This window comes from Streptomyces coerulescens, from assembly GCF_042657965.1.
Lineage (GTDB): Bacteria > Actinomycetota > Actinomycetes > Streptomycetales > Streptomycetaceae > Streptomyces > Streptomyces coerulescens.
In genome coordinates this window covers 735,920-845,827 of sequence record NZ_JBHSKM010000019.1, presented here as the reverse complement: position 1 = coordinate 845,827, position 109,908 = coordinate 735,920, and the positions used below count along the sequence as shown (strand labels likewise).

The 109,908-nt window shown below is 69.4% G+C and carries 108 protein-coding genes, 6 tRNA genes, 3 pseudogenes and 1 riboswitch (2 of these 118 only partly in view); of the genes and pseudogenes, 63 read left to right on the top strand and 54 right to left on the bottom strand.

Annotated features, from left to right (window positions below):
* From ACFPQ9_RS27040 to ACFPQ9_RS27020, 5 genes are all read right to left on the bottom strand, one after another.
* A protein-coding gene (locus tag ACFPQ9_RS27040; protein ID WP_380858402.1) for an LPXTG cell wall anchor domain-containing protein crosses the window boundary here: on the bottom strand, positions 1-78 show its 5' portion. It extends 1,167 nt beyond the left edge of the window; the window shows 78 of its 1,245 coding nt (coding positions 1-78); it begins with the start codon at positions 76-78; its stop codon lies off the left edge, out of view.
* A gap of 144 nt (positions 79-222) precedes the next feature.
* Positions 223-320, bottom strand: a tRNA-OTHER gene (locus tag ACFPQ9_RS27035).
* Positions 321-338: 18 nt separating this feature from the next.
* A tRNA-OTHER gene (locus ACFPQ9_RS27030) sits at positions 339-439 on the bottom strand.
* Between the two features lie 18 nt (positions 440-457).
* Positions 458-532 (bottom strand) — tRNA-Cys (locus tag ACFPQ9_RS27025).
* A gap of 146 nt (positions 533-678) precedes the next feature.
* Positions 679-779 (bottom strand) — tRNA-OTHER (locus tag ACFPQ9_RS27020).
* Positions 780-979: 200 nt separating this feature from the next.
* On the opposite strand from ACFPQ9_RS27020, the gene ACFPQ9_RS27015 reads away from it, so the two are divergent.
* From ACFPQ9_RS27015 to ACFPQ9_RS26990, 6 genes are all read left to right on the top strand, one after another.
* Entirely contained in the window at positions 980-2,434 is a 1,455-nt protein-coding gene (locus ACFPQ9_RS27015) for an MFS transporter (protein WP_380858399.1), read from the top strand.
* Positions 2,435-2,656: 222 nt separating this feature from the next.
* Positions 2,657-4,453, top strand: coding sequence for a DEAD/DEAH box helicase (locus ACFPQ9_RS27010; RefSeq protein WP_380858396.1), 1,797 nt, complete (start codon positions 2,657-2,659; stop codon positions 4,451-4,453).
* Between the two features lie 389 nt (positions 4,454-4,842).
* On the top strand, positions 4,843-5,484 hold the full coding sequence (locus ACFPQ9_RS27005) for an IclR family transcriptional regulator (RefSeq protein WP_380858393.1): 642 nt from the start codon (positions 4,843-4,845) through the stop codon (positions 5,482-5,484).
* 105 nt (positions 5,485-5,589) lie between these two features.
* Entirely contained in the window at positions 5,590-6,363 is a 774-nt protein-coding gene (locus tag ACFPQ9_RS27000; protein ID WP_380858390.1) for a chorismate synthase, read from the top strand.
* Positions 6,360-7,469 (top strand): o-succinylbenzoate synthase, encoded by a 1,110-nt coding sequence (gene menC / locus ACFPQ9_RS26995; RefSeq protein WP_380858387.1) that lies wholly within the window; start codon positions 6,360-6,362, stop codon positions 7,467-7,469. Before ACFPQ9_RS27000 ends, menC begins: the two co-directional genes overlap by 4 nt.
* Positions 7,470-7,557: 88 nt before the next feature.
* On the top strand, positions 7,558-8,349 hold the full coding sequence (locus ACFPQ9_RS26990) for a S16 family serine protease (protein WP_380858384.1): 792 nt from the start codon (positions 7,558-7,560) through the stop codon (positions 8,347-8,349).
* Between the two features lie 85 nt (positions 8,350-8,434).
* Here ACFPQ9_RS26990 and ACFPQ9_RS26985 read toward each other — a convergent pair whose 3' ends face one another.
* From ACFPQ9_RS26985 to ACFPQ9_RS26960, 6 genes are all read right to left on the bottom strand, one after another.
* A complete protein-coding gene (locus tag ACFPQ9_RS26985) occupies positions 8,435-9,019 on the bottom strand; it encodes an ArsR/SmtB family transcription factor (protein ID WP_380858381.1) in 585 nt (194 codons plus the stop codon).
* A gap of 62 nt (positions 9,020-9,081) precedes the next feature.
* Positions 9,082-10,041, bottom strand: coding sequence for a glycine betaine ABC transporter substrate-binding protein (locus tag ACFPQ9_RS26980; protein WP_380858378.1), 960 nt, complete (start codon positions 10,039-10,041; stop codon positions 9,082-9,084).
* The gene (locus ACFPQ9_RS26975) at positions 10,038-10,883 is read right to left on the bottom strand and encodes an ABC transporter permease (RefSeq protein WP_380858375.1); all 846 of its coding nucleotides are present in this window, start codon (positions 10,881-10,883) and stop codon (positions 10,038-10,040) included. The genes ACFPQ9_RS26980 and ACFPQ9_RS26975 overlap by 4 nt, the downstream gene beginning before the upstream one ends.
* Complete coding sequence (locus ACFPQ9_RS26970; RefSeq protein WP_380858372.1) at positions 10,880-12,130, bottom strand: betaine/proline/choline family ABC transporter ATP-binding protein; 1,251 nt, start codon at positions 12,128-12,130, stop codon at positions 10,880-10,882. Before ACFPQ9_RS26970 ends, ACFPQ9_RS26975 begins: the two co-directional genes overlap by 4 nt.
* Positions 12,123-12,770: an ABC transporter permease gene (locus ACFPQ9_RS26965; protein WP_380858369.1), complete on the bottom strand. Its 648-nt coding sequence runs from the start codon at positions 12,768-12,770 to the stop codon at positions 12,123-12,125. The genes ACFPQ9_RS26970 and ACFPQ9_RS26965 overlap by 8 nt, the downstream gene beginning before the upstream one ends.
* Positions 12,771-12,796: 26 nt before the next feature.
* A complete protein-coding gene (locus tag ACFPQ9_RS26960) occupies positions 12,797-13,276 on the bottom strand; it encodes an Lrp/AsnC family transcriptional regulator (RefSeq protein WP_380858366.1) in 480 nt (159 codons plus the stop codon).
* 128 nt (positions 13,277-13,404) lie between these two features.
* Here ACFPQ9_RS26960 and hppD point away from each other — a divergent pair, with 128 nt between their 5' ends.
* Both hppD and ACFPQ9_RS26950 read left to right on the top strand, forming a co-directional pair.
* Positions 13,405-14,550, top strand: a complete 1,146-nt coding sequence (gene hppD / locus ACFPQ9_RS26955; RefSeq protein WP_380858363.1) for a 4-hydroxyphenylpyruvate dioxygenase — start codon at positions 13,405-13,407, stop codon at positions 14,548-14,550.
* Positions 14,551-14,622: 72 nt separating this feature from the next.
* A complete protein-coding gene (locus tag ACFPQ9_RS26950) occupies positions 14,623-15,495 on the top strand; it encodes a phage baseplate protein (protein WP_380858360.1) in 873 nt (290 codons plus the stop codon).
* A gap of 32 nt (positions 15,496-15,527) precedes the next feature.
* Here the strand turns inward: ACFPQ9_RS26950 and ACFPQ9_RS26945 are convergent, their stop codons facing one another.
* Positions 15,528-17,060, bottom strand: coding sequence for a tetratricopeptide repeat protein (locus ACFPQ9_RS26945; protein ID WP_380858357.1), 1,533 nt, complete (start codon positions 17,058-17,060; stop codon positions 15,528-15,530).
* A 103-nt stretch (positions 17,061-17,163) separates the two neighbouring features.
* Here ACFPQ9_RS26945 and ACFPQ9_RS26940 point away from each other — a divergent pair, with 103 nt between their 5' ends.
* Entirely contained in the window at positions 17,164-18,570 is a 1,407-nt protein-coding gene (locus tag ACFPQ9_RS26940; RefSeq protein WP_380858354.1) for an FAD-binding oxidoreductase, read from the top strand.
* Positions 18,571-18,581: 11 nt separating this feature from the next.
* Here the strand turns inward: ACFPQ9_RS26940 and ACFPQ9_RS26935 are convergent, their stop codons facing one another.
* Positions 18,582-18,995, bottom strand: a complete 414-nt coding sequence (locus ACFPQ9_RS26935; protein WP_380858346.1) for an SsgA family sporulation/cell division regulator — start codon at positions 18,993-18,995, stop codon at positions 18,582-18,584.
* Between the two features lie 469 nt (positions 18,996-19,464).
* Between ACFPQ9_RS26935 and ACFPQ9_RS26930 the strand changes: the two genes are divergently transcribed.
* The gene (locus tag ACFPQ9_RS26930; RefSeq protein WP_380858343.1) at positions 19,465-21,000 is read left to right on the top strand and encodes an RDD family protein; all 1,536 of its coding nucleotides are present in this window, start codon (positions 19,465-19,467) and stop codon (positions 20,998-21,000) included.
* A 90-nt stretch (positions 21,001-21,090) separates the two neighbouring features.
* On the top strand, positions 21,091-21,753 hold the full coding sequence (locus ACFPQ9_RS26925) for an RDD family protein (protein WP_380858340.1): 663 nt from the start codon (positions 21,091-21,093) through the stop codon (positions 21,751-21,753).
* Between the two features lie 6 nt (positions 21,754-21,759).
* On the opposite strand, the gene ACFPQ9_RS26920 is transcribed toward ACFPQ9_RS26925, so the two are convergent.
* Positions 21,760-22,011, bottom strand: a complete 252-nt coding sequence (locus ACFPQ9_RS26920; RefSeq protein WP_380858337.1) for a hypothetical protein — start codon at positions 22,009-22,011, stop codon at positions 21,760-21,762.
* Between the two features lie 394 nt (positions 22,012-22,405).
* Between ACFPQ9_RS26920 and ACFPQ9_RS26915 the strand changes: the two genes are divergently transcribed.
* Positions 22,406-24,754, top strand: coding sequence for an immune inhibitor A domain-containing protein (locus ACFPQ9_RS26915; RefSeq protein ID WP_380858334.1), 2,349 nt, complete (start codon positions 22,406-22,408; stop codon positions 24,752-24,754).
* 121 nt (positions 24,755-24,875) lie between these two features.
* On the top strand, positions 24,876-25,220 hold the full coding sequence (locus ACFPQ9_RS26910; protein WP_380858331.1) for a hypothetical protein: 345 nt from the start codon (positions 24,876-24,878) through the stop codon (positions 25,218-25,220).
* A gap of 81 nt (positions 25,221-25,301) precedes the next feature.
* Here the strand turns inward: ACFPQ9_RS26910 and ACFPQ9_RS26905 are convergent, their stop codons facing one another.
* Together ACFPQ9_RS26905 and ACFPQ9_RS26900 are read right to left on the bottom strand one after the other, a co-directional pair.
* On the bottom strand, positions 25,302-25,892 hold the full coding sequence (locus tag ACFPQ9_RS26905) for an isochorismatase family protein (protein WP_380858328.1): 591 nt from the start codon (positions 25,890-25,892) through the stop codon (positions 25,302-25,304).
* A gap of 138 nt (positions 25,893-26,030) precedes the next feature.
* Positions 26,031-27,389, bottom strand: a complete 1,359-nt coding sequence (locus ACFPQ9_RS26900) for a nicotinate phosphoribosyltransferase (protein ID WP_380858325.1) — start codon at positions 27,387-27,389, stop codon at positions 26,031-26,033.
* A 92-nt stretch (positions 27,390-27,481) separates the two neighbouring features.
* On the opposite strand from ACFPQ9_RS26900, the gene clpS reads away from it, so the two are divergent.
* From clpS to ACFPQ9_RS26865, 7 genes are all read left to right on the top strand, one after another.
* Positions 27,482-27,799 (top strand): ATP-dependent Clp protease adapter ClpS, encoded by a 318-nt coding sequence (gene clpS / locus ACFPQ9_RS26895; protein ID WP_190074556.1) that lies wholly within the window; start codon positions 27,482-27,484, stop codon positions 27,797-27,799.
* Positions 27,800-27,811: 12 nt separating this feature from the next.
* Entirely contained in the window at positions 27,812-28,420 is a 609-nt protein-coding gene (locus tag ACFPQ9_RS26890) for a DUF2017 domain-containing protein (protein ID WP_380858322.1), read from the top strand.
* Between the two features lie 340 nt (positions 28,421-28,760).
* Positions 28,761-30,209 carry an amino acid permease gene (locus ACFPQ9_RS26885; RefSeq protein ID WP_380858319.1) on the top strand — a complete coding sequence of 483 codons (1,449 nt, stop codon included), beginning with the start codon at positions 28,761-28,763 and terminating at the stop codon, positions 30,207-30,209.
* Positions 30,210-30,505: 296 nt separating this feature from the next.
* Positions 30,506-30,928 carry a M67 family metallopeptidase gene (locus ACFPQ9_RS26880; RefSeq protein WP_107905659.1) on the top strand — a complete coding sequence of 141 codons (423 nt, stop codon included), beginning with the start codon at positions 30,506-30,508 and terminating at the stop codon, positions 30,926-30,928.
* Between the two features lie 137 nt (positions 30,929-31,065).
* Positions 31,066-31,161 (top strand): putative leader peptide, encoded by a 96-nt coding sequence (locus ACFPQ9_RS26875; RefSeq protein WP_316959376.1) that lies wholly within the window; start codon positions 31,066-31,068, stop codon positions 31,159-31,161.
* Positions 31,162-31,275: 114 nt separating this feature from the next.
* Positions 31,276-31,554 carry a MoaD/ThiS family protein gene (locus tag ACFPQ9_RS26870; RefSeq protein WP_380858314.1) on the top strand — a complete coding sequence of 93 codons (279 nt, stop codon included), beginning with the start codon at positions 31,276-31,278 and terminating at the stop codon, positions 31,552-31,554.
* A gap of 5 nt (positions 31,555-31,559) precedes the next feature.
* Positions 31,560-32,510: a PLP-dependent cysteine synthase family protein gene (locus ACFPQ9_RS26865; protein ID WP_380858311.1), complete on the top strand. Its 951-nt coding sequence runs from the start codon at positions 31,560-31,562 to the stop codon at positions 32,508-32,510.
* Positions 32,511-32,567: 57 nt separating this feature from the next.
* Here the strand turns inward: ACFPQ9_RS26865 and ACFPQ9_RS26860 are convergent, their stop codons facing one another.
* Positions 32,568-33,017 carry a type II toxin-antitoxin system PemK/MazF family toxin gene (locus ACFPQ9_RS26860; protein WP_380858308.1) on the bottom strand — a complete coding sequence of 150 codons (450 nt, stop codon included), beginning with the start codon at positions 33,015-33,017 and terminating at the stop codon, positions 32,568-32,570.
* 275 nt (positions 33,018-33,292) lie between these two features.
* Here ACFPQ9_RS26860 and ACFPQ9_RS26855 point away from each other — a divergent pair, with 275 nt between their 5' ends.
* Complete coding sequence (locus ACFPQ9_RS26855; RefSeq protein ID WP_380858305.1) at positions 33,293-34,045, top strand: MBL fold metallo-hydrolase; 753 nt, start codon at positions 33,293-33,295, stop codon at positions 34,043-34,045.
* 103 nt (positions 34,046-34,148) lie between these two features.
* Here the strand turns inward: ACFPQ9_RS26855 and ACFPQ9_RS26850 are convergent, their stop codons facing one another.
* On the bottom strand, positions 34,149-35,402 hold the full coding sequence (locus ACFPQ9_RS26850) for a PTS transporter subunit EIIC (RefSeq protein ID WP_380858302.1): 1,254 nt from the start codon (positions 35,400-35,402) through the stop codon (positions 34,149-34,151).
* A 123-nt stretch (positions 35,403-35,525) separates the two neighbouring features.
* Entirely contained in the window at positions 35,526-36,818 is a 1,293-nt protein-coding gene (locus tag ACFPQ9_RS26845; protein WP_380858299.1) for a PTS transporter subunit EIIC, read from the bottom strand.
* Positions 36,819-36,976: 158 nt separating this feature from the next.
* On the opposite strand from ACFPQ9_RS26845, the gene ACFPQ9_RS26840 reads away from it, so the two are divergent.
* The 4 genes from ACFPQ9_RS26840 (at position 36,977) to rdgB (ending at position 39,241) form a co-directional block, all read left to right on the top strand.
* Complete coding sequence (locus tag ACFPQ9_RS26840; RefSeq protein WP_030945941.1) at positions 36,977-37,210, top strand: PTS sugar transporter subunit IIB; 234 nt, start codon at positions 36,977-36,979, stop codon at positions 37,208-37,210.
* An 85-nt stretch (positions 37,211-37,295) separates the two neighbouring features.
* Positions 37,296-38,051, top strand: coding sequence for a ribonuclease PH (rph, locus tag ACFPQ9_RS26835; protein WP_380858295.1), 756 nt, complete (start codon positions 37,296-37,298; stop codon positions 38,049-38,051).
* A 149-nt stretch (positions 38,052-38,200) separates the two neighbouring features.
* Positions 38,201-38,605, top strand: coding sequence for a hypothetical protein (locus ACFPQ9_RS26830; protein ID WP_380858292.1), 405 nt, complete (start codon positions 38,201-38,203; stop codon positions 38,603-38,605).
* 33 nt (positions 38,606-38,638) lie between these two features.
* Complete coding sequence (rdgB, locus tag ACFPQ9_RS26825) at positions 38,639-39,241, top strand: RdgB/HAM1 family non-canonical purine NTP pyrophosphatase (protein WP_380858289.1); 603 nt, start codon at positions 38,639-38,641, stop codon at positions 39,239-39,241.
* A 56-nt stretch (positions 39,242-39,297) separates the two neighbouring features.
* On the opposite strand, the gene ACFPQ9_RS26820 is transcribed toward rdgB, so the two are convergent.
* The 4 genes and pseudogenes from ACFPQ9_RS26820 to bcp form a co-directional block, all read right to left on the bottom strand.
* Positions 39,298-39,370: transfer RNA gene (locus tag ACFPQ9_RS26820), tRNA-Leu, on the bottom strand.
* Positions 39,371-39,385: 15 nt separating this feature from the next.
* Positions 39,386-40,061 (bottom strand): annotated as a pseudogene (locus ACFPQ9_RS26815) (HNH endonuclease).
* A pseudogene (locus tag ACFPQ9_RS26810) lies at positions 40,058-40,710 on the bottom strand (HNH endonuclease). The pseudogenes ACFPQ9_RS26815 and ACFPQ9_RS26810 overlap by 4 nt, the downstream one beginning before the upstream one ends.
* A 165-nt stretch (positions 40,711-40,875) precedes the next feature.
* Positions 40,876-41,343: a thioredoxin-dependent thiol peroxidase gene (bcp, locus tag ACFPQ9_RS26805; RefSeq protein ID WP_380858286.1), complete on the bottom strand. Its 468-nt coding sequence runs from the start codon at positions 41,341-41,343 to the stop codon at positions 40,876-40,878.
* A gap of 95 nt (positions 41,344-41,438) precedes the next feature.
* Here bcp and ACFPQ9_RS26800 point away from each other — a divergent pair, with 95 nt between their 5' ends.
* The 3 genes from ACFPQ9_RS26800 to sugE all read left to right on the top strand — a co-directional run bounded on the left by ACFPQ9_RS26800 (position 41,439) and on the right by sugE (position 42,654).
* Positions 41,439-41,768 carry a DUF3618 domain-containing protein gene (locus ACFPQ9_RS26800; protein ID WP_380858283.1) on the top strand — a complete coding sequence of 110 codons (330 nt, stop codon included), beginning with the start codon at positions 41,439-41,441 and terminating at the stop codon, positions 41,766-41,768.
* A gap of 55 nt (positions 41,769-41,823) precedes the next feature.
* The gene (locus ACFPQ9_RS26795; protein ID WP_380858280.1) at positions 41,824-42,180 is read left to right on the top strand and encodes a GroES family chaperonin; all 357 of its coding nucleotides are present in this window, start codon (positions 41,824-41,826) and stop codon (positions 42,178-42,180) included.
* Positions 42,181-42,228: 48 nt separating this feature from the next.
* A riboswitch (guanidine-III (ykkC-III) riboswitch) is annotated at positions 42,229-42,299 on the top strand.
* 34 nt (positions 42,300-42,333) lie between these two features.
* Positions 42,334-42,654, top strand: coding sequence for a quaternary ammonium compound efflux SMR transporter SugE (gene sugE, locus ACFPQ9_RS26790; protein WP_020132220.1), 321 nt, complete (start codon positions 42,334-42,336; stop codon positions 42,652-42,654).
* Between the two features lie 10 nt (positions 42,655-42,664).
* On the opposite strand, the gene ACFPQ9_RS26785 is transcribed toward sugE, so the two are convergent.
* Complete coding sequence (locus tag ACFPQ9_RS26785) at positions 42,665-45,076, bottom strand: transglycosylase domain-containing protein (protein WP_380858277.1); 2,412 nt, start codon at positions 45,074-45,076, stop codon at positions 42,665-42,667.
* A 234-nt stretch (positions 45,077-45,310) separates the two neighbouring features.
* Between ACFPQ9_RS26785 and ACFPQ9_RS26780 the strand changes: the two genes are divergently transcribed.
* From ACFPQ9_RS26780 to ACFPQ9_RS26765, 4 genes are read left to right on the top strand one after another with little or no spacing between them, the layout of a single operon-like run.
* Positions 45,311-46,111 (top strand): ABC transporter permease, encoded by an 801-nt coding sequence (locus tag ACFPQ9_RS26780; protein WP_380858701.1) that lies wholly within the window; start codon positions 45,311-45,313, stop codon positions 46,109-46,111.
* On the top strand, positions 46,104-46,925 hold the full coding sequence (locus ACFPQ9_RS26775) for an ABC transporter permease (protein ID WP_380858274.1): 822 nt from the start codon (positions 46,104-46,106) through the stop codon (positions 46,923-46,925). Before ACFPQ9_RS26780 ends, ACFPQ9_RS26775 begins: the two co-directional genes overlap by 8 nt.
* A gap of 9 nt (positions 46,926-46,934) precedes the next feature.
* The gene (locus tag ACFPQ9_RS26770) at positions 46,935-47,921 is read left to right on the top strand and encodes an ABC transporter ATP-binding protein (protein WP_380858271.1); all 987 of its coding nucleotides are present in this window, start codon (positions 46,935-46,937) and stop codon (positions 47,919-47,921) included.
* A gap of 32 nt (positions 47,922-47,953) precedes the next feature.
* Complete coding sequence (locus ACFPQ9_RS26765) at positions 47,954-48,772, top strand: DUF1707 SHOCT-like domain-containing protein (protein ID WP_380858268.1); 819 nt, start codon at positions 47,954-47,956, stop codon at positions 48,770-48,772.
* A gap of 37 nt (positions 48,773-48,809) precedes the next feature.
* Here ACFPQ9_RS26765 and ACFPQ9_RS26760 read toward each other — a convergent pair whose 3' ends face one another.
* Positions 48,810-50,147, bottom strand: coding sequence for an SGNH/GDSL hydrolase family protein (locus tag ACFPQ9_RS26760; protein ID WP_380858265.1), 1,338 nt, complete (start codon positions 50,145-50,147; stop codon positions 48,810-48,812).
* 232 nt (positions 50,148-50,379) lie between these two features.
* Between ACFPQ9_RS26760 and ACFPQ9_RS26755 the strand changes: the two genes are divergently transcribed.
* Both ACFPQ9_RS26755 and ACFPQ9_RS26750 read left to right on the top strand, forming a co-directional pair.
* On the top strand, positions 50,380-51,747 hold the full coding sequence (locus ACFPQ9_RS26755) for a DUF445 domain-containing protein (protein WP_380858262.1): 1,368 nt from the start codon (positions 50,380-50,382) through the stop codon (positions 51,745-51,747).
* 75 nt (positions 51,748-51,822) lie between these two features.
* Positions 51,823-53,373 carry an MFS transporter gene (locus ACFPQ9_RS26750; protein WP_380858259.1) on the top strand — a complete coding sequence of 517 codons (1,551 nt, stop codon included), beginning with the start codon at positions 51,823-51,825 and terminating at the stop codon, positions 53,371-53,373.
* On the opposite strand, the gene ACFPQ9_RS26745 is transcribed toward ACFPQ9_RS26750, so the two are convergent.
* The gene (locus ACFPQ9_RS26745) at positions 53,309-54,805 is read right to left on the bottom strand and encodes an alginate lyase family protein (RefSeq protein ID WP_380858256.1); all 1,497 of its coding nucleotides are present in this window, start codon (positions 54,803-54,805) and stop codon (positions 53,309-53,311) included. The two genes, ACFPQ9_RS26750 and ACFPQ9_RS26745, sit on opposite strands and share 65 nt — an antisense overlap.
* Positions 54,806-54,898: 93 nt before the next feature.
* Here ACFPQ9_RS26745 and ACFPQ9_RS26740 point away from each other — a divergent pair, with 93 nt between their 5' ends.
* Positions 54,899-55,273, top strand: coding sequence for a VOC family protein (locus tag ACFPQ9_RS26740; RefSeq protein ID WP_380858253.1), 375 nt, complete (start codon positions 54,899-54,901; stop codon positions 55,271-55,273).
* Between the two features lie 44 nt (positions 55,274-55,317).
* Here ACFPQ9_RS26740 and ACFPQ9_RS26735 read toward each other — a convergent pair whose 3' ends face one another.
* The 4 genes from ACFPQ9_RS26735 to ACFPQ9_RS26720 form a co-directional block, all read right to left on the bottom strand.
* On the bottom strand, positions 55,318-55,620 hold the full coding sequence (locus ACFPQ9_RS26735; protein ID WP_380858250.1) for a hypothetical protein: 303 nt from the start codon (positions 55,618-55,620) through the stop codon (positions 55,318-55,320).
* Between the two features lie 62 nt (positions 55,621-55,682).
* A complete protein-coding gene (locus ACFPQ9_RS26730; RefSeq protein WP_380858248.1) occupies positions 55,683-56,180 on the bottom strand; it encodes a hypothetical protein in 498 nt (165 codons plus the stop codon).
* A gap of 140 nt (positions 56,181-56,320) precedes the next feature.
* The gene (locus ACFPQ9_RS26725; protein ID WP_380858245.1) at positions 56,321-57,178 is read right to left on the bottom strand and encodes an LLM class flavin-dependent oxidoreductase; all 858 of its coding nucleotides are present in this window, start codon (positions 57,176-57,178) and stop codon (positions 56,321-56,323) included.
* 288 nt (positions 57,179-57,466) lie between these two features.
* The gene (locus tag ACFPQ9_RS26720; RefSeq protein ID WP_380858242.1) at positions 57,467-58,366 is read right to left on the bottom strand and encodes a class I SAM-dependent methyltransferase; all 900 of its coding nucleotides are present in this window, start codon (positions 58,364-58,366) and stop codon (positions 57,467-57,469) included.
* Between the two features lie 109 nt (positions 58,367-58,475).
* Between ACFPQ9_RS26720 and ACFPQ9_RS26715 the strand changes: the two genes are divergently transcribed.
* Together ACFPQ9_RS26715 and ACFPQ9_RS26710 are read left to right on the top strand one after the other, a co-directional pair.
* The gene (locus ACFPQ9_RS26715) at positions 58,476-58,952 is read left to right on the top strand and encodes an Lrp/AsnC family transcriptional regulator (RefSeq protein WP_380858239.1); all 477 of its coding nucleotides are present in this window, start codon (positions 58,476-58,478) and stop codon (positions 58,950-58,952) included.
* Positions 58,953-59,234: 282 nt separating this feature from the next.
* Positions 59,235-60,830 (top strand): hypothetical protein, encoded by a 1,596-nt coding sequence (locus ACFPQ9_RS26710; protein ID WP_380858236.1) that lies wholly within the window; start codon positions 59,235-59,237, stop codon positions 60,828-60,830.
* Positions 60,831-60,944: 114 nt separating this feature from the next.
* Here the strand turns inward: ACFPQ9_RS26710 and ACFPQ9_RS26705 are convergent, their stop codons facing one another.
* The 10 genes and pseudogenes from ACFPQ9_RS26705 to ACFPQ9_RS26660 form a co-directional block, all read right to left on the bottom strand.
* Positions 60,945-61,145: a hypothetical protein gene (locus ACFPQ9_RS26705; protein ID WP_380858234.1), complete on the bottom strand. Its 201-nt coding sequence runs from the start codon at positions 61,143-61,145 to the stop codon at positions 60,945-60,947.
* A 154-nt stretch (positions 61,146-61,299) separates the two neighbouring features.
* The gene (locus ACFPQ9_RS26700) at positions 61,300-62,028 is read right to left on the bottom strand and encodes a YqeB family protein (protein ID WP_465269584.1); all 729 of its coding nucleotides are present in this window, start codon (positions 62,026-62,028) and stop codon (positions 61,300-61,302) included.
* 240 nt (positions 62,029-62,268) lie between these two features.
* Positions 62,269-62,511, bottom strand: coding sequence for a hypothetical protein (locus ACFPQ9_RS26695; RefSeq protein WP_380858228.1), 243 nt, complete (start codon positions 62,509-62,511; stop codon positions 62,269-62,271).
* A 400-nt stretch (positions 62,512-62,911) separates the two neighbouring features.
* The gene (locus tag ACFPQ9_RS26690; protein ID WP_380858225.1) at positions 62,912-63,301 is read right to left on the bottom strand and encodes a hypothetical protein; all 390 of its coding nucleotides are present in this window, start codon (positions 63,299-63,301) and stop codon (positions 62,912-62,914) included.
* 81 nt (positions 63,302-63,382) lie between these two features.
* Positions 63,383-63,850, bottom strand: a complete 468-nt coding sequence (locus ACFPQ9_RS26685) for a glycine-rich domain-containing protein (protein ID WP_380858223.1) — start codon at positions 63,848-63,850, stop codon at positions 63,383-63,385.
* A 578-nt stretch (positions 63,851-64,428) separates the two neighbouring features.
* Positions 64,429-65,261: pseudogene (locus ACFPQ9_RS26680) on the bottom strand (helix-turn-helix domain-containing protein).
* The gene (locus ACFPQ9_RS26675) at positions 65,251-65,772 is read right to left on the bottom strand and encodes a DUF6879 family protein (RefSeq protein WP_380858220.1); all 522 of its coding nucleotides are present in this window, start codon (positions 65,770-65,772) and stop codon (positions 65,251-65,253) included. Before ACFPQ9_RS26675 ends, ACFPQ9_RS26680 begins: the two are co-directional and overlap by 11 nt.
* On the bottom strand, positions 65,756-65,962 hold the full coding sequence (locus tag ACFPQ9_RS26670; RefSeq protein ID WP_380858217.1) for a hypothetical protein: 207 nt from the start codon (positions 65,960-65,962) through the stop codon (positions 65,756-65,758). The genes ACFPQ9_RS26675 and ACFPQ9_RS26670 overlap by 17 nt, the downstream gene beginning before the upstream one ends.
* Positions 65,963-66,143: 181 nt before the next feature.
* Positions 66,144-66,347 (bottom strand): DUF397 domain-containing protein, encoded by a 204-nt coding sequence (locus ACFPQ9_RS26665; RefSeq protein ID WP_380858214.1) that lies wholly within the window; start codon positions 66,345-66,347, stop codon positions 66,144-66,146.
* 78 nt (positions 66,348-66,425) lie between these two features.
* Complete coding sequence (locus tag ACFPQ9_RS26660; protein ID WP_380858211.1) at positions 66,426-67,460, bottom strand: SRA domain-containing endonuclease; 1,035 nt, start codon at positions 67,458-67,460, stop codon at positions 66,426-66,428.
* Positions 67,461-67,561: 101 nt separating this feature from the next.
* Here ACFPQ9_RS26660 and ACFPQ9_RS26655 point away from each other — a divergent pair, with 101 nt between their 5' ends.
* The gene (locus tag ACFPQ9_RS26655; protein ID WP_380858208.1) at positions 67,562-68,137 is read left to right on the top strand and encodes a hypothetical protein; all 576 of its coding nucleotides are present in this window, start codon (positions 67,562-67,564) and stop codon (positions 68,135-68,137) included.
* On the opposite strand, the gene ACFPQ9_RS26650 is transcribed toward ACFPQ9_RS26655, so the two are convergent.
* Both ACFPQ9_RS26650 and ACFPQ9_RS26645 read right to left on the bottom strand, forming a co-directional pair.
* Positions 68,130-68,336 (bottom strand): DUF397 domain-containing protein, encoded by a 207-nt coding sequence (locus tag ACFPQ9_RS26650; RefSeq protein ID WP_380858205.1) that lies wholly within the window; start codon positions 68,334-68,336, stop codon positions 68,130-68,132. The two genes, ACFPQ9_RS26655 and ACFPQ9_RS26650, sit on opposite strands and share 8 nt — an antisense overlap.
* Positions 68,333-69,181 carry a helix-turn-helix domain-containing protein gene (locus ACFPQ9_RS26645; protein WP_380858202.1) on the bottom strand — a complete coding sequence of 283 codons (849 nt, stop codon included), beginning with the start codon at positions 69,179-69,181 and terminating at the stop codon, positions 68,333-68,335. Before ACFPQ9_RS26645 ends, ACFPQ9_RS26650 begins: the two co-directional genes overlap by 4 nt.
* Before the next feature lie 138 nt (positions 69,182-69,319).
* On the opposite strand from ACFPQ9_RS26645, the gene ACFPQ9_RS26640 reads away from it, so the two are divergent.
* Entirely contained in the window at positions 69,320-70,033 is a 714-nt protein-coding gene (locus tag ACFPQ9_RS26640) for an ATP-binding protein (protein ID WP_380858199.1), read from the top strand.
* Positions 70,034-70,045: 12 nt separating this feature from the next.
* On the opposite strand, the gene ACFPQ9_RS26635 is transcribed toward ACFPQ9_RS26640, so the two are convergent.
* From ACFPQ9_RS26635 to ACFPQ9_RS26625, 3 genes are all read right to left on the bottom strand, one after another.
* The gene (locus tag ACFPQ9_RS26635) at positions 70,046-73,129 is read right to left on the bottom strand and encodes a DEAD/DEAH box helicase (RefSeq protein ID WP_380858698.1); all 3,084 of its coding nucleotides are present in this window, start codon (positions 73,127-73,129) and stop codon (positions 70,046-70,048) included.
* A 285-nt stretch (positions 73,130-73,414) separates the two neighbouring features.
* The gene (locus ACFPQ9_RS26630; protein ID WP_380858695.1) at positions 73,415-73,810 is read right to left on the bottom strand and encodes a very short patch repair endonuclease; all 396 of its coding nucleotides are present in this window, start codon (positions 73,808-73,810) and stop codon (positions 73,415-73,417) included.
* 461 nt (positions 73,811-74,271) lie between these two features.
* On the bottom strand, positions 74,272-75,294 hold the full coding sequence (locus ACFPQ9_RS26625; RefSeq protein WP_380858196.1) for an SEC-C domain-containing protein: 1,023 nt from the start codon (positions 75,292-75,294) through the stop codon (positions 74,272-74,274).
* A 380-nt stretch (positions 75,295-75,674) separates the two neighbouring features.
* Here ACFPQ9_RS26625 and ACFPQ9_RS26620 point away from each other — a divergent pair, with 380 nt between their 5' ends.
* On the top strand, positions 75,675-76,580 hold the full coding sequence (locus ACFPQ9_RS26620; protein ID WP_380858193.1) for a bestrophin-like domain: 906 nt from the start codon (positions 75,675-75,677) through the stop codon (positions 76,578-76,580).
* Positions 76,520-77,977 carry an ABC transporter substrate-binding protein gene (locus tag ACFPQ9_RS26615; protein WP_380858190.1) on the top strand — a complete coding sequence of 486 codons (1,458 nt, stop codon included), beginning with the start codon at positions 76,520-76,522 and terminating at the stop codon, positions 77,975-77,977. The genes ACFPQ9_RS26620 and ACFPQ9_RS26615 overlap by 61 nt, the downstream gene beginning before the upstream one ends.
* Before the next feature lie 92 nt (positions 77,978-78,069).
* Here the strand turns inward: ACFPQ9_RS26615 and ACFPQ9_RS26610 are convergent, their stop codons facing one another.
* Positions 78,070-79,542, bottom strand: coding sequence for a glycoside hydrolase (locus tag ACFPQ9_RS26610; RefSeq protein WP_380858187.1), 1,473 nt, complete (start codon positions 79,540-79,542; stop codon positions 78,070-78,072).
* Positions 79,543-79,791: 249 nt separating this feature from the next.
* Here ACFPQ9_RS26610 and ACFPQ9_RS26605 point away from each other — a divergent pair, with 249 nt between their 5' ends.
* The gene (locus tag ACFPQ9_RS26605; protein ID WP_380858184.1) at positions 79,792-80,559 is read left to right on the top strand and encodes a class E sortase; all 768 of its coding nucleotides are present in this window, start codon (positions 79,792-79,794) and stop codon (positions 80,557-80,559) included.
* A gap of 26 nt (positions 80,560-80,585) precedes the next feature.
* On the opposite strand, the gene ACFPQ9_RS26600 is transcribed toward ACFPQ9_RS26605, so the two are convergent.
* Positions 80,586-81,995 carry an MFS transporter gene (locus ACFPQ9_RS26600; protein WP_380858181.1) on the bottom strand — a complete coding sequence of 470 codons (1,410 nt, stop codon included), beginning with the start codon at positions 81,993-81,995 and terminating at the stop codon, positions 80,586-80,588.
* A 70-nt stretch (positions 81,996-82,065) separates the two neighbouring features.
* On the opposite strand from ACFPQ9_RS26600, the gene ACFPQ9_RS26595 reads away from it, so the two are divergent.
* From ACFPQ9_RS26595 to ACFPQ9_RS26580, 4 genes are all read left to right on the top strand, one after another.
* Positions 82,066-82,593: a winged helix-turn-helix transcriptional regulator gene (locus ACFPQ9_RS26595; RefSeq protein WP_380858178.1), complete on the top strand. Its 528-nt coding sequence runs from the start codon at positions 82,066-82,068 to the stop codon at positions 82,591-82,593.
* 101 nt (positions 82,594-82,694) lie between these two features.
* Positions 82,695-83,006: a DUF6412 domain-containing protein gene (locus tag ACFPQ9_RS26590; RefSeq protein ID WP_380858175.1), complete on the top strand. Its 312-nt coding sequence runs from the start codon at positions 82,695-82,697 to the stop codon at positions 83,004-83,006.
* A gap of 116 nt (positions 83,007-83,122) precedes the next feature.
* Positions 83,123-83,836 (top strand): YidC/Oxa1 family membrane protein insertase, encoded by a 714-nt coding sequence (locus tag ACFPQ9_RS26585; RefSeq protein WP_380858172.1) that lies wholly within the window; start codon positions 83,123-83,125, stop codon positions 83,834-83,836.
* Positions 83,837-83,962: 126 nt separating this feature from the next.
* Positions 83,963-84,820, top strand: a complete 858-nt coding sequence (locus tag ACFPQ9_RS26580; RefSeq protein ID WP_380858169.1) for a fumarylacetoacetate hydrolase family protein — start codon at positions 83,963-83,965, stop codon at positions 84,818-84,820.
* A 119-nt stretch (positions 84,821-84,939) separates the two neighbouring features.
* Here the strand turns inward: ACFPQ9_RS26580 and ACFPQ9_RS26575 are convergent, their stop codons facing one another.
* Both ACFPQ9_RS26575 and ACFPQ9_RS26570 read right to left on the bottom strand, forming a co-directional pair.
* A complete protein-coding gene (locus ACFPQ9_RS26575) occupies positions 84,940-85,458 on the bottom strand; it encodes a heme-degrading domain-containing protein (RefSeq protein WP_380858166.1) in 519 nt (172 codons plus the stop codon).
* On the bottom strand, positions 85,455-86,546 hold the full coding sequence (locus tag ACFPQ9_RS26570; RefSeq protein WP_380858692.1) for a Gfo/Idh/MocA family protein: 1,092 nt from the start codon (positions 86,544-86,546) through the stop codon (positions 85,455-85,457). Before ACFPQ9_RS26570 ends, ACFPQ9_RS26575 begins: the two co-directional genes overlap by 4 nt.
* 68 nt (positions 86,547-86,614) lie before the next feature.
* On the opposite strand from ACFPQ9_RS26570, the gene ACFPQ9_RS26565 reads away from it, so the two are divergent.
* The 13 genes from ACFPQ9_RS26565 (at position 86,615) to ACFPQ9_RS26505 (ending at position 99,103) form a co-directional block, all read left to right on the top strand.
* Positions 86,615-87,760 (top strand): ROK family transcriptional regulator, encoded by a 1,146-nt coding sequence (locus ACFPQ9_RS26565; protein WP_380858163.1) that lies wholly within the window; start codon positions 86,615-86,617, stop codon positions 87,758-87,760.
* Between the two features lie 134 nt (positions 87,761-87,894).
* Positions 87,895-88,722, top strand: coding sequence for a hypothetical protein (locus ACFPQ9_RS26560; RefSeq protein WP_380858689.1), 828 nt, complete (start codon positions 87,895-87,897; stop codon positions 88,720-88,722).
* Positions 88,723-88,792: 70 nt separating this feature from the next.
* Entirely contained in the window at positions 88,793-89,548 is a 756-nt protein-coding gene (locus tag ACFPQ9_RS26555) for a GntR family transcriptional regulator (RefSeq protein ID WP_380858160.1), read from the top strand.
* A 141-nt stretch (positions 89,549-89,689) separates the two neighbouring features.
* Positions 89,690-90,811, top strand: a complete 1,122-nt coding sequence (locus ACFPQ9_RS26550) for a TIGR03364 family FAD-dependent oxidoreductase (RefSeq protein ID WP_380858157.1) — start codon at positions 89,690-89,692, stop codon at positions 90,809-90,811.
* Between the two features lie 5 nt (positions 90,812-90,816).
* Entirely contained in the window at positions 90,817-91,488 is a 672-nt protein-coding gene (locus ACFPQ9_RS26545; protein WP_380858154.1) for a phosphonatase-like hydrolase, read from the top strand.
* The gene (locus ACFPQ9_RS26540) at positions 91,485-92,537 is read left to right on the top strand and encodes an ABC transporter ATP-binding protein (protein WP_380858151.1); all 1,053 of its coding nucleotides are present in this window, start codon (positions 91,485-91,487) and stop codon (positions 92,535-92,537) included. The genes ACFPQ9_RS26545 and ACFPQ9_RS26540 overlap by 4 nt, the downstream gene beginning before the upstream one ends.
* On the top strand, positions 92,530-93,363 hold the full coding sequence (locus ACFPQ9_RS26535; RefSeq protein WP_380858148.1) for a 2-aminoethylphosphonate ABC transporter permease subunit: 834 nt from the start codon (positions 92,530-92,532) through the stop codon (positions 93,361-93,363). The genes ACFPQ9_RS26540 and ACFPQ9_RS26535 overlap by 8 nt, the downstream gene beginning before the upstream one ends.
* On the top strand, positions 93,350-94,147 hold the full coding sequence (locus tag ACFPQ9_RS26530; RefSeq protein WP_380858146.1) for an ABC transporter permease: 798 nt from the start codon (positions 93,350-93,352) through the stop codon (positions 94,145-94,147). Before ACFPQ9_RS26535 ends, ACFPQ9_RS26530 begins: the two co-directional genes overlap by 14 nt.
* A 37-nt stretch (positions 94,148-94,184) precedes the next feature.
* Positions 94,185-95,240, top strand: a complete 1,056-nt coding sequence (locus ACFPQ9_RS26525; protein ID WP_380858143.1) for a 2-aminoethylphosphonate ABC transporter substrate-binding protein — start codon at positions 94,185-94,187, stop codon at positions 95,238-95,240.
* Positions 95,241-95,378: 138 nt separating this feature from the next.
* Positions 95,379-96,917: an alkaline phosphatase family protein gene (locus tag ACFPQ9_RS26520; RefSeq protein WP_380858140.1), complete on the top strand. Its 1,539-nt coding sequence runs from the start codon at positions 95,379-95,381 to the stop codon at positions 96,915-96,917.
* A gap of 79 nt (positions 96,918-96,996) precedes the next feature.
* Positions 96,997-97,776 carry an HAD-IIA family hydrolase gene (locus ACFPQ9_RS26515; protein ID WP_380858137.1) on the top strand — a complete coding sequence of 260 codons (780 nt, stop codon included), beginning with the start codon at positions 96,997-96,999 and terminating at the stop codon, positions 97,774-97,776.
* A gap of 104 nt (positions 97,777-97,880) precedes the next feature.
* Positions 97,881-98,435, top strand: coding sequence for a hypothetical protein (locus tag ACFPQ9_RS26510; RefSeq protein WP_380858134.1), 555 nt, complete (start codon positions 97,881-97,883; stop codon positions 98,433-98,435).
* A 2-nt stretch (positions 98,436-98,437) separates the two neighbouring features.
* Complete coding sequence (locus tag ACFPQ9_RS26505) at positions 98,438-99,103, top strand: class F sortase (protein ID WP_380858131.1); 666 nt, start codon at positions 98,438-98,440, stop codon at positions 99,101-99,103.
* Positions 99,104-99,348: 245 nt separating this feature from the next.
* Here the strand turns inward: ACFPQ9_RS26505 and ACFPQ9_RS26500 are convergent, their stop codons facing one another.
* Positions 99,349-100,107 carry a GAF and ANTAR domain-containing protein gene (locus ACFPQ9_RS26500; RefSeq protein ID WP_380858128.1) on the bottom strand — a complete coding sequence of 253 codons (759 nt, stop codon included), beginning with the start codon at positions 100,105-100,107 and terminating at the stop codon, positions 99,349-99,351.
* 162 nt (positions 100,108-100,269) lie between these two features.
* Between ACFPQ9_RS26500 and ACFPQ9_RS26495 the strand changes: the two genes are divergently transcribed.
* On the top strand, positions 100,270-101,301 hold the full coding sequence (locus tag ACFPQ9_RS26495; RefSeq protein WP_380858125.1) for a glycoside hydrolase family 6 protein: 1,032 nt from the start codon (positions 100,270-100,272) through the stop codon (positions 101,299-101,301).
* Between the two features lie 64 nt (positions 101,302-101,365).
* Here the strand turns inward: ACFPQ9_RS26495 and glxA are convergent, their stop codons facing one another.
* The 4 genes from glxA to ACFPQ9_RS26475 all read right to left on the bottom strand — a co-directional run bounded on the left by glxA (position 101,366) and on the right by ACFPQ9_RS26475 (position 106,508).
* Entirely contained in the window at positions 101,366-103,303 is a 1,938-nt protein-coding gene (glxA, locus tag ACFPQ9_RS26490) for a radical copper oxidase GlxA (RefSeq protein ID WP_380858122.1), read from the bottom strand.
* Positions 103,300-105,324 (bottom strand): glycosyltransferase family 2 protein, encoded by a 2,025-nt coding sequence (locus ACFPQ9_RS26485; RefSeq protein WP_380858119.1) that lies wholly within the window; start codon positions 105,322-105,324, stop codon positions 103,300-103,302. The genes glxA and ACFPQ9_RS26485 overlap by 4 nt, the downstream gene beginning before the upstream one ends.
* Positions 105,325-105,648: 324 nt before the next feature.
* On the bottom strand, positions 105,649-106,365 hold the full coding sequence (locus ACFPQ9_RS26480) for a FadR/GntR family transcriptional regulator (RefSeq protein WP_380858116.1): 717 nt from the start codon (positions 106,363-106,365) through the stop codon (positions 105,649-105,651).
* 69 nt (positions 106,366-106,434) lie between these two features.
* Positions 106,435-106,508 (bottom strand) — tRNA-Lys (locus tag ACFPQ9_RS26475).
* 183 nt (positions 106,509-106,691) lie between these two features.
* On the opposite strand from ACFPQ9_RS26475, the gene ACFPQ9_RS26470 reads away from it, so the two are divergent.
* The 3 genes from ACFPQ9_RS26470 to ACFPQ9_RS26460 form a co-directional block, all read left to right on the top strand.
* Positions 106,692-108,092: a peptidoglycan-binding protein gene (locus ACFPQ9_RS26470; RefSeq protein WP_380858113.1), complete on the top strand. Its 1,401-nt coding sequence runs from the start codon at positions 106,692-106,694 to the stop codon at positions 108,090-108,092.
* 326 nt (positions 108,093-108,418) lie between these two features.
* On the top strand, positions 108,419-109,549 hold the full coding sequence (locus ACFPQ9_RS26465) for an SPFH domain-containing protein (protein ID WP_380858110.1): 1,131 nt from the start codon (positions 108,419-108,421) through the stop codon (positions 109,547-109,549).
* Between the two features lie 141 nt (positions 109,550-109,690).
* Positions 109,691-109,908: the start of a lytic polysaccharide monooxygenase auxiliary activity family 9 protein gene (locus tag ACFPQ9_RS26460; RefSeq protein WP_380858107.1), read on the top strand. 388 nt of this gene lie beyond the right edge of the window; only the first 218 of its 606 coding nucleotides appear in the window; it begins with the start codon at positions 109,691-109,693; its stop codon lies off the right edge, out of view.

The window sequence follows — 109,908 nt, the reverse complement described above, 5'->3', positions numbered from 1 at the left end:
AACGGCCGCGGCGATCGCGGCGGCGGCCACGAAGGCCGCCGAGGTGCGGAGGTGCGAAGGGCGGAGGCGCTGGCGCACGGATGGGTCTCCTCGTCGAAACAGGAAGCACGGCGACCGGAGCTTTGCCGTCCAGTCATGTCCTGGACACCCGGAAGGCGCCGAGGGTTGTGCTCCCGTTTGAGGAGAGACGGAGGAGGGGGTGCGGACAAGGGGAAGAGAGGGAGGCCGTGGCGGGAATCGAACCCGCGTAATTCCCCGCGAGCGGAGCTCGCTGATGGGTGCAGTGCAGGCGAACCCCTGAACCGCTCGGGCACACGGTCGTGTCGGGGGAGTGGGGCTGGAGGCCGTGGCGGGAATCGAACCCGCGTAATTCCCCGCGAGCGGAGCTCGCTGATGGGTGCAGTGCAGGCGAACCCCTGAACCGCTCGGGCACATGGTCGTGTCGGGGGAGTGGGGCTGGAGGCCGTGGCGGGAATCGAACCCGCGTAATTCGCTTTGCAGGCGAACCCCTGAACCACTCGGGCACACGGCCGTGTCGGGGGAGCGGTGCTCCGTTCCGAACTCGGTGAATCGACCGTACGGTCCGGCTCGGGAGCGGTTCAAGGAAACCGGGCGCGCTGCAACGCGACTGCCACACCGCGTTCATGAAGCTCCGGGAGCCGGTGACGACGGTGGCGTTGGAGGCCGTGGCGGGAATGGAACCCGCGTAATTCCCCGCGAGCGGAGCTCGCTGATGGATGCAGCGCAGGCGAACCCCTGAACCACTCGGGCACACGGCCGCACCGACGGAGCGTGAGGATCCGTTCCGGCTTCGGTGATCGGTCGTGCGGTTGGCTCGGGGAGGGCTCGCGAGGGCCGTGGCTGCTGCCGCGGACTGCCGCACCCGTTCATGAACCCCGCGGTCGTAAGACCAAGGTCCCATCGCTGAGCCGTCTCCCGACAGGGGCCAAAGCAGGTTGTGGCCCTTACGCTGACGACCATGACTGCCCTCGAGCCGCGCGACGCCGACCTCGCGAAGACATCCGATGTGCCCTCCGTGCCCGAGCCGGAGGAGAGTGTGCTGAGCAGGTCCTACCGGGCGCTCAGCATCGGGATGGTCTCCGTGGTGCTGCTCATCGCCTTCGAGGCCACCGCCGTCGGGACGGCGATGCCGGTCGCGGCGCGCGAGCTGGACGGGGTGTCGCTGTACGCGTTCGCGTTCTCGGGGTACTTCACCACGAGCCTGTTCGGAATGGTGCTCGCCGGGCAGTGGTCGGACCGGCGCGGACCGCTCGGCGCACTGACGGCCGGCATCGCCTCCTTCGGCGCCGGGCTGCTGCTGGCCGGGACCGCCGGGGTGATGTGGCTGTTCATTCTCGGGCGGGCCGTGCAGGGGCTCGGCGGGGGACTGGTCATCGTCGCGCTGTACGTCGTCGTCGGGCGGGCCTACCCCGAGCGGCTGCGCCCGGCGATCATGGCGGCGTTCGCGGCGAGCTGGGTCGTGCCGTCGATCGTGGGGCCGCTGGCCTCCGGGGCCGTGACCGAGCATCTGGGCTGGCGCTGGGTGTTCATCGGGATCCCGGTCCTCGTCGTCTTTCCGCTCGCGCTCGCGCTGCCGCAGATACGGCGCCGGGCGAGCGGACCGGTCGACGACTCGGCCGGGAGCGCGTCCTTCGACCGGCGGCGGATCCGGCTCGCCCTCGGCATCTCCCTCGGCGCGGGGCTCCTGCAGTACGCCGCCCAGGATCTGCGCTGGCTCTCCCTCGTCCCCGGCGCGGTCGGAGCCGCGCTGCTCGTGCCGGCCGTACTCGGTCTGCTCCCGCACGGCACCTACCGGGCGGCGCGCGGGCTGCCGTCGGTGGTGCTGTTGCGCGGGGTCGCGGCGGGGTCGTTCATCGCGGCCGAGTCCTTCGTGCCGCTGATGCTGGTCACCCAGCGGGGGTTGTCGCCGACCCTCGCCGGGTTCTCGCTCGCGGCGGGCGGGGTGACGTGGGCGGTGGGGTCGTGGGTGCAGTCGCGGCCGCGCGTGGAGCCGTACCGGGAACGGCTCATGACGGTGGGGATGGTGCTGGTGGCCGCGTCCATCGCCGCCGCGCCCGCCGTGCTGATCGAATCCGTGCCGGCCTGGACGCTGGCCGTGGCATGGGCGTTCGGCTGCTTCGGGATGGGGCTGGTGATCGCCTCCAGCAGCGTGCTGCTGCTCCAGCTCTCCGCACCCGAGGAGGCGGGTACCAACTCGGCCGCTCTGCAGATCTCCGACGCGCTGTCCAACGTGGTCCTGCTGGCGGCGGGTGGCGCGGCGTTCGCGGCTCTGGGCGGCGGCTCGGTGAGCCATGCGGCGACGACGGCGTCCGGGTCGCATCCGGGCGCGTTCGCCGCGGTGTTCCTGCCGATGGCGGGGGTGGCGTTGGTGGGGGCCTGGGTGACCACGCGGTTGCGTGACGAACCCCGGTGACACCCAGGGCCATGGCCCCCGGTGACACCCAGGGCCATGGCCCGGTGGCCGAGTGTCGCGCGCCGAGTGTGACCTCGATCCCACCCACGGGCGACCCTGCCCGGTCGACGCCTTGACCCCACCACGCCGCCGGTAGGGTGGCCCGGTTGTCATACCCAGCCGAGCCGTCCGCCAGTCACCCACCACCGCCCCACTCGACACGCTGCGACCCCTCCGGAGACCGTGACTACCACCGCCGCCTCCTCCTCCTCCCACCACCTTTCCCCCGCGTTCCCCGGCCGCGCCCCCTGGGGCACGGCCAGCAAGCTGCGTGCCTGGCAGCAGGGCGCGATGGAGAAGTACATCCAGGAGCAGCCGCGTGACTTCCTCGCGGTCGCGACGCCCGGCGCCGGCAAGACGACCTTCGCGCTCACCCTCGCCTCCTGGCTGCTGCACCACCATGTCGTGCAGCAGATCACCGTGGTCGCGCCGACCGAGCATCTGAAGAAGCAGTGGGCGGAGGCCGCCGCGCGCATAGGCATCAAGCTCGACCCGGAGTACAGCGCCGGCCCGCTCGGCAAGGACTACCAGGGCGTCGCCGTGACCTACGCCGGTGTCGGCGTACGGCCCATGCTGCACCGCAACCGCGTCGAGCAGCGCAAGACCCTCGTCATCCTCGACGAGATCCACCACGCCGGCGACAGCAAGTCCTGGGGCGAGGCCTGCCTCGAAGCCTTCGAGCCCGCCACGCGCCGACTCGCCCTCACCGGTACGCCGTTCCGGTCCGACACCAACCCCATCCCCTTCGTGACGTACGAGGAGGGGAACGACGGGATCCGGCGATCAGCCGCTGACTACACGTACGGATACGGCAACGCGCTCGCCGACCATGTCGTCCGCCCGGTCATTTTCCTGAGTTACAGCGGCAACATGCGCTGGCGCACCAAGGCGGGCGACGAGATCGCCGCCCGGCTCGGCGAGCCCATGACCAAGGACGCGGTCAGCCAGGCCTGGCGTACCGCCCTCGACCCGCGCGGCGAGTGGATGCCGAGCGTGCTGCGCGCCGCCGACCAGCGGCTGACCGAGGTCAGGAAGGGCATCCCGGACGCCGGCGCCCTCGTCATCGCCTCCGACCAGGACTCCGCGCGCGCCTACGCCAAACTCATTCGCGAGATCACCGGCAACAAGGCGACGCTCGTCCTCTCCGACGACGCCGGCGCGTCCCAGCGGATCGACGACTTCAGCGGCGGCAACGACCGTTGGATGGTCGCGGTGAGGATGGTGTCGGAGGGCGTCGACGTGCCCCGGCTGGCGGTGGGGGTGTACGCCACCACCATCTCCACGCCCCTCTTCTTCGCCCAGGCCGTCGGTCGTTTCGTACGGTCCCGGCGGCGCGGCGAGACCGCGTCCGTGTTCCTGCCGACGGTGCCGGACCTGCTCACCTTCGCCAACGAGATGGAGGTCGAGCGCGACCACGCCCTCGACAAGCCGAAGAAGGAGGGCGAGGAGGACCCCTACGCCGAGTCCGAGAAGGAGATGGAGGAGGCGAACAAGGAGCAGGACGAGGACACCGGCGAGCAGGAGCAGTTCTCCTTCGAGGCGCTGGAGTCCGAGGCCGTCTTCGACCGGGTGCTGTACGACGGTGCCGAGTTCGGGATGCAGGCCCATCCCGGCAGCGAGGAGGAGCAGGACTACCTCGGGATCCCGGGGCTGCTGGAGCCCGATCAGGTCCAGCTCCTGCTCCAGAAGCGGCAGGCGCGGCAGATCGCGCACAGCCGTAAGAAGCCGGACGCCGAGGCGGATCTGCTGGAGCTGCCCGCCGAGCGGCGGCCCGTCGTCTCGCACAAGGAGATGATGGAGCTGCGGAAGCAGCTCAACACGATGGTCGGCGCGTATGTGCATCAGAGCGGGAAGCCGCACGGGGTGATCCATACGGAGCTGCGACGGGTCTGTGGGGGGCCGCCGAGTGCGGAGGCGACGGCCGGGCAGCTTCGGCAGCGGATCGCAAAGGTGCAGGAGTGGGCCACGCGGATGAAGTGACGCCGGTCGTGGTCGGGTGCGGGCCGGTGGGGGCTGGTCGCGCCCACGCGGCGGAGCCGCATATCGAAACAGCCCCGCGCCCCTGGAGGCGCTTCGCGCCTCCTCAGGGCGCTGTGCGCGCCGTACGTATCAGGGCAAACGGGCGTGGTCCGTACCGGCCAATGCCCGGATTCTGGACGGAGCCTTCCGCTCAGCGAACCGGCTTCGCTAATGTCCGCCTACGCACACGCCCCGTGGCAGCGCCGCCGCGGAGCGCAGCCGTGAAGCGACGCGGTCCGGAATGCCGGACCGCAGACCGATCGGCGGCCTCTGAAGCGCGTCACTGACGGGACTCGGTGACGCATCCGCCGCGAGGGGGCTGCCGACCTCACCACTAAGGAGTGGGCGTCGTGACCGCGGAGACCTCTCAGACGCTCGACCGGGGACTGCGTGTCCTCAAACTGCTGGCCGATACGGACCACGGGCTGACCGTCACCGAGCTATCCAACAAACTGGGCGTCAACCGGACCGTTGTGTACCGGCTGCTCGCCACGCTGGAACAACACGCCCTCGTACGCCGTGACCTGGGCGGCCGCGCCCGGGTCGGGCTCGGGGTGCTGCGACTGGGCCGACAGGTGCATCCCCTGGTACGCGAGGCCGCGCTGCCCGCGCTGCGCTCGCTCGCCGAGGACATCGGGGCGACGGCCCATCTGACGCTGGTCGACGGCACGGAGGCACTCGCCGTCGCCGTGGTCGAGCCGACCTGGACCGACTACCACGTGGCCTACCGGGCCGGCTTCCGGCATCCGCTGGACCGCGGTGCCGCGGGCCGGGCCATACTCTCCGCCCGGCAGCAGCCGATGGAGGAGCCCGGTTACACCCTGACCCACGGCGAGCTGGAGGCGGGAGCGAGCGGGGCGGCCGCCCCGCTGCTCGGAGTGACCGGGGTCGAGGGCAGCGTGGGTGTGGTGATGCTGGCCGACTCGGTGCCGGAGCGGGTGGGACCGCGTGTCATGGACGCCGCCAAGGAGGTGGCCGAGGCCCTGCGCTGAGGGCCGCGGGGCGATCGAGGTCCGTGCCGGAGGGTGGCCGGGCCATGCGCACGGTGGTGCGTATGCGCTCTAGGCAGGGCTCGTGCCACCTCCGACACTTGATCCATGACCTCACTCAGCATCCGCACGGTTCACGACGTCGCCGGGTTCGCCGCGGTCGCCGACCACTTCAGCGACGTATGGCACACGCCCCGCACCGCCCCGCCCTTACTGCCCGAGACGCTGCACAGCATCGCGCACGCGGGCGGGGCCGTGCATGCCGCCTACGACGGGGAACGGCTCGCCGGAGCCTGTGTGGCCGTGTTCGGGCCGCCGCTGTCGAGAGAGGTGTACTCCGTGCTGGCCGCCGCCGAGCGCGGGCTCGGGGTGCCTCTCAAGGAGGCGCAGCGCGCATGGGCGGTGGAGCTGGGCGCGCGCACCATGCGGTGGACCTTCGATCCGCTGGTCGGACGCAACGCGCGGTTCAACTTCGTCAAGCTGGGCGCCGCGGGCACCGAGTACCTCGTCGACTTCTACGGCCCCATGGCGGACGGTGTGAACGACGGCGACGAGACCGACCGGCTGGCGGTGACCTGGGACCTGATCGACCCGGCGCCGGACGAGGGCGCCGCCGGACCGGGTGTCCGAGAAGCGGCGCCCACCACCCACGCGGCGCCCGACGGCGGCCCGCTCGCCCGCCGCGACCTGTCCGACCGGTACGTCTGGTGCCGGGTGCCGGACGACATAGTGGCGCTGCGGGCGGCCGATCCCCAGCTGGCGCTGCGCTGGCGGCGGGCCGTACGGGACGTCTTCACGAAGGCGTTCGCGGACGGTTTCCTCGCGACGGGTATGTCTCGGGACGGCTGGTACACGCTCACCCGCCGGGAGGCCGCTTCGTGAAACTCGAACGCGTCGAGATCGTCCATGTGGCGATCCCGCTGGTCAGCCCCTTCCGTACGTCGTTCGGCACCATGACGACCAAGGACACCTTTCTGCTGCACGTCGTCACCGATGCCGCCGAGGGCTGGTCGGAGTTCGCGGCCGACCCGGAGCCGGGGTACTGCTCGGAGTTCGTGGCCGGCGCGGAGATCGTGCTGCGCGACTTCCTGCTGCCGCGCGTCGCCGCGCTCCCCGTGCTCGACACGGCCCACCTCGCGCCCGCGACGGCCGGCGTCAAGGGGCACGAGCTGGCGAAGGCCGCGCTGGAGACGGCCGTGCTTGACGCGGAGCTGCGGTCGTACGGGATGCCGCTGGCCACGTATCTCGGGGCGGTGCGGGAGCGGGTGCCGGCCGGGGTGTCGGTCGGGATCCAGCGGACGATCGCCGAGCTGCTCGACGCCGTCGAGGGCTATCTCGCCGAGGGATATGTGCGGATCAAGCTGAAGATCGAGCCCGGGTGGGACCTCGAACCCGTACGGGCCGTGCGTGAGCGCTTCGGCCGGGACCTGCCGCTCCAGGTCGACGCCAACACGGCCTACACGCTCGCGGACGCCGAGCATCTGCGGCGCCTCGACGAGTACGGGCTGCTGCTGATCGAGGAGCCGCTGGAGGAGAACAACCTGCACGCCCACGCCCTGCTCCAGCAGCGCATCACGACGCCCGTCTGCCTGGACGAGTCCCTGCACAACGCCCGCGACACCGCGTCCGCCATCGCGCTGGACGCCTGCCGGGTGGTCAACGTCAAGCCCGCCCGGGTCGGTGGATACCTGGAGGCGCGGCGGGTGCATGACGTGGCGCACGCGCACGGGGTGCCGGTGTGGTGCGGCGGCATGCTGGAGACGGGGATCGGCCGCGCCGCCAACCTGGCGCTGGCGGCCCTGCCCGGCTTCACCCTCCCCGGCGACACCTCGGCGTCCAGCCGCTACTTCGCCGAGGACATCACGGAGCCGTTCGTGCTGGTGGACGGCCATCTGCCGGTGCCGCGGACGCCGGGCATCGGGGTGCAGCCGCTGCCGGAGGTCCTGCGGCGCTTCACCGGGGAGCGGCGAGACCTGTACGTGACCTGACGAGCCCTGGTCCGTGACCTCGGTGGGGCAGCCTGGGCAGCTCCGACCTGCGCCTGGCCGGAACCCGCCGTCACGTTAGATTGATCCCGTGTTCTCTCGTCTCACGCGCCCCCGGGCCGTCGCCCTCTGCGCTCTCCCGGTCGTGGCCCTGCTCGCCACGGCGGCCTTCGCGCCACTGCCGTTCTCGCTGACGCAGCCCGGTCTGACGGCGGACGTGCTGGGTGAGAACAGGGGCGAGCAGGTCATCACGATCTCCGGTGCGCCGACCCGGGACACGACCGGCCAGCTGCGGATGACGACGATCGAGGCGACCTCGCCCGACACGGATGTGTCGCTCGGCGACGTGGTCGACGCGTGGTTCCGCACGGACAAGGCGGTCATGCCGCGCGACTCGGTCTATCCGAGCGGGCGCAGCACTCGGGAGATCGAGCAGTTCAACACCGAGCAGATGCGGGAGTCGCAGGACGACGCGACCGCGGCCGCGCTGAACTACCTCGACCTGAACGACAAGGACATCCAGGTCACCCTGAGGCTCGCGGACGTCGGCGGCCCCAGCGCCGGTCTCCTCTTCTCCCTCGGCATCGTCGACAAGCTGAACGGCGACGGCACCGGTGGCGACCTCACCGGCGGCCGCACCATCGCCGGCACCGGCACGATCGACCCCGCCGGCAAGGTGGGCGCGGTCGGCGGCGTCTCCTTGAAGACCCAGGCGGCCAGCCGCGACGGCGCCACGGTCTTCCTGGTCCCCAAGGCGGAATGCGGCGACGCGAAGGCAGAACTGCCGAAGGGCCTGCGCCTGGTACCGGTGACCACACTGAAGGGCGCGGTCAGCGCCCTTCAGTCCCTGGAGTCGGGCAAGGGGTCTGTGCCGAGCTGCTAGTGCGCGAGTGCCGCCGGCCGGGGGGTGGCGCGTGCATGGTGCAGGGCGAGGCGGGTCTCGGGATGCTCCATCGGGCTTCGGCCTCTCAGTCCGTGCTGATGGGGAAGGTGCGGGTCTGGACGCGGATGGTGCTCACGTCGGGGGCGTCGGCGACGTCGGGCCGGTCGCGGTAGCTGTCGATCAACTCATGCAGCTTGCCGGTGAGTTCGTCCGCGAGCTCCGGGGTCAGCCGGAGCGTCATGCTGCTCACGTCCGCGCTGCGGTTCCACGCCTCCGACCATTCCTCACGGGTGCCGAGCCACGTCGACAGCTCGCGCGTCTGTGTCGTCGCGACCTCGTGCAGGTAGAGGTCGGCCGCGCCGCGCACATCGGGGTTGGGGTCGCGCAGGAGGGCGTCGTCGAATCGCAGCCCCTGCACCGCCGCCTTCCACCACCGCTCCCGGCCCTTGCCCCGCTCGGGTTCGTCCTCCACGAAACCGTGAGCCGCGAGCTGGCGCAGGTGATAGCTGGTGGCCCCGCTGGACTCGCCCAGTTTCTCGGCGAGTTGGGACGCGGTAGCCGGTCCGCCGAAGCGCAGGGCGTCGAGCAGCTGCATGCGCAGGGGATGGGCGAGTCCGCGCAGGGAGCGGGCGTCGAGGTCGTGAACCTTGTCAGGGCGGGACTCCGTCATGCTTACAAAGGTATCTTTGCAAAGGATTCTTTGTATTCCCTGCCCCCTTCACGAACCCCCTCCTACTTCACGAACCCCTCCTCCTTCATCCAGTCCAGTGCCACCTGGTGCGGATCCTCTCCGTCCACGTCCACCTTCGCGTTGAGGTCCTGGGCTACGGAGTTGTTCAGTTTCTTGGTGATCGGGTCGAGGACCTCGGGGATGGCCGGCCATTTCTTGAGGGTCTTGGTGTTGATCACCGGAGCGGCGTTGTAGTTGGGGAAGAAGTGCTTGTTGTCGTCCATGACCACGAGGTTCATGGACTTGATGCGGCCGTCCGTCGTGAAGACCTCGCCGTAGGTGCACGTCCCCTTCGCGACCTGGGTGTAGATGATGCCGGTGTCCATCTGGGTGATGTTGCCCGTCGGCACGTTCATGCCGTACGCCTTCTGCATGCCCGGCAGGCCGTCCGCCCGGTTGGCGAACTCGACCTCCACGCAGAGCGTCACCGCGGAAGGGTCGGATTTCGACAGCGCGGCGACCTCGGAGAGATCGTTCGTGCCGTACTTCTTGTGGTTCGCCTGGTTCATGGCCAGCGCGTAGGTGTTGTCAAGGGCGGACGGCGGCAGCCAGGTCAGCCCGTTCCCGGCGTCCTCCTTGCGCACCGCCTCCCACTGTTCCTGCGGATCGGTGATGGGATCGCTGTGGCCGAGATAGGTGATCCAGGCCGTGCCCGTGTACTCGTACCCGGCGTCCGCGTCGCCCTTGCGGACCGCCTCCCGGCTGCCGATGGACCCCTGGATGCCGGTCCGGTCGAGCACGTCCGCGCCGGCGGCCTGGAAGGCGATGCCCATGATCGCGCCGAGGATGAGCTGCTCGGTGAACGACTTCGACGTCACCGTCAGCTCGGCGCCCTTCAGCGGCTCGCCCCGGCCGATCGTCCCGGGCCGTACGTCGTCGACCATGGGGGAGCCGCTGGTCAGACCGCACCCGGCCGCCGCCACCAGCAACCCCGCCGTCAGCAGGACCACGGGCCGCCTCACAGGTCCAGCCCCCGCGGCCGCAGCAGCACTTCCGCGAGCGAGGCCAGCCAGTCCACGAGCAGGGCGAGGGCGACCGTGAGGATCGAACCCAGGACCAGCACCGGCATGCGCTGGTTGGTGATGCCGGCGGTGATGAGGACACCCAGGCCGCCGCCTCCGCCGAAGACCGCCAGGGTCGCCGTACCGACGTTGAGGACCAGGGCCGTGCGGACGCCCGCGAGGATCAGCGGGACCGCCAGCGGGAGTTCGACCCGGGACAGGACGCCCAGCGGGGACATGCCGATGCCGCGCGCCGCCTCCAGCATGGTCGGGTCGTTCGCCTGGATACCGGCCATCGTGTTGGACAGCACGGGCAGCACGGCGTACGCGATCATGCCGATCAGGGCTGCCCTGCGGCCGATGCCCAGCCAGATCACCAGCAGGGCGAGCAACCCGATCGCGGGGGTCGCCTGGCCCATGTTGGCGAATGCCATGGCCACGGGGGTGGCTTTCCGGAACGCCCGGCGCGTGAGCAGAATGCCCAGCGGGATCGCGATGATCAGCACGAAGAAGGTGGAGATCGCGGTGAGTTCGATGTGCTCCCACAGGGCCTGGGAGACCTGACCGTTCGACAGCGCGTTCTCGGAGACCGCGTCGAGGTCGGCCTGCTGGAACCACAGCCAGGTCGCCAGCAGCAGCACCACCAGCATCGCGGGCACGATGGTGAGCTTCTGCCAGCTCAGCCGGGCCGGGGCCCGTACGTGCGTGGGGGTGGGCGCCTCCTCGCTCTCCGCCGGGGGAGCTTCCGGTTCCCCGGACACCTCCGGCGCCCGGGACGTCCTGGGGGACTCGGGACCGCTCACGCCTTCATCCCCCCTCCCTCACCCTCCTGCTCGGCGTGCGTGCGCTCCGCCCGCGCCCCCTCCAGCTCGTGCTGGGCCTCCAGCGCCTCCAGCCGGTCGGCCTCAAGCAGCTCGTGCACGGAGTTCATCAGCGTCTCCATGTCGACGACGCCCGTGTACTCACCGCGCCGCCCGGTCACCACGACCCGCCCCGCGTTGTCGGTGAGGACCGCCTCCAGGGCGTCCCGCAGCGTGGCGTCCCGCGTCACCGTGTCGGTGACCAGCGTCCCGGCCCGGGCGAGCGAACCCCGGGCCCGCATCAGATCGCCGCGCCGCAGCCACTTGTAGGGCCGGCCCCGCTTGTCGAGCAGCAGGATCTCGTTGGTGCCGCTGGAGCGGAGCCGGTTGAAGATCTCCTGGAGCGGGTCGTCGACGGTCACCGTCGGATAGTCGGTGATCTCCACATCCCGCACCCGCGACAGGTTCAGCCGCTTCAGCGCCGCCCCGGCGCCCACGAAACCGGAGACGAAGTCGTCCGCCGGGTTGGTGAGGATCGCCTCCGGGGTGTCGAACTGGGCGATGTGCGACTGCTCGCGCAGCACGGCGATCCGGTCACCGAGCTTGATCGCCTCGTCGAAGTCGTGCGTGACGAAGACGATCGTCTTGTGCAGCTCGTGCTGGAGCCTGATCAGCTCGTCCTGGAGGTGGTCACGGGTGATCGGGTCTACCGCGCCGAACGGCTCGTCCATCAGCAGCACCGGCGGATCGGCCGCGAGCGCCCGTGCCACGCCCACCCGTTGCTGCTGACCGCCGGACAGCTGGCGCGGATACCGGCCGCGGAACTCCCCGACGTCCAGTCCGACGAGGTCGAGCAGCTCCTCGACGCGCGAGGTGATCCGCGTCTTCGACCAGCCGATCATCTTCGGCACCAGCGCGATGTTCTGCGCGACCGTCATGTGCGGGAACAGGCCCGCGGACTGGATCGCGTAGCCGACCTTGCGGCGCAGCTTCACCGGGTCGATGTCGGTGACGTCCTCGCCGCCGATGCGGATCCGGCCCCCGGTCGGCTCGATCAACCGGTTGATCATCTTCAGGGTCGTCGACTTCCCGCACCCGGAAGGGCCGACGAAGATGACGACCTCGCCCGCCTTGATCTCCATGTTCACGTCGTCCACGGCCGGCTGCGGACTGCCCGGATACTGCTTGGAGAGGTTCTCCAGTTCGATGGAGGCGCCGTGGTGGCCGTCGTGGCCGTTGTTCTCAGGCACGGATCCCCCTGGGGATGGTCAGCCGCCCGATCAGGACGTACGCGGCGTCGAACAGCAGCGCCAGGATGATGATCCCGACCGTGCCGGCGAGCACCTGGTTCAGCGCGTTCGCGCTGCCCAGCGACGCGAGACCGCGGAAGATGACATTGCCGAGGCCGGGGCCGGAGGCGTACGCCGCGATGGCCGCGATGCCCATCAGCATCTGTGTGGCGACCCGGATGCCGGTCAGGATCGGCGGCCAGGCCAGCGGCAGCTCCACCTTCAGCAGCCGGGTGAGCCGCGACATCCCGATGCCCTTGGCCGCGTCCACCAGGGACGGGTCGACCCCGCGCAGCCCGACGATCGAGTTGCGCACGATCGGCAGCAGCCCGTACAGCGTCAGCGCGATCACCGTGGGCGCCACGCCGAGACCCACGATCGGGATGAGCAGACCGATCATGGCCAGCGACGGAATGGTCAGGATGCCGGAGGTGGTCAGCGTGGCGAGATTGCCGGCCCACTCGCTGCGATAGGTGGCCACACCGATCAGCACCCCGATCACGGTCGCCACCACCATGCACTGCAGGACGGCACTGGCGTGCTGGAGGGCGTCGGCGAACAGCTGCTGGTGGCGGTTGCCCAGGTACTCCCAGAAGCTCACACGCACTCACCCCACCGGGTCGCGGGCTAGTTGTCGCCCCTGTCCTGTGCCGCCTGCTCCACCAGCGGGATGATCCGCAGCGGAACCGGGTTCTCCATCACGATCGCGGTGGAGGCCCGGACGATCCCATCGAAGCCGACAACCCGGTCGATCACACGCTGGAGATCGGCGTTGGAGCGCGCCACGAGCCGGCACATCATGTCCCCGGTCCCGGTGGTGGTGTGCAGCTCCAGCACCTCCGGCACGGTCGCCAAGTGAGCCCGTACGTCCGGCCCTTGCCCTTGGCGGATCTGGAGCGTCGCGAACGCGGTGACCGGATAGCCGAGCGCGGCCGGATCCACCTCGGGGCCGAATCCGCGGATGACTCCGTTCGACTGAAGCCGGTCGAGGCGTGCCTGCACCGTCCCGCGGGCCACTCCCAGCCGCCGGGACATCTCAAGGACCCCGATCCGCGGCTCGCGCGCCAGCAGCACGATGATCCGCCCGTCCAGATGATCGATCGCCACAGCAGCCTCCCTGGTGGGGTGGTCATCCTGTACAGACAGCCCGCAGAAACGAGCCCTGCACTGTGCATGTTGCCCAGTGAAAAACCAAACTATTGCGCACCTTGCCGCACCGGAGTGAGGCTGCGCCTATGACGCAGACCACACACCACACTCCCGACACCGCCCGGCAGGCCGACCCCTTCCCGGTCAAGGGAATGGACGCGGTCGTCTTCGCCGTGGGCAACGCCAAGCAGGCGGCGCACTACTACTCGACCGCTTTCGGCATGCGTCTCGTGGCCTACTCCGGACCGGAGAACGGCAGCCGCGAGACCGCGAGCTATGTGCTGGAGAACGGCTCCGCCCGGTTCGTCCTCACCTCCGTCATCAAGCCCGCCACCGCCTGGGGCCACTTCCTGGCCCGGCACGTGGCCGAGCACGGCGACGGTGTCGTCGACCTCGCGATCGAGGTCCCGGACGCGCGGGCCGCGTACGCCTACGCGCTCGAACACGGCGCCCGCTCGGTGGCCGAGCCGTACGAGGTGAAGGACGACCACGGCACGGTCGTGCTGGCCGCCGTCGCGACGTACGGCGAGACCCGCCACACCCTGGTCGAGCGCACCGGCTACGACGGCCCGTACCTGCCCGGCTTCATGGCGGCGAAGCCGATCGTCGAGCCGCCCGCCCACCGCACGTTCCAGGCCATCGACCACTGCGTCGGCAACGTCGAGCTCGGCCGGATGAACGAATGGGTCGGCTTCTACAACAAGGTCATGGGCTTCACGAACATGAAGGAGTTCGTGGGCGACGACATCGCGACCGAGTACAGCGCGCTGATGTCGAAGGTGGTGGCCGACGGCACGCTCAAGGTCAAGTTCCCGATCAACGAGCCCGCCATCGCCAAGAAGAAGTCCCAGATCGACGAGTACCTGGAGTTCTACGGCGGCGCCGGCGTCCAGCACATCGCGCTCAACACGAACGACATCGTGGAGACGGTACGGACGATGCGCGCGGCCGGCGTCCAGTTCCTGGACACCCCCGACTCGTACTACGACACCCTCGGCGAGTGGGTCGGCGACACCCGGGTCCCCGTCGAGACCCTGCGCGAACTGAAGATCCTCGCCGACCGGGACGAGGACGGCTATCTGCTGCAGATCTTCACCAAGCCGGTCCAGGACCGTCCGACCGTCTTCTTCGAGATCATCGAGCGGCACGGTTCGATGGGCTTCGGAAAGGGAAACTTCAAGGCCCTGTTCGAGGCGATCGAGCGGGAGCAGGCCAAGCGCGGAAACCTGTGACAGCCCTCTGAGCTTCTCCGGTCGTGCGGGTGTCACGGGGGCATCCGCACGACCGGGGGGGGGGAGACAACGGTGGCGGACACGGTGGCCCGTTTCGACCTGTCCGTGGCGTCCGAGCGCTGGCTGTGGAGGAAGGACACGCTCAAGGAGCCGACCGTCCTTCAGTCGTTCGCCTTCGACGAGGTGAACAAGCACCTGTACGTCCTCCAGGTCGTGTGGGGCGGCTCCGAGGCCGGCGACCTGTGCCTGAACCGGCTCGACCTCCAGGGCGACCGCCTCGGCCACATGTACCTGCGCGGCTTCGGGCACGGCGTGGGCATCGGCGTGCAGCACACGCCCGACGGCACCGTCTGGATCTGGACCGAGTGCGCCGCGAGCGACAGTGGCTACGGCCGGGGCGTCACCCGCTTCCGCTTCTTCCCCGGCGCCACCCGTGAGGTCGCCGACGTCAACGTCCGCTTCCCGATCCCCGGTTCGGCCGGCAACCAGCCGTCGGTCTGCCAGGCCACGGGCCGTATCGCCGTCCGCCACCGGGTCGACGGCATGCCGCGCTACCGGATCTACGACCTCGCCGCCTTCGTCGCCGGCGACTACACCACCCACCTCGCCGACTTCCCGCAGACCGGCACGCACCCCGACCCGACGGTCCCGTTCCAGGGGTTCGCGCTGCACGGCGACCACCTCTACCAGCTCGCCGGGACGCCCTACGACCCGCGGACCAACCCGCCCGCGGGCCGCGGCGACACCCATGTGTCCTGCCTGGACATCCGCACCGGCGAGCCGGTCCAGCGCGAGCGCACCGAGGCCGGTCACTCGCTCTCCTTCCGCGAGCCGGAGGGCCTGGCGATACGGCGGACACCGAAGCCGTGGCTGTGCATGGGCTTCGCGTCCGGAGCCGTGGGCGCCCGAGAGTTCTCGGTCTACTACAAGCCGCACCGCTCCTGACTGCCGGCTGCCCGCCTCACTCCTTACTCGGGTTACTCGGGCTTCCTCTTCTCAGGCTTCCTCTCAGGTTTCTTCTCGGGCTTCTTGCGGGGCTTCTGCTCGGGAGCCGTATCGGACTTCGGCTCGGACTTCGGCTCGGGCTCCACGCCCATGTCCGGGACGTCCTTCACCGACGGCTCGCCCAGTTCCCGCAGCGCCTGCTCGGCCAGCGGCACGCGGGTCGGCGAGAAGTGAGGGCTGATCCGCAGCGCCTCCTGGAGATGCCGCCGCGCGGCCCCCGACATCTGCAGCTTCCGCTCGATCATCCCCAGGTGGTACACGTACAGCGCGCTGCGCACCCCGCCTCCCGCGTGCTGGTCGGTCGCCACCCGCGCGAACCTCAGCGCCTCCTTGTCCTGGCCGGCCCGGTGCAGCGCCCAGCCCAGCGCGTCCGCCACCGGGATCCCCGGCTGCCGGCGCCACTCGGCCCGCAGCCGCCGTACCGCGGACTCCGGGGCGCCGTGGTCCGCCTCGAAGCGGCCCAGCACGAGCTCCGCGTCCACCCCGCCGGCCGCGGCCCGCGCCGCCCGCTCCCGCAGCGAGTCGTACTGCACCCGCGCCGCCTGCCCCAGCCCCAGCGACGCGTACAACTCGCCCAGCTCCAGCGCGTACTCCGGGTTCGGCTGCTTGGCGAAGGCCGCCCGGTAGGCGTTCAGCGCCTCCGTCGTCCGGCCCAGCGCCGCCAGCGTGCGCCCCTGTCCGGCGAGCGCGGCCCGCTGGTCGGGGTCGAGCCGCACCGCCTCCTGGAAGTACCGCAGGGCCACGTCCAGGTCACCGCGTTCGAACGCGAGCTGACCCGCCCGCTCCAGATACGACGCCCGCTCGGCCGGGGCCTGAGCGCCCGCCGCCGCGTCCGACAGCGCGGCCGCCGCGTCCTCCCGATAGCCCCGGTCCCGGTACACGCCGGCCGCCCACGCCAGCACCTCCGGCCCCTTGCGCAGCTCCACCAGCCGGTCCAGCGCCCGCTTCGCCGCCTTGTAGTCACCGAGCCCGGTCTGCGCCTCGATCAGCTGCGGATACGTCGTCCACCGCTTGCGGTCCGTCTTCAGCGCCGCCTCGCTCCAGGTGCGCGCCGCCCGGTAGTCCCGCCGCGCGTTCGCCAGCGCCGCCATGCCGTCCTGCGCCTCGGCGTTGTCCGCCCGCACCTTCAGGGACCTGCGCAGCGCCCGTTCCGCCTTCGGGAAGTTCGCCGCATCCGAGGTCCGGCGCCCCTGCTCCACATACGCCGCGCCCAGCACGGCCCACGACGCGGCGTTCTTCGGGTCGGCCCGCAGCTGCCGCTCCCGCTCGTCGATCAGCACGGCGAGATCGGGCAGCGCGGCGGTCACGCCCGTGGTGACCGCGGTCAGCGCCTGCGCCCCCGGTGCCGGCTCGGACGATTCGGGACCGTCCGATCCCCACGGCAGCAGGGTCAGCAGCCCGCCGAGCACGGCACACCCCGCCACCGAGGCGAGCAGCACCCGCCGCCGGACACGCGGGAACCTCGGCCGTACGCCCTGTTCGTTCTCCACGGCGTCGTTCTCCATGGCGCTCACTGTGCGTGAAACGGTCGGTCGACACGACGACCACACCCGCCTTACGTCGGCTGCCGTACACGGGGTTCACACCGATGGCCCCGGGTGTCACGCTGTGATCATGAGCCGTACCGAAGCCGCACCCGACCAGGCCCGGGGTGACCTCACCGAGCGGCTGCTCGTGGGTCTGCCGCCCGAGGCCGTCCTCACCGACCCCGACATCACGGCCTCCTACGCCAACGACATGGCCAGCTTCTGCCCGGCCGGCGCCCCGGCCGTGGTGGTGCTGCCGCGCACCGGCGAAGAGGTCCAGCACGTGATGCGCACCGCCACCGAGCTGCGCGTCCCGGTCGTTCCACAGGGCGCCCGCACGGGCCTGTCGGGCGGCGCCAACGCCTCCGACGGCTGCATCGTGCTGTCCCTGACCAAGATGGACCGCATCCTGGAGATCAACCCCGTCGACCGCATCGCCGTCGTCGAACCCGGCGTCATCAACGCCGCCCTCTCCCGCGCGGTGGGCGAACACGGGCTTTACTACCCGCCGGACCCCTCCAGCTGGGAGATGTGCACGATCGGCGGCAACATCGGCACCGCCTCCGGGGGCCTGTGCTGTGTGAAGTACGGGGTGACGGCGGAGTACGTCCTCGGTCTTGACGTGGTGCTGGCCGACGGACGGCTGATGACCACCGGCCGCCGTACGGCGAAGGGGGTCGCGGGATACGACATGACCCGCCTCTTCGTCGGCTCCGAGGGCTCGCTCGGCATCGTCGTACGGGCCGTCCTGGCGCTCAGGCCGCAGCCGCCGCAGCAGCTCGTGCTGGCCGCCGAGTTCGCGTCCGCGGCCGCCGCCTGCGACGCGGTGTGCAAGATCATGGCCGGCGGGCATGTGCCGTCACTGCTGGAGATCATGGACCGTACGACCGTCAAGGCCGTCAACGACCTGGCGCAGATGGGACTGCCGGACACGACGGAGGCCCTCCTGCTGGCAGCCTTCGACACCCCGGACCCGGTGCCCGACCTCGCCGCCGTCGGCAAGCTGTGCGAGGCGGCCGGCGCCACCCAGGTGGTCCCGGCGGACGACGCGGCCGAGTCCGAACTCCTCCTCCAGGCCCGGCGGTTGTCCCTGACCGCGCTGGAGGCGGTGCGTGGTGTGACGATGATCGACGACGTGTGCGTACCCCGCTCCAGGCTCGGCGACCTGATCGTGGGCGTCGCCCGGATCGCGGAGAAGCACCAGCTCACGATCGGGGTCGTCGCGCACGCGGGCGACGGCAACACGCACCCGACCGTGTGCTTCGACGCGAGCGACCCCGAAGAGTCCCGGCGCGCCCGTGAGTCGTTCGACGAGATCATGGCCCTCGGGCTGGAACTCGGCGGCACGATCACGGGCGAGCACGGTGTGGGTGTGCTGAAGAAGGAGTGGCTGGCGCGGGAGATCGGCCCGGTCGGGATCGAGATGCAGCGGGGCATCAAGCAGGTCTTCGACCCGCTGGGCATCCTGAACCCGGGCAAACTCTTCTGACCTGCCGTCCCTCACCGGGCGAGCAGCTGGTCGAGCGCGTCGTCGATCCCCAGCTGCTCACCCTCGGTCCCCGGGGGCACCACCCGCAACGTCCGCTCCAGCCAGGCCGACACCTGTGCCGCGGGTGCCTCCAGCAGGGCGTCGCCGCCGGGCGAGCTCAGGGCGATCAGTACGACGCTGCGGCCCTCGGCCTTCGTCGGCCACACCCGCACGTCCCCGTGCCCGCACGGCCGGAACACCCCCTCGACCAGCAGATCGCGGGAGAAGGTCCAGTGCACGGGCTGCTCGGAGTTGATGTGGAAGGTGATGTGCACGGCGTACGGATCGTCGCTGCGATAGCTCAGCCGCGCCGGCACCGGCACACTGCGCTCCGGCGACAGGATGAGCCGCAACTCCAGTTCGCGCTCCACAACGGTGTGATGCATGGCGAGAATCCCCTCTCTCGAGACACATACGGACCCCGCGGACGGGCCCGTACGAGTGGAGAGCGAGCAGAGGCACGGATCATTACGCGACTTCCCAGAACTTTTTCCCGCCCCGATCCCGCACCGGGCTTCCGCTCGTGTGAAGTCCGTGTGCTTCGTTGCCCGGAAAGGGGTGGGTCGGGCGGGGGCGGCGGTGGTTGTTGCGTCCGTCCGGCTGTGTCTTCCCGGGGGATGACCCCCGGACCCCCAGCCGACAGAGCGAGGTCGCCGTTGCCCGAACAGTCGCCGCGCGACTTGCGGCCCCGAGTCGCGCCGTCGGCGTACCGCACCGGGCTTCCGCTCGTGTGAAGTCCGTGTGCTTCGTTGCCCGGAAAGGGGTGGGTCCGGCGGGAGCGGCGGTGGTTGTTGCGTCCGTCTGATAGATGTGGAGGCCCCTATTTGACCCACGAGCAGATACCGGACGACGGACATGAGCGCCCCAACCCCGGCCCCCGGTGACGACCGGCCCCGCGAAGGGTATTACCCGGACCCGTCCATTCCTGGATATGTCCGGTACTGGAACGGTGCCTCCTGGGTGCCGGGCACCAGCCGTCCGGCGCCCACGGACGGCGAGACGCTCGCCCCGCCGCCGGGACAGGCCGCCGCGGCCCCGTCGGTGGAGGAGACCGGCCCGCACTTCTTCGACGAGGAGCCCGCGCCGGGCGGTGCCCAGCACGGCAGCCGTCCCGAGCCGGCCACCGCGTGGGGTGCCGACTCCGCGCAGCAGTCCGGCTTCGGCGGCGACCAGGACCGCCGGGTCTCCTGGGGACAGCCCGAGCCCGACCCGAGGGACCCGCGCACCGCGGCCCAGCCGGACGGCCACGCCGCCCGCACCGACGGCACGGCCTCGATCCCGCCCGCCGAGCCGGACGCGGAGTCCGGCGGCGTCGCCTCCGGCGACACGTTCATGATCCGCAGGCCCGTCGCCGGCGCCTCGGGCCAGGCAACTCCCGGCATCCCGAGCCCCGGTGGCCCCGCGCCCGTCGACGGCACCATGGCGATCCGCGCCGTGTCCCCGCGCACGGGGCAGCAGGGCGGGGCGGCCGGGGCGCAGGCCGGAGGCACGGGCGCGTCCGCCGTCCCGGGCGCCGCACGTACGGACGCAGAGCGCCCCGGCGCGGCCGGTGCCCCGCAGGGCCCCGGCTTCGGCGCCGGAAAGGCCGCCGCGGAGCGCGCCTCGACCGGCCGGCCACAGGCCCAGGCGCCCGCTGGAGCCGGGTCCGCGGCCCAGGCGTCCGCCGGTGCCCCCGAGGGTTTCTCCGGCCCGCAGCAGGCCGCTCCGGGCGTCCCCCGTCAGTCCGGTGGCCCGCAGCAGCCGCCCGCCGGCTCCGCCACACCCATGGCGTCGGGCGCCGGCGGCGGACAGTCCTCCTGGGCGCAGCAGGTCCACCGGCTCGCGGGCCCGGCCGAAGAGGACCAGCCGGTCGCCCCCTGGAAGCCCCCGACCCTGGACCCCTTCCAGGCCGCCGCCATGCGCCAGGCCGCCGCCCGCCCCGCCAACCTCGGCAAGCGGCTGGCCGCCCGGCTGCTGGACACGGTCGTCCTGGCCGCCGTCACCGCGGTGGCCGCCGTACCGCTCGGCACCAAGGCGATGGACCACGTCAACGAGAAGATCGACACGGCCAAGCTCTCCGGCGAGACGGTCACCGTCTGGCTGCTGGACGGCACCACGTCCGTGTACCTGGGCGTCATCCTGGCCGTGCTGCTCCTGTTCGGCGTGGTCTACGAGGCGCTGCCCACCGCCAAATGGGGCCGCACGCTGGGCAAGAAGGTGCTCGGTCTGGAGGTGCGGGACATCGAGGGGCACGAGCCGCCGGAGTTCGGCGCCGCTCTGCGCCGCTGGCTCGTCTACAGCGTCCCCGGCCTGCTCGTCATCGGCGTCGTCGGCGTGCTGTGGTGCGTGTTCGACCGGCCCTGGCACCAGTGCTGGCACGACAAGGCGGCGCATACGTTCGTCGCGGGCTGACCCGTACGGCGTACGCCCCAGAGGATTTACGTACCTCGGACGGCCCCGCGCCGGATGCGGAACCGCAGGGTTCGCGGTCGACTCGGGGCCATGAGCACCGAACCGCCTCCCGGCTCGGGGCAGCAGCCCCCGGAAGACGACCCGTTCAGGAAGCAGCCCCCGCCGCCCGGGGGCTCGGGTTCGCCGTACGGTGATCAGCCTCCGTACGGCGGCCAGCCCCCGCCTCCTCCCGGGGGCGGCGGCGGTCCCTACGGCGGTGATCCTTACGGCGGCGGCGGTTACCCGGCCGACCCCCTCGCCGGGATGCCGCCGCTGGCCGACAGCGGCAGGCGCACGCTGGCCCGCATCCTCGACATGATCCTGGTGGGTGTCGTCGTCTGGCTGCTCACCTGGGGTTTCGGTGTCACCGAACTCGACGTGGACACCGACAAGGTGGAGTACGGAAAGTCCCTCGGGCAGTCGGCGATCGCAGCCGTGCTCTACATCGCCTACGACACCTTCATGACGGTCAGGGACGGGCAGACCCTCGGCAAGAGGCTGTTCAAGATGCGGGTGGCCAACCTCGACAACGGCGCCACGCCGTCCGTGCAGAACTCGCTGATCCGCGCGGCGGTCCTGTGGATCCCGTTCGCGTTCTGCTGCGCCTGCATCTGGACGGCGATCTGCGGCGGTTGGAGCTACTTCGACCGGCCCTACAAGCAGGGTCTGCACGACAAGGCGGCGAAGACGGTGGTGGTGAGCACCGGCAGCTGACGGATGTCAGGACTGGGAGAGCGCGGGCTCCTCCACCTTCTCGTGGTCCGCGTCGGCGGGCTTGCGCACCGCCACCACGCGGGTCCTCTTGGGGATCGGCACCGTCATGGCGACCAGGAGGCCGAGCATGAGTGCCGCTACGGCGATGACCGCGATCCCCACACCCGAACTGGTCTGTGACAGCAGCAGCATGGCGAGCGTGGAGAAGATCACGGTGCACGAGCCGTAGGAGAGCTGTGCGGCAGTCGGACGAGGCATGATCATCGTGTCCTCGGAATCAGGGGTGCACGGGGGTCTCGGCCTGGCTTTCCGCCGACGTCCGGGCGTTCCGCCATCCGACTCTAACCGCGTGCATGCCCGAGTGGAACAAACCGTAAGCGTGACCTAACCAACAGTGCCGGTGCACGGGGGGCGCACGGAGTCATGGCGTCCAGCAAGTGGACAGTGCCGCGCGCCCGTTCGTAAAAGATCGTTGTTCGCTAAACGAACATCAACTCCGCATAATGCAATTGACCTGTTCAAGTCAAGGTCTGTTTTTTCTGCTTAACCTCTAGTCAAATGTCGTCACTTGACTACACGCGTTGATCACGCGCGCGGATCCTCCATGACCAGGACCCTCCTTCCGCGCGCCCGGCGCGGGGGAGGATCTCAAGTGACCAGTAGACCCTGGACGTTCAGAACGGCGGCGACCGCCGTCGCGCTCGCGACGGCGGCGGCGACCTTCTCGACCTACGCGGTGGCGCAGGCCGACGACGGCGCTCCGGCCTCCGTCGAGCGGCACGATCCGGCGGACAACACCCACGCCGAGCACAACCTCGAAGGCCCGATGAGCAAGACTCAGGAGGCCCAGCGCGAGGAAGCCCTGAAGCAGGTCATATCCGGCGATGCCCAGGTGAAGAAGCGCGAGGGCTCGCAGGTCGTCCAGCTCAAGAGCAAGAAGGGCGACAGCAAGTACGTCGAACTGGGCCGCGAGAAGACCGACAAGATCTTCACGATCCTGGTCGAGTTCGGCGACAAGCTCAGCGAGTTCGGCGGCACCCCCGGCCCGGCGCACAACCAGATAGCCGAGCCCGACCGCAAGAAGGACAACTCGACCGCCTGGCAGGCGGACTACAACAAGAAGCACTTCGAGGACCTCTACTTCGGCACCGGCAAGAAGACCGAGTCGCTGAAGAAGTACTACGAGAAGCAGTCCTCGGGCCGCTACTCGGTCGACGGCGAGGTCACCGACTGGGTCAAGGTCCCGTACAACGAGGCCCGGTACGGCAACAACGCCTGCGGCCAGACCAACTGCTCCAGCGTGTGGAACGTCGTCAGCGACGGTCTGAACGCGTGGGTCGACCAGCAGAAGGCGGCCGGCAAGTCCGACGCCGACATCAAGGCGGACGTCGCGAAGTTCGACCAGTGGGACCGCTACGACTTCGACGGTGACGGCGACTTCAACGAGGCCGACGGCTACATCGACCACTTCCAGATCGTGCACGCCGGTGAGGACGAGTCCGCGGGCGGCGGCGCCCAGGGCGAGGACGCGATCTGGGCCCACCGCTGGTACGCCTTCGGCACCGACGCCGGCGCCACCGGCCCGGCCGGCAACAAGCTGGGCGGCGCGCAGATCGGCTCCACCGGCACCTGGGTCGGCGACTACACCGTCCAGCCCGAGAACGGCGGCCTGGGCGTGTACGCCCACGAGTACGGCCACGACCTCGGTCTGCCGGACCACTACGACACCACCGGCAACGGCGACAACTCCACCGGTTTCTGGACTCTGATGTCCTCTGGTTCCTGGCTCGGCACCGGCAAGAACGAGATCGGTGACCTGCCGGGCGACATGACCGCCTGGGACAAGCTCCAGCTGGGCTGGCTCAAGTACGACACCGCCAAGGCCGGCACGAGCTCGTGGCACAAGCTGGGTGTCGCCGAGTACAACACCAAGCACAAGCAGGGTCTCGTGGTCGAGCTGCCCAAGAAGCGGGTCACCACCGAGATCGTGGCGCCGGCGCAGGGCGCGAACCAGTGGTGGAGCGGCAGCGGTGACAATCTCGCCAACACCCTGACCCGTTCCGTGGACCTCACGGGCAAGACCTCCGCCTCGCTGACGCTGGACGGCTGGTACGACATCGAGGCCGAGTACGACTACCTCTACACCGAGGTCTCGACCGACGGCGGCGCCAACTGGACCGCCGTGGACGGCACCGTCGACGGCGCGGCCATCCCGAAGGACGCCAGCGGCAAGCCGGCGCTCACCGGCACGGTCGACGCGTACAAGAAGCTGGTCTTCCCGCTGGACGCCTACGCCGGCAAGAAGATCGACCTGCGCTTCCGCTACCAGACCGACGGCGGCGTGGCCCAGAAGGGCTTCGCGGCCGACCAGATCACCGTGACCGCCGACGGCACGGCGGTGTTCTCCGACAACGCCGAGGCCGCGGACGCCGCTTGGAAGACCAAGGGCTTCTCCCGCATCGGCGCGTCCATCACGGACGACTACGCGCAGTACTACATCGCCGAGAACCGTCAGTACGTCTCCTACGACAAGGTCCTCAAGACCGGCCCGTACAACTTCGGTTTCTCGACCACCCGTCCGGACTGGGTGGAGCACTACGCGTACCAGAACGGCCTGTTGATCTGGAAGTGGGACACCTCCCAGGCGGACAACAACACCAGCGCCCACCCCGGCACCGGTCTGGTCCTGCCGATCGACTCGCACCCGGCGGCGCTGAAGTGGTCCGACGGCACGGTGATGCGCAACCGCATCCAGGCCTTCGACTCGCCGTTCAGCAAGTTCCGCACGGACGGCATCACGCTGCACAACGCCGACGTCCGCACCCGCATCCTGTCGAGCGCGGGGGTGTCGGTCTTCAACGACCGCACCCACACGTACTACGACCCGCAGACCCCGACGGCCGGTGTCAAGATCACTGACACCAACACCAAGATCAAGATCACCAAGGAGGCCAAGAACGGCTCCACGATCGAGCTCGAGGTAGGCCCCGCGGCGAAGTAATCACTGTCTTCGCAGGTCAGAGCATGATCGGCGGCAGCCCCTTGGCGGGTTGCCGCCGGTCGTGTTTAGGTGCACCCTGTGCTTCCCTTATTGACACCGACGCGCACGGGGGTGTGACCGCATGGCCGCAGGAGGTTTCTGCAAGCTGCCGACCGGCAGCGTGGTGGTGGCGCTGAACCTGCCCAGACCCACCGCCGACGGCACGGGCTGCGTCCGTGTCCTCGTCCATGCCCAGAACCGCGCCCGAGCCCTGACCAGGCTCCGCAATCTGGGCATGCGCGCCGTCTACCTGCGGGGCAACGCCGCCCCACCGACCCCGGACGAGATCACCGCCGTCCTGCACCACCCCGACGGCCTGATATGGCGAACGGCCCCCGACAACGGTGTCGCCGCGCCCCCGGAACTGATGCAGGAGCTGTGGCACCCGATCCGCGCACTCCTGAGACGCCCAGCTGCAACCCCCTAGGGGCGCGGGGAACTGCGCGACCAGCCACGACGGACCCGCGCAGACTCCCGACGACCGATCGCGGCACCCCGGACCGAGCGGCTACGCCACCACCGGCTTCCCGGACAGCTCGACGCCCGCCTCGCGCATCTCCTCCAGCGCCCGCTCGGTCGTCTCCTCGTCCACCCCCGCGGTCAGGTCCAGCAGAACCTGCGTACGGAACCCCTCGCGCGCGGCATCCAAAGCGGTGGCGCGCACGCAGTGATCCGTGGCGATCCCCACCACGTCCACCTCCGAGACCTCCCGGGCCCGCAGCCAGTCGGCCAGCTTCACGCCGTTCTCGTCGGCCCCCTCGAACCCGCTGTACGCCGCCGCGTACGCCCCCTTGTCGAAGACGGCGTCGATCGCGCCCGAGGCGACCGCGGGGGCGAAGTTCGGGTGGAACCCGACCCCCTCCGTGCCCGCGACGCAGTGCGCCGGCCAGGAGTGCCGGAAGTCGGGGTGGGCGGAGAAGTGGCCGCCGGGCGCGATGTGGTGGTCGCGGGTGGCCACGACATGCTGGTAGCCGGACCCGGCCGCCTGCCCGATCAGCTCGGTGACGGCGGCGGCCACGTCGGCACCGCCGGCCACGGCGAGGCTGCCTCCCTCGCAGAAGTCGTTCTGCACGTCTACGACGATCAAGGCGCGGCGCATGGTCGGTGTCCTTCGGTTATGGACCCTTGGGTCGGGACGCTGAGATCGGTGCCGGCCCGGCCGGTGAACTTCCGAGCCTAGAGACTTCGGGTGCGGTGCGGGAGGGGGCATGGGGTGAGCACGCCGGGCGCGCTCGCTTCACGCCCCCGCGGGGCTCCCCGTGCGCCCGTTGACATACTCGGTAGGAATGACAGGTTCCCCGCGCGAGAGCTGTGTGGCGGACAGCGGCAGGTTCGCCCGCGCGGCCGCGTGCCGGTCCCGTACGGCGTCCAGCGGCTCCCGTGCCACCACCGTCCCGCCCTTGACCAGCTCGACCAGCAGCTGCCGGTCGGCTAGCTCGGCCGGCACCGCTTCCGTGCCGATGACCTCGGCCTCCGCGACCCCGTACTCGTCCAGCCGCCGCGCGGCCCACTTGCGGCCCCCGATGGAGGTCTTGCCGCCGGTCGACTTCTTCGCGACCGGCACCAGCGGCGCCCCTGCCGCGGTGGACTCGGCGCGGGCGACCAGCTTGTAGACCATCGAGCAGGTCGGATGGCCGGAGCCGGTCACCAGCTGGGTGCCGACGCCGTACGCGTCCACCGGCGCCGCCGCCAGCGAGGCGATGGCGTACTCGTCCAGGTCGGAGGTCACGATGATCCGGGTGCCGGTCGCGCCCAGCTCGTCGAGCTGCTGGCGGACCCGGTGCGCGACCAGCAGCAGGTCGCCGGAGTCGATGCGGACGGCGCCCAGCTCGGGCCCGGCGACCTCCACCGCCGTACGGACCGCCTCGGCGACGTCGTAGGTGTCCACGAGCAGCGTGGTGCCGCGGCCCATGGAGTGCACCTGGGCCTGGAAGGCGTCCCGCTCGCGGTCGTGCAGCAGGGTGAAGGCGTGGGCGCTGGTGCCGACCGTGGGGATGCCGTAGCGGAAGCCGGCGGCCAGGTCGGAGGTGGAGGCGAAGCCGCCGACGTACGCGGCGCGGGAGGCCGCCACGGCGGCCAGCTCGTGGGTGCGGCGGGCACCCATCTCGACGAGCGGGCGGTCGCCGGCCGCCGACGACATACGGGAGGCGGCCGCGGCGATCGCCGAGTCGTGGTTGAGGATGGAGAGGATCACCGTCTCCAGCAGCACGCACTCGGCGAAGGTGCCCTCCACTCGCATGATCGGCGAGCCGGGGAAGTAGACCTCGCCCTCGGGGTAGCCCCAGATGTCACCGGAGAACCGGTAGTCCGCGAGCCAGGTGAGGGTCTGCTCGTCGACGATCTTCCGTTCGCGCAGGAAGCCGAGGACGTCCGGGTCGAAGCGGAAGTTCTCGACGGCGTCCAGGACCCGGCCGGTGCCGGCCACGACGCCGTAGCGCCGCCCGTCGGGCAGCCGCCGGGTGAAGACCTCGAACACGCTCCGCCGCTCGGCGGTGCCCGCCTTCAGCGCGGCCTGCAACATCGTCAGCTCGTACTGGTCCGTGAAGAGCGCCGTCGAGGGAACGTCCACCGGCAGCCCAAGGTCCGCTGTGTTCATGGCAACCGATGGTACCCCCATTTCGTCAGTCTGACGATTTGGTACCCCGCGTTCGCCGGGGATTTGTGCGACCACCCCCCTCCGGTGGCAGCATGGGCACTGTGACGTCACCCGCTCCCGTAGAGATCGAACGCACCGAATCGGCGGAGGAGACCTTCGCCGTACCCGAGCCGGACGTCCCCTGGGTCACGATCGTGCACAACGACCCGGTCAACCTCATGAGCTATGTGACCTACGTCTTCCAGTCGTACTTCGGGTACACGAAGGACAAGGCGACCAAGCTCATGCTCGATGTCCACCACAAAGGCCGGGCGGTCGTCTCCAGCGGTAGTCGCGAGGAGATGGAACGCGATGTGCAGGCGATGCACGGCTACGGTCTGTGGGCCACCCTGCAGCAGGACCGGAAGTAGCGAATCGTCTTCATGCCAGGAACCTTCGAACCGCTCCCCGGCGGCGGCGCGGCCGTCGCCCTCGACGACGTCGAGATCTCCATCATCCGTTCGCTGGCCGTGCAGCTCCTGGAGCTGATCGGCCCCGGCCCCGCCGAGGACACCCCCGACGACCCGCTCGCCGAGCTGTTCGCCGAGGGGCCGAGCGAGCCGCCGGCCGACCCGGTCCTCAGACGCCTGTTCCCGGACGCCTACGGCGACCCCGAAGGCACCCCGCAGGCCAAGGAGGCCGAGGAGCAGCGGGCGTACTCCGCGGAGTTCCGCCGCTACACCGAGAACGACCTGCGGTCGGGCAAGCGGGACAACGCGCTCGCGGTGGTCCGCTCCCTGGACGCGCTGAGCACGTCCGCCGCCGGTGAGGGCGGCGCGGTGCTCAAGCTCTCCGTCGAGGAGTCCCAGCAGTGGCTCGGCGCGCTGAACGACCTGCGGCTGGCCATCGGCTCCCGGCTGGAGATCGCCGACGAGGACGACACCGATCTGCTCTACCGGCTCCCGGACGAGGACGAGCGCAAGCCGATGGTGATGGCGTATCTGTGGCTCGGAGGGCTCCAGGAGACGCTGGTCGCCACGCTCATGCCGTAGTTCGCGACCTTCTTGCGCTGAGATGTGACGATTTTGTGTTCGCTCAGCGGACGCTCAAATCCGGATAACGATCGCATCACTGCCGCCACCCGCTATGGGGGGCGGCAGTGTCTTTTGTCCGCTTCTTCCTGTGTGATGCGCCACATGAACGGCCCCCGATCACGGTTACGACCGTGATAAATCTTCACGACGCCCGCCGAGCACCACCCGAATGTTCGGCCGGGTGCGCCACAGGGCCGACGGATCGTCGGTCGGGCACAGCTCCAGCAATCCGGGGGGATCGAGACCCGATCCGGGGCCGACGAAGGTCCGGGTCGGCATGGAGAAAGGCGCACAACACATGACCTCTTCGAAGGTCACTGACGAGAAGGCCACGGGTACCCCGGAAGAGGGGTACGAGCGGGGTCTCGGCAGCCGTCAGGTCCAGATGATCGCGATCGGCGGCGCCATCGGCGTCGGCCTCTTCATGGGTGCCGGAGCGAACATCGCGAAGGCCGGCCCCAGCATCATCCTCATGTACGCCCTCGCGGGCGTCGTCATCTTCTTCATCATGCGGGCCCTGGGCGAGCTGCTCCTGTACCGGCCCGTCTCCGGCTCCTTCGCCGAGTACGCCCGCGAATTCCTCGGCCCCTTCTTCGGGTTCGTCACGGGCTGGACGTACTGGCTCATGTGGGTGGTCACCGGCATGGCCGAGCTCACGGCCGCCGCGATCTACATCCACTTCTGGTTCCCCGAGATCCCCCAGTGGGTCAGCGCCCTGGTGTTCCTGGTGGTGCTCTTCGGCGTGAACCTGATCTCCGTCAAGATCTTCGGCGAGGTCGAGTTCTGGTTCTCGATGATCAAGGTCACGGCCATCATCGGCATGATCGTCATCGGCCTCGGCGTGCTCACCCTCGGCTTCTCCGACGCCGGTGACACCGCCACCGTCTCCAACCTCTGGTCGCACAACGGCTTCTTCCCGAACGGCATCGGCTCCAGCCTGATGACGCTCCAGGGCGTCATGTTCGCCTACCTCGCCGTCGAGCTCGTCGGCGTCACCGCGGGCGAGTCCGAGAACCCCGAGAAGACCCTGCCCAAGGCCATCAACACGCTGCCCTGGCGCATCATCGTCTTCTACGTCGGTGCCCTGCTGGTCATCCTGTCCGTCGTGAAGTGGACCGAGTTCTCCGCGGGCGAGAGCCCCTTCGTCCACGCCTTCGGCAAGATCGGCATCCCGCTCGCCGCGGGCATCGTCAACTTCGTGGTGCTCACCGCGGCCCTTTCCTCCTGCAACTCGGGCATGTACTCGACCGGCCGCATGCTGCGCGACCTGGCCGCCAACAGCGAGGCCCCGCAGGCGTTCGGCAAGCTCAACTCCCGCAAGACGCCCGCCGTCGGCATCACGGTCTCCGTGGCGCTCATGGGCATCGGCGTAGTCCTGAACTACGTCGTCCCGGAGAAGGCGTTCCTCTACGTCACCTCCGTCGCCACCGCGGCCGGCATCTGGACGTGGATGATGATCCTCGTCAGCCACATCCGCTACCGGGCCGCGGTCGACGCGGGCCGGCTGCGCGCCTCGTCCTTCCCCGCTCCCGGCGGGGCCCTGTTCAGCTGGGTCGCGCTTCTCTTCCTCATCGGCGTGACGTTCATGATCGCGTACGACAAGGACGCGCGGATCTGCCTGTACGTCGCGGCCGGCTGGGCCGTGGCCCTGGGCATCGGCTGGGCGGCCCTCAAGCGCCGCAACCCGCAGCTCGGCGAGCGGGGCGGCGACCGCGGCGGCGAGCCGGAGTTCGAGAAGGTCGGCTAGGCGCTTCGCTGATAGGGCCGTGGGGCGTCTGCCGGGCCGGGCCGTCGATCGTCTGCGGGTCCGTCGTGGCCGGTCGCGCAGTTCCCCGCGCCCCTTGGACGGGCTGGAGAACCGCCGGTCCCGGACGTCCCGCCGCCTGGGGCACTCGTGGCGCCCCGGACGGCTGCCGCTCAAGGCGTCCGGCATATGGGCCACCTCGTACCATCCCTCGGTACGGGGTGGCCCCTCTGCTTACCCACCCGTCTCCCGCCACCACCCCAAACGAGCGCTTCGCGCACTCTGCTTATTCTGGCGTCATGCTGACCATCACGCAGGCTCTCGTCGACCAGATCGTCGCCCACGCCCGCAAGGACCACCCCGACGAGGCATGCGGCGTCGTCGCGGGTCCGGCCGGCTCGGACCGTCCCGAGCGCTTCATCCCCATGCTGAACGCCGCGATGTCGCCCACGTTCTACGAGTTCGACTCCGGCGACCTGCTCAAGCTCTACCGCGAGATGGACGACCGCGACGAGGAGCCGGTGGTCATCTACCACTCCCACACGGCCACCGAGGCGTACCCGTCCCGCACCGACATCTCCTACGCCAACGAGCCCGGCGCGCACTACGTCCTGGTCTCCACCGCCGACACCGACGGCCTCGGCGACTTCCAGTTCCGCTCCTTCCGGATCGTCGAGGGCGAGGTGACGGAGGAGGAGGTCAAGGTCGTCGAGGCGTACTGAGAAGGCGTACCGAGAAGACGTACTGAGAAGGCGTACCGAGGCGGGTTGAACAGCGCGGTCTCACTCCCCGGCCGTAAGCCGTCCGCGATATGAGATCACATTCCAAAGGCCGGACCGGGAATCGATACGATGACCCCATGGTTTTCCACGACGTGAGCGAGAAGACGCCGGGCATGCTGCTCGTGGCGCGGCTGCACGTCGACCTGTGCAGGCTCGCCAGCGCCATCTGTTGACGCGACCCTGCCGCCGTACGGCCGTGAGCCGCGGCGCCTCACGCACGCACCACCCCCGCTGTACTGCGCTGCCGCGCGCCCCCGACTGACTACTCCCGACAGGAGCCCCTAGCCATGGCCATCGAGGTCCGCATCCCCACCATCCTCCGCACCTACACCGACGGTCAGAAGGCGGTGGAGGGCAGCGGTGACACCCTCGCCGAGCTGTTCACCGACCTCGAGGCCCGGCACGCGGGCATCCAGGCCCGCATCGTGGACGGCGACCAGCTGCGCCGCTTCGTCAACGTCTATCTGAACGACGAGGACGTCCGCTTCCTCGACGGCATCAACACCAAGCTCGCCGACGGCGACAGCGTCACGATCCTGCCGGCCGTGGCCGGCGGTATGGCCTGATCTCCATGCGCTACGACTCCCCGCTCGCCGCGGTGGGCAACACCCCCCTGGTGTGCCTGCCGCGGTTGTCGCCGTCCGAGGACGTCCGCATCTGGGCCAAGCTGGAGGACCGCAACCCCACCGGCTCGGTCAAGGACCGCCCCGCCCTGCACATGATCGAGCAGGCGGAGAAGGACGGCCGTCTCACCCCGGGCTGCACGATCCTGGAGCCGACCAGCGGCAACACCGGTATCTCGCTGGCGATGGCGGCCAAGCTCAAGGGCTACCGCATCGTGTGCGTGATGCCCGAGAACACCTCGCAGGAGCGCCGGGACCTGCTCGCCATGTGGGGCGCGGAGATCATCTCGTCCCCGGCCGCGGGCGGCTCCAACACCGCCGTACGGGTCGCCAAGGAGCTCTCGGCCGAGCACCCCGACTGGGTGATGCTCTACCAGTACGGCAACCCCGACAACGCCGGCGCCCACTACGCCACGACCGGCCCGGAGATCCTCGCCGACCTCCCCTCCATCACCCACTTCGTCGCCGGCCTCGGCACCACCGGCACCCTGATGGGCGTAGGCCGCTTCCTGCGTGAGCAGAAGCCCGACGTGAAGATCGTCGCCGCCGAACCGCGCTACGACGACCTGGTCTACGGACTGCGCAACCTCGACGAGGGCTTCGTCCCCGAGCTGTACGACGCCTCCGTCCTGACCACCCGCTTCTCGGTCGGCTCGGCCGACGCGGTCACCCGCACCCGCGAACTCCTCCAGCAGGAGGGCATCTTCGCGGGCGTCTCCACCGGCGCCGCCCTGCACGCCGCGATCGGTGTCGGAAACAAGGCGCTGAAGGCGGGCGAGTCCGCCGACATCGTGTTCGTCGTCGCCGACGGCGGCTGGAAGTACCTCTCGACCGGTGTCTACACCGCCGCCACCACGGAAGAGGCCATCGAGACGCTCCAGGGCCAGCTCTGGGCGTGAGCCGGTCCGCCGGCTCGGGGTCCGCGAGGCCCTTGTGGGGCGAGTGACGGCGCCCCGCTACGAGAGGTGACGGACCTGGTCCCACACGACCGGGTCCATCACCCCCACCCGCCGCCGGAACTCCCACACCGGCACGTGCCGCAGCTCTCCCGTCTCCAGGAAGCTCGCCCGGCCACGGGTGTCGCCGACCGAGCCCGGCGGCAGCGGGATCACTCCGTACCGTGCGTCGCGGTACTTGCTGGTGATCTTCGCGACGGTCACCTGCTGCCCGCGCACCGCCAGCACCAGACAGGGCCGGTCCTTGGCTCCCGGCCCGTCCTCGAAGGGCACCCTCGCCCACCAGATCTCGGCGGGCGCCGGACGCGTCGACGCCCGTCCCCCGGGCCGGCCGGGCGGCCGCGTCCGCCTGCTCCGGGGCCTGCTGCCGCGCCCCCACCCGTCCACGAGCGTGGCGACCAGAGCGAGCAGTACCACCGCCGCGAGCGCCAGCCACCAGGACGTGTCCATGAGGAGAAGGTACCGGCGCACTTCCACCCGCGCGCGCCTTCTTCCGGGCCTTCTTTGCCCTTCGCCAGGACCGTGTGCGAGTGCTTCGCACGCACCTGCCGTTCCGCGGGTCCCATATCCAGCCGAACGCGTGACACCACAGGTGAGTTCGCCCACAACAGACCTTTGCGGAGGAGCGACCGGAGGTTTTGCGCCTTACGCTCGACAAACCGCACGACCCCCGACGCCCCAATTCCCGATCTTCTGGATTTCCCGCCAGCGGAGGTTTCTGTTTCATGAAGCTCACCGTCGTCGGCTGCTCGGGGTCGTTCCCGTCCGCGGAATCGGCCTGCTCGAGCTACCTCGTCGAGGCCGACGGCTTCCGGCTGCTTCTCGACATGGGCAACGGCGCCCTGGGCGAGCTGCAGCGCCACTGCGGTCTCTACGACCTCGACGCGATCTTCCTCAGTCATCTGCACGCCGACCACTGCATCGACATGTGCGCGTACTTCGTCGCGCGCTACTACCGGCACGACGGCGGACGCTGTGACCCGATCCCGGTCTACGGCCCCGAGGGCACCGAGCAGCGCCTGACCACCGCCTACGCCGACACCCCCACCGCCTCGTCCATGAGCGAGGTCTTCGACTTCCACACGGTCAAGCCGTCCACCTTCGAGATCGGCCCCTTCACGGTGCACACCGAACGCGTGGCCCACCCGGTGGAGGCGTACGCCATCCGCATCGAGCACGGTGGAAAGACGCTGACCTACTCGGGTGACACGGGCATCAGCACCGCCCTGGACGAACTCGCCCGCGACGCGGATCTGTTCCTGTGCGAGGCCGCCTTCACGCACGGCAAGGAGAACATCCCCGACCTGCACCTCAACGGCCGTGAGGCAGGTCAGTCGGCGGCCCGTGCGGGCGCCCGCCGCCTGGTCCTCACCCACATCCCGCCGTGGACCGATCCCCAGATCAACCTGGCCGACGCGCGCGAGGTCTACGACGGTCCGGTGGAGCTCGCGGCGCCGAGGCAGACGTACGAGATCTAGTCTTCCGGGAACACAGCCCGTACGGGGTTCAGGCCCGTATGCGCGACGAAGGCCCCGGAACCTTCCCGGTTCCGGGGCCTTCGTCATGCCGTACGGCTCGGTCTCACGCCTTGGTGAGGTCCTCGACCTCCTCCTCGGGCTCGCGGCCCGGGGTGGGGAGGTTCCACTTCGTGATGGCGAAGCGGAAGACGGAGTAGTAGATCGCGGCGAAGACGAGGCCGATCGGGATGATGAGCCATGGCTTCGTCGCCAGGTTCCAGTTGAGCGCGTAGTCGATGAAGCCGGCGGAGAAGGTGAAGCCCGCGTGGACGCCGAGTGCCCAGGTGATCGCCATCGACAGGGCGGTGAGCACCGCGTGGATCACGTACAGCACCGGGGCGATGAACATGAACGCGAACTCGATGGGCTCGGTGACGCCGGTGACGAAGGAGGTCAGGGCGAGCGAGATCATCATGCCCATCACGGCCTTGCGGCGCTCGGGGCGGGCGCAGTGCGCGATGGCGATGGCGGCGGCCGGCAGACCGAACATCATGATCGGGAAGAAGCCCGACATGAACTGACCGGCGGTCGGGTCACCGGCGAAGAAGCGGTTCAGGTCGCCGTGCACGATCTCACCGGCGGCGTCCTTGAAGTCGCCGAGCTGGAACCAGGAGACGGTGTTCACGAACTGGTGCATGCCGACCGGGATGAGCGCGCGGTTGATGAGACCGAACAGACCCGCGCCGACGGCGCCGAGACCGGTCATCCACTCGCCGAAGTCGGAGATGACCTCACCGATCGGCTCCCAGACCAGGCCGAAGAAGACACCCATGACGGTGCCGACGAAGGCCATGATGATCGGCACGAGACGACGGCCGTTGAAGAAGCCGAGCCAGTCCACCAGCTTGGTGCGGTGATAGCGCTGCCACAGCACGGCGGCCAGCAGACCCATGACGATGCCGCCGAGGACACCGGGGTTGTTGTAGGTCGCGGCTATGTCCTCGCCGGCCTGGATCTTCGCCTCGGTGACCGGGAACGCCTTCAGCACGTTGCTGTAGACCAGGAAGCCGACGAGCGCGGCCAGGGCGGTCGAACCGTCCGCCTTCTTGGCGAAGCCGATCGCCACACCGATGCAGAACAGCATCGGCAGGTTGTCGAAGATCGCGCCACCGGCGGTGGCGAACACGGCCGCGACCTTGTCCCAGCCGAGCCCGTCCTTGCCGAACACGTCGGCCTGGCCGAAGCGCAGCAGGAGACCTGCGGCCGGGAGCACGGCGATCGGGAGCTGAAGGCTGCGGCCGACCTTCTGCAGGCCCTGGAAAAGGCCGGATACCCACTTCTTCGTGGGGGCCGCCGTTGGCGAGGTGGCGGTGCTCATAGACTTCCTCCATCGGGTGGTGGTCTACACCACTCAGTGGTGTAGACCTGTTGTAGCATGATGAAGGTGAGATAAGGAACCCGCGATTCCCCAGGGTTTTCTGGACCGTTATCAAGCCCTATTTCAGACCTTTGTCACGTCCTCGACCTGGTCCTCGGGCTCCCTGCCCGGCGTCTTGAGATCGAACTTCGTGATCGCGAAGCGGAAGATCACGTAGTAGACGACGGCGAAGGCCAGGCCGATCGGAATCATCGCCCAGGGTTTCGTCGCCAGGTTCCAGTTGATGATGTAGTCGATCAGGCCCGCCGAGAAGCTGAAGCCGTCATGGACGCCGAGGCCCCAGGTGACCGCCATCGACACGCCCGTCAGCAGCGCGTGCACCGCGTACAGCACCGGGGCCACGAACAGGAACGAGTACTCGATCGGTTCCGTGATGCCGGTGACGAAGGACGTCAGGGCCACCGACGTCATCAGCCCCCCGACCTCCTTGCGGCGGCTCGGCCTGGCGCAGTGGGTGATGGCGAGCGCGGCCGCGGGCAGCGCGAACATCATGATCGGGAAGAAGCCCGAGGTGAACTGGCCGGCGTCCGGGTCGCCCGCGAGGAACATGTTGATGTCGCCGTGCACCACCGTGCCGTCCGGCCGTGTGTAGCTGCCGAACTGGAACCAGATGGGCACGTTGAGGAACTGGTGCAACCCGACGACCAGCAACGCCCGGTTGGCGACGCCGAAGACGCCCGCGCCCCAGGCGTCCAGGCCGTCCATCCAGTCGCTGAAGCTCTCCAGCGCGTCACCGATCGGCGGCCAGACCCACAGGCACAGCGCCGCGAAGGCGATCGACACGAACGCCATGATGATCGGGACCAGACGCCGGCCGTTGAAGAAGCCGAGCCAGTCGACCAGCCTCGTACGGTGATAGCGGGCCCAGAAGAACGCGGCCAGCAGGCCCACCACGATGCCGCCGAACACACCAGGGTTCTGGTACTCGAAGACGGTCACCGTGCCGTCCTGCACCTGGCAGCCGACGTTCGGCACCGCCTTCGAGCCCTCGGGGCAGTCCTCCGGGAACTGGCGCAGCACGTTGTAGTAGACGAGGAACCCCACGACGGCCGCCAGCGCCGTCGAGCCGTCGGACTTCTTCGCCATGCCGATGGCCACACCCACGCAGAACAGCAGCGGCAGACCCAGCGCGCCGTCGAGCAGCGCGCTGCCCGCGCCCACCATCACCTTGGAGACATCGGTCCAGCCGAGCCCGTCGTCGCCGAACACGTCCGGCTGGCCGAGGCGGTTGAGGATGCCGGCGGCGGGCAGGACGGCGATGGGCAGTTGAAGGCTGCGGCCCATCTTCTGCAGGCCCTGGAAGAACTTGTTCCAGCGAAGCCGTGCGGGGCTGATGGCGGAGCTGTCGGCACTCATGGACGCCCCTCGGTAAGGTGGTGTAGACCAGTTGGCGACGGTTCCACTGTCGTGAACGTCATCCTTCGGCACCGACGGCATGACCGCTCGCGAAGATGGGCCAACTGTGGGTTACTGCGACAAACCGGTTCGGATCAGGGAATTCAGGGAGACAGGACATGGCCAGCAAGGCTGAGAAGATCGTCGCCGGGCTCGGTGGCATCGACAACATCGAGGAGATCGAGGGCTGCATCACCCGGCTGCGCACCGAGGTCAGCGACGCCTCGCTGGTCGACGAGTCCGCCCTGAAGGCCGCCGGCGCCCACGGCGTCGTGAAGATGGGCACCGCCATCCAGGTCGTCATCGGCACCGACGCCGACCCGATCGCGGCGGAGATCGAAGACATGATGTGAGCCCCTGAGCTCACCGAGAGGGGCCTCTGCCCAGGCGACCGAAGCCGTGGGAGGGGCCCCTTCCGTATGGGGCTAGGCTCACGCCATGGCAGCTACCTCCTCAACGACCCGAATCGACGGGCGCACCCCCGAACAGCTCCGGCCGGTCACCATCGAGCGCGCCTGGTCCAAGCACGCGGAGGGCTCCGTCCTCGTCTCCTTCGGCGACACGAAGGTCCTGTGCACCGCCTCCTTCACCGAAGGCGTCCCGCGCTGGCGCAAGGGCAGCGGCGAGGGCTGGGTCACCGCGGAGTACGCCATGCTGCCCCGCGCCACCAACACCCGCGGCGACCGCGAGTCCGTCCGCGGCAAGATCGGCGGCCGTACGCACGAGATCAGCCGCCTCATCGGCCGCTCCCTGCGCGCCGTCATCGACTACAAGGCACTCGGCGAGAACACCGTCGTCCTCGACTGCGACGTCCTCCAGGCCGACGGCGGCACGCGTACGGCGGCCATCACCGGCGCCTATGTCGCGCTGGCGGACGCCGTCGCCTGGGCCCAGGGCAGGAAACTGATCAAGCCCGGCCGCAAGCCGCTCACCGGCACCGTGAGCGCCGTCTCGGTCGGCATCGTCGGCGGCGTCCCGCTCCTCGACCTCTGCTACGAGGAGGACGTGAAGGCCGACACCGACATGAACGTCGTCTGCACCGGCGACGGCCGCTTCGTCGAGGTCCAGGGCACCGCCGAGGCCGAGCCCTTCGCCCGCGAGGAGCTCAACGCCCTTCTGGACCTTGCCGTTTCCGGCTGCGGGGAACTGGCGGAGCTCCAGCGCAAGGCGCTTGATACCGTCCTCGAAAAGTAAAGGACGCGCCAAGAAGAGCCGCCGCGTCGGGCAACCACGCGGCCTTCCCCGGCGTCACTAGGGGTACGGGCGTACGGCACACCGCTGTACGCCCGGCCAGTGACCACGGGGGGCCTGCGAGGCCTTGTGCAGGGAGGGGAACGTCAAGCATGGCCACGAGCCGACGACGCCGGAGCCGGATAGCCGTAGCCGCCGCAGCCATCGCGGCAGTGGGGCTGACGGCAGGGCTGACCACCGGCTGCGACGCCGTCAACAAGGCACTGGACTGCGTCCAGACCGCCGACGCCATCGCCGACAGCGTCACGGAACTCCAGCAGGCCGTGGAGAGCGCCGCGAACGACCCGACGCAGCTGGAGGAGTCGCTGACCTCCATCGACAAGAACCTCGACAAGATCGGCGACAAGACCGACAACGCCGATGTGAACAAGGCAGTGGACGACCTCCAGCAGGCCGTCACCAACGTCCGCGACGCGGTCAAGAACGGCGACGAGACCCCGGACATCAGCCCGGTCACGGAAGCGGCGGGCGAACTGACGAAGGTCTGTACGCCGTAAACCACGGACACCGAGGCCGGGATACTGGACCCCATGACCCGTCTCATCCTCGCCACCCGTAACGCCGGAAAGATCTCCGAACTCCGGGCGATCCTCGCCGACGCAGGTCTCGATCACGAGCTCGTCGGCGCGGACGCCTACCCGGAGATCCCCGACGTCAAGGAAACCGGCGTCACCTTCGCCGAGAACGCGCTGCTGAAGGCCCATGCCCTGGCGCGGGCGACCGGACTGCCGGCCGTCGCCGACGACTCCGGGCTGTGCGTCGACGTACTGAACGGCGCCCCCGGCATCTTCTCGGCCCGCTGGGCGGGCAGGCACGGGGACGACCGCGCGAACCTGGAGCTGCTGCTGGCCCAGCTCTCCGACATCGACGACGCACACCGGGGCGCCCACTTCGCCTGCGCCGCCGCGCTCGCCCTGCCCGACGGCACGGAGCGGGTGGTCGAGGGACAGCTCCGGGGCGTCCTGCGACATGTCCCCACCGGCACCAACGGCTTCGGGTACGACCCCGTCCTCCAGCCGGAGGGGGAGAACAGGACCTGCGCCGAGCTGAGCCCGCAGGAGAAGAACGCGATCAGCCATCGGGGGAAGGCGTTCCGGGCGCTGGTGCCGGTCGTACGGGAACTGGTGGGTTGACTTCATGAAACGGACCCCGCACCCATGAGTCAGAGGTGCGGGGCCGCTTCTTCGTGTGCGCCCGGTCGGATTCGAACCGACAAACACGACCACCTAAAGATCGCCGCTCGGCCATTGGCGTACGGGCGCCGGGCCAGCTCTACCTTACTGGGCGAGAGTATGTCCTCGCTGACCGCCTCGGCACCAGGTACTGGTGACCGCATGACAGTTGGGGCACAACAGCCGCAGGTTCTCCCGCCGGTCGTCGCCCCAGTCCCCGTTGATGTGGTCGACCTCCAGCGTCATGGCCTTGCCGAGCCATTCGGGGCCGATTCCGCTCGGCGCACTTCTCGGGCACGCCCGCCTCAAGGAGTGCGCGACGTAGCAGGTGCGTTCTCGTCCGGCGCTTACCGTCGTGCCGGACCAGGATGTCCTCTGCACGCCTGACCGGAGTCGTGCCCGGCTTCCCGCGTTGATGCGCCTGTCCGAGGAAGTGCGTCGTGTCGAGACCGGCGGCTGCGATCCACTGGTGGAACAGCGCACGAAGCCGGCTGTTGTAGGGCTCCAACCCCAGCGCGCGGAGAGCGTCGGCGATGGAGGTCGTCGTCTCGACCGCACGGCGCAGCTCATCGTCGGCAGGTTTGGGACGCGACCCGGACGTGAGTCTACGACGTGGCATGTGGGAGACGTCGATCCCGAAGTGGTCGAAGCGTCGGAAGAGATGACGGCGGAGATTGCCGTAGGGCCGAGTGCCGAGGAACGCGATGACCTCGTCGATGTCCGAGCACTGTGCGGCGGCTTCGGCCAACCGCTCTCGGGTGTACTGCACCCGTCCGCTCATGCCCTGTCGATCCCGGCACGCCCTTTGGCGCGCCCACGGTAGTTGTCCGTCGTCGAATGGCAGTTGGGGCAGAGGAACCGGAGGTTCTCGAGCGGTTGTCCCGCCAGTTGCCGTCGATATGGTCGACCTCCAGCGGCATCGGGTGGCCCCGCCAGACCGCTTCCGTGCCGCAGAGTGCACACCGGTCCGGTACGCCCGTGCACATCATCGCCCACCTGAGGCGGTCACTCGGGATGCGCCGGGCGTGGCCGACCTGCTGCTCCACGAGGAGACGTTCAGGCGTGCGGGTGCGCCGGACCTCACCGCGCCGGGACGGCCTCTCGAAGTGCGAGGTGTCGATGCCGTATGCCCTGATCCGGCGGCTGATGTGGGTGTGATGTCCGCCCACGACCTCTAGCCCGAGACGGCGCAGCACCTCACACGTATTCTTCGAGGCCGACACCGCGGCCTGGAGGATCTCCCTCGTCCACTTGACCCCGTCGCGCTCGAAGTGCGACACGTCCACCCCGAGCTTCTTCATCCGCTCCCACACGTACCGCCGTGTCGAACTCTGCGGATCCACCCCCAACCGCCCCAACGCCTCTGACAGCGTCCGCGCCCCCCGAGCCGCCTCCTCCAGCCGCTCCTTGGTGTACGCGCTGGCGCCCATTCCAACCCCCGCTCTCGGTCACCTGTTCTTTGCTCGTACGGAGCAACGAACCGTATGTCGGACGGTGACGGCGGGGTTGGCGTGGCGTAGATCACTGGATGTGGAGTGAGGAGCGCAGGCCGGTGCCGGGGTGGGGCGGCCTGGCTCCTGGTGCGGGCATCTCCTTCAGATGCCCAGGTCCTTGATGATCTTCGCCACGTGGCCGGTCGCCCGCACGTTGTACAGCGCCCGTTCGACCCTGCCCTCCTCGTCCACGATCACCGTGGACCGGATGACGCCCATGTACGTCTTGCCGTAGTTCTTCTTCTCGCCGTACGCGCCGTAGGACTCGGTGACGGTCTTCTCCGGGTCGGCGAGCAGCGTGATCTTCAGGTGCTCCTTCTCGCGGAACTTGGCGAGCTTCTCCGGCTTGTCGGGGGAGACGCCGATGACGTCGTAGCCGGCGCCGGCCAGCAGCTCCAGGTTGTCCGTGAAGTCGCAGGCCTGCTTGGTGCAGCCGGGCGTCAGGGCGGCCGGGTAGAAGTACACGATGACCTTGCGGCCCTTGTGGTCCGTCAGGGACACCTCGTTGCCGTCGGCGTCGGGGAGGGTGAAGGCCGGGGCTACGTCCCCGGGCTGGAGTCGCTCGCTCATCGAACCAGCGTAACCGGGGAGCCTGACAGTGCGGTCCGGCGAGGAACTGACAGACTGTCCGGAAACAGCATCAGCTTCACTTCGGAGGCCGTACGGTGGCGGACACGTCGGACACCAGAACCCCGGCGCAGATCGAGGCGGACATCAAGGCCCGTCGCGCAGCTCTGGCCGAGACACTCGACGAGATCGGGGTGCGGGTGCACCCGAAGACGATCGTCGGCGATGCCAAGGCCAAGGTGGTCTCCAATATCGACCACACCCTCGGACGGGCCTATGTCGAGGTCAACCGGGTGGTGAGCGATGTGAAGGCCAAGTTCACCGATGACGAGGGTGCGCCCCGGCTCGAACGCATCGTGCCCGTGGCGATCGTCGCCGTCGGGCTCGTGGGCCTGCTGGCGCTGGGAACCCGGCGCCGCAAGGGCTGAGCGGCGGCGGACCCGGCGGCGTACGCGGGCGTCAAAGGCAGGTAGGTTCAAAGGCGTGAGCGCCAACAGAAACGAGCCCAGCACCCACCACGACAAGCTGCCCATCCGGATGCTGCACGACCGCGTACTCGTGCGGCAGGACACCGGCGAGGGCGAGCGGCGTTCCGGTGGCGGCATCCTGATCCCCGCCACCGCGGCCGTCGGCCGCCGGCTGGCCTGGGCCGAGGTCGTCGCGGTGGGACAGAACGTCCGCACCGTGGAGCCCGGCGACCGGGTCCTGTACGACCCGGAGGACCGTGCCGAGGTCGAGGTGCGCGGGGTCGCGTATGTGCTCATGCGTGAGCGTGATCTGCATGCCGTGGCCGCCGACCGGTTCGAGGGGTCGGAGGACTCCACGGGGCTCTACCTGTAAACCAACGGTCGAAGGGGCTGGTGACCATCGTCACCAGCCCCTTTCGCTGTTTCCTTTGCTAGCTTTGAAGGAACCCGACGAGACGCGCCGTACCGGGACTCAGGCAAAGACGACGCACCCCGTTCCACGTCGTACGTCTCGGAGGTGCCTGTCATGGCCTGGGTTCTGCTCGTCGTCGCCGGTCTGCTCGAGGTCGGCTGGTCGATCGGCATGAAGTACACCGACGGATTCACCCGGCTCGTCCCCAGCCTGTTCACCGGCGCCGGCATCGTCGCCAGCATGCTGCTGCTGTCCTACGCCGCGAGGTCCCTGCCCATCGGCACCGCCTACGGCGTGTGGGTGGGCATCGGGGCGGCCGGTGCCGCGGTGGTCGGCATGGTCGTGCTGGGGGAGCCGGCCACCGCCGCGCGGATCTTCTTCGTCTGTCTGCTGCTGGTCGCCGTGGTGGGGCTCAAGGCGACCAGCGGTCACTGAGCCCCGGCGCTCACGGGCGGCGGCCCGTGCTCAGCGTCCCGGCCGTGTTCCCGGACGTCCCTCCGCCGCCGGTGTCGGTTCCGCCGGTGGAGCTGTCCCCGCCGGTCGCTCCGCCGGTGTCCGTGCCGCCCGAGTCCGTGCCGCCGTCGGTGGTGCCGCCGTCCGTGGTGCCTCCGTCGGTGGTGCCGCCGGAGTCGGTCCAGCCGATCGCGCCGCCGTCCGTCGTGCCGCCGTCGGTGGTGCCGCCGTCCGTGGTGTCGCCCGTGGTGCCGCCGTCCGTCCCGCCCGGGGTCTCGCCCCCGGTCTGGCCCTCGGTGTCCTGGCCGCCGGTCGTCGTCTCCCCGGTGGTGCCGTCCTCGTCCTGGTCGCCGGAGTCCTCGTCGCCCTGGGTCGGGTCGGTCGTGGGGTACTGGGGCACGTCGGCGCCCTCCTGGAGCTGGAGGTCGAACTCGCCGACCGGCTTGTCCTTCAGGGCCTCCTTTGTGTACTGGGCCCAGATGTCGGTGGGCGCCCCGCCGCCGTTGATGCGGTTCAGGCCCATCGCGCCGTACAGCGACTTGTGCTTGGCGGTGACCGGGTCCTGGCCCATGACGGAGACGACGGTGGCCAGTTCGGGCGTGTACCCGGCGAACCAGGCGGCGGTGTCCTCCTCCGCCGTACCGGTCTTGCCCGCCGCGGGCCGGCCGGCGGCCAGGGCCCCGGTGGCGGTGCCGTTGTCCACGACGCTCTGCAGGACCGAGGTCGTGGTGTCGGCGGCCTCGCGGGTGACGACCTGGGAGGTCTTGCGCTCCGGCAGCTCGATGACGTCGGCGCCGTCCTTGGTGATCTTGTCGATCATCGTGTACGTGCCGTGCTTGCCGTGGTTGGCGAGCGTCGCGTAGGCCTCCGCCATGTCGAGGACACTGGCGGTCGCGGTGCCGAGGGCGATCGACGGATACGGCTGGAGGTCCGGGGTGTTGGTCGGCAGGCCCAGTTCGACGGCGGTGTCCTTCACCTTCTCCGGGCCGACGTCGACGGCCATCTGCGCGTACACCGAGTTCACGGACTTGTCGGTGGCCTGGCGCACCGAGATGTCGCCGTAGGAGACGTCGTCCTCGTTCGCCGGGTCGTAGGTGCCCGTCCAGCCCTGGACCGGGCGCTTGTTGGTGCCGTCGTAGATCGTGTTCGGGGTGATCTGGCGGCCGTCCTGGGTGGTCGAGCCGTTCTCCACGGCCGAGGTGAACACGAACGGCTTGAAGGTGGAGCCGACCTGGAAGTCCCTGCGGGTGGCGTTCGGGGTGTACTGCTTGACGTAGTCGATGCCGTTGTACATCGCGACGACCTTGCCGGTCTTCGGGTCGACGGAGGCGCCGCCCGCGCGGACGTAGGTGTCGACCTTGTTGTTCTTCTTGTCCAGCTTGGACATCAGCTGGTCGTTGACGGCGTCGACGAAGGCGTTCTGCTTGTCCTTCTGCAGGGTGGTGGTGATGCGGTAGCCGCCGGCCTCCAGCTCCTCCGCGCTGACGATCTTGTTCTGGGTCAGATAGTCCTTCACGATCTGCACGATGTAGCCGCGCTGACCGGAGAGGTTGGTGGAGGTCGCGGCCTCCTTCGGCATCGGGAACTTCATGCCGGCCCGCTTGGACTCGCTGAGCCAGCCCTTGGTGACCATGCCGTCCAGGACGTAGTTCCAGCGGGCCACGGCCGCGGACTTGTTCTCCGGGTGGGCGACGACGTCGTACTCGCTGGGCGCGTTGACCAGGGCGGCGAGATACGCGGCGCGGGCCGGGTCGAGGTCCTTGGCGTCCATGCCGTAGTAGGCCTGGGCGGCGGCCTGGATGCCGTAGGCGTTGCGGCCGAAGAAGCTGGTGTTGAGGTAGCCCTCGAGGATCTCGTCCTTGGTCTTCTCGCGATCGAGCTTGATCGCGATGATGAACTCCTTGGCCTTGCGGGTGACCGTCTGGTCCTGGCGCAGGTAGTAGTTCTTCACGTACTGCTGGGTGATCGTGGAGCCGGACTGCTTGCCCTTGCCGGTGGCGGTGTTCCAGGCGGCCCGCAGCATCGCCTTGGGGTCGACGGCGGACTCGGTGTAGAAGTCGCGGTCCTCGGCGGCCAGGATCGCGTGCTGGGCGTCCTTGGACATCTGGGCGAGGGTGACGTTCTCCCGGTTGACCTCGCCGTCGCGGGCGATCACCGAGCCGTCCGCGTACATGTAGACGTTGGCCTGCTTGGTCGCGAGGGCGTTGGCCGGCGGGATCTTGACCAGGGAGTAGGCCAGGAAGAACGCGCCGACGAGCAGCAGCGTGCCGATGACGAAGGTGCTCAGCACCATGCGCCAGGTCGGGATGATCCGCCGCCAGCCCGTCCTCTTCGGCCGCTTCGGCTTCCCGGTCGGCTGCTGTGGCTCGGCCTGCGGCTCTTGCGGCTGCGGCTCGTCACTCATCTCTGGCACGGACTCCTGTTTCGCGTCGTACGTTCCCGTACGCCCTCGTACGCCTACTGCGCCCCCATTGAAGACTCTCGCACCCGGCGTTCCGTTCCCGGAAACCGGCGCGTGTCCTGGAAAGTGAGCAGACTCATCCGCCGGGCGGGCCCGGAAAATGGCTGGCAGCCCCTCGTCCGCGCGCACTAGGCTCCTGCGCTTCGGTGCCGGGCGCGGGCGAGGAGGGCTGTGGATGTGGGCTCCGGGCGGTTGTACCTGGCCGTCGCGGTAGGCGGCTTCAGAAGGTACGCGACCTATCGGGTGGCCACGGCCGCCGGGGTGTTCACCAACACCGTCTTCGGCGTGATCCTCGTCTACACCTATCTCGCGCTGTGGGACCAGAAGCCGCATCTCGGCGGGTACGACCAGGCGCAGGCCGTCACCTATGTGTGGCTGGGACAGTGCCTGTACGCGACGCTCGCCATCCAGGGCGGCGGCGCCGAGAAGGACCTGATGGACCGGATCCGCACCGGTGAGATCGCCGTCGACCTGTACCGGCCGGCCGACCTCCAACTCTGGTGGCTGGCCGGGGACCTGGGGCGGGCGCTGTTCCAGATGGTCGGGCGGGGCGTGATCCCGTTCCTGTTCGGCGCGGTGTTCTTCCCGATGGCGCTGCCCACCGACGTCGTCCCGTGGGCGGCCTTCGTGGTCACGCTCCTGCTGGCGGCCGTCGTCAGTTTCGCGATCCGCTATCTGGCGGCCCTGAGCGTGTTCTGGCTGCTGGACGGCATGGGCGTCAACCAGGCCCTGATGATCACCGGGATCTTCTTCTCGGGCATGGTGCTGCCCCTGAACGCCTTCCCGGGCGTCTTCGGCGAGGTGGTGCGGGCTCTGCCGTGGGCGGCGCAGATCCAGATGCCCGCGGACGTGCTGATGGGGGAGACCGCGCCGCTCGGGGCGTTCGCCTTCCAGGCGGTGTGGGCGGTGGCGCTGCTGGCCGCGGGGCGGATCGTGCAGTCGGCGGCGACGCGTCGGGTGGTGGTGCAGGGTGGGTGAGCGGGGCGCCCTGCGCGAAGGGCTGCGGGCCTACCGGCTGATCGCCGCCATGTGGGTGCGCTCCAGCATGACCTACCGCACCTCCTTCGCCGTCACGGTGCTGGGGAACCTGCTGGTGACCGGCCTGGACTTCGTGGCGATCCTGCTGATGTTCTCGCAGGTCGACACGCTGGGCGGCTGGTCGCTGCCGGAGATCGCCCTGCTGTACGGGCTGTCGGTGACGGCGTTCGGGATCGCCGATCTGGTGCTGGGCTCGATGGACGTCCTGGGCGGCCGGATCCGCGACGGCTCCTTCGACACGCTGCTTGTGCGGCCCGCTCCGGTGCTCGCCCAGGTCGGCGCCGACCACTTCGCGCTGCGCCGCCTCGGCCGGATCACCCAGGGCGCGCTGGTCCTGGCGTGGGCGCTGGTGTCGGCCGGCATCGACTGGACGCCCGCGAAGGTGCTGCTGGTGCCGGTGATGCTGATCAGCGGGGCGGCGATCTTCGCGGCGGTGTTCGTGGCGGGCGCGGCCTTCCAGATACTCGCGCAGGACGCCGCCGAGGTGCAGAACGCGTTCACCTACGGCGGGACCACGCTGCTGCAGTACCCGCCCACCGTGTTCGGCAAGGACCTGGTGCGCGGCGTCACCTTCATGCTGCCTCTCGCCTTCGTCAACTGGGTGCCCGCCGCCTATCTGTTGGGGCGGCCGTACCCGATCGACCTGCCGGAGTGGACGGCCTTCGCCTCGCCCCTGGTGGCGGCGGTGTGCGGTGCGCTCGCCGGTCTGGCGTGGCGGGCCGGGCTGCGGTCGTATCGGAGTACGGGGAGTTAGGGGCAGGCCATGGCGGACGAGGCGTTCATCGAACTCGACGGTGTCGAGAAGGTCTTCGACGTGCGCAGGAAGACCGGTTTCCTCAAGCGGGAGCGGCGGCGGGTGCGGGCCGTCGACGCGATCTCCTTCCGGGTGGCACGCGGGGAGATGGTGGGGTACATCGGGCCGAACGGCGCCGGGAAGTCGACGACGATCAAGATGCTGACCGGCATCCTCACGCCCAGCGGCGGCCGGCTGCGGGTGGCCGGCATCGATCCCTCCCGCGAACGCACCCGGCTCGCGCACCGCATCGGGGTGGTGTTCGGGCAGCGCACCACGCTGTGGTGGGACCTGCCGCTGATCGACTCGTACAAGCTGATGCACCGCATGTACCGCATCCCCGACGCCCGTTACCGCGAGAACCTCGACCGGCTCGTGGAACTCCTCGACCTGGGCGAGCTGTTGGACGTCCCCGTACGGCAGCTCTCGCTCGGCCAGCGGATGCGCGGCGACATCGTGGCGGCGCTGCTGCACGACCCGGAGGTGCTCTACCTGGACGAGCCGACGATCGGCCTCGACGTCATCTCCAAGGCGAAGGTCCGTGACTTCCTACGGGAGTTGAACACCGAGCGCGGCACGACGGTGCTGCTGACCACGCACGACCTCCAGGACATCGAGCAGCTGTGCTCACGGGTGATGGTCATCGACCACGGGCGGCTGATGTACGACGGTCCGCTCGCCGGGCTGCACGAGGTGGGGGAGAGCGAGCGGACCCTGGTGGTCGACCTGGAGCGTGAGCTGCCGCCGATCGAGGCCGCGCCCGCGCGCGTGGTGAAGGTGGAAGGACCGCGGCAGTGGCTGGCGTTTCCGGCGGCCGAGTCGGCGGCGGTGCTGGTGGCGCGGATCGCGGCGGAGTATCCGCTGGTGGATCTGTCGGTGCGGGAGCCCGACATCGAGGCCGTGATCGCGAAGATGTACGCCGAGCAGGCGGACCGGACCGAGCGGGCGATCTCGTAGCCCCGGAGCAGGGTTGCTCGTAGGCTGCATACATGAGCGACGATGCCCCGGAGCTGCGTGCCTCCGACGCCGATCGTGAACGAGTCGCCGAGGTCCTGCGGGACGCCCTCGCGGAGGGGCGGCTCGACATGGAGGAGTTCGAGGAACGCCTCGACGCGACGTACAAGGCACGCACCTACGGGGATCTGGCCCCGATCACCCGGGATCTGCCGGTGGGCGCGGTGGCCGTGCCCAAGGTCGACATGGTCAAGAAGCCCGGGGCCGACGCCGGGAGTTGGAGCGAGAGGATCGTCGGCGGCGAGGGGTCCTCGACGTGGGGCGTCGCCGTGCTGTCGGGGTTCCAGCGCAAGGGACGCTGGACCGTGCCGAGGCGGTTCAACTGCTTCGCCTTCTGGGGCGGCGGGGAGATCGACCTGCGGCAGGCGAACTTCGCGGACGGCGTCGTCGAGATCAACTGCGTCGCGATCATGGGCGGCGTGGAGATCGCCGTGCCGCCCGGCGTCGAGGTCGAGGTGCGCGGGATCGGCATCATGGGCGGTTTCGACCACCGCGAGGACGGCGCGGCCGGGGATCCCGGGGCGCCCCGGGTGATCGTGACCGGGTTCGCCTTCTGGGGCGGCGTCGGGGTCGAGCGGAAGCTGACGCGGACGCAGAAGCAGGAGCTCCGTGAGGAGCGGCGCCGGGAGCGGCTGGAGCGGCGCGAGCAGCGGCGGGAGCTGCGCTCCTCCGCGCGTGACGAGCAGTACGAGGCTCATCGCGGGATGCTGGAGGAGCACCGGGACATGTGGCGGCATGCGCACGATGAGCGCGGCAGCCGCCGGCACAAGGGCCGGGAGCGGGACGAGGACTGAGCGGTTCCGGCGCCGCCGCCCGCCGAGCGGCTTGCCGCTACAACTCCGCCGGAGCCGAGCCCTTGAGGTCCTGCAGGTTGAACGACTCCGCCATCCGCTCGTAGCCCTTGTCGCTGGGGTGGAGGTGGTCCCCGGAGTCGTAGTCGGGGCGGAACTTGCGCGGGTTGTACGGGTCCCGCACGGCCTCGTCGAAGTCGGCGACCGCGTCGAAGACCCGGCCCGCGCGGATCTCGGCGTTGATCTGCTGACGCACGTTCTCGCGGGCGTCGGTGTAGCCCCGGTGGCCCTGGAAGGGCATCAGGGTTGCGCCGACGACCTTGATGCCGCGGGCGTGGGCCTGGCGGACCAGGGTGCGCAGTCCGTCGAGGATGCGCTGGGGGTCGGCGAGACCCGGGTTGCGCAGGATGTCGTTGACGCCGAGGTCGATGACGACGACCTTGACGCTCGTACGCGACAGCGCGTCGCGGTGGAAGCGGCCGATGCCCGCCTGGTTGTCCGCGGGGCGGCCGCCGCCGCTGGCGAGGATCTGGTTGCCGCTGATGCCCTGGTTGACGACGCTGTAGCGCGGCACGTCCTCGCCGGCCGCGATCGCCGCCCGCAGCCGGCGCGAGAGGACGTCCGTCCAGCGGCGGTTGGCGTTCTGGGTGGACGTGATGCCGTCGGTCAGGGAGTCCCCGAAGACCACGACGGTGCCCTGGGAGTCATGGCTGAGGACGTCCAGCGCGGTCAGGTACCGCCAGGCGTCGACCTGCCCGGTGTACGCCGTGCCGGTCAGGTCCTCGGTGAGGTCGCCCTCGGCGACATAGCTGGTCTGGCGCGCGTGCGGGTGGTAGGTCACCGGGCCGGACGGGGTGGGGGAGTAGGTGGTCACCAGGACGTCGGTGTCCGCCGGGATCGTCAGGCGCACGGCGTCGCTGAGCACCTGTCGGCCCGGCGGGATGACGACCGTGGGGCTTCCGCCGAAGGTCAGCCGGCGCATGGTGTCCGCGACCGCGGCCGCCGAGGAGGGGCCGGAGGCCAGTGCGAGGGACGCGTGCGTGATCGTCAGCTGGGACTGGCCGTAGAGATTGGACAGCGTGATCCGGGCACTCGTACCGCCGACGCCGGTGTGCACGACGTTGCGCACCGAGTTGCCCGCGAGGCCCTCCAGCTCGGTGCCGGGTTCGGCGCCGACCGGGGAGGCGGACCAGGCGCCCACCCAGATGCCGGTGGATGCCGGGGCGACGGGGCCCCGTCCCGAGCCGGTCTTGGTCGGGGCGCTCTTGCCGGTCGCACTGCCGTCGTCGGAGGCGACTCCGATGTATATCGCGGCGGAAAGCGTGACGATCAGGGCGATGATCGCGCTGAGCAAGGCATAACCGTTTCGCCTGGTCATGCGGTGCGTGTCTCCTCGGGCGGATGGGAGCCCGAGGCTCCGATGTGATCACCTCATGATGCGTCATGAGGCAGAGAGGAGTCGCACGGACCCCCCATTGGGCCGCCGGAGTTCATCCGGACTTCGCCATCGACCTCCCCCCACGGGACAGACGCCGGGAACTCTTGATTCGTTCCAGGAGTAGGTCAGGAAGGGACAATGTGTGCGGAGGATCCTGGACGGGTGGAGCGGAATGGAACGTACGAATCCGGAAGAAACGGCAACGCGTGACGTAGAGCAGCATGCCCGGCCGGACGCTGCCGGTAACCGGCGCGTCCCCGCATCGGCCGTACGTGCGATGGCCACGTTCACCGCCGCCGACCAGGAGAAGCAGCGCGGCGTACGACGGATGAAACTCACCGCGACCGGGCTGCTGCTCCTCGTCGCGCTGGTCTACGTCCTCGCCAAGGTCGCCGCGAACCAGGGCGCCGGCACCTGGGCCGGGTATGTCGCCGCGGCCGCCGAGGCCGGCATGGTCGGCGCGCTCGCCGACTGGTTCGCCGTCACGGCCCTGTTCCGCCGCCCCCTCGGCCTGCCCATCCCGCACACCGCGATCATCCCGACCAAGAAGGACCAGCTCGGCGTCTCCCTGGGGGAGTTCGTCGGCGAGAACTTCCTCTCCCAGGACGTCGTACGGCAGCGCCTGCGCGCCGTCGGCATCGGCAGCCGGCTCGGCGCCTGGCTGGCCGAGCCCGAGCACGCGGACCGGGTGACGGCTGAGCTGTCGGCGGCCCTGAGAGGCGCCCTGACCGTCATGCGCGACTCCGACGTCCAGGCGGTCGTGGGCGAGGCGATCACCCGGCGCGCCGACGCCCAGGAGGTCGCGCCCGGCATAGGGAAGATGCTGGAGAAGGTCGTCGCCGACGGCGGCCACAAGCGGGTCGTCGACCTCGTCGTCGCCCGCGCCCAGAACTGGCTGATACTGCACGACGACGAGATCATGGACGCCGTCCAGGGCGGCGCCCCCGGCTGGACCCCGAGATTCGTGGACCGCAGGGTCGGCGAGCGCGTCTACAAGGAGCTGCTGCGCTTCGTCACCGAGATGCGCGACATGCCCAGCCACCCGGCCCGCGGCGCCCTCGACCGGTTCCTCACCGACTTCGCCTCCGACCTCCAGTCCGACACGGAGACCCGCGCGCGGGTCGAGCGGCTCAAGGGCGAGGTGCTGGGCCGCGGCGAGGTGCAGGACCTGATCGCCTCCGCGTGGACCGCCGTACGCCGGATGATCGTCTCGGCGGCCGAGGACGAGCGCAGCGAACTGCGGCTGCGGGTGCGTGCCTCGCTGCTGTCGCTGGGCGCGCGGATGGCGGTCGAGCCACGGCTCCAGGCCAAGGTCGACAGCTGGGTGGAGGGTGCGGCGGTGTACGTCGTCTCCACCTACCGCAAGGAGATCACCTCCCTGATCACGGACACCGTGGCGAGCTGGGACGCCGAGCACACGACCAGGAAAATCGAGGCGCACATCGGACGCGACCTGCAGTTCATCCGGATCAACGGCACCGTGGTGGGCTCGCTCGCGGGACTGCTGATCTACACCGTGTCGCGGGCGCTGGGGGCGTAGGAAGCGCGGGCGGCCGGGCGTAGGGGCGCAGCTCGCGGGCACTCGGCGAGGGTTCGCTCGACGAGGAGGGAGCCCATGACCACCGCGCAGGCCGAGACCGGCCGTACCGTCACCACCGACATCCCCGCCCGTCTCGACCGCCTGCCGTGGTCGCGCTGGCACTGGACGATCGTGATCGGTCTCGGCACCGTGTGGATCCTCGACGGCCTGGAGGTCACGGTCGTCGGCAGCATCGCCCCCCGCCTGTCCGAGCCCGGCAGCGGCCTGCCGATCACCTCCGGCCAGGTCACCGGCCTGGCCGCCGCGCTCTACGTGGCCGGTGCCTGCCTGGGCGCGCTGTTCTGGGGCCGGCTGACCGACCGGTGGGGCCGCAAGAAACTCTTCATGATCACCCTCGCGGTGTATCTGGCGGCGACGGCCCTCACCGCGCTCTCGTTCGACACCTGGTGGTTCTTCCTGTTCCGCTTCCTCACCGGCTTCGGCATCGGCGGCGAGTACGCGGCGATCAACTCCGCGATAGACGAACTGATCCCGGCGCAGTACCGCGGCCGCGTCGACCTGATGATCAACGGCAGTTTCTGGCTGGGCGCGGTCGGCGGCTCGCTGCTGGCGATCGTCGCGCTGGACACGGCGATCCTGCCCGCGGACGTCGGCTGGCGGCTGACGTTCGCACTCGGCGCCGTCCTCGCGCTGGTGATCCTGCTGGTCCGGCGGCACGTCCCAGAGAGCCCGCGCTGGCTGCTGATCCACGGCCGCGACGACGAGGCGGAACGGATCGTGACGGCCATCGAGCGGAAGGTGGAGTCCGAGCGGAGCGAGCCGCTGCCGCGTCCCGAGGGCGAGCTCACCATCCGTCAGCGCCGGAGCGTGTCCTTCCTGGAGATCGGCCGCACGGTCTTCTCGAAGTACCGCAGGCGGGCGATCCTCGGCTTCTCCCTCTTCATCGGCCAGGCGTTCCTCTACAACGCCATCACCTTCGGCTTCGGCGCGATCCTGGCCACGTTCTTCGACGTGCCGACCGGTGACACGGGCTACTACTTCGCGGTCATCGCGGTCGGCAACTTCCTGGGCCCGCTGCTGCTCGGCAGGCTCTTCGACACGGTCGGCCGGCGCGTCATGATCTCGTCGACGTACCTGCTCTCGGGCCTGCTGCTGTTCGCCACGGCCTGGCTGTTCGACCAGGGCGTGCTCAACGCGACCACGATGACGGCCTGTTGGTGCGCGGTGCTGTTCTTCGCCTCGGCGGGCGCTTCGAGCGCCTACCTCACGGTCTCCGAGATCTTCCCGATGGAGACCCGCGCGATGTCCATCGCCTTCTTCTACGCCCTCGGCACCGCGGCCGGCGGAATCAGCGGCCCGCTGCTGTTCGCCGACCTCACCGGGACGGGCAAGGTCGGCGACACGGTCCTCGCCTTCCAGATCGGCGCGGCGCTGATGTGCCTGGCGGGCCTGGTCGCGGCCTTCTTCGCGGTCCGCGCGGAACGCCGCTCGCTGGAGGACATCGCCCGTCCGCTCACGGCGGTGGCATCGGGGACCGCCGGCGCCTCCGTCCTGCGTCCGGCTACGACTCCCGCCGGGCCCGGTCGCGGCGGCGCAGCAGGAGGACGCCGCCGGCGAGGGCGGTGACGCCGGTGGCGGCGGTCCAGCCGAGGAGGCCGTCCGTGCCGGTGGCGGCGAGGTCGTCACGGGAGGCGGAGGGGGCCGAAGGGGATGCCGTTCTCCCGGTCTGCGGCCGGGTATCCGACCCCGACCCGGTGCTGGCCGCCGCGGAGACGGACGGGGCCGGTGAGCCGCCAGTACCCGTACCCGAACCCGTACTCCCTCCCGTTGCCTTGTCCCGTGTGAACGCGAGCGTCCCGAAGCCCAGTTGGTCGTAGCCGCCGCTGTCGGGGCCGTAGTTCCCGCCGCCGCCCTCCGGGGCGGACCGGCCCGCGATCCGCGTGAGGTACGACGCCGAAAGGCCCCGGCGCCCGGTGTAGTGGTTGGCGATCATCGCCCAGATCGGGCGGGTCATCTCCGGGTTCACGGGCGCCGCCTCGGTCACCGTCTCCGATCCCGACCAGCCGTTGATCGCGCCCTTCCTGCGGGTGTTCGCCGTGAACGGAACCTCCGCGCCCATGGCCCACTTGGCCACGTACTGGGCGCCCTTGAGGAAGCGGTTGTCGTCGTAGCCGTACAGGTCGATGCCCTGGTTCCAGGCCATCTCGCAGACGGTGCCCATCAGGCCGACGCCGAGCAGCGCGTGCCCCTGGTCGCGGCCGGCCTCCAGCCACTCGCCGAGGCCGTCGTCGTACACGACGGGGATGGCGTTCCTGACCGAGCCCAGCCCCTCGCCGTGCTGGAAGTACTCCACCGCGCGGTCGACCTTCGCCCGGTCGTCGCAGTGGATGCCGATGGCCAGGACGCAGGCCAGACTGCACAGGTCCCAGTTGGTCCAGTAGTTGGTGACGACCGCGTTGTTGTGGTGGGCGAGGAAGCTCTCGCTCAGCGGGTGGAAGACGTCGAGCAGCATCTTCCGGAACCGCTCTGCCTCGAAGTCCTCGTGGTCGCGGACGAGTTCGGCGGCGTTGGCGAACTGGTAGCCGTACAGCCCGGCCGCCAGGAACCGGTCGGCGCTGCCCGCGACCTGCGTCAGCGTTCCCGACCAGGCGTTGAGGATCGCGACGGCCGTGTCGGCGTGCGCGCGCTCGCCGGTGATGTGCCAGCGCAGGGCGTTTTGGTAGGCGGCGTGGATGTCCTTGTAGAGCGCGGCGTAGTTCTGGGGAGAGCCCGCGCCTCGGTACACGACAGCGCTGGGCCGGGGCCGCCAGCCGCTCTGGGCGTGCGGGTTGGCGGCCAGCTTGGCGAAGCCGGCGGCATAGGGCTGGGCGCCCGCCTTCACTTTCTCGGCCATACGGTCCAGGTCGGCGCGGGTGTGCAGCAGGCCGGGATGCGCGAAGGAGACGCCGGCCGCGGCGGAAGCCGCAGTACCGACGCCGATGGCTCCGACGGCTCCGGCGGTCGCGCCCGCGGCCTTGAGCATGCTCCGGCGGCTGATCTGTCGTGTCACGTGGCTCATTCCTCGCGTGCCTGGGGCTGGGGACGGTGAGGAGACGGAGCCAGACTGCGGGTGATAACAAAAACTCCGGACACCGACCAAGGAGCCGTACCGATGACCATCCGCAGAATCGTCCCGAACATCCACGCCGGGTCCGAGGAGGCGATCGCGACGAGCCGCGACTTCTACGGCCGGCTCGGCTTCGAGGAGGTGATGGACATGGGCTGGGTGATGACCATGGCGTCCCCCGCCAACCCCACCGCCCAGATCAGCTTCTTCACCGAGGAACGCACGGGCCCCGTAGTCCCCGACCTGAGCGTGGAGGTCGAGGACGTCGACGCGGTGTACGCCCGGGTCGCCGAGTCGGGGGCGGAGATCGTACGGGAGCTCAGGGACGAGGAGTGGGGCGTACGGCGCTTTTTCGTACGAGACCCGGGTGGGCGCGTGGTGAATGTGCTGAGCCACGGTCCGGCCGCTGACCACGCATGATGCCGACCCGACCCGACCCGACTCGCCAAGCCCTGACGCAGACCTCAGCCCCGGCGGTCCGCCACCGCCCACGACGCCAGGGCCATCGCTCCTGCCACCCCGAACACCGCGGGCCAGGCGCCCACCTTCTTGGCGAGGGGGTGCGAACCGGCGAAGGCGGCGACGTAGGCGGTGGACAGTGCTCCCGCGGCCCTGCCGCCCGCCCGCTGCCGCCACTGCTGTGCGGCGGCGGCACCGGCCACGGCCAGCACGGCTCCGCCGAGCTGCCGGTTCTTGGTCCAGCGGGCCACGCCGTACCCGCCGACGAGCCCGCCCGCCGCGACCACCGCGCTGGGAACCCTGGCCATGTTGCCTCCAACCACTGCTGCCGGGCCGGCGACCCTTGCGGCCGGTCCCTGGACAACCGAGGCTAACCGGCCCGGCCCCGGCGGAACTCGGCGCGGGCCCGCAGCTCGGACACGTAGCCCGCGCCGATGGCGCACCCGGCGGCGGTGAGGGCGAGCGTCAGCACGCCCGGGTTCACATACCCGGGCACGGCACCCGTGTCGTAGCTCCCGCCGTCGCTCGTCTCGCAGACGAACCCGAGCGGGATGTACGTGACCGTGTAGTCGGTGATCTCGATGCCCCGCTGGTGCCGTTCCCACCAGCCCGCCGTACGGCACGACCGGGGCGGCGACGAGTCGGTGCCGCCGTCCTCCGCCACCATGACCGCACCGCACACGCCGAGCAGGCCCCAGGCGTACAGCGCGCACGCCCCGGCACCGGCGAGGGCGGCGAGACCGCGCAGCGTGCCGGGCGTGCCGGTGCGCCGGACGCGCCGGTCGGCCAGGGTGCGGCTGCCGTATCCGGTCAGACCGATCGCAGTGATGACGGCGATCAGCACGAACAGCAGGATCAGCAGGAACACCTGGCCTCCAGGGCGTGCGGGCGACGACGGGTGCGCCGAGTCCAACAGGGCCCGGCGCACCCGGCTGTGGTGGAGCCCACAGTTCCGGCAACAGGAGCGCTACAGGATCGGCGTCACCGGAGGCCGGTCTCACAGGGGTGTCACAGCACATCGGCCAGGCGGTCCACCTGATCCGGGTCGAGGCCGTAGCAGTAGAGCATCACCTCGTCGACGCCCAGATCGGCGTAGGCGGTGAGCGCGCCGCGGATCTCGGCGGGGGTGGTGAGCATGCCGTCGACCATGCGGTCGGGCGAGCCGGTGAAGGCGTAGTAGGCGTGCATGCGGGAGCGCGCGTCCTCGACCACCTCCCGCGGGCCGAGCGCGACGTTCACCTGGGCCACGAGACGGGGTTCGCCGTCGCGGCCGTACTCCTTCCAGAAGCCGCGGACGGTGTCGAACAGGCCGCCCGCCCAGGAGGGCGGCGCGGCGGCGAGGAAGCCGTCGCCCCAGCGGGCGACGCGTTCGAGGGCGGCGGGCTTGAAGCCGCCGAAGAGCAGCTCCGGGCCGCCGAGTCGGGCGGGCACCGGGCCGATCGGGCCGACGCCGTCGCCGTAGGGCTCGCCGTGCCACAGACGGCACAGCGTCGCCATCTGCCGGTCCAGGCGCCGGCCGCGGGTGCGCAGGTCGGTGCCGGTGGCCCGGTGGTCGTCCTCGCGGCCGCCGATGCCCAGGCCGAGGACGAGCCTTCCGTCCGTCATCCGGTCCAGGGTGGCGGCCTGCTTGGCCAGCAGGGCGGTGTCGCGCAGCGGGGCGAGCAGCACCTCGGTCTGGACGCGGACGCGGGTGGTGGCGCCGGCGAGGACGGCCAGCGCGACCAGCGGTTCGGGGTTGTCGTAGACGAGCCGGTCGAGCAGACCGAGCGTGCTGAACGGACCGGCGTCGGCGCGCCGGGCCCAGGTGAGCAGGGTGGCCGGGTCGCCGATGGGCAGGCCGATACCGACACTCGTACCGACGTTCATGAAGGGCCTCCGAAATGAGGGGTCGACAAAGTCAGTTGCCGCCCCCTCCGGCACCTCATCGAGGTGGGACGCTCCCGCTCTGCGGCGTGTCTCCGGGGAACGTCTCGTCGAAGTCGGCTCACGGTAGGGCGAGCCGACGCCGCGGTTCAAATCATTTTGTGCGCCGCGTCGGAGGCTGGGCCGAGGACTGACCCGTCGACTGACCCGCGATCGCCGTTACGAGCACGTCTACGCGTACATCTACGAGCACGTCTACGAGCACGTCTACGAGCACGTCTACGAGTGCGTCTACGCGTACGTCCCTGAGCGGGCGGCACGTTCCAGGACGACCGTCCGCAGCCCGCCCGCCCCGCTCTCCTCGTGCCGCACCCGCAGCCCGGCCGTGCGCAGCTGTTCCAGCACCCAGGCGTGGGAGAGCCGCAGCTTGCGGTAACTGCGGGCGGTCAGGGTCCAGTCGGCGCCGGTGCAGTCCCGGGTGTGGATCAGGTCGTGCACGACGACCGTGTAGTCGTTGTAGTCGTCCGGGTACTCCAGGAAACACGTCATGATCCGGTCCTCGGTGGCCCGTACCGGAAGGAAGCGGTCGGTGCCGGTGAGCGGGACCGTCAGATCGCGGTAGGAGAACACGGCCGCCCCCTCGGGCGCGAGGGCCGCGGCGACGTCGGTGAAGAGAGCGGCCACGTCGCCGCGGGTCGGCAGATGGGTCAGCGTGTCGCCCAGACAGACGACGGCCCCCGCCGACCCCGGCCGCACCAGTTCGCGCAGCGCACCCCGCACATCGGCCCGGACCAGCCGGACCGCCGGCAACTCCGCCGCGTACGCGGCGAGTTCGCCCAGCAGCGACCGGCTCAGATCGACCGCGAGGACGGAGTCGAAGCCCAGAGCGGCCAGCGCGAGACTGGCGTGGCCCGGCCCGCACCCCAGATCCACGGCCAGTGACCCGGCCGCCGTACCGATCGCCGACCCGGGCGTCACGCCCCACTCCGCGAGAGCGGCACGCTGCCCCGCCGCGAGGTCGTCGAGATCACCGCCGAGCATCCAGGTGTAGTGCTCGGCGAGGAAGCGGTCGTAGTGGTCGACGGCCTGGTCGGCCACGCGGTCGGCGGCCTGGTCGGCCACGCGGTCGGCGGCCTGGTCGGCCACGCGGCTGGCGGCCTGGTCGGCCACGAGGTTGGCGGCGGTCGTCATGGACGAGGGCTCCCTTCGGTCCGGCGGCGGCGAGTGAAATGTAGGCCCGGGAACGGAAGTTGGGCGTCTCGGCCGAACCAAATTCGGTGGCGCGGGAAGAATCACGGCCATGGACGACACTGATTCGGCGATCCTCACCCATCTCCAGCGCGATGCACGGCTGACCAACCGCGAACTCGCCCGCAGGGTCGGCATCGCACCCTCCACCTGCCTGGAACGTGTCCGCGCCCTGCGCGCCCGCGGAGTGATCACCGGCTACCACGCGGCCGTACAGCCACGTCTGCTGGGCCGCTCGCTCCAGGCCCTGGTCTTCGCCAAGCTGCGCCCTCTGAGCCGGGAAGTGATCTACGACTTCGAGAGCTATCTGACCCAACTCCCGGAAGTCGTCTCGGTGTTCGTGGTCTCGGGCGACGACGACTTCCTCGTCCATGTGGCCGTGCCGGACATCGAGCACCTGCACGCCTTCCTCATGGACCGCTTCAGCGCCCGACGCGAGGTGGTGACCTTCCGCAGCTCGGTGATCTACCGCCAGACGGGCACCCGCGTCCTGACGCCGATGAACGGGTCCCTCGCCGAGCCCCTGTGAGCCAGCTCACGCCTACCAACCCCCCACCCAACTACGAGAACTGACCTCACATCAGATTACTCAGTGTGACTCACGTCACCACCCTCCCGCTCATAGAAAGCGGATGCCGCGCCCCGCCGTACTGGCATGCTCATGCATGACTACTGGGGGGTAACCACACCACCGTCCGCGCCCCGCGCCGGACCGGTCGTACCGGCATGCCCGTCTCGACGACCCGCGTGCCGGCCCCCCATGCGTCACCTCCTGCAGCGCACCCCCATACACCGCTCCCGAGGAACACGCGTGCACAGACCCAAGTTCAAGAGCCACGCCCTGCTGTCGGCGATCGCTCTCGCGGCCGTACTGACCACCGGCTGCTCCACCTCCTCGACCACCACGGACGCGGCGGCCTCCACGGCTTCAGAGAGCCCCGAACCCGCCGCGGCCCAGGAACAACTCGCCGTCGTTTCGGCCCCGTCCGGTGCGGCCACCCCCACCGCCGTGGCCGACGGCGACGGGGGAGGAAGGGCGAAGAAGTCCTCCCTCAAGGTCGCCTCGTACGACCGCAAGACCGGCCGGGCCGTCATCTCCTCGCCGCCGGTCACGAAGCCGACGGCCACCCCATCGCCGACCCGGTCGACCAGCACCCCCACCGCCCCGTCCGCCGATGCCCCGGCCGCCTCGGCCGCCCCGTCCTCCCGCCCTTCGGCCCAACCCCCGGTGGCCGTCGGTGACATCATCGCCAGCGCTCCCGCCCCGGGCGCCCCCGACGGCGTACTGGCCGAGGTCACGGACGTCGTAGGCACCGCGGAGAACGGCGGTACGGCCGTCGAGACGGAACCGGCGAAGCTCAACTCCGTGCTGGGCGCGAGCAAGGCCGAGGGCGAGGTCCCGGTCGACCCGTCGTCCGTCGACGTCAAGCCGCTCGTGAACGGCGTGAAGGTCTCCTGGGCGAAGACCGGCGACCTCCACTTCGGCCCGGAGGGCGCGAAGCTCCCGCTGGGCAGCCTGCGGATCGACGTCGGCGCCGCGGTCGCCACGGCCGAGGGCGCCCCGGCGTCGGCGGCCGCGTCCGTGGAGGGCTTCGTGCAGTTGGCCCCGGAGGTCGCGTTCTCGTACGACGGCTCCGAGGCATCGGCCGGCTCGGACAGCTCCGCCTACTCCGACGCCGCCGACGCGTCCGAGGGTGCGGACAACTCCGCCGACTCCGACTCCGACCAGGGCAAGGGCACCTCCCCGGACGCCGCCTTCCTGGGCCTCTCGGGTGACTGGGCCTCCCAGTGGTCCCTGAAGGGCCGCGCGGCCGGCTCGACCGACGGCCGGCCGATCCGCCTCCCCTTCGCCGAGCTCCACGCCGACCCGGTGATCCAGGTCGGCCCGATCCCCGTCGTCGTCAACCTCGACCTGACCTGCTACATCCAGGTGAACGCGGACGGCAAGGTCACCGTCGATGTCGAGCAGGACCTCAAGGGCGACTTCCGCGTCGGCGGCAGTTTCTCCTGGGCCAAGGGCTGGGCCCCGGTCAGCGAGTCCGACATGACGGGTGAGCCACTGAAGACCAAGGTCACGGCGGCGGGCGACGTCAAGGCGGCCCTCGGCGCCGAGGCCACGGTCGGTCTCTACGGCACGGTCGGCGTCACCGCCGATCTGGCCCCGTACGTCCGCGCCCACGCCGACGCGTCGGCCGAGGGTTCCGCGGACGGCACGGGTTCGGCGACCGGCGCCTACGCCATTTACGGCGGCGTGGACCTGACCGGCACCCTCAATTTCCAGCTGACCATCTTCGGCACACCCGTCTTCCAGACGAAGATCCCGCTGGGCGCCCTCCACCACGAGTGGCTCCTGACGGAGGGCAAGGCGACGACGACGGCGGGCCCGCCGCCGACGAAGTCCGGCTGACCGCCCACACGCACCGCACTCATGACGCGGGCCGCACCCGCCAACAGAACTTGGAGCGGCCCGCGTCGGCGTTCCAGCGTGTGTTTGTGGGCCGATGAGGCCGTACCGGACGAGTCAATCGTCCGAGCCCGAGCCCGACCTCGACTTCCCCGAGCTACGGGCCAGCGTCCCCACCACCTCGGCCAGCCCCAGGGTCACGCTGGAGACCACGCGCACCCAGCGCGGGCTGCCGCCCCGAGACGCCCACACGACACACACGCATCCCCCGACGACGAGCAGCAGCACGCCGACCAAGACGAGCACGATCACGCTCATCCCCCTCTTCCTCCAGTACGGACGCCGTCATCCTCTCAGCCGATACGACGGCCGTACGGGAAGGCGAAGACGAGGGGGCGAAGACGAGGGGGCGAAGACGAGGGGGCGAAGACGAGGGGGCGAAGACGAGGGGGCGAACCTCGTCCGACCGATCTCAGGACCGCAGGGGGATCCGCAAGTACTGCCGCTTCTTCTCATCCCGTTCGACGACGCCGAGCCGCAGCAGTTCCCCACGCAGCTCCCGGGCGTCGTCGGCGCCCTCGTCCTTCTCCCGGGCCGCCGCACGAGCCCTCAGCAACGCGTCCGCCCCCTCGGGCAGTCCGGGCATTCCGGGCACCCAGCGCCGGAAGTCCCTCCGGTGCGGGTCCTCGTCCGCCCACCGGTACCCGTGTGCGGCGAAGGCCTCGGCCAGCCGTGGCCAAGGCAGACCGCACTCCTCCCGGGCGATCTCCATGCCATCCGGCCCGAGCAGCACCAGTTGCTTGCCGTCCCGCACCACCAGGGCGATCTCCTCGCGCCGGAACTCCTGCGACGAGTCCCTGATGCCGAGCACCACACGGTCGGCGGACACCCGCACCGACAGCGCCTCGTGCACCGCGATGACCCCGACCACCAGGCCGAGCACCGCCCCCACCCCGACGGACCCGACGCTCTGCCAGGGCTCCGGCACGGACGCCAGCAGCTCGGCCGGCCCCTGCAGGGGAGCCCACGACCACGTCACGAGCCACTCGGCAAGAAGGGTGACCAGCCCGCCGGCAACGGCCCCGAGCGCCGTGCAAAAGAGCGTCAGAACCCAAGCCGATTCGGCGAGGACGGCGTCATCCCGCACTGCGGGGCCATTGGCCGAACGGCCCTTCTTCAAAAGATCCCCCGTACCCCGCATAGCCCCCACACTCACGATCCCGCTTCTCCGACGACGTTGGCCCCGGCCACCGGACGAGCTGCCCCGGCACCGTGCCGAGTCTCGAACAAGGCCACAGACCCTGTCATCGTCCATTGGTCTACGGCGCCCGAACTTTGGTAGGCGCGGCGCCCCCCGGACCGAAGACATGCCTCGGCGCCCGGGCGTGGGCCCGGGCGCCGAGACGCAATCAGCTGGCTACGTAACACAATCCGCTGATGGTCAGTGGTGTCCGCAGCTGGAGCCGATGTGGTTGTCGTTCTGCCCACCTGGATCGCCATCGCCGTTGAGCAGGTTGCCCGCCAGGCCGTTGGCGATTCCGATGTTGTTCAGGAGGGCGATGTTCTGGTCGTGAGACCGGCAACCGTGGCCGTCAGCGGGCTGGGCGGCCGCGGTGCCGGTGGCTATGAGGCTCAGGGACCCGACCATCGCGGCCGCGAGAGCGGCCCTCTGAAGCTTGCGCATGTCTCCTCCTTGGTTTGAGTAGAGCGCACCACTAAAGATCTACTTAGCGCTCTTTTCGGAGGCTAATCCGATATGTCCCGCAGCGCTCATCGAAGCTGCCATACGGGCCACGGCCATGAGGGGCAATCAGTTCTTCACCGCCCGGCGTGAGCCCCCATCAGCTATGCGGCCCGGCCGAGGGAATCACCTACGCCGCCGCCCCACCCCGCCCCGGCCTCGCCCGCCAGCCCGACCGGCCCCGCTCCGAACCCGACCGAGACTCACGTGGGTATGGCGCTCACCTCGGCAGTGGTGGGAAGCCCCCCGAGCGTGAGTGAGTGTGGCCAAGTCGATGTCGCCCAGGAGCTGTTCTGTTGCCACGGAATCAGACCGCTCACGTCCTCCCTTGCCGATCCGGTCCTCATCCTGGCCGGCACTGCCCGTGGCTCCGCAGAGCAATCCGGCCGGTCAGCAGCAGGTCGTGATTGGCGAAAAGCGCGTCAAGTTCGACCCGACGACGGACGTAAGCCGTCCAGGTCTCGTCGGGCAGATTCATGTAAGAGGCGACGACGCGAGCGCGACTGGCCTGGGTGAGAATCCATCGGGCCTGGTCCTGATCGCCGGGGCGCCCACCCAGGTCGCGGGCCAGTCGCCACAACTCCTCCCCGTCGGACCGCTCATCGACGACGGCCACAAGACCGATGTCGCCGAGACCGCGCCGATCGCTGGACTGGGTGGTGTACGCGACGGAGAGGGCTTCGAGGGGAAAGACCGTCACGCGGCTGGTTGAGGTCAGCACGGTGGAGGACACGAATGGGTCCGTTCTGGAGGACGAGAGGGGCGGACATGGCGTGTCCGCCCCTGTCGCGGAAAGGGATGGAACGCCCAGCGGTCAGCAGCAGGGGCCGTCACCACAGCAGGTGGGCGGATTGCAGTCGGCCGCTGTGCCCCACAGCCGTTCGTCGACTTCGAAGCCGGCTGCCCGGATCCTGGCGACGACGCCCGTCATCAGCCCGCGCGTGCGGACCTTCGAGTTCGGCTGGTGATGCAGGAAGTAGCCGAACTGCCGCTGACACCAGTCCGCGTACCACCCTGTGTGCAGGATGAGCGTGTGCCAACCGGGGTCGACGAGCTGGGACGGCGCCATGGTGGAGCCTTTGCCGGTGGAGCCCATGACGAAGACCAGAGCGAGTGCCTGGTCGATGACGCGGTCGGCTACGCAGCGTTCGAGGCCGTACTCATCGGCGCAGAAGGCGGCGAGCGTGTCGAATTCGGCGTCGCTGACTAGGGAACGGCCGGTGCGGGGCTCGGCAGTGACAGTAGGAGGCAACGCGGGTTCGAACGGTGTTGCGTGGAGCACGGATTCACCTCACAGTGGAAGCACCCTTGGGTAGCCCCTCTTGGGTGCCGATTGCCTGTCGAGTTCTCGGGGGGAGGGAACGCGTGAAGCGGCAATCTGGTGTGCCTCAGCGGTCGGCACGGCCAGCGCTTCTGTGGCAGCGCAGGCACTGGCAGGGGGGCCATTGACTGTTAGTCAGGGGCGCGAGGGCATCTGTGGTGAACACGGCCCGCGCAGGTTCCCAGGTTTGCCCAGAATCACGAGAGACGCGCAGCGTCATTAAGGGGCGATCAGCGAGGAACCCAGATTTCCTTGCCCCGCTCACGATGTGTGCGCCTCTGAATGGTGCTTGCGGAGATCCACATTTGCGTCAGACACGGCACTGTAATCGAGCCGGGACTGGGCGTTCTTGCGACGCAGACAGATAGCGAGACATGTTTCGCACCCTGGTTGCGCTTTTGGTTCCGCAGGAAGTTCCGTAAGGCCGTAGTTCCGGGCCTTCTGTGCGCTCGTCATCAATCCTCCCTGGCTTCATTGCTCATCCATGATCGAGCAATCCCGGGGAGGTGCCTAGCGATATTGGCGTTGTCGGGTAAAGATCATGAGCGAAAGGCGCGGGCCCACTCGGAAAGTTGTTGCCTTCCCTCGTCCCCGTACAAGGCACACTGCTCGTGCACGGAAAATTCGTTTAGATAGGCGGATACATCGCGGTGGTCCCGGAACACCATTGCTCCTGTCTGCGTCTCGACTGTGGCTATCCGCTTGTCGTAGATGGTGAAGGTGTTCAATGGGGCTGTAGGCAGGTAGCCGCCCAGGGGTATGACACCGAGTTGAATATTCGGGAGCAAGCTAATTGACACCAACCGGTCGAGTTGCATTGCCATCGCCGGTGCGGGGAGGAACGGCCACCTTACGGCTTGTTCCGTCAGGATGAACGCGAAACGTTTCGATGTGTCGTAAAGAATGGACTGTCTTTCTAGCTTCCGCGCGATCGCCCTGCTGTGGTCTCCGGGAATGTGGGCCAAGCTGGCCCTCACATATTCTGGAGTGGCGAGCAGGCCAGTCACCATGGACAGTAGAAAGTATGAAACTCCCTGGCGGACCGCTCGAACCCTGCTAGCTCATTCTGCTTCTTCTCCAGGCCTGTGCGGCGCTGGGACCAGACGTCTTGCCACTCAGTGTTGGCAGTACGCGCAAGGGCTGCGACCTGCGAGACGAGATCAGGGGGCGCGTCTAGGGCTCTGAGTATCAGCTCAACGTCAACAAGACTCGGCGTCAGCTTCGCACCCTCAATGTTGCTGATCTTTGTTTGCGACATATTGCAACGCTGAGCGAGCCGGGTCTGAGTGATCCCGACTCGCTTGCGAAGTGTTCTCAGTGTCTCGGCCAGGTCTGCTCTGGACTGGCCGAGCTCTTCCGGCTCAAATGTCAAGACCCTTCACGTACTCCTCAAAGGGAACCGACTCGGCGAGCGCGATGCGCTGATATTCGACGAAAGAGGTGACGTCACCCTCGTAGACTTCCCGGCTGATCTGTGTTCCGTCCTCCTGGTAGTGCATGAGAATGACTTCCTTCTTGTCGAACATCCAGAAGTCCTGGACGCCGGCCAGAGGGTTTGGTCGGTCGGTCACGTCCATGATTCGGATATCTTCACCCGCCCATGCGTGAGGGCGGTAGTACATGAACTCGTACTGAAGGTACGTTGTAAGAGGGCGGGACACGATGTGTACGCGCCCCTTACTCTTGCCCTCGCGGCGTACCTCCTTGAGGTCCTCGGTGTACGCGTTCGAGTGTCTGTGCGGGTCGATTCGTGAACCTGCCAGGTAGGCCCGAATGTCTTCTTCTTCCTGAGGAACCTTGTACTCGGGCAGCGTCTCAAGCCTCCACGCCTCGCTGCGAAATTCCCGAAACTTCCGCTGCCAGGCTTCACCATCCAAGAGCACGAACGGCCTCCCTGAGAACCGACTCTGGGATCTCCACGAGGGTTTCACCCAGGGGTGGCTGAAATGCGTGGGAGACGTTTCCTTGCACGATGATGGAGCCACCTGCGGATTGGTAGACGTTGGGGCAGTCGTTCTGACTGCACTCGCCGTTGCCGTTACCGGTGAGACGGGTTAGTTCCTCACGCGCCATACGGAAACCCCCTTGTCGCGCCCCAGTTGGGGCTCTTGCAGTTGACGGTACGGGCCGTGACTCAACGGCGTCCATGCGACAGCGCCGATATTCGCGTTGTCGGGTAAAGATCACGGGTGTCGCCGCGAGCGGCTCACGGCCCAGCCCTTGGAGGCAGCTGGCCATCTGATTGCCAGCACCGTCAGTGACCACGCCGCGAGCCGGCCACGAAGGCGGTCCATGCCCCTGCAGAGATCGCGAGGGGTGGGTACTCCAGCCGTTTCGAGTGTCGTATCGGCACCACAGATGACGTGAAGGCGACTTGTACACACTCGGTTGTGTTGCCGCCGCTGTAGGACGACTTGAACCAGGCGGACTCGGGGACGGGCTGAGATCCGGCGGGCATTTACAACTCCTTGCGGAGGCGGTGGATCATGGCGGAGGAGGCTTCCCCGGAGCGTCACTGGTCACGGGCATTGAGACTCTAAGCGCCGGATACGGGGCAGTCCAAACAGGGGAAAGAACGAGTAGCGCTGCTCGTGGGGATGCCGCCCGCGAATTCAGAGAAGCCGCCGTCTTCGTTGCGGTATACGAGGCCAATTCCGTGGTCGGCGAGCAGGCCACGGAGGTCCTCTCGGGGGAGCTCAGGGGTCAGCATCATCAGGTGGAAGGGCTGGTCGGGAACGAGGCCTCTCAAATGTCGCTGTGCATGAAGCAGTTGAGCCAGAGCCTGCGTGACTGATTCGGTTGCTGGGCTGCCCGTCGGCTGATAGACCGTGTGGTTCGTCTGGTTGTAGATCTCGAATGAGAGCTGATCCGTCGAGTTTTGGAGGGATAACTCCATCTGCCCGATGTCCATCCCAGCTGCGCTTTCGTGCGCTTCGAAGGCCTCTGCTAGTTCGTCACGGATCGCTTCTATTCGGGTGGTGTCAGTTTGTGGTTGACGCTGACGTCTCTGACGTCGGTATGCCCGAGCGACACGCCCTGCCGTCGGCTGAAACCTCATCCGGGAACGACCGGCCAGCGGCAGGGTGTCGGAATCCTCCCGTATGAACGGGCCGGTGGGGCGAAGTCGGAAGACGATGACGTTGCGCTCTTGGCCTAATTCATCTTTGGCTGTTCGTATGTCGTACGGTGTGCGCTCGTCAACCTTGAATGTGCCGATGTACTTGTGCGTTCGCGTGCCAGTTCCTGGAACATTGCCCACCGCGACGAACACGTGTAGAGTGCGTCCCATATTTGCGTGTTCCAGAATGGAAGAATTTCCGCCGTCTAAGGTCTGGTCGCCACGCTTCCCGGCTCCGGTATACGTAAATATCGGGCCCGAGGCGTCGTCCTCGGCGAGCCATCCATCCCGATATCCGTAGCGCTTACCTATTTTGCTGTCGGAGAATATGAGAACGTTGCGCTTCTCTCGGGCAGGGCAGATTCCCGCGAAGCCGCTGCCGCCGAGGACGGGGTGGATCTGCGCACGTGTGAGGATGTCGCCAGGTGCGAACCCGGCCGTGGGTGTCGTCATGATCCGAGGCTAATGGTCTTAGGTCTACAGAGTGCTGAGAGTTGTGCACGTTACGTAGAGAGACCATTGTGGCAGAGCCGCGCCTGAGCGAGGATGGCGCGATGAGTGACGCGACGGGCACAGTCATCGCGGCAGCAATCGCCTTCGCGGCCGCCGTCATCGGTGCCGTCGTCGCCGGGATGTACGCCAAGCGCGGAGCCGAAGCCGGTGGGCGTAAAGCAGTTGAGGCAGCGTTGGCTCAGGTGCACGGACAGGCGGCAGCGGAGCACTGGCAGTGGGTGCGGAGCCAGCGGCATCAGGCCTTCGCTGCTCTCCTCGAGGCCTATGCCGCATTGGATGAAGTGCTCGTGCGCATTACACCTGAGGTGCGAGGTGGCGCCGGACTTGATGAGGCGACGGGGGATGAGTTTCGTGAGCGCACCGTTGAGCTCAAGGCAAAAACAAGCCAGTTGGCTCTATGGGGCCCAAACGAGGCGAACCTGCTGGCCTACGCCGTGACGGGGAAGTCGATGGCGGTTGTGGGTGCCTTGATACAGGCGGCGGGTGAGAGTTCTTCAAACCTGAGCGTGGCCTGGTCCGGTTTTGACCAGGCCAGGAATGAGATGACACAGGTTTACGCCTCTTTCCTCCAGAGAGCCGGAGAAATCATTCGTGATCCGGTGCAGCCGGTCAGCTAGCAGGTTCTTCCACGCGGCCGGCCAGGGTCCGTATGAAGCCCTGCCACGCAGTAGCGCTCAGCCTGAGCTGCGGTCCCGAGGTGACTTTGGAGTCGCGGACCCTGATCGCTTCAGCGTGTTCGGCTACTTCCAAGCACTCGCCACCCATGCCGTTGCTGTAGCTGCTCCGGCGCCACGGGATGCTCGACGGCAGCGTCATCGAGAGTTCTCCTCCAAGAGTCTTGTGATGAGCAAGGCCGAGCGCTGAGGACTCAGCGCCAAGGCCCTGAGGTGATCGAACGCCTTCGTATAGAGGGCCACGTCCTTGGGCTCCTCGAGGTAGACCGAATCGGTAAGCCCCTCTCGGTAGACCACGTCCGGGTCCTCCTGCTCTGGGAAGCCGAGGATCGTGAACGACCCGGTGGTGGGATAGGCGCCAGCGTTGAACGGCAGCACCTGGACCGTCATGTTCTTCAACTTCTGGATTTCCAGCATACGTTCGAGCTGCTGCGTCATAACCTCGCGGCTGCCGACCGTGTGCAGCAAGGCGCTCTCGTGGACAACTGCCCATAGATCAGGCGCGCTCTCGCTGGTGAGGAGCTCTTGTCGCCGCATCCGGACGTCGACCATGCGCTGAATGTCCTCGTGGGTGTGATCCACCCATGCGCGGCTTAGCTCGGCTGCGTACTCCTTGGTCTGTAGGAGGCCGGGGATGAACTCGGCTTGATAGGTGCGCAGGTCGGAGACCGCCTGCTCGAGGCCAACGTACACAGAGAACCAAGCAGGGATGGCGTTGCTGTGTGCGTGCCACCACCCCTTTGTCTTTGACTCCTTGGCCAGCGACTTCAAGAGTTCACGCAGCTCATCCGCAGTCCCGTAGAAGCGGCACAGGGCATCGACGTCCGAGGGCTGGACGCGTCCTTGTCCCGTCTCCATGCGACTGACCTTGGAACTGCTCCAGTCCAGCTCCTTGCCTACCTGGCTGCACGTCAGGCTGCTCTCGTCGCGCAGTCGCTTGAGCTCGATCGCGAGACGGCGACGGCGAGCCGTGGGGGATCCGGACATGGCAACTCCTCGCGGGGTAGCGGATGTTCCATCCCATCGGAAGCGGAGCGAAAGGCCAATCACTCTATCGGGGGAATCCCTTCGTGCACGTTGCATGGCGGGACTTGCACTGCGACTCTCTCACTGAGAGTTATTGGCGTGAACACCGTGCGCAACGAAGCGCGTGAAGGGTGGTCGAAGGTGATCTACGTGAGCGATTGCGTCGAGCGAGAGTCCTGGGTGCACAATTTCGCTGCCCAGCCGAGTGAACTCGGTGAGCTGAGGCGGATGCTGAAGCTCCGACTCATCCTGTGGGGGCTCTCCGATCATGTTGACGCAGCACAAATCTGCGTGTCAGAGCTGGTGACCAACGTGATCCGGCACGTCGGTGAAGGAACCCCCAGCACGCTGCGCACGGCGCTCAACGGGCCGTATCTCCGTCTGGAGGTGGAGGATCCCGACGCCCAGGCTTTGCCCACGCTGCTCACAGTTAGCAGTGCTCTGGAGTCGGGCCGAGGGATGGCGCTCGTCGACACCCTGACTGATCACCGCTGGGGCGTGTCCGTCCGAGGCCATACGAAGGCGGTGTGGTGTGAGCTTGCTACGGACGCCGCCATTGCCTGCTGCACGACGAATGCCCCTCATGTCACGCGCGCCGGGGCCATCCTTGATCTGTACGGATCCTGGCAACTGCCCCGCGAGAAAGTCCCGTCCGGCCGTAACAGTTTGCTCGGCGCGGCAGCAGCGGAAGATGCTGCCGTCGGGGTCATGGCCGACGTACTGCACTGGTTGCACGCACACGGACACGACCCCGATGACGTACTCGACCGGGCACAGACTCACTTCGAGGCTGAGCTCGGCGAGATTGCCTGACCGCCGAGTCGCTCAGCCCGCGGTGATACCCGAGTACGACCACACATCCGCAGGTAGCTCATCATGCAGCCGCCACGTGATGGCCATGGGCTTGCTGCCTTCGTGGCCGGCATACGTTGCCGGGCCGAGCAGCATCCAGGGTTGGGCCTTGCCGATGTCGGTGTCCTTGTAGCGCCGCATGAACAACAGGACATGGCTGCCGCGTTGCTTGTGCTGCTGATAGCGCAGGCCGGTGGGAGAGGTGGCTGCGGTCGTGCTCTGAGACTCCCAATGGAAGAGGGAGGGGCTCAGTGCGTAGTCCTTGTACCGGACCGTGGGGGAGAAGTCTTTCTCGTTCTTCTCAAGGGTGATCAGCAGCGCGTCGGTCTGGTTCTGCTCATCCCACAGAACGCCCTGAGCAAAGGAGCCGGGCATCTGTCCGCCGAGCCGGGCGACACCGAGCGCGGCCAGGATCTCCGAGCGGTTGTATGCGCTGTGGATCTTCAGCGGAATATGCGCGTGCGCTCCCTGCAGGGGGAGCGGGAAGTGGTCGGCTTGTCCCATCACGTTGTGGAGGACTTGACGTAGCTCGCTACGGAAGGCTCGCTGTTCCCGCAACGATTCCAGCCCCTCCGTGTAGGAACTGAATCCGCCCGCCTTGTCCCATAGGTTGAAGAACAGCATGCGCGCGTACGTCTGGTCCTTCGTGCTGAGCGAGTCGTACGTCGGCGCGTCATCGTTCAGCAAGCGCGTGTATGCATCAGCGCGTTCACGGTCGTCGACGTGCAGGAATGCATGCACACGCTTCAACAGGTCTTGCTCGTCGGCTTGTTCAGCTAGGTCAGCCAGGCCGGCGCGACGAAGGACCGTCGTCCACGAGTTGCTCGACTTGTAAAGCTCCCGGATTTCCCGTCGGCTCTCCTTGAGGTAGTCAGCGAGCAACGGCGTATCGAAGGCCCTGACCTCTTTGGCGAGGGTCTGGACTGTCGCCTTGATCTGGGTGCGGATGTTATCCAGGACAAGCTCTTTGGACTTGCCCTCAAGGATGATCTGGCAGCCGGATGGCAGCAGTGGGAAGTCATGCTCGGCGTGCTCAAGGAGCCGGCTGCGCGACAGGTTGGTCATCGCGCGGAACTGCTCCTCGAATCGGAATTCGGCTCGATGCTGGCCGATGAAGTCGAGCACCGTGAGCACGGGCTTGACGGGCGTGCGGCGTAGGCCTCGACCGAGTTGCTGAAGGAAGACGGTGGCGCTGTTCGTGGGGCGCAGGAGAAGCAGCGTATCGACGTCGGGGATGTCCAAGCCCTCGTTGAAGAGGTCTACGGAGAAGATGACTTGGATCTCTCCAGCCTTGAGCTGGGACAGCACATGGTCACGGACCTCGGGCCGCGACGAGCTGTCCAAGGCCTCAGCCTTGAGGCCAACGTCCCGGAAGCACTTCGCCATGAAGTGAGCATGCTTCCTGCTGACGCAGAAGCCGAGAGCCCGCATGCTCATCGGATCAGACACCTTGTCCCGCACCTGCTTGATGACGATACGCGCCCGGGCAAGGTCGGCCGAGAACAAGTCGCCGAGCTGGCTCTGGTCATACGTACCCGAGCGCCAGTTAAGGCGTGTGAGATCAGTGCCGTCCGGCACACCGAAGTAGTGGAACGGGCACAGGAGGTCGTTGTCGAGGGCCTCCCACAGCCGCATCTCGGCGGCGATTCGGCCTTCGAAGAACTCGTCCTGCACATTCAGGCCGTCTGCTCGCTCGGGAGTTGCGGTCAAGCCGAGGAGTTGCTTCGGCTTGAAGTGGTTGATAACGCGGCGATACGTCGTAGCCGTGGCGTGATGGAACTCGTCGATGACGATGATGTCGAAGTGTTCCGGGTCGAACTGGTCGAGTCGCTGGTCGGTGAGCGATTGAACGCTGGCGAAGACATGCTTCCAGTCACGCGGTAGCTCGCCGCTGAAGAGTGGTTCGCCGAAGGATGCGTCGTCGAGTACCTCGCGGTACATGCGGAGCGACTGCCTCAGGATCTCCTTGCGATGCGCCACAAAGAGCAGCCGTGGATACTGCTTGCCACCCCATTCCTCATGCAGGTTACGGTAATCAAGGGCGGCCATGACTGTCTTGCCCGTACCTGTGGCGGCGACAAGCAAATTGTGCTGGTGGCCGCGTACCTCACGCTCGACTCGCAGTCGCTCCAGCATGTCGGCCTGGTGCGGGTGTGGTCGAACCTCTAGGCCAGAGAGACTGATCTTGGTGTCCTGGCTGGCCTGAGTACCGCCCGCCACAATCAGGGCCTCGTCCAACTTGTGGGCGTCGCGATCGGGGTTGTACGACTCAAAGGCGATGTCATTCCAGTACGCGTCGAAGGTGGCCTCGAATTTGTTGAGCACGACTGGAGTGGCCACAGATGAAAGGCGCACGTTCCACTCCAGGCCATCGAGCAGCGCGGCTTTCGAAAGATTGGAGCTGCCTACGTAAGCCGTGTCGAAACCGCTCCGGCGTCGGAACAGCCAGGCCTTCGCATGGAGCCGTGTCGAGCGGGTCTCGTAGTTGACCTTCACCTCGGCGCCGAAGTCGCGGACGAGTCGGTCGAGCGCGTGGCGGTCGGTCGCGCCGATGTAAGTGGTCGTGATGACTCGAATCTTGACACCGCGGTCCCTGGCGGCGCGGAGAGAGTCTTCGAGTACGCGCAGGCCGTACCACTTCACAAAGGCGCAGAGCAGATCGATGCGATCTGCTGTGGCCAGCTCAGCTCGCAGCTCACTGCCGAGGCTCGGGTCCTCGGGAGAGTTGGTGATGAGGGCGGTCTCAGAGAGAGGTGTCAGTGGACGCATCGCGTAGACGCCGGGGGCTTCCTTTTCCGCAAGAGCAAGGAGCTGGCGAGGGCCATCGGCGATGAGGTCGGACGGGTCACTGCTTTCGATGTCGGCCGAGTCGCATGAAAGTGACTCGATGATCTGGTTGGCCACGGCGACACGCTTGTCGTGGGGCAGCTGACTGAGACGCCGGCTTACGGCCTGACTGATGTGACGGGCCAGTACATGAGGTGACGATTCTTCGCTGACCTCATCATCGATGGCTCTCCAACCTGCTGCGGTGAGCTGCTCCATTTGTCCTTGCATGCGTTGGGTGACGAGTTCCTCATAGACACCCGCAACAGGTTCCGACAGATCCCCCGGCTGAGCCACGCTGTTCCCCTATCCCTCACGCACAGCAATGGGTCAGTTTTAGCAGGTGACGCCGAGAGTCCTCATGGAGAGCGTCGGTTTCCAGGAAGGTGCCCGAGCCAGCACGAGGGAGAAGCGAGCAGGCTGCCTGGAGATGTGGGTGGCCCAGATTGGTCGACGTACAGGCGACTGCGTGCACTTGCAGGGCCGGAGCGCCTTCGCGTCTCGGGGCACGCTGCGCTAGGCAAGCGGCGTACGGCCCGTGCGTCGGCGGCGCGCTTGCGCGGCAATCTGATGGGCCACGTCCTCTGCCAACTCGTGCTCCCAGAAGCGGAGGACCGTCCATCCGGCAGCGGTGAGATGCTCTGTCGTTTCAAGATCGCGAGCCATGTTCTTGCCGAGCTTTGTTCGCCACCACTCAGCGTTTGCCTTCGGGTGTGTGGCGTGCTTCGGGCAGCCGTGCCAGAAACAGCCGTCCAGGAAGATCGCGATCTTGGCCTTGGGAAAGGCGATGTCGATTGTGCGTCGAGGCATGTCGGGCACTGGGACGTCTACTCGGTAGCGCCATCCTGCGGCGTGCAGGATCTTCCGGACCGCGACCTCGGGGGCCGTGTCGCGGGAGCTTTGGCGGTTCATGCGGGCGGAGACGTTGGGAGACGAAGCCGCGCCGCAGGCAGGGGGTGGCTGCTGGCCGGACTTCTTGCGCACCGTTGGGCCGCCCGCTTCTATGGCCAGTGTCGTGCCTCCGCGAGCCGCGTCAAGGGCGCTCCACTCCGCTCCACTCCGCTGCGCTGCGTTCCGCGTCGGCTGCGCCGATGGCCCTTCGGGCCACCCTTGACCCGGCCCGCTCCAGCACGGGGGAGAAGCGAGCGGGCGGCCCGGAAGGGTGGGTGGCCCAGGTGGGGTGAGGAGAGGTCGGCCGGGTTGTCGGCCGGGGTTGGGCGCGCGCCGGCCTTTCTGGGCACGCCGGGTGGGCTCAGCGGCCGGCCGCCGGTGGGTGGGGGCGTCGCGGGCGTCAGGTCGGGGGTGGGGGCCGCGGGCGTTCACGCCGGTGGGTGGGGCGCCGTGGGCAGTGGGTCGGTCGGGCGCTGTGGGTGTCAGGCCGGTGGCTGGGTGCCGTGGCACTCGCCGTAAGCCTGGCCCGTTCCGCACCAGCAAACCGCACCCCGCTGTGGCGGCCAGGCAACCGCCCGCCCCCGTGCCGCCAGTGTCGTCGCGTACTGCGGGAGCAGCGTCGGGTCGTCCGGGGACGAGAGTTCCGAGGCTGCGAAGGCCTCGTATGACGGGACCGTGCCCGTCACGATGCCCAGATTCGGGGTGCCGGAGGCCGACAGTTCCCTCAGGGAGCCCTCTATCGTCGTCAGGTGTTCCTCGTGGGACGGGTACTCCGCGGTCAGGGTCGGGTACACGGCCACCAATTCCGCCAGTTCCCCCGCCGTCCAGTGCAGGACCGCCACCGGGAACGGCCGGGAGAGGGCCTCGCGGTAGGCGCCCAGTTCCGCGCGCAGGCGGGAGATCTCCGCCTCCAGTTCCGCCGGGTTGTCCGAGCCCAGGGACCACACACGCTTGGGGTCGTGGAGTTCGTCCAGGGAGATCGGCATCGAGTGGAGGGTGTCGGCGAAGGTGTCCCACTCGTCGTGGGGGGCGCCCAGCATGCGGCGGACGCGGTGGCGGCCGAAGAGGAGGGGGTGGGTGGCGTACGGGGGCTCCGGGACGTCCGTGAGGAGGAGGCGTACTCCCTCCGTGAACGTCTCCTGCGCCTGCTCCAGCTCGTCGTGGGACTCCAGTGCCTCCGCGACGATCACCCACGGGGCCGGGTCCCGGGGTGAGGCCGACCTGACGCCGTCGATGATCGCGCGGGCCTCCGCCTCGTGGCCGTACTCCCACAGGTTCGAGGCCTTCAGGGCCCGTACCAGGTGGGGCTGCTCCAGGGGACCGGGCGACGACAGCAGGCTGTCGTAGAGCGCGGTCGCGGCGGGGCGGTCGCCGGACAGTTCCAGGTGGGCCGCGGCCCGCAGGAGCAGGGCTTCGGCGTCCTCGGGGTAGAGGCCGGCGGTTCGCTCCAGGCGTGCCGCTTCGGCGGTGTGGTCGACGTTTTCGGCAGGCGTGTCGGGGCGCATGGGGGACACCGTACTGCCCGGCGGTGGCGGTGCGGAGAACGGAGGGGGGAAGAGGGGGCAGATATTGCCTGGTCCGGGCGGGCCGTGAGATCGCTTGTCGGGGCGCTCTTCGTGCCGGTCGCGCTGGACGGCGTACGCATGCGGGATCTCTTCGTGCCGGTGGTGGTGACTGCTCCCTGTTTTCCTCGTGCGCTCTTGTGGGGACGGCGGAAGCGTCAGGATCATCGTGCTGAGGGTGGCCTCCATGGCCAATTTGTTGAGTAGTCGAGCAGCAGACGAGCAGCAGTTGAGTAGTCGACGAGCAGTCGACAGTCAGCGAACATCTGTGGCGGCGCGCCTTTTCGTCATGGTGAGCGATGAACAGGGGGCGAGTTCTGCTTATGCCCGGATGGTTCTCGCATTTGACGCTCTGGTTGCAGGCCGTGTTTCTGGTCGGGGGATTTGTTGTTTTCGGGCTGAGTGGATTGTTCGCGCGTTCCCGGGTGCGGCAGTGGTTCGGTGAGGATCCTGAGCACAATGAGCGCGTCAAATTTCTGGTCGAAGTGGTGGGCGCTTTTTACGCCTTGCTGGTCGGGCTCGTTGCCGTGGGGGCGTACGAGCACCATGTGGAGGTGAAGAAGCTGGTCAATGAGGAGGCCTCGCAGCTCACCACCGTCTACCGTGCCGGTCAGGCGTTTCCCAACAGTCGTAGGTGTCGGCTTCAGTCGCAGGTGCGGAACTATGCCGAGAATGTGATCCATGAGGTCTGGCCGCGGCAGCAGCGCGGTGAAATCGTCGAGGATCAGGGGCGGCTGGATGCCGTCTTTGAATCCCTGATGTTCTACGAGCCTCGGAACGAGCAGGAGTCGAACGCCCAGTCCGTCACGCTCCAGGCCTTCAACGAGTACAACAACCTGCGGCGCGAACGGCAGGGGGAGGTCAGTATCGGGCTGTTGCCTGTGCTGTATCTCGTTCTCTTCGGTGGTGCGGTCGTGACCATCGCGGCTACGTGGGCGCTCGTCGGCGTCAGGTTCATAGATCACGTGGCGCTGACCGGCCTTCTGTCGCTCTTCATCGGCCTGTTCATCACTCTGATCATCGCGCTGGACCACCCGCTCCAGGACAGCAATGCAATCGGGCTGTCGCACTGGAAGGTCGCTTTGAATCAGGGAATGGGAGTTCCGGATCGAGGAGAAGGGTACGTCACGACCTACTTCGGAGTGTCGAGTGCTGAGCGGGTGCCGGGATGTCTTTTGAACGTCCACGACTACGTCTCGTTCGCCGGCTCGGATCGGCTTCCGCAGTGAACGGTCTGCGCATTTTCGCCGCGGGAGTTCTGCTCGTCTCCTCCGTGCTGGGCGCTGCCGCCTGTGACGGCGGCGGTGACAGCGATGGTGACGGTGACGGGAAGGGGCGCAGCGCGACGACCATCACGGTTGCCGCCGTCGACTTCACTCGGGACTTGGAAAGGCTCGTCGGCGACTTCCGGCGTACTCACCCTCACATTCGAGTGAAGTTCGAATTTCTCCCCGAGAGTGTGCTGCGGAATCGCCTGTCCAAGGACATCGCCGACGAGGACGGCCGCTATGACGTCGTCTCCATCGGCCCGTGGGAGGCACCGATCTGGGCCTCGCGCGGGTGGCTCACACGGCTCGATGAGCTGGCAGGTCGGGGCGACTACGACGTACAGGATTTCATTCCCGTTGTGAGGTCGGCGCTGTCGTACCGGAATGGGTTGTACGCGGTGCCGTATTACGGGGAGTCGTCCTTTCTGATGTATCGCAAGGACCTCGTCGCCAGGGCCGGGCTGCGCGTGCCACGGCGTCCGACCTGGTGGCAGGTCGCCGAACTGGCCGGAAAGCTCGACGATCCGCGGCACGGCGTCGCGGGAATCTGTCTGCGGGGAGGGCCCTTCTGGCTGGACCTGATGCCTCTCAACACCGTGATCCTCACCTTCGGCGGCCGGTGGTTCGACGAGGAGTGGAACCCTCGGCTCACCTCACCCGAGACCAAGCGGGCGGTGCGGTTCTATGTGGACCTGGTGCGTCGCTTCGGCGAGCCCCGGGCCTTCGAGGCCGGGCCCGCCCGCTGCCAGGCGGCGATGCAGGAGGGCAGGGTGGCCCTGATGTACGACTCCACGTCCTTCGCCGGCCGTATCGAGGATCCCCAGCGCAGTGAGGTCGCGGGCAAGGTCGGCTATGCGCCGGCGCCGGTGGTGCGTACGGACGGTTCGGGATGGTTCTGGACGTGGGCTCTGGCGATTCCGGTCACGTCCGGACAGCCCGAGGCCGCTTGGGAATTCGTCTCCTGGGCCACCTCACGGCGGTATGTGAAGCTCTACGGCGAGAGGCTCGGTTGGGTCGGTGCGCCACCCGGCAGTCGGTTGTCCACCTACCGGCTTCCTGAGTACAGGAGGGCGGCCAGGGCGTTCCTCCAGCCGACGCTCGACGCCATCAACGCCGTGAACCTCACCCGGCCCGGCCTGCACCGGCAGCCGTGGCGGGGAACGCCGTACGTCGGTATCCCGGAGTACGCGGGCCTCGGGGGGCGGGTGGCCGAGCAGATCTCCGCGGCGATCGCCGGACGGCAGTCGGTCGACGAGGCGCTGGCCAAGGCCCAGATCTTCGCGAACGACGTGGTCGACGGCGGGGGCTACAGGGAGGGGAGCGGGGTCCGGCCGGTCTCACGCCGGCCGGCCCCCTGACGCCTCTCGCCGGCCGGTTCCCCGACGCCTGTCGCCTCAGATCGCCGCTCCGTCGCCTCTCGCCTCAGATCGCCGCTCTGGCACCTCTCGCCTCAGATCACCACCCCGTCGATCTGCAACGTCTGCACCGCCTTCGCTGCGAACGGCACCGCCACCGACTTCCCGCTCAGGTACGTGTTCGCGTACGACCGGTATTGGTCGCCGCCCGTCGTCACCGTGTTCCAGCGCGGGACCAGGCCGCCCGTGCCGCCGGAGACCGTGGTGAAGCGGGCGAGGTCGAAGGTGAGGGTCTGGGGGGAGGTCGAGGTGTTCACGGCGACTATCACCAGACGGCGGGCCGTCGCGTCGTACGCCGCCGCCGCGTAGCTCACTCCCGTGTCGAGGATCCGCATCCCCGGGCGGATGTGGCGGCTGAACTGTGCCAGTACGTAGTACTTGGTCTGGATCGTGGTGGGCTGGAGCGTGTTCGCGTCGTACGCGATCAGTGCCCAGCCCGTCGTCGGGTCCATCACCTGCCAGTAGCACCACGCCGTCGGGTGCAGCCAGCGGAAGTCGTAGCAGAGGTTGGACGCCAGGGTGAGGCCGGTGCCGTCGCCGTCGCCCGTCTCCGAGTTCCACAGCTTCTTGCCGGATGTCGTCACCACGTCCGTGTAGAGGAGGTCGCGGCGGCCTCCCGAACCCTGATAGCCGTGCACGTTCACCTGGCTGACCAGGGCCTTCGTCGCGGAGTTGTAGGACGACCACGTCGAGCGGGCCGTGTCGTAGTTCGTCTCGTCCGAGGCCGAGATGCGGATCCCTGACAGGCCCCGCTTGTCCAGTTCGCTGCGCATGTACGGGAGTACGGCCGCCTGGACCGCCGGGTCCATGTGGCAGCCTTCCTGGGTGCCGGTGGCGGTCCACCAGCTGGAGGCCGGCTCATTGAAGGGGTCGACCGTCGCGAAGTTCACGCCCCAGTTCTGCCTCGCGTACAGGGCCGTCGCGGCCAGATGGGAGGCGTGCTGGCGGTAGTTCCAGGTCTGGAGGTTGTTGCCGCCGCCGGCGGCGCCGGACGGGTTGTGATTGGAACACATCCACCACATGGGGGAGTTGGCGAAGAGTTCCGTGGTCGCGCCCCGCGCCGTCGCCTTCTGCAGCATCGCGCGCTGGTTGGCGTCCGCGGTCCAGTCCCAGGCCGAGGACGTGGGGTCCTCGTTGTTCCAGTCCTGCCAGAAGCCCTCGATCTGTTTGAAGCCGGGGATGTTCGGCGATTCGGCCATCGACTCGCCGTTCACGGTGTTCCAGCTGCATGCGCCCAGGTTGTAGCGGGCGATGTTGAGGCCAAGGCCGGGCAGGGTCGTGCCGTTGTAGGTCACCGAGTTGGTGGTGAAGAAGAGGTCCGCGAAGTCGGTGCGGGCTCCGAAGACGTTCGCCCACCAGGCGAGTGAGGTGCCCCAGCCCTCCCAAGTGCCGTACGACGTACCGGGGTTGACGGCGATCGTCGCGTCCGCGTGTGCGGTGCCCGTCGCCAGGGTGCTGCCGAGGAATGCGCCGCCGGTCGCCGCCAGCAGAGTTCTGCGTCGGATCATGACTTCTCCGCTTCGCTCAACGGCCGGTCGTCGTCGAACCGGCGTCGTGGCCTGTCCCGTTCGTGCCGTCACGAAGCATCGGGTGTGGCGCGTGGGGTTGTCGAGAGTTCCGACAGCCCTTTCTCAAACCTGTGGAGGAAGTGTTCGAAGGGCCGGACGGCCACTCGGCGCACGCCGGGCGCGCATGGGTCTGGAGACCTCGCCTCGCGGCCCCTATCGTGCGGGCGGCTCCGGTGAAGGAGGCTCGGGATGGGGCGGGTTCGCGTCGTGCGGCACAGCGGGCTGCGGCGGCGTGCCGCGCGATGGCGGGTGCTGTGGGGCGGCGGTGAGGCGCTCGTCACCGTGGGCGTGGTGCTTCTGCTGCTGGTCGTCCATCAGATGTGGTGGACCAACCGGGAGGCCAGGGCGGGGGCCCAACGGGAGGTCCGGGCGCTGGAGCGGTCCTGGGACGGGGGAGGGGGCGGGGAGTCCCGTACGGGCGCCCCGGCGGCGTCGGACACGCCGGCCCCGGAGTCCGACGGGGCCCGTGAGGCCCCGCGTCCCGCCGCCGAACCCGCGCCCGACTGGTCCCGGGCCTATGCCATCCTCACCATCCCGCGCCTGAACCTCCGCGTCCCGGTCGCCGAGGGCATCAGCAAGAGCGGCGTCCTCAACAAGGGCTACGTCGGCCACTACCCGGGCACCCAACAGCCGGGCCAGGCGGGCAACTTCGCGCTCGCCGGGCACCGCAACACCCACGGCGAGCCGTTCCGGTACATCAACCGGCTGGAGCCGAAGGACACGGTCCGCGTCGAGACCCGCAGCGCGACGTACACGTACGCCGTCGACCGGACCCTGCGGCAGACGGCCGCCCATGACGGCGGTGTGATCCGGCCCGTCCCGCGCTCCGCGGTCAGGCCGGACCAGGGGTACGAGGAGCCCGGCTACTACCTCACCCTCACCACCTGCACCCCCGAGTACACGTCGAAGTACCGGCTGGTGGTGTGGGGCAAGCTCGTGGCGATGCGGCCGCGTTGAGGTGCTAGGCGCACCGTGTGGGCCGGTCAGGCGGTCCGCTCCCGCAGGGCCACCACGCCCACCGCCGCCAGCAGTGCCAGTCCGGCCGAGACGAGCATCGCGATGTCCGCGCCCCGGGCCAGTCCGCCGCCCGCGGATGTGGCGAGGGCGATCGTCAGGGCCACGCCCGCGCAGGAGCCGATGTAGCGGAAGGTCTGCTGGGCGCCCGAGCCCATCGCGGCGCGCTGGGGCGGCACGGACTCCACCGAGAGCAGTGGCAGCGCGGCGTTGAGCAGGCCGCTGCCCACGCCCGCGATCAGCAGACCGGGCAGCAGCCGGGGCCAGGAGCCCGCGCCGACCGCCCCCAGCATCGCCAGGGTGCCGCCCGCGTGGAGGACGAAGCCGAGGGCGAGCTGGATGCGGGGCGGCACCCGGCCCGACAGCCGGCGGGCCTGGAGGGCCACCGCGAAGGACAGGCCGGACCACAGCAGGAACAGCCACGCCGTGTCCATCGCGGACAGGCCGAGCGTCTGCTGGAGCAGGGCCGGCAGGAAGCTGAACAGGCCGATCACCGCGAGCCCGGTGAACAGGCCGCCGGCGGAGGACGCGAGGAAGCGGGGGCGGCGCAGCAGGGACAGGTCGATCATCGGGGTCTCCGTGCGGCGCTCCACGACGACGAAGAGGCCCAGCAGGGCGACGGCGGCCAGGAGCAGCAGGCCCACGGGTGCCCGCAGCCAGCCGTCGCGGCCCAGGGTCAGCGCCGCGACCAGGGAGACCAGGGCCAGCCCGAAGGCGACGGCGCCGGCGAGATCGGGGCGGCCGCCGCGCGGGGCGCGTGACTCCGACAGGGCGCGCATGGACAGGGCCGCCACGATCAGCGTGGCGGCGGCCAGGACGCCGTAGGCCAGGCGCCAGTTCGGTATCGCGCCGGTGACCACTGGGCCCAGCGCGATGCCGCCGCTGACGAAGGCGCCCCAGACGCCGGTCGCGTGCAGTCGGCCGCGCGCGTCGGGGAAGGCGTGGACGATCAGGCCGAGGCTGCTGGCCAGGAGGGCCGCGCTCGCCGCGCCCTGGGTGATGCGGGCCAGCGTGAAGAGCCAGGTGTTGGTGGTGAGCGCGCCGAGGGCGGTGGTGATGCCGAGGGCGAAGGTGCCGGCGAGGAAGATCCGGCGGCGGCCGTAGTCGTCGGCGAGGCTGCCGGCCACCAGGAGGAGGGCGGCGAGGCCGAGCGGGGTGCCGTTGAGGAGCCAGGCCTGGGCGGAGAGCGGGGTGTGCAGGGCGGCGGCGGTCTGGGGGAGCGTGACCATCGGCGCCGTGTAGGTCATCAGGGCGACGGCCGTGGCGGCGCTGGTCAGGGCGAGGGTGGCGCGCCGGTTCGGGGCCGGGGCGGACGCGGGTGCTGGTGCGGCCGGTGCGGTGGTGGCCTCGGTGAGAGTTCGTTCATTGAACCTTGGCATGCGGCCCACCGTAGCAGGTATGAGTTCGTTCATTGAACCAAGAAGGTGAAAAGGGTTTACAGTGGGCGGCATGGCATTGGGCAAGGACTACGCGACCCAGCAGTGCTCGATCGCCCGGGCGCTGGAGATCGTCGGCGAGCGCTGGACGCTGCTCGTCATCCGGGACGCCCTCTACGGCGTGCGCCGCTACAACGACTTCCTCGTCCACCTCGGCATCCCGCGCGCCGTCCTGGCCGCCCGCCTCCAGTCGCTGACCGCCGAGGGGATCCTCGAAAAGCGCCGGTACCAGCAGTCGCCGCCGCGCGACGAGTACGTCGTCACCGAGCGCGGCATCGCCCTGTGGCCCACCCTGCGCTCGCTCGGCCTGTGGGGGCGCGAGCACCTCGGCGAGGCCCGGCTGCGCTACTTCCTGCACGCGCAGTGCGGTACGGAACTCGGGCCGTACGGCGAGTGCCCCGCCTGTGCAACCGTCGTACCCGTCGGGGACGTCCTCATGACGCCGGGACCCGCACTCGATCAGGACCCGGCGGATCCGGTCAGCCGGGCGCTGCTGACGCCGAGGCGGCTGCTGCAGCCCATCGAAGCCGAGCCTGCGTGACGGATCCTGTATAACGAACCTGTACGACGAAACAGGCGAACATCAGGACGAGCGGCGTCGAAGCGAGCCGCACGAGGGGACGCGAGGGGGAGGGGCCGCCGATGATCCGCACTCCGGCCGGTCTGCGTCCCGCCGCCGTGCTCGTGCTGCTCTTCCTGGAGATCGCGCTGCTCGACACCGGCAGCCTCTCCGCGACCGTCGCGCTCGCCGCGACCGCGGCCGCCGGCTCCGCGCTCGCCGTCTGCTCCCTGCTCGCCTCACGAGCCGCGCCCGCCGTGGCGCCGACCCGGGTGCGTACGGCCATCCGCGACCGTGCCCGCCGTACCGCCTTCCTCCCGCAACGCGACCCCGACGCCTCGGGCCGGCCACGGCCCAGGGCACCCGGGCACGCCCTCCCGGCGACCGTCGCGTAGGGCACGCACCGAGACAGCTCACCCCTGCCGTGTGACCCCGCGCGGGTCGTCATGCCGCCATGCCGTTTCCCGGCATCTCTCCATCCGGCACGACGAGACCCCCGGAGGGTTCACCCATGTCTGTTTTCGCCGACCTTGTTCAGCGGCTGGCCGATCTGCTCGACCCGCTGTTCGGCGCCGGTGCGGCCGCCGCCGCGATCATCCTGTTCACCGCGCTGGTACGGCTGCTCGTGCATCCGCTGTCCCGGGCCGCCGCGCGCGGACAGAAGGCGCGGGCCGAGCTGCAGCCGAAGATCGCCGAGCTGCGCAAGAAGCACGCCAAGTCTCCCGAGCGGCTCCAGCGGGCCGTCATGGAACTGCATGCCGAGGAGAAGGTGTCGCCGCTGGCGGGATGCCTGCCCGGACTGTTCCAGCTGCCCGCCTTCTTCGTCCTCTACCACCTGTTCTCCAGCACGACGATCGGCGGCGAGGCCAACGAACTGCTCTCGCACCAGCTGTTCGCCGCGCCCCTGGGTGACCGGTGGGCCGACGCGCTCGGCGACGGCGGGGCGTTCGGGGGTGCGGGGCTGGTGTACATCGCGCTGTTCGTGGTCGTCGCCGGCGTCGCCGCGTTCAACTTCCGCCGGACGAAGCGGATGATGGCCGTCAATCCGGCGATGCCGGTGGCCGACGGTGAAGCGGTGCCCGGGATGGGGGCCGTCACGAAGGTCATGCCGTTCATGTCCTTCTTCACCCTGGTCACCGTGGCGGTCGTCCCGCTGGCCGCCGCCCTGTACGTGGTCACCAGCACGACCTGGAGCGCGGTCGAGCGGGCCGCGCTCTATCGGTAGCCCCGGGCCTGCGGTCCAGTACGTGAACCGGGTATTGCGGAGTGGCCGTGGACCTTGGAGGATCGACCAGTCCTCCGATGGCTGCACACATCGGCGGGCGCCCCGCGATCGAGGGAGATTGTGATCATGAAGCTGCTGCGAGTCGGTACGGCGGGAGCGGAGCGGCCCGCGCTGCTCGACGCCGAGGGGACCCTGCGGGACCTGTCGGGCGTCGTGCCGGACATCGACGGGCCGCTGCTCGCCGACGACGCCGCGCTCGGCCGGATCCGGGCCGCCGCGGACGCCGGTGAGCTCCCTGCCCTGGACGCGGCCGGCCTGCGCGTCGGGCCGCCGCTCGCCCGGATCGGCAAGGTCGTGTGCATCGGGCTGAACTACCACGACCACGCCCGCGAGACCGGCGCCGAGCCGCCCGCCGAGCCGGTGATCTTCTTCAAGGCGGCGGACACGGTCGTGGGCCCGGACGACACCGTGCTCGTCCCGCGACGATCGACCAAGACCGACTGGGAGGTCGAGCTCGCGGTCGTCATCGGCCGTACGGCTCGCTATGTGGAGTCCGCCGAGGAGGCGCTCGCGCATGTCGCCGGGTACGCGGTCGCGCACGACGTGTCCGAGCGGGAGTTCCAGATCGAGCGGGGCGGGACCTGGGACAAGGGGAAGAACTGCGAGACGTTCAATCCGCTGGGGCCGTGGCTGGTGACGGCGGACGAGGTCGCCGATCCGCAGGATCTGTCGCTGAAGCTGTGGGTCAACGGTGAGCTGAAGCAGGACGGGACGACGGCCGAGCAGATCTTCCCGGTGGCTGAAGTCGTGCGGTACGTCAGCCAGTTCATGACGCTCTATCCCGGTGATGTCATCAACACGGGGACGCCGGCGGGGGTTGCCATGGGGCGGCCCGAGCCGAAGCCGTATCTGCGGGCCGGGGATGTGGTGGAGCTGGAGATCGAGGGGCTCGGTCGTCAACGCCAGGAGTTCAAGGACGCGTAGGCGCTCCGCTGGGGGAGCCGGGGAACTGCGGATCGTTGGTCGGCTGCGGGCCGTCCGTGGTTGATCGCGCAGTTCCCCGCGCCCCTCAAAGCAAAAAAGCAAGAGAAGGGGCGTTGCCCTTACCGCTTCTCCAGGAACTGCTCCACCGCCGCCACCACCATCCGGTGGTCCTCCAGCTGTGGCAGGCCGCTCACCGTCACCGAGCCGATGACGCCCACGCCCTCGACGTTGATGGGGAACGAACCGCCGTGGGCCGCGTAGGTGTCGGGGTCCAGGCGGGAGGAGTCCTCGAACGTCGTGCCCTTCGCGCGGAAGCGGGCGCCGACGATGTAGGAGGAGGTGCCGTAGCGCTCCACCACCCGGCGCTTGCGGGCGATCCACGCGTCGTTGTCCGGGGTGGAGCCGGGCAGCGCCGCGTGGAAGAGCTGCTGGCCGGACCGGTGGATGTCGATCGCGACCGGGGCCTGGCGCTCACGCGCCATCTCCACCAGCAGCGAACCCAGCGCCCAGGCGTCGTCGTGGGTGAACCCGCGGAAGACCAGGCGCCGTTCCTGCGCCTCCAGCTCCGCCAGCGGCGGGGTGAGCTCCGGCTGGAACTTCGGGGTGATCTCCGCACCGTGTGCCTTGCCGTGCGTCACAGCGTCACCGCCACTCCGTCGAGCGCCGAACGGCGCGCCGCTTCCAGTACGTCGAGGGTGGCGGCCGCCTCCAGGGCGGTCACCGGGTTGGGGCCGCCGTCCAGCAGGGCCTTCGCCACGGCCGCATAGTAGGCCGGGTAGTCGCCCGGGAGGGTGGGGACGGCGCGGCCGCCGCCCGTCACGGGGGACTCGCCGGCACCCACGCGGCCCCAGTCCGACTCGGGCTCCACGCCCCAGTCCCCGCCGCCGCCCGGCCGCAGCCCTTCGCGCAGCGCCGCCTCCTGCGGGTCGAGGCCGTACTTGACGTAGCCCGCCTCGGAGCCCAGCACCCGCAAGCGCGGGCCGAGTTGGGCGGTCGTGGCGGAGACGTACAGGTGGGAGCGGACGCCGCTCGCGTGCGTGAGCGCGAGGAACGTGTCGTCGTCGGTCTCCGCGCCGGTACGGCGGACGACCGCCTCGGCGTACACCTGCGTGACGGGCCCGAACAGCACCAGCGCCTGGTCGACGACATGGCTGCCGAGGTCGTACAGCAGACCTCCGATCTCTGCCGGGTCGCCGGACTCCCGCCAGCCGCCCTTCAGCTGCGGACGCCAGCGCTCGAAGCGGGACTCGAAGCGCCATACCTCGCCCAGTTCGCCCTCGGCCAGGAGGTGGCGCAGCGTCAGGAAGTCGTTGTCCCAGCGGCGGTTCTGGAAGACGGAGAGCTGCAGACCGCGCTCCTCGGCCAGTGCCGCCAGTTCGCGGGCCTCGGCCGCCGTACCGGCGATCGGCTTGTCGACGACGACCGGCAGGCCCGCCTTCAGGGCGGCGGTGGCGAGCGGGACGTGCGTCTTGTTGGGGGACGCGATGACGAGCAGGTCGAGGTCGCCGGCGCGGGCCAGCAACTCGTCGGGCGTGGCGGCGACGCGCACGTCCTGGTGTTCGGTGCGGGCCTGCTGCTGCCGCTCGGGGTTCGAGGTGACCACCGTGTCCAGGGCGAGGCCCTCGGTGGCGGCGATGAGCGGGGCGTGGAAGACGGAGCCTGCCAGGCCGTAGCCGACGAGGCCCACGCGCAGGGGAGGAGCGGTCGTGCCGGGAGTGCCAGTCATGCGGGTCATGCGGACCACTTTCGCAACGCTGTTGCCAAAGTGCAAGCGCGGGGGAGAATGGGCGGGTGATGGGTGGCGTGAGCAAGACGAACGGCGGTGTCGCCGGTGCTGTCGGCGGCTCGGGGAGCGGGGGCGTGAACCTGGGGGCCCTGCGCAGCCACAACGCAGCGCTCGTGCTCGATCTGCTGCGCACGGCCGGTCCCGAGGGGATCAGCCGGCTCGAACTGGCCGAGCGCACCGGGCTCACCCCGCAGGCCGTCAGCAAGATCACCGCCCGGCTGCGCGAGGACGGGCTCGCGGCGGAGGCGGGGCGCCGGGCGTCGACCGGGGGCAAGCCGCGCACGGTGCTGCGGCTGGTGCCGGAGGCCGGGCACGCGGTCGGGGTGCATCTGGACCGGGACGAGCTGACGGCCGTGCTCTGCGATCTGACCGGCGCCGTGGTGGCACGGCGCGGCGCCCCGCTCGATCTGGGGGCGGGCGCGGAGACGGTCGTCGCGCGGGCGGTGCGTGAGGTGCGGGAACTGGCGGGCGAGGCGGGCCGGCCGGGGGCGGTGCTCGGCGTCGGGGTGGCGCTGCCCGGGCCGCTGGACCATCGGCGCGGTGTGCTGCACCGGGTCACCGGGTTCCCTGAGTGGAACGGCTTCCCGCTGCGGGACGTGCTCGCGCGACGGCTCGCGCTGCCGGTCGTCGTCGACAAGGACACCAACGCCGCCGCGCTCCGGCTCGCGGTCGCGGGCGAGGCCGGAGCCTTCGCGTCCTTCGCGTATCTGCACTTCGGGGCCGGGCTGGGCGGAGGGCTCGTGATCGGGGGAGCGGTGCACCGGGGCACCCGTACGGGTGCCGGGGAGTTCGGGCACCAGGTGGTGCAGCTGGACGGGCCGGCCTGCGGGTGCGGCAACCGCGGCTGCGTGGAGGCGCTGTGCCTGGCGGCCGTGGCGCGCGGCGACGCGGCGGAGGCGGCACGCGTGCTCGGCACGGCGGCCGGCAACCTGGTCGCCCTGCTCGACGTCGACCTCGTCCTGCTGGGCGGCCGCACGGTCGCCACCGCCCCGGAGACCTTCGTACGGGGAGTCGCCGCCGTCCTCGACGCACGCGCGGGCCGCGCGGGCGAGGACCCGGTGCCGGTACGGGTCGTTCCCGGTGAGGGGCGCGGGGTGGCCGAGGGCGCGGCCCAGCTGCTGCTGGCGCCGTTGTTCGGGCGGGCGGAGGGCTGAGAACGGGGGGAGGGTCGAGGACGGGGGAGGGCTGAGAACGGGGAAGGGGCGCGTGCGCTGATCGAGGGGACTTGCGGTGCCGCACGGAATGGCTCCACCCCGTAACCGCCCCCACGCGGCATGGTCATGTGATGATGCGACTGCACACATCTGTCCCTCTCTGCCTCGCAGCCGCCGCCCTCCTTGCCGCGGTGCCCGCGGCGCCCGCGGTGTCGGTCGAGCCGTCGGCCCCGCTGCCCGGTTGCGCCTCCGGTGACGGGGACTTCCCCCTCACCACCCGCCTCCACGGCGGCCCCGCCTCCTACGCGGCCGGCGGCGGATTCGGCACCTGGTACCTGAACCTCACCAACACCACCGGCCGGACCTGCACCGGCATCCACCCCGTCGTCGTCCTGGTCGACGGCAAGCGGGCACTCAAGCCGTCCCAGCCCCGGCTGGAGTTCTACGGCGGCCCGGACGGCGCCGGCCCGCACGCCGTCCACTTCGAGACCACCGACCAGGACGAACTCGTCGGCGCCTTCGACGGCTTCGACGGCTTCACCGTCGGCCCCCGCAGGACCGTCACCGTGAAGATCCGGCTGGCCATCACCTCGGACGCCGTACCGAACCAGGTCACCGCCAACGCGGCCGTCGTGCAGCGGCACGAGGGCGACGGCGACTGGGTCGGCCAGTCCAACGACTACCGCTTCGCGATCGAGGCCGGCGCCACCGGCACTCCCGACACGGAGGACCGGTTCGACGCCGCCGACCAGAGCCGCCCGGTCGACCCGTCCTACCAGGACGCCTCGGCAGGACCGGACAGCTCGGCCTCTCCCGGCGCCGACCCGGCCGACGGCCGGCTCACCCTCGCCGACGAACTCGCGCGCACCGGCCTCACCTCGGCCCCTGGTGTCACCCTGGCCGCCACCCTGGCCCTTCTGCTGACCGGCGCCGGCCTTCTGATCGTCCGCAGGCGCCGCTGAAGCCACGCCCCCGGTCCGGCCGCGCGGAGGCGCCGACCCGAACGCCCGCCCCGTCTGCGACGATCCCTGCGTGGACTACCCGAACGACCAGGCCCCCGGCGCCCCCGTGCGCCAGGGCATCCCTGAGCACGGCCGCATCCCGAAGTACTACGCGGTCAAGGCCCGGCTCGACCACGTCATCGGCGCGCTCGACGAGGGCGACCCGCTGCCCACCGAGCGCGACCTCTCCGAGGAGTACGAGGTCGCCCGCGAGACCGTCCGGCAGGCGATCCGCGAACTCGTGCTGGAGGGCAAGCTGCGGCGGCAGGGGCGGGGCACGGTCGTCGCCGGGCCCAAGCTCGAACAGCCCCTCTCCCTCGCCAGCTACACCGAGGGTGTCCGTCGGCAGGGGCGAACCCCCGGCCGTACCCTTGTGACCCTCGACCGCTTCCCCTGCCCCGCCGCCCTCGCCGCGGAGGCCGGCCTCGAACGCGGCGAACCGGTCTGGCACCTGGAGCGCGTCCTGCTCGCCGACGACGAGCGGGTCGGCCTGGAGAGCACCTATGTCGCCGTCGCCCGGGTGCCGCGCCTGGACGTCGACTTCGACCCCGACTCCTCCTTCTACGCCTTCCTGCACCGCCACGGCATCGCGTTCGGCGACGCCGACGAACGCATCGAGACTGTGCTGGCCACCCCGCGCGAGGCGCTGCTCATCGGCACCCCGCCCGCCCTGCCGATGCTGCTGATCCACCGGATCTCCCGGGACACCGAGGGCCGGCCGCTGGAGCGGGTGCGGACGCTGTACCGGGGCGACCGGTTCTCGTTCAGCACGCATCTACGGGGATGAAAAGTCCAGAAGTGCACCCCTTCGACCCTCGCTTGAATATCACGAAAAGATAACGGGTCTAGCCCAAACGTGATAGCCAGTTCACGCTCTCGTTGTCAGCCGGACCCTTCCGGTTACCCGATCCCGAGGAGCGTTGCCGTCGTGAGAGTGATAGTCGTCGGAGCCGGCGTGGTGGGCACCATGCACGCCTGGCAAGCAGTGGAACGCGGCCATGAGGTCGTACAGATCGAGCGCGAGGCGGAGGCTCGCGGCGCGTCGTTGCGCAACTTCGGACAGATCTGGGTGAGCGGACGCGCGGCCGGCGAGGAGCTGGCCACCGCGCTGCGGGCCCGGGAGCTGTGGGAGGGGATCGGGGCCCGTGTGCCGGGACTCGGCTTCCGGCCGAACGGCTCCCTGACCCCCGTCCGCAGCGCCCTGGAGCTCGCCGTCGCCGAGGCCGCCGTGGCCCGCGAGGACGCCGCCACCCGCGGCCACAAGCTGCTCACCCCCGACGAGGCGCGGGCACTGAACCCCGCCCTGCGCGGCGAGTTCACCGCCGCCCTGTACTGCGAGCGCGACGCCGCCGTCGAGCCGCGCACCGCACAACTCGCCCTGCGCGAGGAGCTGCTGAAGTCCCCGAACTACACGTTCAGGCCGGGCCGCGAGGTCCGCGAGGTCATCGGTACCGGCGCCGTCGACGACCACGGCGATGTGCACCGCGGCGACGTCGTCGTGCTGTGCACCGGCGCCTGGCTCGGCGGCCTGGTCCGCGAGCTGGCCGGCTCCGATCTGCCGGTGCGCCGCGTCCGCCTGCAGATGATGCAGACCGACCCGCTCGGCGAACCGCTGACCACCTCCGTCGCCGACGCGGACAGCTTCCGCTACTACCCGGCCTACGCCTCCGAGGCGCTCGACGCCCTCAACGCCGGCCAGGCACAGGCGCGGACCGCCGCGGCCCACCGGATGCAGCTGCTGATGGTGCAGCGCGCCGACGGCGGACTGACCATCGGCGACACCCACGAGTACGAGCACCCCTTCGCCTTCGACACCGTCGAGGACCCCTACGACCACCTCACCGAGGTCGTCGAGTCCCTCCTCGGCCGCCCGCTGCCGAAGATCCGGCGCCGCTGGGCCGGGGTGTACGCGCAGTGCACCGACCCGGGGCGGGTGGTGCACCGGCAACAGGTGCGCGACGGGGTGTGGCTGGTCACCGGGCCCGGCGGGCGCGGCATGACCTGCTCTCCCGCGATAGCCGAGACCACCGCGAACGAACTGGGCTGGTAACACATATGACGCTCCATCAGGACATCCGGCTCGTCGTCCTCGACATGGCGGGCACGACCGTCGCCGACGGCGGCCTCGTCGAGCGGGCCTTCGCGGCGGCCGCACGGCACGTCGGCGCGGACCCCGAGGCCGGTATCGACCACGTCCGCGCCACCATGGGCGAGTCCAAGATCTCCGTCTTCCGGCATCTGTTCGGCGACGAGACCAAGGCGCAGGAGGCCAACAAGGCCTTCGAGGCCGCCTACGCCGAACTCGTCGACGCCGGCGAGGTCGCGGCCCTGCCCGGCGCCCGCGAGGCCATCGAGGAACTCACGGCCCAGGGCCGCACCGTCGTACTGAGCACCGGCTTCGCGCGGCCCACCCAGGACGCGATCCTGGCCGCGCTCGGCTGGCAGGACCTGGTGCCCCTCGCGCTGTGCCCGGCGGACGCCGGGGGCCGGGGGCGGCCGTACCCCGACATGGTCCTCACCGCCTTTCTGCGGACGCGGGCCGTCGACGCCGTCCACCAGGTCGCCGTCGTCGGCGACACCTCCTACGACATGCTCAGCGGGGTCCGGGCCGGCGCGGGCCTGGTCGCCGGGGTCCTGACCGGCGCGCACGACGCGGACGCGCTGCGGGCGGCCGGCGCCACCCATGTGCTGGACGGCGTGGCGCAGTTGCCGGGAGTGCTCACATGAAGGGCGGCATCCGCTTCGACTCGGTGACGGTCGCCTACGACGGCAACGTCGTCCTCGACTCCCTCGACCTCACCGTCGAGCCCGGCGAGGTCATGGCGCTGCTCGGGCCGTCCGGATCCGGCAAGACCACCGCGCTGCGGGCGGTCGCCGGGTTCGTACGGCCCGCCTCCGGGCGGGTGTTCCTCGGCGGGCGGGACGTCACGGACCTGCCGCCCTACGCGCGCGGCATCGGGATGGTCGTCCAGCAGTACGCCCTGTTCCCGCACATGCGGGTCGAGGAGAACGTCGCGTTCGGACTGAAGGCGCAGCGGGTGCCGCGCGGTGAGATCCGCGGGCGGGTCGCCGAGACCCTGGAGATGACCGGCATGGCCGGGTACGCCCGCCGCTACCCGCGCGAGCTCTCCGGCGGCCAGCAGCAGCGGGTCGCCATCGCCCGCGCGCTCGCCATCCGCCCCGGCGTCCTCCTCCTCGACGAGCCGCTCTCCGCGCTCGACGCCCGCCTGCGCTCCGGCATGCTGGCCGAACTGGCGCGCCTGCACCGCGAGTTGCCCGAGGTGACGATGCTCTACGTCACCCACGACCAGGTCGAGGCGCTCACGCTCGCCGACCGGATCGCGGTGATGGACAGTGCGCGGTTGCGGGCATGCGGGACGCCGAGGGAGCTGTACCGGTCTCCGGCCGACGAGTTCACGGCGTGCTTCGTCGGCAATGCCAACCTGCTGCCGGTGACGGTCGGTTCGGGCGGCGTCGCCTTCGGGGGCGGTGAGCTGAAGGTGGACACGGGGGGTGTCGCGCCGGGTGCGAGGGCGACGCTGTGCGTACGGCCCCATCTCGTCGGGCTCGGCGACGGGCCGAACCGGCTCGCCGGGACGGTGAGTGAGATTCAGTGGCGCGGGGCGACGCATCGGCTGTACGTCGAGGTGGACGGCCACCGGATGATCGCGGATCTGCGGGAGCTCAAGGATCCGCCTGCTCACGGTGACTCTGTGACCCTGCACTTCTCGCCGGAAGATGCGACGTTGCTGGCTGCGGGAGTGAGCGATGGATGAGGTCGTTCGTCGGCTGCGGGCTGGTGGGGGTTGGTCGCGCAGTTCCCCGCGCCCCTGGGTGGGTGCCGTCCCGCCAGTCGTCCTGCTGGCGCTCTTTTTCGTCTACCCCCTCGCCCTCGTAGTCCAGCAGTCCTTCCAGCCCGACTCCGGGGGCACCTCCCTCCAGCCGTACGCCGACGTCTTCGCCTCGACCGCCTTCCGTGAAGCCCTCTGGACCACCGTCTGGATCGCCGTCGCCTCCACCGTCGGCTGTCTGGTCCTCGGCTTCGTGCTCGCGCTGGTCATCGCCTTCGTGCCCTTCCCGGGCGCCAGGGCCGTCGCCAGGTTCGTGGACGTCTTCCTCACCTTCCCGTCCTTCCTGATCACCCTGGCCCTGCTGTTCATCTACGGCACGACCGGCATCGTCGGTTCCTTCCAGTTCCTCACCACCCCCTGGGGCGTGCTGCTGGCCGAGGTCACCTACTTCACGCCCTTCGTCGTACGCCCGCTGCTCGCGGCCTTCTCCCAGCTGGACACCGCCCAGCTGGAGGCGGCCGGTTCGCTCGGCGCCCGGCCGCTGCGCATCGTGCGCCGGGTGATCCTGCCCGAGGCGCTGCCCGCTCTCGCCGCGGGCGGCAGCCTCGTGCTGGTCCTGTGCCTCAACGAGTTCGGGATCGTCCTGTTCACCGGCGCGAAAGGCGTCACGACCCTGCCGATGCTCGTCTACAGCAAGGCGATCCTGGAGTCCGACTACCCGGGCGCCTGTGTGGTCGCCGTCGTCAACGTCCTGATCTCCGTGGGCCTGTACGGCCTCTACCGGGTGGTGAGCCGCCGTGCTGGTGCATAGCCGCGGGGCGCGGTGGGCCGTATGGCTGCTGTTCCTCGTCCTCTTCCTGCCCCTGTTCGCCCTTCCCCTCCTCGTCGTCCTCGGCGCCTCCTTCGCCACCAACTGGTCGGGCGTGCTGCCCTCCGGCTTCACCACCGGGCACTACACGACCGCCACCCGCGGCGAGGCCCTCCAGGCCCTCACCACCAGCCTGGTCACGGCCGCCGCCGCGAGCCTGCTCGCCCTGGTCACCGGCACCTGGGCCGCTCTCGCGGCGGCCGCGCTGAAGAAGAGCCACCGCCGGGTCATGGACGCCCTGTTCGTCCTCCCGCTCGCCGTGCCCTCGGTGGTCGTCGGCCTCGCGATCCTGGTCGCCTTCTCCGAGCCGCCGTTCCTGCTCAACGGCACCCGCTGGATCGTGATCGTCGCCCACACCGTCCTGGTCACCGCCTTCGCCCACCAGTCCGTGTCCGCCGCCCTGGCCCGCCTCGACCCTGCCTACGAGCAGGCCGCCGCCTCCCTCGGCGCCCGGCCCGCGTACGTCCTGCGGCGGGTCAGGCTGCCCCTCCTGCTGCCGTCGCTCACCGCCGCGGCCGGCCTCTGCTTCGCCCTGTCCATGGGCGAGTTGAGCGCCACGATGATGCTCTACCCGCCCGACTGGACCCCGATGCCCGTCCTGATCTACGCGGCCACCGACCGCGGCGCCCTCTTCGCCGGCTCCGCCCTCGCGGTGGTCCTGATGACGGCCACGCTGCTCGCCCTGTTCGCCGTCTCCCGCGTGCGCACCAAAGCCTCCTACCGCTGACCCGACGCCCCTCCCCGTGCAAGGAGTTCACTTCGTCATGCCCAGAAACACCCTCAAGCTCGCCCTCGCCCTCCCCCTGCTGGCCGCCCCGGCACTGTCCGCGTGCGGCACCGGCACCGCCGCCTCCGACGAGAAGGTCGTCACCGTCTACAGCGCCGACGGTCTCAAGGGCGAGAAAGGCGACGGCTGGTACGACCGGATCTTCAAGGACTTCGAGAAGCAGACCGGCATCAAGGTCGAGTACGTCGAGGGCGGCTCCGGCGAGATGGTGCAGCGCGCCGCCCGCGAGAAGCGCAACCCGCAGGCCGATCTCCTCGTCACGCTCCCGCCGTTCATCCAGCAGGCCGACGGCAAGGGCCTGCTCCAGAAGTACGCCCCCAAGGGCTCCGACCAGGTCAGCGGAGCCGACAAGGGCGCCGACGCCACCTGGACGTCGGTCGTCAACAACTACTTCGGCTTCATCTACAACAAGAAGGAGCTGAAGCAGGCGCCCAGGACCTGGGACGAGCTCCTCGACGGCACGTACAAGAACAAGCTCCAGTACTCCACGCCGGGCATCGCCGGCGACGGGACCGCCGTCCTCATCAAGGCCATGCACGACTTCGGCGGACAGCAGCCCGCCCTGGACTACCTCGGCGATCTCCAGTCCAACAACGTCGGCCCGTCCGCCTCCACCGGCAAGCTCGCCCCCAAGGTCGACAAGGGCGAACTCCTCGTCGCCAACGGTGACGTCCAGATGAACTTCGCCCAGTCCAAGACCATGCCGAACCTCGGCATCTGGTTCCCCGCGAAGGACGGCGGCAGGCCCACCACGTTCGCCCTGCCCTACGCCGCCGGACTCGTCACCGACGCCCCGCACACCGAGAACGGCAAGAAGCTCCTCGACTTCATGCTGAGCCAGCGCGCCCAGCGGCAGGTCAGCGAGATCGGCGGCGGCTTCAGCGCCCGGGGGGACGTCAAGGCCACCGACGCCAATGCCATCGCGCTCGCCAAGCTCATGGACGGCGTCGAGGTCTTCGAGCCCGACTGGAACGACATCGACAAGAACCTCACGACGTATGTCGACGCCTGGAAGTCGGCCACCGGCAGCTGATCCGCCCCCTCAAGGCCACACACGAGGGCCATATCCATAGCACCGAGACCACATCCGCACAGCCGCACCACCGCAACGCCCCTGGCACCACCACCGGGGGCGTCGGCATGCCCGCACCCCCGTCCCCAGGAGGATCACGTGACATCGCACCTGTCCCGCCGCACCGTCCTCACCACCACCGCGGCGGCCGCCACCACCGTCGCCCTCGGCGCCGCCACCGCCTCGCAGGCCCACGCCGTCCCCACCCTCCCCAACGGCACCAGCGACGACAAGGTGCTCGTCATCGGCATGGACGGCCTGCGCCACGACCGCATCGACGCGGCGAACGCCCCGCACCTGAAGGCCATGATGAACGAGGGCACCTACGGCACCTCGCTGCTGTACGCGAATCCGATGGCCGCCACGTCCTCCGGCCCCGGCTGGTCCACCATCTCCACCGGTGTGTGGCCCGACAAGCACGGCGTGAAGGACAACACCTTCGCCGGCAAGAAGTACGGCCAGTATCCCGGCTTGCTCGCCCGCCTCGCCCAGGTGCGGCCCGCGCTGTCCACCTACGCGGCCGTCGACTGGAAGCCCCTGGACACCCAGGGCACCGTCACCCCCGGCGCCGACGCCAAACTGGTCCTCGACGGCGACCGCGACGGCTACACCGGCCACGACGCCACCATCGCCGCCGAGACCGAGGCGATCATCCGCGACCAGAACCCCGACGTGATGTTCGTGTACTTCGGCCAGTCCGACATCGTCGGCCACAACCAGGGCGCCGGCAGCCAGGCCTACCTCGACCAGATCGCCGTACAGGACGCCTACGTCGGCCGGCTGCGCGCCGCGATCAAGGCCCGGCCCTCCTACGCCTCCGAGCGCTGGACGGTCGTCGTCGCCACCGACCACGGCCACCTCGACGCGGGCGGCCACGGCGGCTCCTCCATCGAGGAGCGGCGCACCTTCGTCCTGGCCACCGGGCCCGGCATCGCGGCGGGCGCCCGCCCGATCGACACCCGGCTGGTCGATGTCGTACCCACCGTCCTGAAGCAGCTCGGCATCACGCCCGATCCCGCCTGGGGCCTGGACGGCAAGCCGGTCCAGGAGCGCTCCACCGACCCCTTCGAGGCGCTGCGACCGTCCCTGACCGGGCGCGTCGACGAGACCGGCATCCCGGCCGGCGTGCTCGGGTTCACGCACACCGCGCCCGGCGGCTGGTCCGTCATCAACAACGCGATGGGCACCGGCGGGATGACCGAGTGGCGCGGCTGGTCCTTCGCCACCGACGAGTTCTGGTCCCGCACCCAGCGCGACCAGTGGCGCGAGCTCAACGTCCGCGCACGGGGCGTGTTCGCGGTCGCCGACTCCGACGAGTGGTCGGACAAGTCCTTCTCCGGCCCCTACGACTCGACCCTGGTCACACCCGCGTACGACGTCACCGGCTGGTCCAAGGCCCGGCTGGACTTCACCACGCTCTACCGGCAGGAGGGCGCCCAGCAGGCCCAGGTCCTCGCGTCCTTCAACGGCGGCACCCCCACCGTCGTCAAGAGCTACACCTCCGACGTCGTCTCCCAGCCGCAGTCGCTGACCGTCGCCGTCCCCGCCGGAGCCACGAGCGTTCACTTCCGGTTCCGCTACACCGGCTCCAACAATTGGTACTGGGTGATCGACGGGGTCAGGATCAGCCAGTCCTGATTACCCTGGGGGCGTCGGTACGGCGTGGTTCCGGCGCCCCCAGCTCGTCCCGTACGCAGGCCAGGAGAGTCACAGCACCATGGCAGACCGCAAGCCCATCGAGTCATGGCTCACCGACATGGACGGTGTGCTCATCCACGAGGGCGTTCCGATCCCCGGCGCCGACGCCTTCATCAAGAAGCTGCGCGAGTCCGGCAAGCCCTTCCTCGTGCTCACCAACAACTCGATCTACACCCCGCGCGACCTGCACGCCCGGCTCAACCGCATGGGCCTGGAAGTGCCGATCGAGAACATCTGGACCTCGGCGCTCGCCACCGCCAAGTTCCTCGACGACCAGCGCCCCGGCGGCTCGGCGTACGTCATCGGCGAGGCCGGCCTGACCACCGCGCTGCACGACATCGGCTACATCCTCACCGACCACGACCCCGACTACGTCGTCCTCGGCGAGACCCGCACCTACTCCTTCGAGGCCATGACCAAGGCCGTCCGGCTCATCAACGCCGGCGCCCGCTTCATCTGCACCAACCCCGACGAGACCGGCCCGTCGACCGAGGGCCCGCTGCCCGCGACCGGCGCCGTCGCCGCGCTGATCACCAAGGCCACCGGCAAGCAGCCGTACTTCGCCGGCAAGCCGAACCCGCTGATGATGCGCACCGGCCTGAACGCCATCGGCGCGCACTCCGAGACCAGCGCCATGATCGGCGACCGCATGGACACCGACGTGCTGGCCGGCATGGAGGCCGGCATGCAGACGTTCCTGGTGCTCACCGGCCTGACCCGGCCCGAGCAGGTGGAGAACTTCCCGTACCGCCCGTCCACGATCGTCGACTCCATCGCGGACCTCGTCGACAGGATCTGAAACCCTTCCCACCCACGACACGACCCATACGGAGCAACGCGGGCCCCGCTGAGGATGCGGGGCCCGCCCCATGGGGGGAGCCTCCAGGTATCTGGAGGTTCACGATGGGATCACTGCGGGTCACTCTCTGTACGATCGCCGCCCTCGGGGCGGTCGCCGTCACTCCGGCGGCCCACGCGACGGACGGAGGCGTCTCGCTGAGTCCGTCGTCCCCGCACCCGGGCGGCGATGTCGCCCTACGGGTGAGCGGATGCCCGCAGCGGACCGCCACGGCCGTCTCCGGGGCGTTCGTCGCCGACGCCCGCCTCACCGTCGCGGGCGACGGCACCCTCGTCGGTGAGAGCCGCGTCCGCTCCACCGCCAGGTCGGGCCGCTACGACGTACGGATCGCCTGCGGAGATGTATCCCGCACGGGCGCCGTCACCGTCGCCGCCAAGGCCGCCGGGCACCCCGTACGGCACGGACCGCAACCGGCGGCCTCCGCCTCTCCCACGGCCCCCGTCCGGGCCGGCGGCGGGGGCACGTCCAGGCTCGCCATGGTGGACGCCCGGGAGGCAGGGCCCGGTACGGCCCACACCGTGACCGGGCTGATCCTGGCGGGCGTGGCCGCCACGGCCGTGGCCCTGCGCAGCGCCCGCCGCGGCAGACGGTCACGCTGACCATGGCCGAGCGAGAAGACTCCGGCTTGCGCGGCCGGTTCCTCATGGGCGTGGCCTGGACCGTGCTGCTGCTCGGGCTGTGGCTGTGGGGCAGAGAGCTCACCGACGTCCGGCAGGGCGGGGCCACCCCGGTGTCCGGCGACGTCGCCGCGGTCGGGCGCCCGGCCCCCGCACAACTGCCGCCCGCCGCCCGCCCGTTGGCCGGCGCACCGCCCCAGCGCCTCGACATCCCCGCGCTCGACGTGCGCGCACCGGTCGTCGCCCGCGGGCTCGACGCGCACGCCGCGATCGATCCGCCGCCCTACGCACAGGCCGCCGCCGTCGGCTGGTACGCGGCCGGCGTGAAGCCGGGAGCGGCGGGCGCCGCGCTGATGGTGGGGCATGTCGACACCGAGACCCGGCCCGCCGTCTTCCACCGCCTCGGCGCGCTGCGCCCCGGCGCGACGGTCCGGGTGCTGCGCGAGGACGGCAGGGTCGCCGAGTTCACCGTGGACGACGTCCGCATCGTCCCCCGCGACCGCTTCGACGCCCACCAGGTCTACGGGGCCCACCGGCCGGGCCGCGCCGAACTGCGCCTGATCACCTGCGCCGGCACCTTCGACCGCGCGAGCCGCGCCTATACGGCGAACGTCGTCGTTTCGGCGTATCTGACGGGCACGGGGCGGTGACGAAAACCGGGCGCACCAGGCCCGGTCGGCGACCTGCTCCCCCCGAAGCCGCCGACCGGACCGGTCCTCGACCGCGGGCGCACGGGCTGCGGGAGTAACCCGGCGTCCGGCGCGGGAGGCCTTGTGCGAACCGATGGAGATCGTTCGACCGGGGGCTGGGGTCGTCCGGGGACGACTCTAGAACTTAAGACGGCCCAGGGCCTAGGGAAAGGCGACAGAGCTCTGGGGAAGGGCGTCACGGGCCGCTACGGGCGCTCCTCGTCGTCCCCCCGCTCCGCCGCCCGGCGCAGCCCGGCGTCGTCCGCGACCCGGTCGATGACCGCCCGCGCCACCGTGTCCAGGGACAGCTGGTGCCGGCGCGCGTAGTGCCGCAGCGCCACGAAGGCGTCGTCGGCGGCCGTGTTCCAGCGCTCGGCGAGCATGCCCTTGGCCTGCTCGATGCGGACCCTGCTGGACAGGGCCTGCTGCAACTGCCCGGCGAGGGTGCGGCACTGCACATAGGTGCTGTTGTTCTCCAGGCCGAGGGCCGCGCAGTCCGCGATGAGCTGGGCCGGCCGCAGCGCCTCGCCGGGCAGGGCCGCGCCGAAGACGTTGAGGGCGCCGAGCAGCCGCTCCCGGCGGCGCAGCGGCACCGCGAAGGTGGTCGTGATGTCGTACGCCTGCGCCCGCCGCGTGAACTCGGGCCAGCGGCCCGCCGCCCGCGCCGTCTCGATGGACACCGGCGGCACCGGCCGGCCCGAGCCGTAGCACTCCAGGCAGGGCCCGTCGCCGTGCTGCGCCCGCAGTAGTTCCAGGCCGAGCTCCCGCTGCGCGCCGCCCGCGGCCAGCGACACCGCCCGGCCCTCGTCGATCAGCATGATCCCGGCCGACCGCGCGGACAGCAGCCGCACGCAGTGCTCGGCGACGCCCGATAAGTAGTGTTCGGCCTCGAACCCCTCCACGAGGGTGTCCGCGGTCTCCACCAGCATCTGCGCCAGCCGGATCTCCCGGGCGTAGTGGTGCATGACCGCACCGTCCCTTCCCCTGTCTCCCCTGTGCCCGACTGTGGGCTTCGCAGCCATCACAGTGGCTGTAACAGCTCCCCGACAAGGCTCGACGACCTCGTTCGCCCCACGACACGTATGTCAGGATTGAGCCTTGGAACGAAGCACCCGAGGGGGAGCTGGATGTACCTGAAGAGGGGGGCCTGGAGGGGCGCTCGCGCGCGGACGTCCGCGATGCTGCTGGGGGCGGCACTACTGATCGCGGGATGTTCCTCCGGGGACGGAGACGAACCGGACGACAACGCCGGCGCCGGGATCACCCAACAGCCGAAGGGCACCGACCCGTTCTGGGTGAACCCGGACGGGAACGCGGCCCAGCAGGTGGCCGACTACGTCAAGGACGGCAAGAAGGAGGACGCCGAGGAGATCCGCAAGATAGCGCAGCAGCCGACGGGCGAGTGGATCGGCCCGGAGAACCCGGAGGACGAGGCCCGCGGCTACACGGAGGCCGCCGACAAGGCGGGCCGTACGGCCCTGCTGGTCCTCTACAACATCCCGCACCGCGACTGCGGCCAGTACTCCCAGGGCGGCGCCGCCGACGGCAACGCCTACCGGGACTGGATCGACGGGGTGGCCAAGGGCATCGAGGACCGCGCCGCGACGGTGATCCTGGAGCCGGACGCGCTGCTGCACCTGGTCGACGGCTGCACCCCGGACGAGTTCCACGAGGAGCGCTACGACCTCCTCAAGGGCGCCATCACCAAGCTCAAGTCCCTGAAGAACACCAAGGTCTACGTGGACGCGGGCAACGCCGGCTGGGGTCATCCCGACCAGATCTTCGAGCCCCTGAAGTGGGCGGGCATCGACCAGGCCGACGGCTTCTCGGTCAACGTCTCCAACTTCTACACGACCAAGGACTCGATCGCGTACGGCAAGCAGCTCTCCACCAAGGTGGGCAACAAGCCCTTCGTGATCGACACCAGCCGCAACGGCAACGGCCCCTACACCGAGGGCGACCCCAACGAACGCTGGTGCAACCCACCCGGCCGAGCCCTGGGCGAAACCCCGACGACCAAGACCCCCGACCCGCTGGTCGATGCCTTCGTCTGGGTCAAACGCCCAGGAGAGTCGGACGGCGAATGCAAGGGCGGCCCGAAGGCGGGCGAGTGGTGGGCCGACTACGCCTTGAAACTGGCGAAAGCAACAACGCCGTAGGGGCGCGGGGAACTGCGCGACAAGCCACAGCGCTCCCGCACCCAACGCACCACGTGCGGGAGCGCTACGGCACTCGAACCCACTGCGCCTTGGAAGGCGTCCCCTGGTCATCCGTCACAAACAGCATGTACCACCCGGACGGAACCAGATTCCGATTGGTCGGCACACTGACCGTGATCTTGTCCCCGGCCTTCTTGAAGTCCAGCTTCACCGACCGCTGATCCACGTCCGTGACATGCGTGGACGCGCTCGGCCGCATCAGCCGCACGTTCTCGATGGACGAGGCGTGCTGCGAGGTGAACGTGCCCGTCCCGCCCCGCTTGATGGTCTGCGGCCCGCCCGACAGCGACGGCTGCGCGTCCCGGTACAGATACGGCGGGGTGTAGATCTCGATCCGCTGCTCGAACTTGCCCGGCTTGGTGTTGGCCTTGTCGGCGTAGAGCGAGTCCGATCCGAAGAACATCACACGGCCGTCGGGCAGCAGGATCGACCCCGAGTGGTAGTTACGGCCCACCAGCGGGTCGGCCACCCGGTCGAGCTCGCTCGCGCCCGGCCGGTACAGGTGCGCCTGCAGGATGTTGGAGTCGCCGCGCCCCCGGTAGTCCTCCGAGCCACCCGACACCAGCACACTGTCGTCCGGCAGCACCGACGCCTGCGGATACCGCGTGCCCTTCTCCAGCGACGGCCCGTCCACGAACTTCGGGGCGTCGTCCTTCAGGTCGATGATCCGCGTCTTCTCGCTGGACTCCTTGGACTCGCCGACGCCACCGCCGCCGATCACCATGTACTTCTCGTCCTGCGCCGGCGGCAGCAGCACCGTGCCCGAGGTCTCCATCAGCTTCGGATCGCTCAGACCGGGCAGCTTGCTGAACTTGTTGGTGTCCACGTCCCAGATGCCGGGCTCGCGGCCCACGTTGTCGGGCCCGTAGCCGGCATTCGAACCCGAGTAGAAGATCTTGCCGTTCTCCAGCGGGAACAGCGCCGGGTACGTCGGGAACTGCCGCACCTTCGGGGTGTACGTCCACTTCTTGGTCTTCGGGTCGTACACCTCGTTCTTGCCCGGCACCAGCTGACCGATGTCGTCGAGGCCGGAGACGCTGAGGATCTTGCCGTCGCTCAGGGTGGTGAGCGTCGGGTACCAGCGGGCCTCCTTCATCGGGTCGACCTTGATGTACTTCTCGGCGACCGGGTCGAACTCATAGGCATCCCGGATGCCCTGGAAGTCCTTCTTGTCGAGGGCGAGCTTCTGCGCGATGCCGTACGTGTTGCGCGCGTCGGTGCCCGACAGGCCCTGGATCCGGTAGTTGTCCTGGGTGCCGGTCTCGTACTTGGCGCCCTTCCGCTGCGCCTCGACGTAGATCCGGCCGAGACCGGGGTCATTGCGCAGGAACTCGCCGGTCGCCTTGTCGAAGACCTTCTTGGCGCGCGGCACCAGCACCGGGTCCTTGGAGACGAACGTCTTGCCGTTCTCCTTGCCGGTGAACTTGGTGCCCGCGGGCAGCGTGATCGGCTCGTCCGGGTTCTCGTTGTGGACGATCATCAGGCCGCCGGCCTTGGTGACGTCACCCTTGAGCTTCTCGTACCGCTTCGTACCGCCCGCGATCAGCAGGTTGCCGTTGGACAGCTGGGTGTGGCCCGTGCAGAACAGGTCGTTCGGCGTCGGCACCTTCTTGATGGTGCCCTTGACCGGGTCCCAGATCCGGGTGTCGTACTTCTTCGCGTCGAAGTTGTCCTGGTTGTTGCCCGAGCCCGCGATCAGGAGCACCTTGCCGGTGTGCAGGAGCGCCGCGTGGATGGTGTTCTGGCGGTACTCCTCGGGGAAATCCACGATCTCCCACTTGCCGTTCTCGGCTTTGTACTCGGGCTTGTTGATTTGGTACTGGTGGTATTTCTCGGTGCCGACGCGATAGAGCCACGGCCCGTTCATTCCGGCCAGCGCGAGCACCACCGCCGTGCCTATCGCGAGTCGACGGGCGCGGCGGCGGCCTGCACGGTCGTTCATTCCTTACGTCCCCCAAGTCCACCAAGGGCGATCTGCATCGTCTGGTCATTTCCGCCGCTGCCCGACGCGGCCCAACTCGGTTTGTGCTGGCCGTGCTGGCCGTGCTGACCGTGGGGCGTGTGCGGCGGCGTGGCGTGCGTGGGCATCGGCTGCGGCTGGTACGGAGCCGCGGTCGCGCCCGTCGCCACCGCGTCCTGCGGCCCGGTCCGGTCCGCCACGGTCGCGGCGGGCTGCTTCCTCTCCTGACGCAGCATGTAGCGCCAGGCGAAGATCGGCGTCGCCGTGATCAGCATGGCAAACGTCGCCCAGATGATCATCGCGGGGTGCGAGTGCCCGTACACGAACCCGGCGGCGATGGACGCGCCGAAGATCACGATGAAGTACCAGTGGTAGCGGAAGGTCCCGAACCACCGGTCGGGGCTCGCGGAATCGCCCTTGGGCGTCACCACGAACTTGCTCTTCTTCCGCAGCACCGAGTCGATGAGCGCCTTCGCGTACAGCGGCGCCGACAGCGCGGACATCACCATGCCGGCCACACCGCCGGAGCCCTCGGGCTCGTGCGGCGAGACGTTGTGGCGGCGGTTCCAGACGTACAGGCCGATCTGGAGCGCGGAGGCGTTGCCGTAGAGCATCAGCCAGATCGTCGGGTCGATGTTCACACCCGAGGCGCCCAGGCCCAGGAACAGCGCACAGCTCAGCGCCGCCAGGATCCAGTTGAGGGCGGACATCGGGTAGAAGATGATCATCATCGTGTAGTTGAAGAGCTTGCTCGGCGGCAGCGAGTACCAGCCCTTCCAGTACTGCTTGAGGATCGTCTCGTACGTCCCTCGCGACCAGCGCATCTGCTGGGTGAAGAAGTCGGTCCAGGCGCTCGGCCCCTCACCGACGGCGAGCACGTCCGGCGTGTACACGGACCGCCACTTCTTGCCCGTGGCCGGGTTCTTGTGGCGGTGGATCTCGAACCCGGTGGCCATGTCCTCGGTGATCGAGTCGTACAGGCCGCCGATCTGCTTGAGCGCCTTGATGCGTACGGCGTTCGACGTACCCACGAACATCGGGGCGCCGTACTTGTTGCCGGCGCGCTGGATGAGGGCGTGGAAGAGGAACTGCTGCGACTCGGCGGCCTTGGTGACGAAGTTGTCGTAGTTGCCGTAGACCTGCGGGCCGATGACGAAGCCGACGTTCGGGTCGCGGAAGAAGCCGAGCATCCGCTCCAGGTAGTTCGGCAGCGGCACGTGGTCGGTGTCGACCGAGGCGAAGAAGTCGTAGTCGTCGCCGTGCGCGTCCAGCCAGGCGTTGTAGTTGCCGTGCTTGGTCTTGGCGCGGTGCGGGCCCTTGGCCTGGTTCCACTTGGCGATGCCCTTGCGGGAGAAGTGGTGCACGCCGAGCCGGGCGCACACCTCCTTGACCTCCGGGTCGTCCCCTTCATCCAGCAGCCAGACGTGCATCAGGCCCCGGTGGCGCAGCTTGACGGCCGCCTCCAGGGTCTTCGTCACCATCTCCAGCGGCTCCTTGCCGGGCACGAAGGAGGTCAGGAAGGCCACTCTCGTGCCGGTCTCGGGCACCACCGGGATCGGGTCGCGGGCGACCAGGGTGGCGTGCGCGTTGGAGAGCACGTTCATGCAGCGGAAGAACTCGATCAGGCCGATCGAGACGAGCATGACGATGTCGAGCGCCGGCAGGAAGTCGAAGGCGGGATAGTCCCGTTCGGTCCAGTGCTCGGGTTGCAGCAGCCAGAACAGCAGCACCAGCGAGAGGATCGGAGCCGCGGCGAGCATCAGGGCGACCCTGATCCGGTGCGGCTCCTGCGAGATCAGCGAGCGGTACTGGACCCGGTACGGCTTGTTCGGGTCGGGCTGGGTGAGGGGACCGGCCAGCCGGCTGTAGTGCTCGTAGTCGTACCTCGGCAGCGTCTTCTTGATCCGGCGGAACGTGCCCGTCCGGGTTTGCGAAGGCACCCGGAGCTGGGTGGTCTGAGACGGGTCGAAGTTCTGCCGGGCGCCCGTCGGCGTCGACGTCATGAGTCATCCCCCCACACGCAGGTCACCGCGTGTCTGTCGGTTCCTTGTACGACTGTGTCGATCCCCCTCGACCTTCACAGGCGTATCAGTGGTGGGCCGCAGTCACCACATCCTCCACACCTTAGACATGGAACCGCGACCTTCCGGTTGCATCATGCCCCCCTCGGCATGAGGTCATGAACGGGGCCCCCTACTCCCCGCAAAAACCGGCAACCGGTTTCTTGCCCCCCAACTACCGCGTATCCGCAGCATCTTGGTAAACCCATCCCCAAGGTTCTACGGCGGTCCGCATGATCGCAAGATGCGAAACGAGGTGTTTACCGGTCATACGCGCTCATTGTGGCACCTGTGGGGGTGTTGTGTATCCGTTGTGGACACGCGGGCGCGGATGTTGCCGAAGTGCTCCCGTATGGCCCCCTCTGCCCGTATCGCGTCGCCGGACCGCACCGCGTCCACGATCTCCCGGTGCTGCCGGCAGGTGACCAGGGGATCCTGCGGAGCACCCCCGAGGTCGGTGTGGACCCGGTGGAAGGCGTCCCAGAACGCCTCCAGGACCTCGCCCAGCAACGCGTTGTCCAGCCCCCGGTAGAGGGTGGCGTGAAACGCCCGGTCGGTCTCGGCGATGCCGTCGCCGCCCAGCGCGGCCTGCTCTTCCATACGGTCCACGAGCGCGTCCAGTTCAACGAGGTCGGTGTCCGGGAGCCGTCCTGCGAGCCGCGCCACCAGTCCCGTCTCCACGGCCTCCCGCAGCTGCACCAGCTGGAGCAGGGTGTCCTCGCCGCGGTGATGCCCGGCGACGGTGCGAAACGCAAGCCCCTCGACCATCGGCGCCAGCGACATCGTCCCGACGTACGTCCCGAACCCGTGCCTGATCTCCACGATGCCCATCGCCTGCAAACCCTTGAGCGCCTCACGCACGGAGTTCCGGCTGGCCCCCAGGTGAGCCATCAGCTCGGGCTCGGTCGGCAGCGGGGCCCCGGAGGCCAGCCGACGGTCGATGATGAGCTTCTTGATCCGCTCCTGCAGGTCACGAGCTGCCATGGCCAGAGGGTATCCGGCCAAACACAAAGGAAGCCCCCCGCTTGCACGAGGGGCTTCCTGCACAGTCTGTGCGCCGCCAGGGACTCGAACCCCGGACCCGCTGATTAAGAGTCAGCTGCTCTAACCAACTGAGCTAGCGGCGCCTGCTGACGGCGTTGACTCTACATGACCTGCGGGGGTGCTCCGGACCAAGGGGGCGGGGTGGATCGGGGGCGGCGGGGTCTGTAAACCATTCGGACCGTCAACATGCGAATGCCGAAGACAGTTGAGAAACTGACGGCGTGTACAGCCGCGGACATTTCCGACTGGAGTGTGAGGGGAATCGCATGGAGGCTCGGACTCCGGTATTCGAGGAAATCGATCCCGGGGGTGACTGCGACTGCCCCGGATGCGTCCACTGGAGACGGGTCCTACCGCATTCCACGACCGGCCGACATCCGGCCGCGTACCGGGCGCTGCTTCTCGCCGCAGCCGCCTCCACCACCGTCGTCGTCGGCCACACGGCCCCCGCTCTCGCCGCTCCCCACACCCTCGACCGTCCGGCCGTTCCCGCAGGTGACGAGCCCAATACACCCCAAGGAGGCAAGGCCCCGCTGCATGGTCCCGGCGGGAAGCCGGCCCAGCCGGCCAGCCCGGCCAAGGCGCCCGCGACCACCCGCGCGGAGATCATCAAACGGGCCAAGAAATGGGTCACGGCGAAGGTGCCGTACAGCATGTCCAGGTACTGGTCGGACGGATACCGGCAGGACTGTTCCGGATTCGTCTCGATGGCCTGGAGTCTGCCCGGAAACGAATGGACCGGCAGCCTCGGTCAGTACGGCGTCCGTATCACCAAGGCGGAACTCCAGCCCGGTGACATGCTGCTGTTCCATAATCTCGCTGACCCCCAGAAAGGCTCGCACGTAGTAATTTTCGGCGGCTGGACGGACCACAAGCGCACCCACTACAGCGCCTACGAGTTGGCTCCCCCGCACGCCCGGCGGAAGACCACCCCGTACGCCTATTGGAAGCACTCCGACCGCTATGTGGCCTACCGCTACAAGGGCCTCACGAGCGGCGGCTCGGGCAAGAAATCGGACGCCGATCAGCCGGACACCGGTCAGCCGGACCCCACCGGGTCGGGCACCGGTCAGCAGGGCACCGGTCAGCCGGACACCGCTGTGCCCGCGAGCCTGAAGAGCCCGGCGCCCTACCCGGGGCGGGCGCACTTCGGGCCCGGGGTCAACAACAAGCACGTCACCGAGCTGGGCCGGATGCTCGTCGAGCGCGGTGCCGGCCGCTACTACACCTCCGGTCCGGGCCCGCGCTGGACGGGCGCGGACCGCAGGGCCACCCGGGCCTTCCAGCTCGCACAGGGCTGGCGGGGCCGGGACGCGGACGGGCTGCCGGGGCCGGACACGTGGGCGCTGCTGGCGACCGGCAAGGGCAAGGACATCCCTGCGGAAGCGACCGGATCCTCGCCGCAGCAGCAGCCGTCCTCGCACGGGGTGCCCGGCTATCCGGGGCGGGCGCTGTTCCGGCCGGGCGCCGAGAACCCGTACGTGACCCAGCTCGGCCGGCAGCTGGTGACGAAGGGGTTCGGCAAGCACTACCGGACCGGGCCGGGTCCGCGCTGGAGCGAGGCGGACCGGCGTGCCGTCGAGGCGTTCCAGCGCGCCCAGGGCTGGCGCGGCGGCGCGGCGGACGGCTATCCGGGCCCGGAGACCTGGCGGCGGCTGTTCGCGTGACGGACCCGCCCGGAGGTGCGGGATTTCGGGGCCGCGATGACATCGGGGCCGTAAGGACATCAGGGGCAGAGGGGCAGAGGGGCATGGGCATTCCGGAGTGCCGGACACCCCCATAGCGGTACGACCCACGGCGGAACGACCCACGGCGGTACGACTCATGGCGGTACTGCCCGTCGCGGTACGACCCGTCGCAGTACGACCCACGGCTGCACCACCACGGCTGGACCACCCTGGCTGGACCACCGGCCGGACCACCACCACGGCCGCACGACCACGGCCGCACAACCTTCCTGTGACGCATCTGGCGCGGAGGCTGGAGGCAACGCATGACCACGACCACTTCTCACACACCCGAGCCCGAAGGGCTCGCCGGGTCGACCGAGGCGCCACCTCGGCCGGCCCGGCTCATCCAGAACGAGGCCACCACCGAGATCCCTGTCCATCTGCTGTTCCGTGACGAGGCGGGCCCGGTGTCCGTGCCGCTCAGACCGACGGTCGTGGCACGCCGGCAGGGCACGGGGGAGCAGCCTCGTCTGCGCCGCCCGGTCCAGCCGAAGCCGCGTCCCGAACTCCAGGTCGACCCCGAGCTGGTGGAGCGGCCCGCGCGAGTGCTGCCCGGGGCGGCGGGCGTGCTCGCCGGGGCCTGCGGGGCCATCGGCTGTCTGGCCGTGTCGTGGTGGGCCGGCCTGCTGCCGCCACCGGCGGTGCAGGCGCTGGGGCTGCCGGTGCCGGCGGGCGCGGGGCTGGGCCCGGCCCACTGGGTGGCGTACGCGGGAGCCGCGGCGCTGGGGCTGCTCGGTTTCGGCGGGCTGGCGCGCGGCGTGACCGGACGGGCCTGGGTGCTCGGGCTGTTCGGACGCTACCGGGGGACGGTCCGGCGCACCGGCCTGATGTGGGTCAACCCGCTGCTGCTGCGCCGCCGGGTCGACGTACGGCTGCGGCACTGGCGCAGCGAGCCGTTGCCGGCGGCCGACGGCAACGGGGTCGCGCTTCGGGCGGTCGTCCAGGTGGTGTGGCGGGTGAAGGACACCGCGCGGGCGCTGCTCGGGGTGGAGGACCACGAGTCGTATCTGCGCGAGTGCGTCGAGGTGGCGCTGGCCCGGGTGCCGGTGGAGATGCCGGGCGGCCCGCGGGGCTGCGTCGAGGCGACCGGTGAGTCACTGACGCGGCTGGTGGTGCGGGACGCGGACGCGGTCGGGCTCGAGGTGTTCTCGGTGCGGCCGGTGCGGGTGGAGTACGCGCCCGAGGTCGCGGCCGCCATGCACCGGCGCCGTATCGCCGCGCTGGAGGCGCAGGACCGGGCCACCATGGTCGACTCGGTCGTCGACTCGGTGGAGGACACGGTGACGCGGCTGACGATGCGGGGCCTGGTCGAGCTGGACGACTACGAACGCAAGGCGCTGGTCAAGGACTTGACGGTGGCGTTCAGCGCGGGGCGGGGGGAGACGGCGATCTGACAGCCCCCTGCGACGGCGCGGCCGGCCCCTCGAACATGTTCCCCGATTGGTATGGACATGTTCAACAGTCAGCAATAATCTGAGACTTGGTCTAGACCTGCAAGCTCGCCGAACTTCCCCCACGTTCCCAGGAGCAGCAGCATGCGCAGAAAGGCCAAGTTGTACGCAGCCGCACTCGGGCTCAGCACGGCCGGGGCCCTCGTGCTCTCCACCGGTGGCGCCAGCAGCCACGGCTACACCGACCTCCCCATCAGCCGGCAGAAGCTCTGTCAGAACGGCACCGTGACCAACTGCGGTTCCATCCAGTGGGAGCCGCAGAGCGTCGAGGGGCCCAAGGGCTTCCCGGGCTCCGGCCCGGC

Excerpts from the sequence above, each read along its gene's own strand:
- ACFPQ9_RS27015 (WP_380858399.1), top strand. The coding sequence starts at position 980 with ATGACTGCCCTCGAGCCGCGCGACGCCGACCTCGCGAAGACATCCGAT.
- ACFPQ9_RS27000 (WP_380858390.1), top strand. The coding sequence starts at position 5,590 with ATGACCTCACTCAGCATCCGCACGGTTCACGACGTCGCCGGGTTCGCC.
- ACFPQ9_RS26985 (WP_380858381.1), bottom strand. The coding sequence starts at position 9,019 with ATGACGGAGTCCCGCCCTGACAAGGTTCACGACCTCGACGCCCGCTCC.
- hppD (WP_380858363.1), top strand. The coding sequence starts at position 13,405 with ATGACGCAGACCACACACCACACTCCCGACACCGCCCGGCAGGCCGAC.
- ACFPQ9_RS26945 (WP_380858357.1), bottom strand. The coding sequence starts at position 17,060 with ATGGAGAACGACGCCGTGGAGAACGAACAGGGCGTACGGCCGAGGTTC.
- ACFPQ9_RS26935 (WP_380858346.1), bottom strand. The coding sequence starts at position 18,995 with ATGCATCACACCGTTGTGGAGCGCGAACTGGAGTTGCGGCTCATCCTG.
- ACFPQ9_RS26930 (WP_380858343.1), top strand. The coding sequence starts at position 19,465 with ATGAGCGCCCCAACCCCGGCCCCCGGTGACGACCGGCCCCGCGAAGGG.
- ACFPQ9_RS26925 (WP_380858340.1), top strand. The coding sequence starts at position 21,091 with ATGAGCACCGAACCGCCTCCCGGCTCGGGGCAGCAGCCCCCGGAAGAC.
- ACFPQ9_RS26920 (WP_380858337.1), bottom strand. The coding sequence starts at position 22,011 with ATGCCTCGTCCGACTGCCGCACAGCTCTCCTACGGCTCGTGCACCGTG.
- ACFPQ9_RS26910 (WP_380858331.1), top strand. The coding sequence starts at position 24,876 with ATGGCCGCAGGAGGTTTCTGCAAGCTGCCGACCGGCAGCGTGGTGGTG.
- ACFPQ9_RS26905 (WP_380858328.1), bottom strand. The coding sequence starts at position 25,892 with ATGCGCCGCGCCTTGATCGTCGTAGACGTGCAGAACGACTTCTGCGAG.
- ACFPQ9_RS26900 (WP_380858325.1), bottom strand. The coding sequence starts at position 27,389 with ATGAACACAGCGGACCTTGGGCTGCCGGTGGACGTTCCCTCGACGGCG.
- clpS (WP_190074556.1), top strand. The coding sequence starts at position 27,482 with ATGGGCACTGTGACGTCACCCGCTCCCGTAGAGATCGAACGCACCGAA.
- ACFPQ9_RS26890 (WP_380858322.1), top strand. The coding sequence starts at position 27,812 with ATGCCAGGAACCTTCGAACCGCTCCCCGGCGGCGGCGCGGCCGTCGCC.
- ACFPQ9_RS26885 (WP_380858319.1), top strand. The coding sequence starts at position 28,761 with ATGACCTCTTCGAAGGTCACTGACGAGAAGGCCACGGGTACCCCGGAA.
- ACFPQ9_RS26880 (WP_107905659.1), top strand. The coding sequence starts at position 30,506 with ATGCTGACCATCACGCAGGCTCTCGTCGACCAGATCGTCGCCCACGCC.
- ACFPQ9_RS26875 (WP_316959376.1), top strand. The coding sequence starts at position 31,066 with ATGGTTTTCCACGACGTGAGCGAGAAGACGCCGGGCATGCTGCTCGTG.
- ACFPQ9_RS26870 (WP_380858314.1), top strand. The coding sequence starts at position 31,276 with ATGGCCATCGAGGTCCGCATCCCCACCATCCTCCGCACCTACACCGAC.
- ACFPQ9_RS26865 (WP_380858311.1), top strand. The coding sequence starts at position 31,560 with ATGCGCTACGACTCCCCGCTCGCCGCGGTGGGCAACACCCCCCTGGTG.
- ACFPQ9_RS26860 (WP_380858308.1), bottom strand. The coding sequence starts at position 33,017 with ATGGACACGTCCTGGTGGCTGGCGCTCGCGGCGGTGGTACTGCTCGCT.
- ACFPQ9_RS26855 (WP_380858305.1), top strand. The coding sequence starts at position 33,293 with ATGAAGCTCACCGTCGTCGGCTGCTCGGGGTCGTTCCCGTCCGCGGAA.
- ACFPQ9_RS26850 (WP_380858302.1), bottom strand. The coding sequence starts at position 35,402 with ATGAGCACCGCCACCTCGCCAACGGCGGCCCCCACGAAGAAGTGGGTA.
- ACFPQ9_RS26845 (WP_380858299.1), bottom strand. The coding sequence starts at position 36,818 with ATGAGTGCCGACAGCTCCGCCATCAGCCCCGCACGGCTTCGCTGGAAC.
- ACFPQ9_RS26840 (WP_030945941.1), top strand. The coding sequence starts at position 36,977 with ATGGCCAGCAAGGCTGAGAAGATCGTCGCCGGGCTCGGTGGCATCGAC.
- rph (WP_380858295.1), top strand. The coding sequence starts at position 37,296 with ATGGCAGCTACCTCCTCAACGACCCGAATCGACGGGCGCACCCCCGAA.
- ACFPQ9_RS26830 (WP_380858292.1), top strand. The coding sequence starts at position 38,201 with ATGGCCACGAGCCGACGACGCCGGAGCCGGATAGCCGTAGCCGCCGCA.
- rdgB (WP_380858289.1), top strand. The coding sequence starts at position 38,639 with ATGACCCGTCTCATCCTCGCCACCCGTAACGCCGGAAAGATCTCCGAA.
- bcp (WP_380858286.1), bottom strand. The coding sequence starts at position 41,343 with ATGAGCGAGCGACTCCAGCCCGGGGACGTAGCCCCGGCCTTCACCCTC.
- sugE (WP_020132220.1), top strand. The coding sequence starts at position 42,334 with ATGGCCTGGGTTCTGCTCGTCGTCGCCGGTCTGCTCGAGGTCGGCTGG.
- ACFPQ9_RS26785 (WP_380858277.1), bottom strand. The coding sequence starts at position 45,076 with ATGAGTGACGAGCCGCAGCCGCAAGAGCCGCAGGCCGAGCCACAGCAG.
- ACFPQ9_RS26770 (WP_380858271.1), top strand. The coding sequence starts at position 46,935 with ATGGCGGACGAGGCGTTCATCGAACTCGACGGTGTCGAGAAGGTCTTC.
- ACFPQ9_RS26765 (WP_380858268.1), top strand. The coding sequence starts at position 47,954 with ATGAGCGACGATGCCCCGGAGCTGCGTGCCTCCGACGCCGATCGTGAA.
- ACFPQ9_RS26760 (WP_380858265.1), bottom strand. The coding sequence starts at position 50,147 with ATGACCAGGCGAAACGGTTATGCCTTGCTCAGCGCGATCATCGCCCTG.
- ACFPQ9_RS26755 (WP_380858262.1), top strand. The coding sequence starts at position 50,380 with ATGGAACGTACGAATCCGGAAGAAACGGCAACGCGTGACGTAGAGCAG.
- ACFPQ9_RS26750 (WP_380858259.1), top strand. The coding sequence starts at position 51,823 with ATGACCACCGCGCAGGCCGAGACCGGCCGTACCGTCACCACCGACATC.
- ACFPQ9_RS26745 (WP_380858256.1), bottom strand. The coding sequence starts at position 54,805 with ATGAGCCACGTGACACGACAGATCAGCCGCCGGAGCATGCTCAAGGCC.
- ACFPQ9_RS26740 (WP_380858253.1), top strand. The coding sequence starts at position 54,899 with ATGACCATCCGCAGAATCGTCCCGAACATCCACGCCGGGTCCGAGGAG.
- ACFPQ9_RS26735 (WP_380858250.1), bottom strand. The coding sequence starts at position 55,620 with ATGGCCAGGGTTCCCAGCGCGGTGGTCGCGGCGGGCGGGCTCGTCGGC.
- ACFPQ9_RS26725 (WP_380858245.1), bottom strand. The coding sequence starts at position 57,178 with ATGAACGTCGGTACGAGTGTCGGTATCGGCCTGCCCATCGGCGACCCG.
- ACFPQ9_RS26720 (WP_380858242.1), bottom strand. The coding sequence starts at position 58,366 with ATGACGACCGCCGCCAACCTCGTGGCCGACCAGGCCGCCAGCCGCGTG.
- ACFPQ9_RS26715 (WP_380858239.1), top strand. The coding sequence starts at position 58,476 with ATGGACGACACTGATTCGGCGATCCTCACCCATCTCCAGCGCGATGCA.
- ACFPQ9_RS26705 (WP_380858234.1), bottom strand. The coding sequence starts at position 61,145 with ATGAGCGTGATCGTGCTCGTCTTGGTCGGCGTGCTGCTGCTCGTCGTC.
- ACFPQ9_RS26700 (WP_465269584.1), bottom strand. The coding sequence starts at position 62,028 with ATGCGGGGTACGGGGGATCTTTTGAAGAAGGGCCGTTCGGCCAATGGC.
- ACFPQ9_RS26695 (WP_380858228.1), bottom strand. The coding sequence starts at position 62,511 with ATGCGCAAGCTTCAGAGGGCCGCTCTCGCGGCCGCGATGGTCGGGTCC.
- ACFPQ9_RS26670 (WP_380858217.1), bottom strand. The coding sequence starts at position 65,962 with ATGGCGCGTGAGGAACTAACCCGTCTCACCGGTAACGGCAACGGCGAG.
- ACFPQ9_RS26665 (WP_380858214.1), bottom strand. The coding sequence starts at position 66,347 with ATGCCCGCCGGATCTCAGCCCGTCCCCGAGTCCGCCTGGTTCAAGTCG.
- ACFPQ9_RS26660 (WP_380858211.1), bottom strand. The coding sequence starts at position 67,460 with ATGACGACACCCACGGCCGGGTTCGCACCTGGCGACATCCTCACACGT.
- ACFPQ9_RS26655 (WP_380858208.1), top strand. The coding sequence starts at position 67,562 with ATGAGTGACGCGACGGGCACAGTCATCGCGGCAGCAATCGCCTTCGCG.
- ACFPQ9_RS26650 (WP_380858205.1), bottom strand. The coding sequence starts at position 68,336 with ATGACGCTGCCGTCGAGCATCCCGTGGCGCCGGAGCAGCTACAGCAAC.
- ACFPQ9_RS26645 (WP_380858202.1), bottom strand. The coding sequence starts at position 69,181 with ATGTCCGGATCCCCCACGGCTCGCCGTCGCCGTCTCGCGATCGAGCTC.
- ACFPQ9_RS26635 (WP_380858698.1), bottom strand. The coding sequence starts at position 73,129 with ATGCAAGGACAAATGGAGCAGCTCACCGCAGCAGGTTGGAGAGCCATC.
- ACFPQ9_RS26630 (WP_380858695.1), bottom strand. The coding sequence starts at position 73,810 with ATGAACCGCCAAAGCTCCCGCGACACGGCCCCCGAGGTCGCGGTCCGG.
- ACFPQ9_RS26625 (WP_380858196.1), bottom strand. The coding sequence starts at position 75,294 with ATGCGCCCCGACACGCCTGCCGAAAACGTCGACCACACCGCCGAAGCG.
- ACFPQ9_RS26620 (WP_380858193.1), top strand. The coding sequence starts at position 75,675 with ATGCCCGGATGGTTCTCGCATTTGACGCTCTGGTTGCAGGCCGTGTTT.
- ACFPQ9_RS26615 (WP_380858190.1), top strand. The coding sequence starts at position 76,520 with ATGTCTTTTGAACGTCCACGACTACGTCTCGTTCGCCGGCTCGGATCG.
- ACFPQ9_RS26610 (WP_380858187.1), bottom strand. The coding sequence starts at position 79,542 with ATGATCCGACGCAGAACTCTGCTGGCGGCGACCGGCGGCGCATTCCTC.
- ACFPQ9_RS26605 (WP_380858184.1), top strand. The coding sequence starts at position 79,792 with ATGGGGCGGGTTCGCGTCGTGCGGCACAGCGGGCTGCGGCGGCGTGCC.
- ACFPQ9_RS26600 (WP_380858181.1), bottom strand. The coding sequence starts at position 81,995 with ATGCCAAGGTTCAATGAACGAACTCTCACCGAGGCCACCACCGCACCG.
- ACFPQ9_RS26595 (WP_380858178.1), top strand. The coding sequence starts at position 82,066 with ATGGCATTGGGCAAGGACTACGCGACCCAGCAGTGCTCGATCGCCCGG.
- ACFPQ9_RS26590 (WP_380858175.1), top strand. The coding sequence starts at position 82,695 with ATGATCCGCACTCCGGCCGGTCTGCGTCCCGCCGCCGTGCTCGTGCTG.
- ACFPQ9_RS26585 (WP_380858172.1), top strand. The coding sequence starts at position 83,123 with ATGTCTGTTTTCGCCGACCTTGTTCAGCGGCTGGCCGATCTGCTCGAC.
- ACFPQ9_RS26580 (WP_380858169.1), top strand. The coding sequence starts at position 83,963 with ATGAAGCTGCTGCGAGTCGGTACGGCGGGAGCGGAGCGGCCCGCGCTG.
- ACFPQ9_RS26570 (WP_380858692.1), bottom strand. The coding sequence starts at position 86,546 with ATGACTGGCACTCCCGGCACGACCGCTCCTCCCCTGCGCGTGGGCCTC.
- ACFPQ9_RS26565 (WP_380858163.1), top strand. The coding sequence starts at position 86,615 with ATGGGTGGCGTGAGCAAGACGAACGGCGGTGTCGCCGGTGCTGTCGGC.
- ACFPQ9_RS26560 (WP_380858689.1), top strand. The coding sequence starts at position 87,895 with ATGCGACTGCACACATCTGTCCCTCTCTGCCTCGCAGCCGCCGCCCTC.
- ACFPQ9_RS26545 (WP_380858154.1), top strand. The coding sequence starts at position 90,817 with ATGACGCTCCATCAGGACATCCGGCTCGTCGTCCTCGACATGGCGGGC.
- ACFPQ9_RS26540 (WP_380858151.1), top strand. The coding sequence starts at position 91,485 with ATGAAGGGCGGCATCCGCTTCGACTCGGTGACGGTCGCCTACGACGGC.
- ACFPQ9_RS26535 (WP_380858148.1), top strand. The coding sequence starts at position 92,530 with ATGGATGAGGTCGTTCGTCGGCTGCGGGCTGGTGGGGGTTGGTCGCGC.
- ACFPQ9_RS26525 (WP_380858143.1), top strand. The coding sequence starts at position 94,185 with ATGCCCAGAAACACCCTCAAGCTCGCCCTCGCCCTCCCCCTGCTGGCC.
- ACFPQ9_RS26515 (WP_380858137.1), top strand. The coding sequence starts at position 96,997 with ATGGCAGACCGCAAGCCCATCGAGTCATGGCTCACCGACATGGACGGT.
- ACFPQ9_RS26510 (WP_380858134.1), top strand. The coding sequence starts at position 97,881 with ATGGGATCACTGCGGGTCACTCTCTGTACGATCGCCGCCCTCGGGGCG.
- ACFPQ9_RS26505 (WP_380858131.1), top strand. The coding sequence starts at position 98,438 with ATGGCCGAGCGAGAAGACTCCGGCTTGCGCGGCCGGTTCCTCATGGGC.
- ACFPQ9_RS26500 (WP_380858128.1), bottom strand. The coding sequence starts at position 100,107 with ATGCACCACTACGCCCGGGAGATCCGGCTGGCGCAGATGCTGGTGGAG.
- ACFPQ9_RS26495 (WP_380858125.1), top strand. The coding sequence starts at position 100,270 with ATGTACCTGAAGAGGGGGGCCTGGAGGGGCGCTCGCGCGCGGACGTCC.
- glxA (WP_380858122.1), bottom strand. The coding sequence starts at position 103,303 with ATGAACGACCGTGCAGGCCGCCGCCGCGCCCGTCGACTCGCGATAGGC.
- ACFPQ9_RS26485 (WP_380858119.1), bottom strand. The coding sequence starts at position 105,324 with ATGACGTCGACGCCGACGGGCGCCCGGCAGAACTTCGACCCGTCTCAG.
- ACFPQ9_RS26480 (WP_380858116.1), bottom strand. The coding sequence starts at position 106,365 with ATGGCAGCTCGTGACCTGCAGGAGCGGATCAAGAAGCTCATCATCGAC.
- ACFPQ9_RS26470 (WP_380858113.1), top strand. The coding sequence starts at position 106,692 with ATGGAGGCTCGGACTCCGGTATTCGAGGAAATCGATCCCGGGGGTGAC.
- ACFPQ9_RS26465 (WP_380858110.1), top strand. The coding sequence starts at position 108,419 with ATGACCACGACCACTTCTCACACACCCGAGCCCGAAGGGCTCGCCGGG.